General features: G+C 70.6%; 92 protein-coding genes, 2 tRNA genes, 1 other RNA gene and 4 pseudogenes. 51 read left to right on the forward strand and 48 right to left on the reverse strand.

The window, feature by feature from the left end:
* Positions 1 to 138: 138 nt before the first annotated feature.
* Complete coding sequence (locus AB0J90_RS08765) at positions 139 to 1377, reverse strand: DNA sulfur modification protein DndB (RefSeq protein ID WP_363593701.1); 1239 nt, start codon at positions 1375 to 1377, stop codon at positions 139 to 141.
* Positions 1378 to 1529: 152 nt separating this feature from the next.
* On the opposite strand from AB0J90_RS08765, the pseudogene AB0J90_RS08770 reads away from it, so the two are divergent.
* Positions 1530 to 2096 (forward strand): annotated as a pseudogene (locus AB0J90_RS08770) (NUDIX hydrolase); the annotation flags it as partial.
* 35 nt (positions 2097 to 2131) lie between these two features.
* Here the strand turns inward: AB0J90_RS08770 and AB0J90_RS08775 are convergent.
* The 5 genes from AB0J90_RS08775 to AB0J90_RS08795 form a co-directional block, all read right to left on the reverse strand.
* Positions 2132 to 2668, reverse strand: coding sequence for a hypothetical protein (locus AB0J90_RS08775; protein ID WP_363593703.1), 537 nt, complete (start codon positions 2666 to 2668; stop codon positions 2132 to 2134).
* An 87-nt stretch (positions 2669 to 2755) separates the two neighbouring features.
* On the reverse strand, positions 2756 to 3535 hold the full coding sequence (locus AB0J90_RS08780; RefSeq protein ID WP_363593705.1) for a hypothetical protein: 780 nt from the start codon (positions 3533 to 3535) through the stop codon (positions 2756 to 2758).
* Positions 3536 to 3602: 67 nt separating this feature from the next.
* Positions 3603 to 4343: a methyltransferase domain-containing protein gene (locus tag AB0J90_RS08785; protein WP_363593707.1), complete on the reverse strand. Its 741-nt coding sequence runs from the start codon at positions 4341 to 4343 to the stop codon at positions 3603 to 3605.
* Positions 4344 to 4422: 79 nt separating this feature from the next.
* A complete protein-coding gene (locus AB0J90_RS08790; RefSeq protein ID WP_363593709.1) occupies positions 4423 to 5391 on the reverse strand; it encodes an alpha/beta hydrolase in 969 nt (322 codons plus the stop codon).
* 53 nt (positions 5392 to 5444) lie between these two features.
* A complete protein-coding gene (locus AB0J90_RS08795; protein WP_363593711.1) occupies positions 5445 to 5750 on the reverse strand; it encodes an antibiotic biosynthesis monooxygenase in 306 nt (101 codons plus the stop codon).
* Between the two features lie 156 nt (positions 5751 to 5906).
* Between AB0J90_RS08795 and AB0J90_RS08800 the strand changes: the two genes are divergently transcribed.
* Complete coding sequence (locus AB0J90_RS08800) at positions 5907 to 6815, forward strand: AraC family transcriptional regulator (RefSeq protein ID WP_363593713.1); 909 nt, start codon at positions 5907 to 5909, stop codon at positions 6813 to 6815.
* A gap of 74 nt (positions 6816 to 6889) precedes the next feature.
* Here the strand turns inward: AB0J90_RS08800 and AB0J90_RS08805 are convergent, their stop codons facing one another.
* Together AB0J90_RS08805 and AB0J90_RS08810 are read right to left on the reverse strand one after the other, a co-directional pair.
* The gene (locus AB0J90_RS08805; RefSeq protein WP_363593715.1) at positions 6890 to 7339 is read right to left on the reverse strand and encodes a hypothetical protein; all 450 of its coding nucleotides are present in this window, start codon (positions 7337 to 7339) and stop codon (positions 6890 to 6892) included.
* Positions 7340 to 7558: 219 nt separating this feature from the next.
* A tRNA-Ser gene (locus AB0J90_RS08810) sits at positions 7559 to 7646 on the reverse strand.
* A gap of 83 nt (positions 7647 to 7729) precedes the next feature.
* Between AB0J90_RS08810 and ffs the strand changes: the two genes are divergently transcribed.
* From ffs to AB0J90_RS08865, 11 genes are all read left to right on the forward strand, one after another.
* Positions 7730 to 7819, forward strand: an RNA gene (gene ffs, locus AB0J90_RS08815) — signal recognition particle sRNA small type.
* A 185-nt stretch (positions 7820 to 8004) separates the two neighbouring features.
* Positions 8005 to 10635: a DNA polymerase III subunit gamma and tau gene (locus AB0J90_RS08820; RefSeq protein ID WP_363593717.1), complete on the forward strand. Its 2631-nt coding sequence runs from the start codon at positions 8005 to 8007 to the stop codon at positions 10633 to 10635.
* A 150-nt stretch (positions 10636 to 10785) separates the two neighbouring features.
* A complete protein-coding gene (locus AB0J90_RS08825; protein ID WP_363593719.1) occupies positions 10786 to 11187 on the forward strand; it encodes a DUF2752 domain-containing protein in 402 nt (133 codons plus the stop codon).
* Positions 11188 to 11218: 31 nt separating this feature from the next.
* A complete protein-coding gene (locus AB0J90_RS08830; protein WP_363593721.1) occupies positions 11219 to 11614 on the forward strand; it encodes an RDD family protein in 396 nt (131 codons plus the stop codon).
* A gap of 115 nt (positions 11615 to 11729) precedes the next feature.
* On the forward strand, positions 11730 to 12038 hold the full coding sequence (locus tag AB0J90_RS08835; RefSeq protein WP_326563075.1) for a YbaB/EbfC family nucleoid-associated protein: 309 nt from the start codon (positions 11730 to 11732) through the stop codon (positions 12036 to 12038).
* Positions 12039 to 12048: 10 nt separating this feature from the next.
* Positions 12049 to 12642, forward strand: a complete 594-nt coding sequence (gene recR / locus AB0J90_RS08840) for a recombination mediator RecR (RefSeq protein WP_326561656.1) — start codon at positions 12049 to 12051, stop codon at positions 12640 to 12642.
* Between the two features lie 413 nt (positions 12643 to 13055).
* Positions 13056 to 14735, forward strand: a complete 1680-nt coding sequence (locus AB0J90_RS08845) for an ABC transporter substrate-binding protein (RefSeq protein WP_363593723.1) — start codon at positions 13056 to 13058, stop codon at positions 14733 to 14735.
* Positions 14736 to 14830: 95 nt separating this feature from the next.
* On the forward strand, positions 14831 to 15838 hold the full coding sequence (locus AB0J90_RS08850) for an ABC transporter permease (RefSeq protein ID WP_363593725.1): 1008 nt from the start codon (positions 14831 to 14833) through the stop codon (positions 15836 to 15838).
* 133 nt (positions 15839 to 15971) lie between these two features.
* The gene (locus AB0J90_RS08855) at positions 15972 to 16928 is read left to right on the forward strand and encodes an ABC transporter permease (RefSeq protein ID WP_363594339.1); all 957 of its coding nucleotides are present in this window, start codon (positions 15972 to 15974) and stop codon (positions 16926 to 16928) included.
* Between the two features lie 67 nt (positions 16929 to 16995).
* Positions 16996 to 17979, forward strand: a complete 984-nt coding sequence (locus AB0J90_RS08860; protein ID WP_363593727.1) for an ABC transporter ATP-binding protein — start codon at positions 16996 to 16998, stop codon at positions 17977 to 17979.
* Complete coding sequence (locus AB0J90_RS08865; RefSeq protein WP_363593729.1) at positions 17976 to 19109, forward strand: ABC transporter ATP-binding protein; 1134 nt, start codon at positions 17976 to 17978, stop codon at positions 19107 to 19109. The genes AB0J90_RS08860 and AB0J90_RS08865 overlap by 4 nt, the downstream gene beginning before the upstream one ends.
* A gap of 68 nt (positions 19110 to 19177) precedes the next feature.
* Here the strand turns inward: AB0J90_RS08865 and AB0J90_RS08870 are convergent, their stop codons facing one another.
* Positions 19178 to 19840: an HNH endonuclease family protein gene (locus AB0J90_RS08870; protein WP_363593731.1), complete on the reverse strand. Its 663-nt coding sequence runs from the start codon at positions 19838 to 19840 to the stop codon at positions 19178 to 19180.
* A gap of 100 nt (positions 19841 to 19940) precedes the next feature.
* Between AB0J90_RS08870 and AB0J90_RS08875 the strand changes: the two genes are divergently transcribed.
* Positions 19941 to 21434: an MFS transporter gene (locus tag AB0J90_RS08875; protein ID WP_363594341.1), complete on the forward strand. Its 1494-nt coding sequence runs from the start codon at positions 19941 to 19943 to the stop codon at positions 21432 to 21434.
* 67 nt (positions 21435 to 21501) lie between these two features.
* On the opposite strand, the gene leuA is transcribed toward AB0J90_RS08875, so the two are convergent.
* From leuA to AB0J90_RS08890, 3 genes are all read right to left on the reverse strand, one after another.
* Complete coding sequence (leuA, locus tag AB0J90_RS08880) at positions 21502 to 23250, reverse strand: 2-isopropylmalate synthase (protein ID WP_363593733.1); 1749 nt, start codon at positions 23248 to 23250, stop codon at positions 21502 to 21504.
* Between the two features lie 325 nt (positions 23251 to 23575).
* On the reverse strand, positions 23576 to 24121 hold the full coding sequence (locus AB0J90_RS08885) for a nitroreductase family protein (protein ID WP_363593735.1): 546 nt from the start codon (positions 24119 to 24121) through the stop codon (positions 23576 to 23578).
* Positions 24122 to 24206: 85 nt separating this feature from the next.
* The gene (locus AB0J90_RS08890) at positions 24207 to 25109 is read right to left on the reverse strand and encodes a hypothetical protein (RefSeq protein WP_363593737.1); all 903 of its coding nucleotides are present in this window, start codon (positions 25107 to 25109) and stop codon (positions 24207 to 24209) included.
* Positions 25110 to 25422: 313 nt separating this feature from the next.
* Between AB0J90_RS08890 and AB0J90_RS08895 the strand changes: the two genes are divergently transcribed.
* Positions 25423 to 26688: an aspartate kinase gene (locus AB0J90_RS08895; protein WP_329106171.1), complete on the forward strand. Its 1266-nt coding sequence runs from the start codon at positions 25423 to 25425 to the stop codon at positions 26686 to 26688.
* Positions 26689 to 26694: 6 nt separating this feature from the next.
* Entirely contained in the window at positions 26695 to 27762 is a 1068-nt protein-coding gene (locus AB0J90_RS08900; RefSeq protein WP_363593739.1) for an aspartate-semialdehyde dehydrogenase, read from the forward strand.
* 172 nt (positions 27763 to 27934) lie between these two features.
* Here AB0J90_RS08900 and AB0J90_RS08905 read toward each other — a convergent pair whose 3' ends face one another.
* From AB0J90_RS08905 to AB0J90_RS08915, 3 genes are all read right to left on the reverse strand, one after another.
* Positions 27935 to 29347, reverse strand: coding sequence for a sensor domain-containing diguanylate cyclase (locus AB0J90_RS08905; RefSeq protein ID WP_363593742.1), 1413 nt, complete (start codon positions 29345 to 29347; stop codon positions 27935 to 27937).
* Positions 29348 to 29714: 367 nt separating this feature from the next.
* Positions 29715 to 29788: transfer RNA gene (locus AB0J90_RS08910), tRNA-Pro, on the reverse strand.
* 95 nt (positions 29789 to 29883) lie between these two features.
* Complete coding sequence (locus tag AB0J90_RS08915; RefSeq protein WP_363593744.1) at positions 29884 to 30777, reverse strand: metallophosphoesterase; 894 nt, start codon at positions 30775 to 30777, stop codon at positions 29884 to 29886.
* A 25-nt stretch (positions 30778 to 30802) separates the two neighbouring features.
* Between AB0J90_RS08915 and AB0J90_RS08920 the strand changes: the two genes are divergently transcribed.
* A complete protein-coding gene (locus AB0J90_RS08920) occupies positions 30803 to 31258 on the forward strand; it encodes a GatB/YqeY domain-containing protein (RefSeq protein WP_363593746.1) in 456 nt (151 codons plus the stop codon).
* Between the two features lie 146 nt (positions 31259 to 31404).
* Here AB0J90_RS08920 and AB0J90_RS08925 read toward each other — a convergent pair whose 3' ends face one another.
* On the reverse strand, positions 31405 to 33837 hold the full coding sequence (locus AB0J90_RS08925) for a transglycosylase domain-containing protein (protein WP_363594343.1): 2433 nt from the start codon (positions 33835 to 33837) through the stop codon (positions 31405 to 31407).
* A gap of 409 nt (positions 33838 to 34246) precedes the next feature.
* Here AB0J90_RS08925 and AB0J90_RS08930 point away from each other — a divergent pair, with 409 nt between their 5' ends.
* Complete coding sequence (locus tag AB0J90_RS08930) at positions 34247 to 34543, forward strand: WhiB family transcriptional regulator (RefSeq protein ID WP_326561641.1); 297 nt, start codon at positions 34247 to 34249, stop codon at positions 34541 to 34543.
* Here the strand turns inward: AB0J90_RS08930 and AB0J90_RS08935 are convergent.
* The 3 genes from AB0J90_RS08935 to AB0J90_RS08945 are packed head-to-tail and all read right to left on the reverse strand — an operon-like array spanning position 34530 to position 37268.
* Entirely contained in the window at positions 34530 to 35681 is a 1152-nt protein-coding gene (locus AB0J90_RS08935) for an ArsA-related P-loop ATPase (protein ID WP_363594345.1), read from the reverse strand. The genes AB0J90_RS08930 and AB0J90_RS08935 overlap by 14 nt on opposite strands.
* A gap of 54 nt (positions 35682 to 35735) precedes the next feature.
* A complete protein-coding gene (locus tag AB0J90_RS08940) occupies positions 35736 to 36710 on the reverse strand; it encodes an ArsA-related P-loop ATPase (protein WP_363593748.1) in 975 nt (324 codons plus the stop codon).
* Positions 36711 to 36749: 39 nt separating this feature from the next.
* On the reverse strand, positions 36750 to 37268 hold the full coding sequence (locus AB0J90_RS08945) for a hypothetical protein (RefSeq protein ID WP_363593750.1): 519 nt from the start codon (positions 37266 to 37268) through the stop codon (positions 36750 to 36752).
* Positions 37269 to 38654: 1386 nt separating this feature from the next.
* On the opposite strand from AB0J90_RS08945, the gene AB0J90_RS08950 reads away from it, so the two are divergent.
* From AB0J90_RS08950 to AB0J90_RS08975, 6 genes and pseudogenes are all read left to right on the forward strand, one after another.
* Entirely contained in the window at positions 38655 to 38810 is a 156-nt protein-coding gene (locus tag AB0J90_RS08950; protein WP_326561638.1) for a hypothetical protein, read from the forward strand.
* Positions 38807 to 39268, forward strand: a complete 462-nt coding sequence (locus tag AB0J90_RS08955) for a RidA family protein (RefSeq protein WP_363593752.1) — start codon at positions 38807 to 38809, stop codon at positions 39266 to 39268. Before AB0J90_RS08950 ends, AB0J90_RS08955 begins: the two co-directional genes overlap by 4 nt.
* 211 nt (positions 39269 to 39479) lie before the next feature.
* Entirely contained in the window at positions 39480 to 40379 is a 900-nt protein-coding gene (locus AB0J90_RS08960; protein WP_363593754.1) for an MBL fold metallo-hydrolase, read from the forward strand.
* Positions 40376 to 44071 (forward strand): annotated as a pseudogene (locus AB0J90_RS08965) (adenylate/guanylate cyclase domain-containing protein); the annotation flags it as partial. The gene AB0J90_RS08960 and the pseudogene AB0J90_RS08965, both read left to right, overlap by 4 nt.
* A 322-nt stretch (positions 44072 to 44393) precedes the next feature.
* Complete coding sequence (locus AB0J90_RS08970) at positions 44394 to 44861, forward strand: hypothetical protein (protein WP_363593756.1); 468 nt, start codon at positions 44394 to 44396, stop codon at positions 44859 to 44861.
* 70 nt (positions 44862 to 44931) lie between these two features.
* Positions 44932 to 46698, forward strand: coding sequence for a protein kinase (locus AB0J90_RS08975; RefSeq protein WP_363594347.1), 1767 nt, complete (start codon positions 44932 to 44934; stop codon positions 46696 to 46698).
* Between the two features lie 34 nt (positions 46699 to 46732).
* Here the strand turns inward: AB0J90_RS08975 and AB0J90_RS08980 are convergent, their stop codons facing one another.
* From AB0J90_RS08980 to AB0J90_RS08990, 3 genes are all read right to left on the reverse strand, one after another.
* Positions 46733 to 47674 (reverse strand): LysR family transcriptional regulator, encoded by a 942-nt coding sequence (locus tag AB0J90_RS08980; RefSeq protein ID WP_363593758.1) that lies wholly within the window; start codon positions 47672 to 47674, stop codon positions 46733 to 46735.
* A gap of 125 nt (positions 47675 to 47799) precedes the next feature.
* On the reverse strand, positions 47800 to 48333 hold the full coding sequence (locus AB0J90_RS08985) for a cysteine dioxygenase family protein (RefSeq protein ID WP_363593760.1): 534 nt from the start codon (positions 48331 to 48333) through the stop codon (positions 47800 to 47802).
* A 149-nt stretch (positions 48334 to 48482) separates the two neighbouring features.
* Positions 48483 to 49412: a LysR family transcriptional regulator gene (locus AB0J90_RS08990; protein ID WP_363593762.1), complete on the reverse strand. Its 930-nt coding sequence runs from the start codon at positions 49410 to 49412 to the stop codon at positions 48483 to 48485.
* Between the two features lie 97 nt (positions 49413 to 49509).
* Here AB0J90_RS08990 and AB0J90_RS08995 point away from each other — a divergent pair, with 97 nt between their 5' ends.
* From AB0J90_RS08995 to AB0J90_RS09015, 5 genes are all read left to right on the forward strand, one after another.
* Positions 49510 to 50553: a putative sulfate exporter family transporter gene (locus AB0J90_RS08995; RefSeq protein ID WP_363593764.1), complete on the forward strand. Its 1044-nt coding sequence runs from the start codon at positions 49510 to 49512 to the stop codon at positions 50551 to 50553.
* A 245-nt stretch (positions 50554 to 50798) separates the two neighbouring features.
* Positions 50799 to 52325, forward strand: a complete 1527-nt coding sequence (locus AB0J90_RS09000; protein ID WP_363593766.1) for an RICIN domain-containing protein — start codon at positions 50799 to 50801, stop codon at positions 52323 to 52325.
* 248 nt (positions 52326 to 52573) lie between these two features.
* Positions 52574 to 54037, forward strand: coding sequence for a hypothetical protein (locus AB0J90_RS09005; RefSeq protein ID WP_363593768.1), 1464 nt, complete (start codon positions 52574 to 52576; stop codon positions 54035 to 54037).
* A gap of 143 nt (positions 54038 to 54180) precedes the next feature.
* Positions 54181 to 55017 carry a GNAT family N-acetyltransferase gene (locus tag AB0J90_RS09010; RefSeq protein WP_363593770.1) on the forward strand — a complete coding sequence of 279 codons (837 nt, stop codon included), beginning with the start codon at positions 54181 to 54183 and terminating at the stop codon, positions 55015 to 55017.
* 32 nt (positions 55018 to 55049) lie between these two features.
* A complete protein-coding gene (locus tag AB0J90_RS09015; RefSeq protein WP_363593772.1) occupies positions 55050 to 55886 on the forward strand; it encodes a GNAT family N-acetyltransferase in 837 nt (278 codons plus the stop codon).
* 8 nt (positions 55887 to 55894) lie between these two features.
* Here AB0J90_RS09015 and AB0J90_RS09020 read toward each other — a convergent pair whose 3' ends face one another.
* The 3 genes from AB0J90_RS09020 to AB0J90_RS09030 are packed head-to-tail and all read right to left on the reverse strand — an operon-like array spanning position 55895 to position 58490.
* Positions 55895 to 57850, reverse strand: coding sequence for a hypothetical protein (locus AB0J90_RS09020; RefSeq protein ID WP_363593774.1), 1956 nt, complete (start codon positions 57848 to 57850; stop codon positions 55895 to 55897).
* On the reverse strand, positions 57847 to 58110 hold the full coding sequence (locus AB0J90_RS09025) for a hypothetical protein (protein WP_363593776.1): 264 nt from the start codon (positions 58108 to 58110) through the stop codon (positions 57847 to 57849). The genes AB0J90_RS09020 and AB0J90_RS09025 overlap by 4 nt, the downstream gene beginning before the upstream one ends.
* Positions 58107 to 58490, reverse strand: coding sequence for a DivIVA domain-containing protein (locus AB0J90_RS09030; RefSeq protein WP_363593778.1), 384 nt, complete (start codon positions 58488 to 58490; stop codon positions 58107 to 58109). Before AB0J90_RS09030 ends, AB0J90_RS09025 begins: the two co-directional genes overlap by 4 nt.
* A gap of 380 nt (positions 58491 to 58870) precedes the next feature.
* Here AB0J90_RS09030 and AB0J90_RS09035 point away from each other — a divergent pair, with 380 nt between their 5' ends.
* Both AB0J90_RS09035 and AB0J90_RS09040 read left to right on the forward strand, forming a co-directional pair.
* Complete coding sequence (locus AB0J90_RS09035) at positions 58871 to 59098, forward strand: winged helix-turn-helix domain-containing protein (RefSeq protein WP_363593780.1); 228 nt, start codon at positions 58871 to 58873, stop codon at positions 59096 to 59098.
* Positions 59099 to 59157: 59 nt separating this feature from the next.
* Positions 59158 to 59382 carry a winged helix-turn-helix domain-containing protein gene (locus AB0J90_RS09040; RefSeq protein ID WP_363593782.1) on the forward strand — a complete coding sequence of 75 codons (225 nt, stop codon included), beginning with the start codon at positions 59158 to 59160 and terminating at the stop codon, positions 59380 to 59382.
* Positions 59383 to 61347: 1965 nt separating this feature from the next.
* Here the strand turns inward: AB0J90_RS09040 and AB0J90_RS09045 are convergent.
* Positions 61348 to 62175 carry a TIGR04255 family protein gene (locus AB0J90_RS09045; RefSeq protein ID WP_363593784.1) on the reverse strand — a complete coding sequence of 276 codons (828 nt, stop codon included), beginning with the start codon at positions 62173 to 62175 and terminating at the stop codon, positions 61348 to 61350.
* Positions 62176 to 62708: 533 nt separating this feature from the next.
* Between AB0J90_RS09045 and AB0J90_RS09050 the strand changes: the two genes are divergently transcribed.
* Both AB0J90_RS09050 and AB0J90_RS09055 read left to right on the forward strand, forming a co-directional pair.
* A complete protein-coding gene (locus AB0J90_RS09050; RefSeq protein WP_363593786.1) occupies positions 62709 to 65237 on the forward strand; it encodes an alkaline phosphatase D family protein in 2529 nt (842 codons plus the stop codon).
* A gap of 361 nt (positions 65238 to 65598) precedes the next feature.
* Complete coding sequence (locus AB0J90_RS09055) at positions 65599 to 65727, forward strand: hypothetical protein (RefSeq protein WP_363593788.1); 129 nt, start codon at positions 65599 to 65601, stop codon at positions 65725 to 65727.
* 69 nt (positions 65728 to 65796) lie between these two features.
* On the opposite strand, the gene AB0J90_RS09060 is transcribed toward AB0J90_RS09055, so the two are convergent.
* From AB0J90_RS09060 to AB0J90_RS09095, 8 genes are all read right to left on the reverse strand, one after another.
* Positions 65797 to 66960 carry an acyl-CoA dehydrogenase gene (locus tag AB0J90_RS09060; protein WP_363593790.1) on the reverse strand — a complete coding sequence of 388 codons (1164 nt, stop codon included), beginning with the start codon at positions 66958 to 66960 and terminating at the stop codon, positions 65797 to 65799.
* Positions 66961 to 66977: 17 nt separating this feature from the next.
* Positions 66978 to 69014: a biotin carboxylase N-terminal domain-containing protein gene (locus AB0J90_RS09065; RefSeq protein WP_363593792.1), complete on the reverse strand. Its 2037-nt coding sequence runs from the start codon at positions 69012 to 69014 to the stop codon at positions 66978 to 66980.
* 10 nt (positions 69015 to 69024) lie between these two features.
* Positions 69025 to 70644, reverse strand: coding sequence for a carboxyl transferase domain-containing protein (locus tag AB0J90_RS09070; protein ID WP_363593794.1), 1620 nt, complete (start codon positions 70642 to 70644; stop codon positions 69025 to 69027).
* A 135-nt stretch (positions 70645 to 70779) separates the two neighbouring features.
* Positions 70780 to 72510, reverse strand: coding sequence for an acyclic terpene utilization AtuA family protein (locus AB0J90_RS09075; protein ID WP_363593796.1), 1731 nt, complete (start codon positions 72508 to 72510; stop codon positions 70780 to 70782).
* Entirely contained in the window at positions 72507 to 73379 is an 873-nt protein-coding gene (locus AB0J90_RS09080; protein WP_363593798.1) for a TIGR03084 family metal-binding protein, read from the reverse strand. The genes AB0J90_RS09075 and AB0J90_RS09080 overlap by 4 nt, the downstream gene beginning before the upstream one ends.
* Before the next feature lie 29 nt (positions 73380 to 73408).
* Positions 73409 to 74020: a TetR/AcrR family transcriptional regulator gene (locus AB0J90_RS09085; protein WP_363593800.1), complete on the reverse strand. Its 612-nt coding sequence runs from the start codon at positions 74018 to 74020 to the stop codon at positions 73409 to 73411.
* Positions 74021 to 74206: 186 nt separating this feature from the next.
* Positions 74207 to 74956 carry a metallophosphoesterase family protein gene (locus AB0J90_RS09090; protein ID WP_363593802.1) on the reverse strand — a complete coding sequence of 250 codons (750 nt, stop codon included), beginning with the start codon at positions 74954 to 74956 and terminating at the stop codon, positions 74207 to 74209.
* 134 nt (positions 74957 to 75090) lie between these two features.
* The gene (locus AB0J90_RS09095) at positions 75091 to 75768 is read right to left on the reverse strand and encodes a Crp/Fnr family transcriptional regulator (RefSeq protein WP_121158004.1); all 678 of its coding nucleotides are present in this window, start codon (positions 75766 to 75768) and stop codon (positions 75091 to 75093) included.
* Positions 75769 to 76095: 327 nt separating this feature from the next.
* On the opposite strand from AB0J90_RS09095, the gene AB0J90_RS09100 reads away from it, so the two are divergent.
* The 5 genes from AB0J90_RS09100 to AB0J90_RS09120 all read left to right on the forward strand — a co-directional run bounded on the left by AB0J90_RS09100 (position 76096) and on the right by AB0J90_RS09120 (position 80695).
* The gene (locus AB0J90_RS09100) at positions 76096 to 77292 is read left to right on the forward strand and encodes a CapA family protein (protein ID WP_363593804.1); all 1197 of its coding nucleotides are present in this window, start codon (positions 76096 to 76098) and stop codon (positions 77290 to 77292) included.
* Between the two features lie 48 nt (positions 77293 to 77340).
* Positions 77341 to 78129: an endonuclease III gene (gene nth, locus AB0J90_RS09105; RefSeq protein WP_363593806.1), complete on the forward strand. Its 789-nt coding sequence runs from the start codon at positions 77341 to 77343 to the stop codon at positions 78127 to 78129.
* On the forward strand, positions 78126 to 78728 hold the full coding sequence (locus AB0J90_RS09110) for a TlpA disulfide reductase family protein (RefSeq protein ID WP_363593808.1): 603 nt from the start codon (positions 78126 to 78128) through the stop codon (positions 78726 to 78728). The genes nth and AB0J90_RS09110 overlap by 4 nt, the downstream gene beginning before the upstream one ends.
* Positions 78725 to 79444 (forward strand): CoA pyrophosphatase, encoded by a 720-nt coding sequence (locus AB0J90_RS09115; protein WP_363593810.1) that lies wholly within the window; start codon positions 78725 to 78727, stop codon positions 79442 to 79444. Before AB0J90_RS09110 ends, AB0J90_RS09115 begins: the two co-directional genes overlap by 4 nt.
* Positions 79445 to 79516: 72 nt before the next feature.
* Positions 79517 to 80695 carry a MarP family serine protease gene (locus AB0J90_RS09120; protein WP_363593812.1) on the forward strand — a complete coding sequence of 393 codons (1179 nt, stop codon included), beginning with the start codon at positions 79517 to 79519 and terminating at the stop codon, positions 80693 to 80695.
* Positions 80696 to 80790: 95 nt separating this feature from the next.
* Here the strand turns inward: AB0J90_RS09120 and AB0J90_RS09125 are convergent, their stop codons facing one another.
* The 3 genes and pseudogenes from AB0J90_RS09125 to eccCa form a co-directional block, all read right to left on the reverse strand.
* Entirely contained in the window at positions 80791 to 81330 is a 540-nt protein-coding gene (locus AB0J90_RS09125; RefSeq protein WP_363593814.1) for a GNAT family N-acetyltransferase, read from the reverse strand.
* 183 nt (positions 81331 to 81513) lie between these two features.
* Positions 81514 to 82722 (reverse strand): annotated as a pseudogene (gene mycP, locus AB0J90_RS09130) (type VII secretion-associated serine protease mycosin); the annotation flags it as partial.
* Between the two features lie 152 nt (positions 82723 to 82874).
* Positions 82875 to 86885 carry a type VII secretion protein EccCa gene (gene eccCa / locus AB0J90_RS09135; RefSeq protein ID WP_363593816.1) on the reverse strand — a complete coding sequence of 1337 codons (4011 nt, stop codon included), beginning with the start codon at positions 86883 to 86885 and terminating at the stop codon, positions 82875 to 82877.
* Between the two features lie 125 nt (positions 86886 to 87010).
* Between eccCa and eccD the strand changes: the two genes are divergently transcribed.
* Positions 87011 to 88438 carry a type VII secretion integral membrane protein EccD gene (eccD, locus tag AB0J90_RS09140; protein WP_363593818.1) on the forward strand — a complete coding sequence of 476 codons (1428 nt, stop codon included), beginning with the start codon at positions 87011 to 87013 and terminating at the stop codon, positions 88436 to 88438.
* A 56-nt stretch (positions 88439 to 88494) separates the two neighbouring features.
* Here the strand turns inward: eccD and AB0J90_RS09145 are convergent, their stop codons facing one another.
* Positions 88495 to 89004: an inorganic diphosphatase gene (locus AB0J90_RS09145; RefSeq protein ID WP_326561590.1), complete on the reverse strand. Its 510-nt coding sequence runs from the start codon at positions 89002 to 89004 to the stop codon at positions 88495 to 88497.
* A gap of 605 nt (positions 89005 to 89609) precedes the next feature.
* Here AB0J90_RS09145 and dacB point away from each other — a divergent pair.
* From dacB to AB0J90_RS09165, 4 genes are all read left to right on the forward strand, one after another.
* Positions 89610 to 91202 carry a D-alanyl-D-alanine carboxypeptidase/D-alanyl-D-alanine-endopeptidase gene (dacB, locus tag AB0J90_RS09150; protein WP_363594349.1) on the forward strand — a complete coding sequence of 531 codons (1593 nt, stop codon included), beginning with the start codon at positions 89610 to 89612 and terminating at the stop codon, positions 91200 to 91202.
* Between the two features lie 92 nt (positions 91203 to 91294).
* Positions 91295 to 92365: a zinc-dependent metalloprotease gene (locus tag AB0J90_RS09155; RefSeq protein ID WP_363593820.1), complete on the forward strand. Its 1071-nt coding sequence runs from the start codon at positions 91295 to 91297 to the stop codon at positions 92363 to 92365.
* A gap of 9 nt (positions 92366 to 92374) precedes the next feature.
* On the forward strand, positions 92375 to 93367 hold the full coding sequence (gene tilS / locus AB0J90_RS09160; protein WP_363593822.1) for a tRNA lysidine(34) synthetase TilS: 993 nt from the start codon (positions 92375 to 92377) through the stop codon (positions 93365 to 93367).
* Positions 93368 to 93376: 9 nt separating this feature from the next.
* Positions 93377 to 95029 carry a gamma-glutamyltransferase family protein gene (locus tag AB0J90_RS09165; RefSeq protein ID WP_363593824.1) on the forward strand — a complete coding sequence of 551 codons (1653 nt, stop codon included), beginning with the start codon at positions 93377 to 93379 and terminating at the stop codon, positions 95027 to 95029.
* A gap of 21 nt (positions 95030 to 95050) precedes the next feature.
* Here the strand turns inward: AB0J90_RS09165 and AB0J90_RS09170 are convergent, their stop codons facing one another.
* Entirely contained in the window at positions 95051 to 96004 is a 954-nt protein-coding gene (locus AB0J90_RS09170; RefSeq protein ID WP_363593826.1) for a helix-turn-helix domain-containing protein, read from the reverse strand.
* A 151-nt stretch (positions 96005 to 96155) separates the two neighbouring features.
* Between AB0J90_RS09170 and AB0J90_RS09175 the strand changes: the two genes are divergently transcribed.
* The 4 genes from AB0J90_RS09175 to folE all read left to right on the forward strand — a co-directional run bounded on the left by AB0J90_RS09175 (position 96156) and on the right by folE (position 100185).
* On the forward strand, positions 96156 to 96299 hold the full coding sequence (locus AB0J90_RS09175; RefSeq protein ID WP_363593828.1) for a hypothetical protein: 144 nt from the start codon (positions 96156 to 96158) through the stop codon (positions 96297 to 96299).
* Positions 96300 to 96397: 98 nt separating this feature from the next.
* Positions 96398 to 96976 carry a hypoxanthine phosphoribosyltransferase gene (gene hpt / locus AB0J90_RS09180; protein ID WP_363593830.1) on the forward strand — a complete coding sequence of 193 codons (579 nt, stop codon included), beginning with the start codon at positions 96398 to 96400 and terminating at the stop codon, positions 96974 to 96976.
* Positions 96977 to 97462: 486 nt separating this feature from the next.
* Positions 97463 to 99487: an ATP-dependent zinc metalloprotease FtsH gene (ftsH, locus tag AB0J90_RS09185; RefSeq protein ID WP_363593832.1), complete on the forward strand. Its 2025-nt coding sequence runs from the start codon at positions 97463 to 97465 to the stop codon at positions 99485 to 99487.
* A gap of 29 nt (positions 99488 to 99516) precedes the next feature.
* Entirely contained in the window at positions 99517 to 100185 is a 669-nt protein-coding gene (gene folE, locus AB0J90_RS09190; RefSeq protein WP_363594351.1) for a GTP cyclohydrolase I FolE, read from the forward strand.
* Positions 100186 to 100325: 140 nt separating this feature from the next.
* On the opposite strand, the pseudogene AB0J90_RS09195 reads toward folE, so the two are convergent.
* Positions 100326 to 100643: pseudogene (locus tag AB0J90_RS09195) on the reverse strand (hypothetical protein); the annotation flags it as partial.
* Positions 100640 to 103411 carry an FtsK/SpoIIIE domain-containing protein gene (locus AB0J90_RS09200; RefSeq protein ID WP_363593835.1) on the reverse strand — a complete coding sequence of 924 codons (2772 nt, stop codon included), beginning with the start codon at positions 103409 to 103411 and terminating at the stop codon, positions 100640 to 100642. The pseudogene AB0J90_RS09195 and the gene AB0J90_RS09200, both read right to left, overlap by 4 nt.
* Before the next feature lie 218 nt (positions 103412 to 103629).
* On the opposite strand from AB0J90_RS09200, the gene AB0J90_RS09205 reads away from it, so the two are divergent.
* Positions 103630 to 104196 (forward strand): hypothetical protein, encoded by a 567-nt coding sequence (locus AB0J90_RS09205; protein WP_363593837.1) that lies wholly within the window; start codon positions 103630 to 103632, stop codon positions 104194 to 104196.
* 15 nt (positions 104197 to 104211) lie between these two features.
* On the opposite strand, the gene AB0J90_RS09210 is transcribed toward AB0J90_RS09205, so the two are convergent.
* The 7 genes from AB0J90_RS09210 to AB0J90_RS09240 all read right to left on the reverse strand — a co-directional run bounded on the left by AB0J90_RS09210 (position 104212) and on the right by AB0J90_RS09240 (position 113000).
* Positions 104212 to 104829 (reverse strand): hypothetical protein, encoded by a 618-nt coding sequence (locus tag AB0J90_RS09210; RefSeq protein WP_363593839.1) that lies wholly within the window; start codon positions 104827 to 104829, stop codon positions 104212 to 104214.
* A 37-nt stretch (positions 104830 to 104866) separates the two neighbouring features.
* Positions 104867 to 106030, reverse strand: coding sequence for a peptidoglycan DD-metalloendopeptidase family protein (locus AB0J90_RS09215; RefSeq protein WP_363593841.1), 1164 nt, complete (start codon positions 106028 to 106030; stop codon positions 104867 to 104869).
* Positions 106031 to 106049: 19 nt separating this feature from the next.
* On the reverse strand, positions 106050 to 106598 hold the full coding sequence (locus AB0J90_RS09220; RefSeq protein WP_363593843.1) for a hypothetical protein: 549 nt from the start codon (positions 106596 to 106598) through the stop codon (positions 106050 to 106052).
* A gap of 3 nt (positions 106599 to 106601) precedes the next feature.
* Complete coding sequence (locus tag AB0J90_RS09225) at positions 106602 to 108566, reverse strand: MFS transporter (protein WP_363593845.1); 1965 nt, start codon at positions 108564 to 108566, stop codon at positions 106602 to 106604.
* Between the two features lies 1 nt (position 108567).
* Positions 108568 to 112179 carry an ATP-binding protein gene (locus AB0J90_RS09230; RefSeq protein ID WP_363594354.1) on the reverse strand — a complete coding sequence of 1204 codons (3612 nt, stop codon included), beginning with the start codon at positions 112177 to 112179 and terminating at the stop codon, positions 108568 to 108570.
* Positions 112180 to 112306: 127 nt separating this feature from the next.
* On the reverse strand, positions 112307 to 112669 hold the full coding sequence (locus AB0J90_RS09235; RefSeq protein ID WP_121158026.1) for a hypothetical protein: 363 nt from the start codon (positions 112667 to 112669) through the stop codon (positions 112307 to 112309).
* A gap of 16 nt (positions 112670 to 112685) precedes the next feature.
* Positions 112686 to 113000 (reverse strand): hypothetical protein, encoded by a 315-nt coding sequence (locus AB0J90_RS09240; protein WP_363593847.1) that lies wholly within the window; start codon positions 112998 to 113000, stop codon positions 112686 to 112688.
* Positions 113001 to 113469: 469 nt separating this feature from the next.
* Here AB0J90_RS09240 and folP point away from each other — a divergent pair, with 469 nt between their 5' ends.
* The 3 genes from folP to folK are packed head-to-tail and all read left to right on the forward strand — an operon-like array spanning position 113470 to position 115198.
* On the forward strand, positions 113470 to 114309 hold the full coding sequence (gene folP / locus AB0J90_RS09245; protein ID WP_363594356.1) for a dihydropteroate synthase: 840 nt from the start codon (positions 113470 to 113472) through the stop codon (positions 114307 to 114309).
* Positions 114309 to 114674, forward strand: a complete 366-nt coding sequence (gene folB / locus AB0J90_RS09250; RefSeq protein ID WP_363593849.1) for a dihydroneopterin aldolase — start codon at positions 114309 to 114311, stop codon at positions 114672 to 114674. Before folP ends, folB begins: the two co-directional genes overlap by 1 nt.
* Positions 114671 to 115198, forward strand: a complete 528-nt coding sequence (gene folK / locus AB0J90_RS09255) for a 2-amino-4-hydroxy-6-hydroxymethyldihydropteridine diphosphokinase (protein WP_363593851.1) — start codon at positions 114671 to 114673, stop codon at positions 115196 to 115198. The genes folB and folK overlap by 4 nt, the downstream gene beginning before the upstream one ends.
* Positions 115199 to 115343: the final 145 nt, after the last annotated feature.

The raw sequence follows: 115343 nt of genomic DNA on the forward strand, positions 1-115343 counted from the left end.
CCCGATACGACAAACTCGCCGTCCGCTACCAGGCCGTCCTGACCATCACCGCCATCGGCGAGTGGCTCCGACCGGACTTATAAAACGCGCCCTAGTGGCGCCTTGGCAGCCAAGGCGCCACCGACGATACTGCCTCGATCAGAGGCCGGTGGGGGGATTCTTGTACCAGCCGGCAACAACGTCGACCAGGTGCTGCAGGTTCTGAGTCCGCATGACCGGCGCCGACGCGTTGATCTCGAAGTCCGCGCTGGCCTGGGTCGTTCGCCAGATGCTGGCGCTGGTGACCGGTGCGTTCATGTGCGGGTTGAGCCGCCGGAAGAACTCCGTGATCTCCTCGTCATCGAGATCCATCTCCTGAGTGAAGACGTGGTAGGTGCCAGCCAGTACACGCAGGGTTCCGACCGATCCGAGCAGGGACTGCTGTCGAAGCTGAAGCGGAGCCAGCTTCCCATCCGCGACCGCGGCGAGATCGGTGAACGCTTCGGTGATGCATTCCAGGAACTTGTGGACTGCCTCGGTGACGGCCGCATCGTCGAGTTCGGTCTCGCGCTTCTTGCCGATCCGTCCGGCGACGCCAACGGCGACTGCGCGGGTGAGGTCAGCAACGTGCTTGGCACCCATGAGGTTCGGGTTCTTCGTCGTCATCCGGTCTTGCTCTAGGTCGACACGGCCCTTCATGAGGGCGTGGTCCATGACGCGGTCGAGCGTGCGGTTCGCGATCTTGGAGCCGTCGAATCGGGACCGCAAGGCACTGGAAATGCCCTTGGCGTTGTCGGCGACGTCGACGAACATCTGCCTGCTGCGGATATTGTCAGGTTCGAGGTAGATGTCCAGGCCGACGTACTCGCTATCCATGCGCTGGAGGCGCTGCAGCAGGTCGTCGCGCTGCTGCCGCAACTGGCTCAGGCGGTCTTCGGAGCGGGCGCGCTCGATGTCCTTGTTGATTTTATTGATTTGCTCCGTCAGGGTCTTGATCTCGATGTCGACGCCGAGGATCCGGTGCTGACCGTCGATCGTGCTCAAGGGGGACAGCGCACCGACCGACCAGGGAATCTCCAGATAACCCAGTCGCCCCTCGGGGGCTCCCTCGATCCCGTCAAACTTGCAGCCGCCGTTGTCGCGTGCCAACAGCGCGGGGGCTACCCAGTCGATCTTCCTGTGTAGGTAGTCGCCGAAGTCCTTTGCGTGGCGCCGATCAACCTTTCGGTTGTCTGGATCGGGCTCTTCCGGGTTGGGGACAGGCAGGATGACGCTCAGGTCCGCGAGCGGTACGCGGAGGCTGTAGACGGTTCGTCCACCCTGCGTCGATCGCATGGCGAGGTAGGTGCTGGATCGCTTGACCCCGCTCAGGCGGGTGGGGTCGATCGAGATGGTCACGGGGCTCCTCGGGCACAAGACTTTGACTAGGACAAGAAGGTCCTTGTTGTCGCCGTTAAGAAATTAATCGATGGAATACGCGGTAGTCAACACGATCTAAACGCTGACACGGAGGCCTCCGCCCACCCGTGTCGCTCCTCAATGGAGGCGGGGTGCATGACTGGCCGACTGCTCGGCGCTGTACCCGGTGGACGGTTCATGGCGAGCGGGTCGTGGACGACACCCGGCGGGCGCGGCTGAGTATCGCCGAGGCGGAGTTGCCGGACGGGGTGCGGTTCGAGCAGTACCTGATCCGTGCGCCACGTGCTGCCATGGTCGCCGTACTCGATGAACAGGACCGGCTGCTGCTGATGCGCCGGCACAGGTTCGTCTTCGACCGGTGGGTGTGGGAACTGCCGGGCGGTTACCTCGATGACGGGGAAGATCCAGCGGACTGTGCCGTACGTGAGGTCGAGGAGGAAACCGGCTGGCGGCCGAAGTCCGTCGAGCCGTTGCTGTCCTTCCAACCGTGGGTAGGGACCGCCGACGCAGAGAACCTGCTGTTTCTTGCCCGGCAGGCCGACCACACCGGTACGCCTGTGGACGTGAACGAGGCGGAGCGGGTTGATTGGATCCCGCTCGACAGGTCACGCGAGCTGATCGCCAGGGGCGAGATTGCTGGTGCGGGCACGGTCATCGCCGTACTCGAACTGATCGCACGTCAGGCGCGAGGCGACCTGTGGCCGGGTCACGACGTACGGCCAGCGCAAACGCCTCAGCAGGTGCCGAAGCCCTCGTCGAAGAGTTTCTGGGCGTAGTTGGCGTACCCTGCGACGGTTTTGCGTACGATCCGGCCGTCGTGCAGGAACAGGAAGGCGCGGTCGCCCTGTCGGGCGAGCAGCCCGTCGAACCGGTACGTCCCCTGTGGAGCGGTCAGCGCGGTGGCTGCCGGGTACCGGGCGTGCACGGTGTTGAGCGAGGTGCCGACGGTCACGCCCTCCGGGGTGCGCATCGGCGGGCTCACCCACATCAGCACCAGCCGGTCGTGGTCGAAGACGGGTCCGACCGTGTCGAGGCCGTTGATCTGTCCGGCGCAGTCGGCGGCTTCAGGTTCGGCTTCCAGTACGCCCCGGGCGGTCAGCTCCCCTTCGGTGTCGCCGAACTCGATGTTGCGTACCCCGGACAGGTGGACCACGTCCGGCCCGAATGTCCCCACGGCCGGCTCGTCGGGCATGGTCGGGGCGCTGCCGCTCGCGGACGCGATGAGCGTCGCCAGCAGGAAGCCGATCAGTACCGTTTTGCGGGCTTTCATATATCCCCTCCGGGAGCACAACGGAGCGGACGGCAGAAGGTTGCTGCCTCTATCCACATCCTGTGGATAGAACATGTGTACGACGGATTAGGTTACGCCCCAGTGCTGGTCCTGTTGGACTGTCGTCACGCCGGTCCGTACTGCCCGTGCGATGTCGTTGACGGAGCGTACGTACCCGACCGCCGATCCGGGCTGCGGTGACATGCTGCCGTGCGCGACCTGGTCCCGCAGCCGTCCCAGGCTCGTGATCGCCTGGTACGTCACCGGCGAGATCACCCCGTGGTCCAGCAGCTTCTGGGCCAGCGCCGCACCCTGGCGCCGTACGGCCGCACCGGCCCGGTCCACGAACTCGCCGGTCCGTACGTCGTCCAGCGCCCCGGACATCGCGTCCTCCAGCGCGGACCAGGCGGCGTCCACGGCGTACGCCGGGTTCTGCTCGGCCCGCAGCGCGATGTCCCGGAAGCCGCGGTCGAGCTGTCCGGGCGACCCGGCCGCGGACCCGTTACTGGTCGGGCGGCGCCGTCCCGGTGTGCCGGGCCTGGGCGGGCCGGCGATCGGCGAACCGGTCGGTTCGGGTAGCGCCTCCGGCAGCGGATCGACGCTCGGCCACGGGTTGACCGCACCCGGCCGACCGTCCGGTCGGGCGCCGACCCGGGCCTCTGTCGAGCGGGCGGCCTCGGCCGCCACCGCCTCGCCGACCTGGCGGTCAGCTTCGCCGAACTCGGCGCCGAAGCTGCCGGCGGAAACCGACCGTAGCTGGCTCACCCTGGCTCGCAGTGGCCGGCGGAAGATCACGAGTACGACCACCACCGCTGTCGGCCAGGCCAGGTGTCCGGTCATCTCCGCGACGAAACTCTGCCAACCCACCGGCCGGATTCTTCCGTGACCCACCCGATCCGTCGATAGCTGTCGCCTGTTCCTACAACCCGGCTTCTTACAACTCGGCGACGAGCAGTCGGTAGCCGGCGTCGTACTCCGGCAGGTCCAGCAGGTCGGCGTGGCGCTCGTGCCACCGTCGCGAGGTCAGGTCGGCGGCGAGCCGTTCCAGGCCGGGTCGGATCGTCTCCTCACCGGTCTGCGCCAGCATCGACATGCCGGCCCGTACGGCAGGATCGAGGTACGCCTCCGGCCGACGCCAGTACGCCGCCCCGAACCCGTCGACACAGTCGTGCGGTACGGGCACCACCTCCACCCGGGCGTCGCCGAGCAGTGCGGCGAGCCGGTCCACCGGCACCGCCCGGGTGTCGTCGAACTCCGCCGCCTCGGGCAGATACTCGCTGAGCAGCCAGAACTCGCGCGTCACCTCCTGATCCCAGGTCAGGATGACGATCCGGCGCCGGGCGATCCGCCGCAGTTCGGCGATCCCGGCTTCGAGGTCGGTCCAGTGGTGCACGGTGAGCAGCGCCATCACCGCGTCGGCGGCGTTGTCCTCGATCGGGATGTTCTCGGCGAACGCCTGCAACACCGGGGCGGCGCCGACCGGCCGCTGCTCGATCATCACCGCGCTGGGTTCGATCGCGAGCACGGTCTGCGGTGGCTCGTACGACCCGGCACCGGCACCGACGTTGACAACCGTACGGGCGTCGCCGAGGGCAGCGGTGATCTGGGCCGCCACCCTCGGATCCGGTCGTCTGGTGGTGTTGTACGTCGTACCGATGCTGTCGTAGATGGCCATGTCGCGCAGTCTGCTCCGCGCCCTGCCGGTCACAATCCGCAGCCCGCACTGACTACAAGGTGGGACCGGGGTACCGGGCCTAGGCGTCGGAGGTCGGGCTCAGGACCCGGGTGAGCCAGTCGGTGCGGGTACGGCGAGCCGCTGCCGATACGGGCACCTGCGGGTAGAGGGCGTCGAAGCCGTGGAAGCCGCCTGCCCAGATGTGCAGTTCCGCCTGACCACCGGCCGCCCAGATCCGGGTGGCGTAGTCGACGTCCTCGTCACGGAAGACCTCGGCCGTGCCGGCGTCGATGTAGGTGGTCGGCAGTCCCGAGAGGTCCTCGGCCAGGGCGGGGGAGACATAGGCGGGCACGTCCTCGTCGGCCAGGTCGCCGAGGACCGCGCGCCAGCCGTACTCGTTCATCTCACGGGTCCAGACGCCGGGCTTGGCCTCGTACTGCCGGCTTGAGGTGGTGTCGTTGCGGTGGTCGAGCATGGGGTAGATCAGCATCTGGGCGGCGATCGCCGGGTTGGCGCGGTCGCGAGCCATCAGGGTGACTCCGGCGGCTAGTCCACCCCCGGCGCTGGTGCCCGCGACGACGATGCGAGCGGGGTCGATGCCCAGTTCGTCGGCGTGCTCGGCGACCCAGAGCAGGCCCGCGTAGCAGTCGTCGACCAGGGTCGTGCCGGTGACGTCCGGTGCCAGCCGGTAGTCGACGGAAACCACGACGGCACCGAGCTGGTCGAGCCATTCCAGCGGGATGTCGATCTGCGAGAAGCGGTCACCCATGATCATTCCGCCGCCGTGGACCCAGTAGACGCAGGGTGCGGCCGTGGGGCGGTCGGTTCCGGACGGGCTGAAGATCGACAGGGGGATCTGCGCGCCGTCCGAACCGGGGATGGTGATCTCGCGGTGGGTGGCCGCCCGGCCGTCGAGCAGGGTGTCGACCGGCGTCGGCGGGAACTGGCGGAGCTGCGTCAACAGTTCGGGGCTGAGTGGGGGCATGGGCTGCATCTCGGCGAGCAGGGCGCGCAACTCAGGGTCGAAGTCGGGGCGTACGAGGGTCATGGCCTGGTCCTTTGGGGGGTGTCGGATGTTGCAGGGGAGAAGTTGCCGGGAGCTCAGAAGGCGGCCTTGCCGCCGACCGGGACCTCGTCGGAGTACCGGGACTCGCCGTCGAGCAGCGGCTGGAGCTTCGCGACCAGTTCCTTCGCCTGGTCGGTCGCGAAGAACCGGCTGTGCGCCTCCTGGCTGGTCCAGCCCTCCGTCACCGAGACGATGTCGGGGTTGCTGGCCGAGCGGCTGATAAGGAAGACGACGCAGTCCTCGTTCGGCAGCGACGGTGCGTTGAGCAGGAACTCGACCAGTTCGTCACCCTTGCCGGGCTGGGCGGTCATGGTGGCGTGGAAACCGTGGTTGACGCTCATGGGGGTTGTCCCTCCAAGTCGTGGAGCCGTTGTGCTCCGGTGATGTCGACCCACCAATCAAATCAGCGCCACCAGGAGAAACGTTAGAGCGATGCTCTCGATCTCTTGCCTAATCCTACTGTTGCAGAGAGGATCGGTTAATGCTTCAATCGGTTCATGGACCATCTCGACGAGCTGCGTGACCTGCTGGCCCGCCACGCCCGCCCCGACATGAGCACCGCCATCGAGGGCGTGCTCATCTCGAAGGTCGAGCGGCCGTACCCGCCGTCGCCGGCCATGTCCGGCTCGGTGATGGCGCTCATCGCGCAGGGCGCCAAGCGGATCGGGCTGGGCGACCGCGTGTACGAGTACCGCGCCGGGCAGTACCTCGTTGCCTCGGTCGACCTGCCGATCACCGGCCACTTCACCGAGGCCACCCCCGAGCAGCCGGCAATCGGCCTCGGTCTGACCCTGCACTCGGCAACCATCGCCGAACTGCTGCTCCAGGCGGCCCCCGGAGACCTCCCGCCCGCCGGCAGTGGCGCGCCGTCCGGCATGGCCGTCAGCGACGCACCTGACGAGCTGCTCGACGCGGCGATCCGGCTGGTACGCCTGCTCGACCAGCCACGCGACATCGCGGTGCTCGCACCGATGATCAAACGGGAGATCCTCTGGCGGCTCATCGCCGGGGAACAGGGCGCCGCCGTACGTCAGCTCGGTCTCGCCGACAGCAGTCTCACCCACGTCGCCCGTGCGGTCCGGTGGATCCGCGAGCACTACGCGCAGGCTTTCCGGGTGGAGGACGTGGCGCAGCGCTCCGGGATGAGCGTCTCCGCCTTCTACCGCAACTTCCAGGCGGTCACCGCGATGAGCCCGATCCAGTTCCAGAAACAGATCCGGCTACAGGAGGCCCGATTGCTGCTAGCAAGCCACCCCAACGACGTCTCCGGTGTCGGCCTCCGGGTCGGCTACGACAGCCTGTCGCAGTTCAGCCGCGAATACCGCCGCCAGTTCGGCGCTCCTCCCAGCCAGGACGCCGTACGCCTGCGCGGCCTGACGCCCAGCACCGCACCAGCCCTGGTGTGACACCCACACGACGACGCGAGGGCCGGCCCGTGCGGGGCCGACCCTCGCGTTCTGCTTCACCCATACGGGCACGGTCAGCCGTCGATGCTGGGCCACTCCAAGCTCGAGCAACTCGACTGGATCAGGTTGTCCTGCCCGTCGACCAGGCAGATCTTGAGCCCGATGACCTCGTTCGCCGCGACGTTGTTCGGGAAGATCGAGTACGGGTCGTAGATCAACTGGCTGTTCGCGCCGCCACCGTTGTACTTCGTGCCGAGGTACTTCCCGTGCAGCCATGCCCAGACCTGTACGCCGTGACCGTCCGCCCGGAGGTCGCGGATCACGAGGTAGTCGTCGTTGTTGCCGCCGCCGGGCGCACCGGGGCCGTAGTCGACGAAGTCGACCGCGCCGCCGAGCCGGGAGTCGCCGGTGTAGACCGTGTAGTCGTCGTTGCCCGCGGCAGCCGCCGGGCCCGTGCTGGCCAGGATCGCGGTCGCTACCGCCGCCAGCGGCAGCAGCACCCGCATCGCAAGGTTTCGTCGCATGTCCGTTGCACTCCTCTGCTTCGCCTGCTCCGGCCCCTCGGTCGGTGCCGATTGCCTAGAGCCTGGCGGTGCCGGCTTGCCGAGACCTTGGACGGAATCTTGAATCGCATGGTCGACGCATTCTCGATCTTCATCGATCTTCAGGTGAGCCGAGGAGGCCCCGGAACGACATCGGACCGGTCCCTGAGGGGCCGGTCCGGTCGTTCTGCCTGGTGGTGCTGGCGGAGGATACGAGATTCGAACTCGTGAGGGTGTAAACCCAACACGCTTTCCAAGCGTGCGCCCTAGGCCTCTAGGCGAATCCTCCGCCGGACAGAGTACAGGTTCCGGCGGAATCTCCCACCCGGCACCTCCCCGGAAGATCGACGCCCGGTCGGGTAGAGTCAGCGGTACCCCCCGTGTGGCGTCACCCTGTGAACCTCCCCAGGGCCGGAAGGCAGCAAGGATAAGCGGGCTCTGGCGGGTGCACGGGGGGCCTTTGCGTCCTGGTGCCGGTTTCCGGCCCACCCAGCGTGTCCACGACCGCACCGCCCGAGTCGCCAGCGGGCCCCTGGTCAGCGCCCCGGAGCGCCAACAATCGCCCAACCTGTCCGTCGAGGGCGGGGCGAGGTGGCCGTACGGGGCGGCGCAGCGGAGAATGGCTCGGTCGAGAGGAGGCGGGACGAGTGGCACTCGCGCTCTACCGCAAGTACCGGCCGCGCACCTTCGCCGAGGTGATCGGGCAGGAACACGTCACCGAGCCGCTGTCGCAGGCACTGCGTACGGGCCGGCTGAACCACGCGTACCTCTTCTCCGGGCCACGTGGCTGCGGCAAGACCTCCAGCGCCCGGATCCTGGCCCGCTCGCTCAACTGCGAGCAGGGGCCGACTCCGGAGCCCTGTGGCGTCTGTGACTCGTGCCGGTCGCTGGCCGGGGACGGTGCCGGATCGCTCGACGTGATCGAGATCGACGCGGCCAGCCACGGTGGTGTCGACGACGCGCGTGACCTGCGGGAGCGGGCCTTCTTCGCGCCGGCCAACAGCCGATTCAAGATCTACGTCATCGACGAGGCGCACATGGTCTCGTCGGCCGGCTTCAACGCCCTGCTCAAGCTGGTCGAGGAGCCCCCGGAGTTCGTCAAGTTCATCTTCGCGACCACCGAGCCGGAGAAGGTCCTCGGCACGATCAAGTCGCGTACGCACCACTATCCGTTCCGGCTGATCCCGCCGGGTGTGCTGCGGCCGTACCTGGAGCAGTTGACCGAGGCCGAGGGCGTCAAGGTCGAGCCGGCGGTGTTCCCGCTGGTGGTCCGCGCCGGTGGCGGCAGCGCCCGGGACTCGCTCTCCGTACTGGACCAGCTCATCGCCGGTGCCGGTCCGGAGGGGGTCAGTTACGCCCGCGCGGTCGCCCTGCTCGGGGTCACCGACGCCGCGTTGATCGACGAGATGTGCGACGCGCTGGCCGCCGGTGACGGCGCCGCCGCGTACGGGACCGTCGACCGGGTGGCCGAGGCGGGGCACGACCCTCGCCGCTTCGCCACCGACCTGCTGGAACGGCTCCGTGATCTGATCGTCCTGCAACAGGTGCCGGACGCGGCGGCGAAGGGCCTGATAGACGGCCCGTCCGACCAGATCGAGCGGATGACCGCGCAGGCGCAGAAGCTCGGCCCGGCGACCCTGTCCCGGTGCGCCGACATCGTGCACAACGGCCTGGTCGAGATGCGTGGCACCACCGCACCCCGGCTGCTGCTGGAGCTGGTCTGCGCCCGGATGCTGCTACCCGGTGCCGACGATTCCACCGGCGGGCTGTTACAGCGGTTGGAGCGGATGGAACGTCGGCTGACGCACGTCGGTGATCTCGGTCCGTCGGCCGCCGCCGGTTCCGCACCGGTCACCGATCCCGCTCCGGTACGACCGGCGCCTGCCGTACCGTCCACGCCGGTTGCCGCGCCAGCGGGCCGGGCACCGGAATCCGCCCCGTCCGAGCCGGCCTCGTCGGCGTACGGCTCGGCCGGCTCGTCCGAGCCCGCTTCGGCGTCGGCCCGGCGGGCGGTGCAGCCCTCGGCGGTGATGCCCGATCCGGCCACCCCCGACCCGGTGGCTCCCGGCTCGGCCGCCCCCGGTGTGCTGGACGCCGCAGCCGTCCGCCGGCAGTGGGGCGACGTCGTCGGCATGATCAACCGCACCCACAAGCGCATCGCCGCCCTGGTACGCGACGCGGTGGTCCGGGACCTCGACGGCAACACCCTGGTCCTGACGGTCAAGTCGCCGGTGCTCGCCCAGATGCTGGTCAGCAACGTCGAGGTGGTCACCGAGGCGATCTACCAGGAGTTCGGGGAACGCTGGCAGATCCGGTGCGAGGTGGCTGGTGACCACCGCTCGGCGGGCGCCTCCGCCGGCCCGCGCCCCGCTCCGGCGGCTCCAACCGCTCCAACGGCTTCGACGGCTCTAACCGCTTCGACCACTCCAACGGCTCCAACCGCTTCGACCACTCCAACGGCTCCAACCGCTTCGACCACTCCAGCGGCTCCGGTGCGGGACACCGCGCCCCGTGACGTACCGGTCCGGGAGGCAGCGCCCCGAGAGGTGGCGGCGGGGCCTCGGGGCTCGGCGGCGGGGGGTGCCCCGGTGGCTCGGGAGACGGCACCCACTGATTCGCCCCCGTGGGACACGACAACCGGCACCGCCGCTGGCAGCACACCCGGCAGGGAGAGCGCGCCGGCCGGGCGTACCGGTGGTGGGTCGGGGCGGGCGGTCACCGCTGCTCCGGTGAACGGCGCGGGTGACACCGACTGGCCCGAGGCCGCACGCCCGGGCGGGGCGGCGGCCGTACCGGCGCCCGCCTCCGGTGGGAGCGACTGGCCGGAGCCGGCCCGTCCCGGTGGAGCCAACCCGGTGGCGGCTCCTCCGACCGGAGGTCGGCCGGATTCCGTACCGGTGGCTCGGGTGGACAGCGCACCGGCGGCCCCGCCGGCTTCGACGAACGGTTCCGTACCCGGTGCTCCGGTCGGGAACGCGCAGCCGAGCGCCGGTCTCGCGGCCGCGCGCGCGGCGGCGGCCGGTCGTGGTCCCAAGCCCCAGGCGGCCGTGCGTACGGCGGACCGGGACTGGGCCGGCGATCCGCCCTACGACCCGGACTACGACGGACCGGCCCGTGCGGCCGGTGGTGGTTACGAGGGTTTCGATCCGGGTGACGAGCCGCTCGACGAGGTGGTGGACGAGCGGACCGCGCGGCAGACCAGTGAGCAGCAGGCGATGGAGTTGCTGCGCCAACAGCTCGGTGCCGAACGGATCGGCGACATTGACAACACGAAGTAGCCACGGTCCGAAATCGGTCGTTCGGTTGCTGGGGAACGCGACCACGGTGAATGCGCCGACTGTCCACTCAAGACTGGCTGAATATGGGTCAGCGGAGCGGGTGCGGATCTCTTAAGATCAGCCGCCCCCTCTCTCGAATGGTCAGGAACAGTGCGGCGAGAACTCTCGGTGCCGGAGCGACTCGGCCTTTTCGGCCTCTCGGTAGCCCCGGTGGCGGCGGTCTGGCCGTGGTTGACCGACAGTACCGGGTTGGGTACGCCGTGTCCGCTGCGCTGGCTGACCGGAGTGCCCTGTCCCGGTTGCGGTCTCACCACGGCCGCGGTCGCACTGGTTCACGGCGACGTCGGCGGCGCGTTCCGAGCTAATCCGGTGATCTTCGGCCTCGCCGCACTGGCGGTGGCCGTGGGTCCGGTGCTCGGGCTCCGGGCGGTCGGTGTGCTTTCCGCACCGGTTGCCTGGTCGGCTCGGGCCCGCCGTCGGATGGGTCGGGGGGTGGTCCTGCTCGCCCTGGCGAGTTGGGTTTTCCAATTGATTCGGCTCGGCGTCGGCTGAGCAACCCCCCTTTCTTAAGGAGCACCCCTTGATGTTCGCCAACTGGGGCATGCGCGTCGGCGCATACCTCATCGACGCCCTGGTCACGGCGCCGTTCTACGTGATCGCCGGCGTCCTCACCGGAGACGACGGGACCCCCGGCCCGATCTCCTTCGTGTTCTACCTGCTCGGGCTCGCGGTGCACGTTTACAACCGCTGGATTCAGGCGGGCAAGACCGGTCGGAGCTGGGGCAAGCAGGCGCTCGGAATCTCGCTGGTCGCCGAGGCCACCGGGCAGCCGATCGGCGCCGGCAAGGCATTCCTGCGCGATCTCGCGCACATTGTCGACGGCATCATCTGCTACATCGGCTACCTCTTCCCGATCTGGGACGCGAAGCGGCAGACCCTCGCCGACAAGATCATGAGCACCGTGGTCGTGAAGGGCTGAAACACCCGGCCGGTCGCGGGCGGGTCCAACCGCCCGCGACCGGCCGCACTAGGCTGGGCACGACCGCTATTTGCTCGACCGAGGAGTCGCCGTGCGTCCGGGTGGACAGCCCAATATGCAGCAGATGTTGAAGCAGGCGCAGAAGATGCAGCAGCAGCTCGCGGTGGCGCAGGCGGAGCTGGCCGAGGCGGAGCTGACCGGCACTGCCGGCGGCGGCCTGGTCACCGTCACGATCACCGGCGCCGGCGAGATCACCGCCATCAAGATCGACCCGAAGGCGGTCGACCCGGAGGACGTCGAGACGCTCGAGGACCTGGTGCTGGCGGCCGTACACAACGCCAGCGAGGCGGTCCGGAAGCTGACCGAGGAGAAGATGGGCCCGGTCACCGGCGGCATGGGCGGCCTCGGCCTGCCCGGTTTCTGAGTCCCCCCAGATGTACGAGGGTGCGATCCAGGATCTGATCGACGAGTTGGGGCGGCTGCCGGGCGTGGGCCCGAAGAGCGCTCAGCGGATCGCGTTCCACGTGCTGTCGGCCGACCCGGCCGACGTCACCCGGTTGGCCACCGCCCTGCGGAAGGTCAAGGAGCTGGTGCGCTTCTGCACGAGCTGCTTCAACGTGGCGGAGTCCGAACAGTGCCGGATCTGCCGCGACCCGCGACGCGGTGCCGAGGTGCTCTGCGTGGTCGAGGAGCCCAAGGACGTGGTGGCGATCGAGCGGACCGGTGAGTTCCGGGGCCGCTACCACGTGCTCGGCGGGGCGATCAATCCGTTGGAGGGGATCGGCCCGGACAACCTGCGGATCCGCGAGCTGATGGCCCGCCTCGCCGACGGTGAGACGAAGGAACTGATCCTGGCGACCGATCCGAACACCGAGGGCGAGGCCACCGCCACCTACCTGGCCCTGCTGGTCAAGCCGATGGGCATCTCGGTGACCCGGCTGGCCAGTGGCCTCCCGGTCGGTGGCGACCTGGAGTACGCCGACGAGATCACCCTGGGCCGCGCCTTCGCCGGCCGCCGTACGGTCTGACAAGTCCCCGCGGAGCCCGCGGACCCGACAGCCCGCCGACCGGCCGACTTTGCTCGCCGGTCGGCGGTCTCGTATCGGCCGGGCCGTCCGTTCCGGGCGGGGTACGCGGGGCCGAGTGCCGCCGTCGTGACACCCCGCCCGCAGTGTGCGCTGACCGCGCGCTCAGCCCCGATCCCGCCCCGTGGCCGGGTTCCGGCCCGGTTCCGCCGGTCACCTGCGAACGTCCGGTCTGGCCGATGATGTGACAGGGGCGGTTGAAGTGTGCTGTCTGCCGTTATAGATCCTCTTCTAGGTGTCGGCTTGGTAGAGATTCCAAAGCAGGCGTTCCGTTCGAGGTCCCAGGGCCATTAGCCTGCCGCACACGGACCGTGCCAAAACCCCGGCGTTGGTCATGCGCATGACAGAGGTGAGAGATGCAGGCGAGAGGGCTCAGGTCGGCGATCGCCGTCGCGGCCGTTGCCGTGATGGCCGCCGGCGCGGCGGGATGTGCGGCAAGTGACCGGGAAGAGGGCGGAGAGGGAACCGCATCGGGCGGTACCTTCATCTTCGCCGGTGCCGGTGACCCCAAGAACTTCGACCCGATCTTCAACGATGACGGTGAGTCGTTCCGGCCGGTCCGCCAGATGTTCGAGACGCTGGTGACCCACAAGCCGGGCACCGCCGACGTGGTCGGTGGCCTGGCCGAGAGCTGGGAGCACGACGCGTCCGGCAAGGTCTGGACGTTCAAGCTGCGCAAGAACGTCAAGTTCCACGACGGCACCGCCTTCAACGCTGCCGCGGTCTGCTACAACTTCGACCGCTGGTACAACATGAAGGGCGCCGCGGCCCAGAGCCAGATGCTCTACTACCAGGACGTCTTCGGTGGTTTCGCGACCAACGAGGCGGAGACGGCCGGTAAGTCGATCTACGACAAGTGCGAGGCCAAGGACGAGGGCACCGCGGTCGTCTCGCTGAACACGTACAAGGGGGCCTTCCCCGGCGCGTTCGCGCTCACCTCGCTCTCCATCGCCAGCCCGGAGGCGTTGAAGAAGTACGACGCCGACAAGGTGACGCAGAGCGGTGACTCGTTCGAGTACAGCGCCTTCGCCAACACCAACCCGGTCGGCACCGGCCCGTTCACCTTCGGCGGCTGGGACAAGGCGAAGAACGAGATCACCCTGAACCGCTACGCGGACTACTGGGGCGACAAGGCCAAGGTCGACAAGGTGATCATCAAGGTCATCAAGGACGAGACCACCCGTAAGCAGGAGCTGCGCGCGGGCACCGTCCAGGGCATCGACTTCCCGGCGCCGGCCGACCGTAAGGCGCTGGAGACCGAGGGCTTCCAGGTTCTCAACCGCCCGGCCTTCAACATCCTCTACCTGGGCATCAACCAGAAGAACAACCCGAAGCTCGCGGACCTGCGGGTGCGTCAGGCGCTCGCCTACGCGCTCAACCGTGAGCAACTGGTCCAGACCAAGGCGCCGGGTGGCTCCAGTGTGGCCAGCCAGTTCCTGCCGGACACCGTGCTCGGTTACGCGCCGGACGCCCAGAAGTACGAGTTCAACCCGGACAAGGCCAAGCAGCTCCTCAAGGATGCTGGCGCCGAGGGCATGACGCTCAACTTCTACTACCCGCCGGACGTCTCCCGGCCGTACATGCCGAACCCGCAGGAGATCTTCACCGTTCTCGCCAACGACCTCCAGGCCGTCGGCATCAAGGTCAACGGTGTGCCTCGCCCGTGGAACGGTGGCTTCAAGGACGACGTGCAGCAGTTCGGCAAGCACGACCTGCACATCCTCGGTTGGACCGGCGACTACAACGACCCGGGCAACTTCGTCGGTACGTTCTTCGGGCGGGCCAAGCCGGAGTTCGGTGACGAGAAGATGACCGACATGTTCGCCGCCATCACCGCCGCCGACGCGACCGTCGACGAGGCCGGCAAGAAGGCCGCCTGGGAGCAGGTCAACCGGGACATCGCCAGCAAGTGGCTGCCGGCCATCCCGGTCTGGCACGCGCCGCCGGCGATCGTCGTCACCAAGGACGTCAAGGGTCTGGTTGCCAGCCCGCTGACGGCCGAGGAGTTCAACACGGTGACTGTTTCGGCCAGCTGACCCAGCGGTCACCCCGCGTACAGCTGCGGCCCGGGCCGGGCGAATCGTCTGGCCCGGGCCGCTCCTGCGGGTATCGAGAACATGGTGTGTGAGAGATGTTGCGAGTCATAGTTCGCCGCCTGCTACAGCTGGTGGTGACCCTGATCGCGCTGACCGCGCTGATCTTCATCTGGCTCCGGAACCTGCCCGGTGGCCCTGTCGACGCACTGCTCGGCGAGCGGGCCACCCCCGAGCGGCGGGAACTCCTGACCAAGGCGCTCGGTTACGACCAGCCGATCCTGGTCCAGTACGGCAAGTTCATGCAGCGGATGCTCACCGGCGACTTCGGCAACTCGATCCGCACCGGCGACTCCGTCGTCGAGGTGCTCGGGCGGTCCTTTCCGGCAACGGTCGAGCTGGCCCTCGCCGCGATGATCATCGCGGTCGGGCTCGGCATCCCGCTCGGTTACCTGGCGGCCCGGCACCGCGGCCGGACCCTGGACAACCTGACCGTCGGCGGGACGCTGCTCGGCATCTCGATTCCGATCTTCTTCCTGGGTTACCTGCTCAAGGACGTCTTCACCCAGAACATCCACTGGTTCCCGCCCTCGGGGCGGATCAGCACCGGACTGGACAACACCAACGTCACCGGCTTCTTCGTACTCGACGGGTTGCTCACCCGGGAGTTCGACGCCAGCGCCGACGCGCTCTGGCACCTGATCCTGCCGGCGGTCACCCTGGCCACCATCCCGCTGGCGGTGATCGTACGGATCACCCGGGCCAGCGTGCTGGACGTGCTGAACGAGGACTTCATCCGTACCGCCGAGGCCAAGGGGTTGCGGCACCGGACCATCCGGGGTCGGCACGTGCTGCGCAACGCCCTGCTGCCGGTGGTCACCACGATCGGTCTGCAAACCGGCGCGCTGCTGGCCGGTGCCGTACTGACCGAAAAGGTCTACAACTGGGGCGGCCTCGGTACGTTGATCACCGACTCGATCACCGGCAGTCGGGACTATCCGGTGTTACAGGCGCTGATCCTGGTCGCCGCCCTGGTCTTCATCGTGGTCAACCTCCTGGTCGACCTCTCCTACGCGGTCATCGACCCCAGGGTGCGTGTGCGATGAGCGAGCGCAGCGAGCGAATGATCGGGCACAGCGTTACAGCTCATGGCGTCGGTGAGCGAAGCGAGGCGGCGGCATGAGCGAGCAAGGCGGGAACGTGAGCGAACCGAACACGCAGGACACCGGCACCAGCGGCATGAGCGGACGCGGGGTCACCGCGCTCGCAGAGCGGAAAAAGGCCCGGCTGGACGAGTTGGCGCGAGCGAGCGCCGAACCCGGCGGCGTGAGCATGTTCCGCGACATCGTACGGCGGCTGTCCCGCAACCCGGTCGCGGTGACCGGTGCGGTGATCGTCGGCCTCTTCGTGCTGGTGGCGATCTTCGCCCCGCTGATCGCCCCGCACGATCCGAACCAGCGCTTCGACCAACTGCTCGACGGGCTGACCGCCGACACGATCCCGGGATCCCAGGACGGCTTCGTACTGGGCTCGGACCCGCTGGGCCGCGACTTCGCCTCCCGGCTCGTCTACGGCGCCCGGCAGACGCTCCTGGTCGGTGTGCTGGCCACCCTGATCGGGCTCGCCTTCGGTGTGGTGATCGGCGCGATCGCGGGTGCCTTCGGCGGCTGGGTCGACGTCGTCCTGATGCGCCTGACCGACGTCATGCTGGCCCTGCCCGGTCTGCTGCTGGCGATCACCCTGGTCGCCCTGGCCAGCCGGTCCAGCCAGTGGACGGTGATCTTCGCGGTCTCGATCGTCAGCGTGCCGATCTTCGCCCGGCTGCTCCGCGGTGCGATGCTCGCCCAACGGGAGAGCGACCACGTGCTCGCCGCCCGCGCGCTCGGCGTGAAGGAACGCGCGATCGTGCTGCGGCACATGCTGCCGAACTCGCTGACCCCGGTCATCGCCCAGGCCACGCTCACCTTCGCGGTCGCGATCCTGGAAGCCGCCGCGCTGTCGTTCCTCGGCCTCGGCGACCCGGACATCAACCGGGCCGAGTGGGGACTGATGCTCGGCGTCGACGGCCAGCGCTACTTCGAGATCCGCCCGGAACTGGCCTACTTCCCCGCACTAGCGATCATCATCGTCGCGCTCGGCTTCACCCTGCTCGGTGAGGCGATGCGCGAGGCGATCGACCCGAAGAACCGGCGGTGACCGGGATGCACACGTACGCACACCCGGTCGGTTCGCCCGGGCACCACGGGCAAGAGGGGGAACCGGCATGAGCCTGCTCGACGTACGGGATCTGGGCGTGGTCTTCAACCGCCGGGGTGAACGACCGTTCACCGCGGTGGACAAGGTCAGCTTCTCGGTGGAGCCGGGGCAGACCGTCGGCCTGGTCGGTGAGTCCGGCTGCGGCAAGAGCGTGACCAGCCTGGCGATCATGGGGCTGCTGCCCAAGCGCGGCAACACGGTCAGCGGTGAGGTGCTGTTCGAGGGCACCGACCTGCTCAAGCTGCGCGCCAACGACATGCGGGACCGGCGCGGCCGGGAGATCGGCATGATCTTCCAGGACCCGCTCTCCTCACTGAACCCGGTGCTGCCGATCGGTCTGCAGGTCGCCGAGGTGCTGGAACGGCACCAGGGTCGGGACCGCAAGCAGGCGCTGCGCGAGGCACGCGACCTGCTGGACTCGGTCGGCATCCCCGACCCGGACCGGCGGCTGAGCGAGTACCCGCACCAGATCTCCGGTGGCATGCGCCAGCGGGCCCTGATCGCCATCGCGCTCGCCTGCAAGCCGCGGCTGCTGATCGCCGACGAGCCCACCACGGCGCTCGACGTGACCATCCAGGCGCAGATCCTGACCCTGCTCAAGGAACTGGTCGACTCCTCCGGCACCGCCCTGATCATGATCACGCACGACCTCGGGGTGGTCGCCGGGCTCTGCGACACCGTCAACGTCCTGTACGGCGGCAAGATCGTGGAGACCGCCGCACGGCACGAATTGTTCGCCCGCCCGCGGCACCCGTACACCCATGGGTTGCTCAGCTCGGTGCCGCGCCTGGACTCGCTGCGCGGCGAGCGACTGCACGCGATCCGGGGCTCGGTCTCGGACAACATCCCGTGGACGGAGGGGTGCGCGTTCGCACCGCGCTGCGACCGGGTGGTGGACTCCTGCCTCGACGGCGCCCCGGCCCTGGAGCCGACCGCGGTCGGTGGCCGGCTGCGCTGTAACAACCCGGTTCTGGAGGAGGTGGCGGCATGACCGAGTCCATCGCGGAGGCGCCGCAGGCGCAGGAGTCGAAGACGCAGGCGCCGCTGATCGAGCTGCGCGACCTGAAGGTGCACTTCCCGATCAAGAGCGGGCTGCTGGTCGACCGGACCGTGGGCTACGTCTACGCGGTCGACGGCGTGTCCCTGTCGATCCAGGCAGGTGAGACGTACGGCCTGGTCGGTGAGTCCGGCTGCGGCAAGTCGACGCTCGGCCGGGGCCTGCTGCGGCTGGTCGAGCCGACCGACGGGGAGATCATCTTCGACGGCACCGACGTACGCGCGCTCAAGGGCGAGGCGATGCGCCGGGCCCGCCGGCGGATGCAGATGATCTTCCAGGACCCGCTGTCCAGTCTCGACCCGCGTCAGTCGGTGCAGTCACTGCTGGTGGAAGGGCTCAAGGCACACGGGCTGGCCGGCGACAAGGCGGACACCCTGCGCCGGCTACGGGAAACCCTGGACGCGGTCGGCCTGCCGGCCTCGGCGCTGCGCAAGTACCCGCACGAGTTCTCCGGCGGTCAGCGCCAGCGGATCGGCATCGCCCGCGCGTTGGTGCTCGGGCCGGACCTGATCGTCGCCGACGAGCCGGTCTCCGCGCTCGACGTGTCCATCCAGGCCCAGGTGATCAACCTGCTGGAGGACCTGCAGGCCGAGCGGGGACTGACGTACCTGATCATCGCGCACGACCTGGCGGTAGTCCGGCACATCGCCGACACGGTGGGCGTGATGTACCTCGGCGGACTGGTGGAGGAGGCGTCCAGCGACGACCTCTACCGGGAGCCGATGCACCCGTACACCAAGGCGTTGATGTCCGCGGTGCCGGTGCCGGACCCGGTGGTCGAGGACCGCCGCGAGCGGATCCTGCTCGCCGGTGACCTGCCCTCGCCGACCAATCCGCCGTCCGGGTGCCGGTTCCACACCCGCTGCCCGTGGGCGCAACCGACCCGCTGCCGCGACGAGCGGCCGGCGCTGCGGGAGACGTCGACCGGGCACCGGGTGGCCTGCCACTTCGCCGAGGACATCGCGGCCGGCCGGATCGGGATGCACGACGTCGAGCCGGAGCTGATCCGGCCGACCGACCTGGCCACCCCCGGCGAGACCGGGGACCTGATCCCCACCGTCTAGGTCCCCCAGCGTCGACAAGGGCCCCTTCTGCCACCGGAAACGGTGGGAAGGGGCCCTTGCGCGCGGGTTCAGCAGGTGCCGAGCATGTCGGTGAGCGTGCTCTTCTCGGCAGCGGTGACCGTCAGTTTCCAGTGGTGCTTCACCGCGATCCAGCTCTCGGCGTACGTGCACCAGTAGTCGCGGTTCGGCGGCTGCCACTCCTCCGGGCCCTGGTCGCCCTTGCCGCGGTTGCTGCCCGCCGACACGGCGAGCAGTTGCGGTCGGGTGAGGTCGTTGGCGAAGTCGCCGCGTTCGGCGTCGCTCCACTCGTCCGCCCCGGATCGCCAGGCGTTCGCCAGCGGGACCATGTGGTCGATGTCGACGTCCGCCGGGTCGGTCAGCGTCTTCTTGTCGTAGACGCTCGTCCAGCGTCCGCCGACCACGTTGCAGCCGGCGAGTTTGATGTCCTCACCGTCGCGTTGCAGCACGGTGTCGCGGACGTCGCAGTTCTTGCCCGCGTCCCGCCAGTGCGGAAAGTGTTCGCGGGTGTAGCCCTTCATCGAGCTGGCCTGGGCCACCGTCAACTGGCCGAGCTGGGCGGTTGCGCCGTCCACCCCGGCCGGGCCGCTCGGGTCGGCCCCGGGCGTGGACTGTGCGGTGGGTGCGCAGCCGGCGCCGCCGAGCACGAGCGCCGCGGCGAGCGCGGCCGTGATGACCCGTCGGGCTGTTGATCTGGTACGCGAATACGACACCAGCCAAGCTTGCGGGCTGATCCGGATATCCGCACAGTATCCACCGGAGGTTTCGGCGTTTCGTAACATTCGCCGTATCACGCAAGGCATGTTGGACATCGTGGCCCCACCGTCGACGCCGATCCGGCTCGCCAGCCCCGCCGGCCGGGGACTGCTGTTCGCCGCGGTCCTCGCCTCCGGCATGGTGTTCCTCGACGGCACCGTGGTCAACGTGGCGCTGCCCCACCTGGGCCGCTCCCTGGACGCCGGCGTCTCCGGTCTGCAATGGACCGTGGACGGTTACCTGCTGACCCTGGCCGCGTTCGTCCTGCTCGGCGGCGCGCTCGGCGACCGGTACGGCCGCCGCCGCATCTTCCTGCTCGGCGTGATCTGCTTCACCGCCGCCTCGGTCCTCTCCGGCATCGCGCAGAACATCGAGTGGCTCATCGCCGCCCGGTTCCTGCAGGGCGCCGGCGGTGCGTTGCTGACCCCGGGCTCGCTCGCCCTGATCCAGGCCAGCTACCACCCGGACGACCGGGGCCGGGCGATCGGCGCCTGGTCCGGCTTCTCCGGGGTGTCGACCGCTATCGGACCACTGCTCGGCGGCTGGCTCATCGACGCCCTCTCCTGGCGCTGGATCTTCCTGATCAACGTCCCGCTCGCGGTGGTCGTGGTGTTCGCCGCCCTGCGCTGGGCGCCGGAGAGCCGGGCCACCGGCTCGGCCAACCAGGCGGCGGCCGGCACCGGAGGGGCGGTGATCGGTGCCGCCGGCAGCGCCGCACCGCGTTTCGACATCACCGGTGCCCTGCTCGGCGCGCTCGGGCTGGCCGGGATCACCTTCGCCCTGATCGAGGCCGCCCAGCGCGGCAGCGGCGGCGCCTCGGTGCTGGTCGCCGTCGGCGCGGCGGTCGGCGTGCTCTCGGCGGTGGGATTCGTACTGCTCGAACGGCGCAAGGGCAACGCTGCGATGCTGCCACCGGCGCTGTTCCGCCGTCGTCTCTTCTCCGTGCTGAACATCTACACCGTGGTCGTGTACGCCAGCCTCGGCGGCTTCAGCTTCTTCTTCTCCGTGCAGCTGCAGAACGTGGCCGGGTACTCGGCGCTGAAGACCGGGCTGGCGAACCTGCCGCTGACCGCGCTGCTGCTGATCGGCTCACCCCGGGCCGGTGCGCTGGTGGCCAGGATCGGGCCCCGGCTGCCGCTGACGGTCGGGCCGCTGATCGCCGCCGGGGGCGTACTGCTGCTGCGCGGGATCGGACCGCACGCGTCCTTCTGGGCCGACGTGGTGCCGGGGGTTTTCCTCTTCGGGCTCGGGCTCACGTTTGTCGTCGCCCCGCTGACCACCTCGGTGCTGGCCGCGGTCGACGACCGGTTCGCCGGGGTGGCGAGCGGTTTCAACAACGCCGCCTCGCGGGTCGGGAGCGTGCTGGCGGTGGCGGCGCTGCCGCTGCTGGTCGGCCTCTCCGGAGCCGCCTACCGGATGCCCGCCGAGCTGTCGAACGCGTTCCGGGCGGCGATGCTCTGGTGCGCCGGGCTGCTGGTCGTCGGCGCGGTGCTGGCCGCGGTGCTCATCCACCGGCCGAAGACCGGTCAGGACTCCCCGAACTCCGACTGACCCGCCGCGAGGGCGGGCCGACCGGCCACGCGCCGGTCGGCCCACTTGCTCGCCGTACGACTACGGCTCAGCCGTGTACGCGGTTGACCGCACTGGTCAGGGCGGTGATCGACGCGGTGACGATGTTCGCGTCGAGCCCCACACCCCAGACCGTACGACCGTCGACCTCCGCCTCCACGTACGCCGCCGCCTGGGCGTCGCCACCGGAGGAGAGGGCGTGCTCGTGGTAGTCCAGCACCCGGACCCGGATGCCGAGGCTCTGCAGCGCGTTGACGTACGCGTCGATCGGGCCGTTGCCGACCGCGGACAGCGACCGGTGCTCGTCGCCGAACCGGACGTCCGCCTCGACCTCGACCTTTCCGTCCACCGTGCCGGTGCGGTACGACACCAGCGACAGCGCCGGGTCGGGCTGGTGGTCGACCAGGTAGTGGTTGGCGAAGATCTCCCACATCCGGCCCGGCTCGACCTCGCCGCCCGCGTGGTCGGTGACCTGCTGCACCACGCCGGAGAACTCGATCTGGAGCCGGCGCGGCAGGTCCAGGTTGTGCTCCGCCTTCATGATGTACGCGACGCCGCCCTTGCCGGACTGCGAGTTGACCCGGATGACCGCCTCGTAGGTGCGACCCAGGTCCTTCGGGTCGATCGGCAGGTACGGCACCCCCCAGGTGTACTCGTCGATCGGCACCCCGGCCGCCCGCGCGTCCGCCGCGAGCGCGTCCAGACCCTTCTTGATCGCGTCCTGGTGCGAGCCGGAGAAGGCGGTGTAGACCAGGTCACCCGCGTACGGGTGCCGCTCGTGCACGGGCAGCTGGTTGCAGTACTCGACCGCCCGCTTGATCTCGTCGATCGAGGAGAAGTCGATCTGCGGGTCGATGCCCTGGGAGAACAGGTTCAGGCCCAGCGTGATCAGGTCGACGTTGCCGGTGCGTTCGCCGTTGCCGAACAGGCAGCCCTCGATCCGGTCCGCGCCGGCCAGCAGGCCCAGCTCGGCGGCGGCGACACCGGTGCCCCGGTCGTTGTGCGGGTGCAGGGAGAGGATGACGCTGTCCCGCCGGGGCAGGTGCCGGTCCATCCACTCGATCGAGTCGGCGTAGACGTTCGGCGTGGCCATCTCGACCGTGGCCGGCAGGTTGATGATCAGCGGCCGGTCCGGCGTCGGGTCGACGACCTCGATCACCGCGGCGCAGACCTCCAGCGCGTAGTCGAGTTCGGTGCCGGTGTACGACTCCGGCGAGTACTCGTAGAAGATCTCGGTGTCCGGGGTGTGGATCTCGGCGTACTTCTGGCAGAGCCGGGCGCCCTGGGTGGCGATGTCGGTGATCCCGGCCCGGTCCAGCCCGAACACGACCCGCCGTTGCAGTGTCGAGGTCGAGTTGTAGAAGTGCACGATCGCCCGCTTGGCGCCGCGCAGCGACTCGAAGGTCCGCTCGATCAGGTGTTCCCGGCACTGGGTCAGCACCTGGATGGTCACGTCGTCGGGGATCAGGTCCTGCTCGATGAGCTGCCGTACGAAGTCGAAGTCGGTCTGGCTGGCCGACGGGAAGCCGACCTCGATCTCCTTGTAGCCCATCTGCACCAGGAGCTGGAACATCCGCCGCTTGCGCTCGGGTGACATCGGGTCGATCAGCGCCTGGTTGCCGTCGCGCAGGTCGACCGCACACCACCGGGGTGCGACCTCGACCTGTCGGGTCGGCCACTGCCGGTCGGGCAGGTCGACGGCGAACTGCTGCTGGTACGGCTGGTAACGCTGGTACGGCATCCGGCTCGGGCGCTGCCGGGCGATCGGATCAGTGTCGGTGTCGGCTGGGTTGGGCATGGTCGAAGACTCCCGTGGTCATGCGGCGTCAGGCGTCGTGGGACGGACGTTGAAGGCGCTGCTCGCGCCGGAAAGAACGAGGTGTCGGGCGGGAACCGGCTGGTCGACGATGGTCAACCGGCGGGGTTGGACGGCGCGCGTCAACTCCGCGACGAGGTGCCGGCCAGATGGGCCTCGTCGCGGCAGCGAAGAAGGAGCGCCTGCCACATGACATCGGTCACCCTACGTGAGCATTTCCGGTTCGGGAAGTTCGGTCCGGAGTCTGGGATGCGAATCGCACTCCCGCAGGTCCCGGCTCCGGGCTGGCAGCGTTTGGTCGGCCGGGTCAGCCGAGCAGGAGTTCGGCCAGCGGGCGGCGCTGGCGCAGCCCGGTCTCCCAGCGGCGCAGGTCGTCCGGGAGTGCCAGCGGGTCACCGAGCCGGCCCACCGCCACCACCACGTGTGGCCGTACGCCGACCGGTAGGTCCAGATCGATCCGGAGCCCGGCCAGGTCGATGCCGGAGAGTTGGTGGGCGTACAGGTGCAGGGCGGTCGCCTGGATGGTGAGGTGTGCCACCGCCTGACCCAGGTCGTACGCGGCCTGGGTGGGTGGGCAGCCGGCCGGGATGGTCGCGGTGTGCGCGCCGAGCAGCAGCAGCGACGCGTTCCCGACCCAGCGCTGGTTGGCCGGGCCGACATTGGTGAAGATCCGCTTGTACGTCTCGTCGTCGCGCTGGCCGACGATGAACCGCCACGGCTGGCTGTTGCCCGCGGACGGGGCCCAGCGGGCCGCTTCGAGCAGCGACAGCACGTCGGTGTCGGTGACCGTGGCTTCGGGGTCGAAGGCGTGCGGACTCCACCTGGCCGCGAGCAACGGGGATAGCTCCACCATGCGCCCGAGTGTGCCGTATCGCACCATCTGTGCGACCGCCGGGGTCACCTCTTGTGTTCGACTGCACCCGGTACGTGAACGGAGATCATCTGCTCGGCGTGATGTCGGGCGTCGGCGACGCGCTCGGGGTGGGCGGCGCAGCCGTACGCAGGGCCGGGCCGGGCACCACCGGACCGGGCAGGGTGACCGTCGGTGGTGCCGCGGTCGGGTTGCCGGTCAGCAGCAGGGTGCCGAACGACACCTTCGCCGCGGTGAGCGTGCCGTCGGTGTCGAAGCAGTAGATGCCGATGTCCAGGGGAGCGCTGAGCGAGGCCGCGGTGGAGTCGACCGAGAAGCACGCGCCCCGCGAGTTCGGCAGCGCCCTGGTGGTCGAAACCGCCAACGACGCCTGCCGGTCGATCAGCACCCGGCGCCAGTCGGTGAACACGTGCTGCACCCGCGGGTCGATGTTCGCGGGCAGCGCCTTGCCGGGTGCGGCGACCTTCACACAGGTGGGCGGATCCGGGCGTCGCGCCGACGTCAGCGCGCACTGGAAGACCCCGTCGCGGGTCTGCGCGATCGCGACGTCGACGGAGCCGCCGAGTGCCCCACCCGGGATGTCGACCCGCCAGGTGCCGTCGTTGGCGCTGGTCAGGGCAACCGTCCGGTTCGGTTGCCCGGACCGGGACAGGGTGTAGAACGCGCTCAGGTGCCGGTCCTCGGCCGCCGCCGCCAGTCCGGCGAGCTGCGCCCGCGCGTCGGTCACCCCGGCCGGCGCGGACGCCGACCCGCCGGGGGTGGCCGAACCGTCGACGGCCGGCGGCTCCACCGGCGGTACGTCACCGCCCCCGCACCCGCCGAGCAACAGCACCGCCCCGGCCAGCAGTACGCAGACGACCAGCCGGGAACCGCTGACGAACCCGGGACCGGTGGCCGGTGCCGACGGGTCGGGCCGGTCGGGCTGGGTGGCGACCGGGTCGGTGTCGGGAAGGGTGGCTTCCGAACGCATCGTGCCATTGTCGGGGGTGTTCGGGCGTACTGATCAGTCAGTCGGGTGAGCGGTGTTCGGCGTGTCGCGGGCGTCACCGCGACCGGGCTGCCGCGCGGCGGACGGTGGGCCGGATGGTGGGATCGTGGCTGCCCCAGGTACAGGCAGGGCCGGTACCCTGAGGGTCGTTCATACGGCGCCGCCGGTTAGTGGCCGGCGGCGTCGGCACGCTCCGGGTTGAATGGAGCAGGCTGCCCACGACCGGTGCGAAACCGGCCGGTCGGCAGCGTGGTGGCCGGCGCAGCGAGCCGGCCGTGGGAAGGAGCAGACCGTCGTGGCACTGGTCGTGCAGAAGTACGGCGGATCCTCCGTCGGCGACGCCGAACGGATCAAGCGGGTGGCCGAGCGGATCGTCGCCGCTCGTAAGGCCGGAGATGACGTCGTCGTGGTGGTTTCCGCGATGGGGGACACTACCGACGAACTGCTCGACCTGGCGCACCAGGTCAGCCCGCTGCCGCCCGGCCGCGAGCTGGACATGCTGCTCACCGCGGGCGAGCGGATCTCGATGGCGTTGCTCGCGATGGCGATCCACAACCTGGGCTACGAGGCGCGCTCGTACACCGGCTCGCAGGCCGGCGTGCTGACCACCTCGGTGCACGGCAAGGCCCGGATCATCGACGTGACGCCCGGCCGGTTGCAGGGCGCGCTCAACGAGGGCGCGGTCGCGATCGTCGCCGGCTTCCAGGGCGTGTCCCAGGACACCAAGGACATCACCACGCTGGGCCGGGGCGGCTCGGACACCACCGCGGTGGCGCTGGCCGCCGCGCTCAACGCGGACGTCTGCGAGATCTACACCGACGTGGACGGCATCTTCACCGCCGACCCGCGGATCGTCCCGAACGCACGTCACATCAAGCAGATCACGTACGAAGAGATGCTGGAGTTGGCCGCCTGCGGCGCGAAGGTGCTGCACTTGCGCAGCGTCGAGTACGCGCGCCGGGCTCAGCTGCCGATCCATGTCCGCTCGTCATACTCGACCAACACCGGCACGATGGTCACCGGATCGATGGAGGAACCTGCCGTGGAGCAAGCACTGATCACCGGGGTTGCCCACGACCGGAGCGAGGCGAAGATCACGGTTGTCGGCGTACCGGACGAGCCCGGTGCGGCGGCCCGGATCTTCGAGACGGTGGCCAGTGCCGAGATCAACCTCGACATGATCGTGCAGAACGTCTCCACCGAGGGAACCGGCCGCACCGACATCTCGTTCACCCTGCCGAAGACCGACGGCCCCACGGCGATGGCCGCGCTCAGCAAGATCCAGGAGCCGGTCAAGTTCAAGGGGCTGCTCTACGACGACCACGTCGGTAAGGTGTCGCTGATCGGTGCCGGCATGCGCTCCCACCCGGGCGTCGCGGCCAGCTTCTTCGCCGCCCTGGGCGAGGCTGGAGTGAACATCGAGATGATTTCCACCTCGGAGATCCGGGTCTCGGTGGTGTGTCGGGACACCGATCTCGACGCCGCGGTCCGCGCTGTGCACGACGCGTTCGACCTCGGTGGCACAGAGGAAGCCGTCGTGTACGCCGGAACCGGGAGGTAACTCCTCATGGGCCAGCTGCCCACCCTTGCGATCGTCGGGGCGACCGGTGCCGTCGGCACCGTGATGTGCGATCTGCTCTCGTCCCGGAAGAACGTGTGGGGGGAGATCCGGCTGATCGCGTCCGCGCGGTCGGTCGGGCAGCAGCGGCTCTGCCGGGGTGAGCAGTTGACCGTACGGGCGCTGACCCCGGAGGCGTTCGACGGCGTCGACGTCGCGATGTTCGACGTACCGGACGAGGTCGCCGCCGAGTGGGCACCGATCGCGGTGTCCCGCGGCGCGGTCACCGTCGACAACTCCGGGGCCTTCCGGATGGACCGGGACGTCCCGCTGGTGGTGCCGGAGATCAACCCGGAACAGGTACGCAACCGGCCCAGGGGCATCATCGCCAACGCCAACTGCACCACCCTCGGCATGATCGTCGCGATCGCGCCCCTGCACCGCGAGTACGGCCTGCGGGAGCTGGTGCTGGCGTCGTACCAGGCGGTCTCCGGTGCCGGTCAGGCCGGCGTCGACACCCTGCACGACCAGCTCACGAAGATCGCCGGTGACCGGGGGCTCGGCTCCCGGTCCGGCAACGTACGGCAGGCGGTCGGTGACGAGCTCGGCCCGTTCCCCGCCCCGCTGGCGCTCAACGTGGTCCCGTGGGCCGGTTCACTCGCCGACGGCGGTTGGTCGTCCGAGGAACTCAAGATGCGCAACGAGTCCCGCAAGATCCTCGGCCTGCCCGATCTGAAGGTCTCCGCGACCTGCGTACGCGTCCCGGTGGTGACCGGGCACTCGGTGGCCGTACACGCGGTTTTCGGGTCCGAGGTGGACGCTGAGGGCGCGCGCGAGGCACTGCGCAACGCACCCGGCGTGATCCTGGTCGACGATCCCGAACGGGGCGAGTTCCCGATGCCGATCGACGCCGTCGGCACCGACCCGTCCTGGGTCGGACGGATCCGCCGCTCGATGGACGACCCACGCGCGCTCGACCTCTTCATCACCGGCGACAACCTGCGCAAGGGCGCCGCCCTCAACACCGCCCAGATCGCCGAACTCCTAGCCGCCGAATACACCTCCAACACCCGCTGACGCCTCCACCCCACCCCCCGCGCGCCGCTGCGCGCCGCGCTGTCCCCTCTTCTAGAGAAAGAGTGGCTATTTCCGCGCGGATAACCCCTTTTTCTCTACAAGAGGGCCCGGACGAGGCGCAGGGGCGGGGCAGGGAGGGGTGGGGCGGGGAGGGGAGGTCAGGGGGTGGGAGTTAGGCGGCGGCTAGGCGGATGCCGTCGCGGCCGTCGCGTTTGACGTCGTAGAGGGCGGCGTCGGCGCGGCGCAGGGTCAGTTCGGGTGACTCGGCGTCGTGTTGCAGGGCCACGCCGACGCTGATCGTGCGGCCGATCCGGCGGGCCGCGGCGACCAGGCGCTCGGCGATTCCGGCCGCCTCCTCGGGGCGCCCGACCTCGATCACCGCGATGAACTCGTCACCACCGACCCGGTACAGCTCGTCGCCCTGACGCAATGCCAGTTCCAGCGCGCGGGCCAGCTCCACCAGGACCTGGTCGCCCGCCTGGTGCCCGTACGTGTCGTTGATGATTTTGAAGTCGTCCACGTCGATGGCGAGCAGTGCGGTGCGCCCGGGAGTGGTTTCGGTGATCCGCTCGCCGAACGAACCGTAGTGGCGCAGCCCGGTCAACGGGTCGGAGCCGGCCCGCTCGCGCAGCCCGGCCAGGCTCCGCAGCCGGTCCAGGCAGGTCCAGGCCTGCGCGGCGAGCAGCTCCAGCAGGTTCACCGTGGTCGGATCCGGTCGCCGCACCCGCTCGTCGGCGACCAGCAGCAGGCCGCCGGTGTCGGCCGGACCCAGCGGTACGGCGATCAGCGTGCCGACCCCGTCCGGCAGCGGCAGGTCGTACTCGTCGTCGGCGACCGTCGCCTCGGCCTGGGCCAGCGTGTACGTGGAACCGCAGCCGTGCACCCGTGCCATCAGTCGGTCCAGCGCGGCGTAGTGCTCGGTCGCCGCGAGGCTGGTGCGGATCCGGCACTCGGGCTCGGCGGGGTCGCCGCTGCGCGGGTCGGGCGCCACCAGTCGCAGGCCGGTGGGTCGGGCCAGCACCAGGATCGCCGAACTGAGCCCGGACACGTCCCGGGCAGCGTCGATCGCGGCGGCGACCAGGTCCTGTTCGTCGGAGGCGGCGGTCAGCGCGGTGGCGTGCCGGAGCAGCTTCTCGTCCCGGCTCTCCGCCGGTGGGCCGCCGAGCGCGGTGATCCGGGCGCCGAGATGGACTCCGACCTGCTCGGCGGTCGCCTGCCAGGCGGGCAGATCGACTTTTTCGGTCCACTCCAATGCCAGTACGCCCACCGGCGTGCCGCCCGGTTCGAGGATCGGTACGCAGGTCTGGGCGATCACCCCGGCGCGCAGCGGCGGTTCGTCCGGCTCAAGGTGGGCTTCGTCCCCGAACGTCGCGTCCTGTCCGGTGGTGAGGACCTGTCCGGAGGTGAAGACCCTGCCGGCGATGCCGGTGTGCACCGGGACGGTGGCGAAGATCTGCCAGGAGCCGGTGGCGGCGACCCGGCGGAGCCGGTCGTGCAACGGCAGCAGCACGGAGACCTGCGCCGGCGCGTACCGCCCGAGGACGGTGACGGTGAGCTGGCAGGCCTCCAGGGCGGTCGACGCCATGGGTAAGCGGGCCGTCAGGGCGGAGATGACTCGGTCGGGTTCCGGGGGCACCTTTGTCGATCCAGGAGGGGCTGGGCAGGGGTGACCGCCCGGCGGCAGACCGGGCGGCGTACGACCAAGATTACCCACGGGTCCGGAACCGCTGCCCTAAGTCGATCATCATAGGTGCCTGGGAACACGGCTTTGAGCAGCGCTCATCACCTTCGGTATCCGGTGCGGCCACCACCCGTGTGGTGCCTCTCACAGCATGATCACGGTGGTCGGGTGACGAATCCGGCCGGATCTTCGTTTCGGGTGCGAGGAATGGTCACTCGGACCCGACAGCAGAAGGGGCCACTCCCAATCCTGGGAATGGCCCCTCAACTCGTCGGGGTGGCCGGATTCGAACCGACGACCTCTTCGTCCCGAACGAAGCGCGCTACCAAGCTGCGCTACACCCCGAGCTGCCGACAAATAGTAGCCCACGCGCCCCGGTGGTCAAATTCGGTATCCCGGCGGTGCGCCGACCTGGACCGCTGCTGGCCCAGGTCGGCAGGTCAGCGCGGAATCAGGGTCAGCAGCGACGCCTCGGGCCGGCAGGCGAAGCGGATCGGGGCGGTCGGATGGGTGCCGACCCCGGCCGAGACGTGCAGCCAGGAATCCGAGCCGGGCCACCGGTGCAGGCCCTTGGCCATCGACAGTGGCAGGTCGCAGTTGGTGGTCAGCGCGCCGTAGAACGGCACGCAGACCTGGCCGCCGTGGGTGTGCCCGGCGAGCAGCAGTTGGAAGCCGTCGGCGGCCATCTCGTCCAGCAACGGCGGCTCGGGCGAGTGGGTCAGCCCGATGGTGAGGTCGGCCTGTCCGGACGCCGGCCCGGACACGGAGGCGTAGTCGTCCCGCTCGACGTGCGGGTCGTCCACCCCCACCAGTTCGACCGTACGGCCGCCGGCCTTGATGGTCGTACGGGCGTTGTTCAGGTCGGCCCAGCCGGCTCCGACCAGCACCTCCCGCAGATCCTCGGTCGGCAGGTCGACGCCCTGGACGTAGTCCCGCTCCGGCAGCACGTAGCTCAGCGGGTTCTTCCAGACCGGGCCCTTGTAGTCGTTGGAGCCGAACACGAACGCCCCCGGTACGTCCAGCAGCGGCTGCAGCGCCCGCAGCACCCCCGGTACGCCCTCGGGGTGGGCCAGGTTGTCGCCGGTCACCACCACCAGGTCCGGGTCGGTGGCGGCGAGCGAGGCGACCCAGCGCTGCTTGCGTCGCTGGTCCGGGGTCATGTGCAGGTCGGAGAGGTGCAGGATGCGCAGCGGTTCCGCGTCGGTGGCGAGCACCGGCACGTCGAACCGGCGGAGGGTGAACAGGTTGCGCTCGACGAGGGAGGCGTACGCGAGGGTGGCCGCTCCGGCCGCCACGGTGCCGGCTGCCAGTCGGAATACGGTGCGCTTCTGCATGGCGACCAGGGTAGTTTGACGAGTCATGAGCACGCTGAAGGACCTCCTCACCGCTGACATGCGTACCGCCCTCAAGGCGCGGGACGAGCTGACCACGTCAACCCTGCGGATGGCACTCGCCGCGATCGGGAACGCCGAGGTTGCCGGCAAGGCCAAGCGGGAGCTTTCCGACGACGAGGTGCTGTCGGTGCTGACCAAGGAGGCGAAGAAGCGGCGTGAGGCGGCGACCGCGTTCGCCGATGCCGGGCGTGTCGAGCAGGCGGAGAAGGAGCGGGCCGAGGGCGAGGTGCTGGACCGCTACCTGCCCAAGCAGCTCAGCGACGAGGAGTTGGCCGAGTTGGTCCGTGGCGCGCTCGCCGTCGGCGGCTTCGAGGGCAAGGCCCAGTTGGGCCCGGCGATGAAGGCGAGCCAGGCCGCGGTGGCTGGCCGGGCCGAGGGCGGCAGGGTCGCAGCGGAGGTACGCCGCCAGCTCGGCTCCTGAGCGGTCCTACGGCCCCTGAACGGGGTTGCGTTGCACGGCTGGACCGATCGACGCACGGCTGGACCGATCGACAACGGACGGCGTACGGATCGACGATGGGCGGGCACCCGAGGTGCCCGCCCATCACTGTCTGCCGTACCCGATCGTCACTCGCCCGGGGGTCGACCCAGGTTGGGGCCGTCCGGGCCGGTACCGGGGCGGCTGGGGCCGTTTCCGCCCGGCGTGGGGCCGCCGCCCTTGCCGTTGCTGACCTGGATGACCACGACGCCACCCTTGGTGGTGCGGCCGTCCGGGTTGGTGCCGGCGGCGGTGCCCGCCGGGCACTTCGAGTTGGTCTGCGACCGGGCCACCTCGACCTCGAAGCCGGCGCCCTTGATCCTGGACTTCGCCGACTCGATCGACTGGCACTCGACGTTCGGGATCGAACGCTGGTCACCCTGGACGAGCTTGCCGCTCGGCGGGGTGAACTGGACGCTGGGCTTGCCCTTCATCGCGTCCCGCAGCGTCTCGTACACCGCCGGGTTGACCTTGTCGTGGTCCATCTTCTCGGTCGTCTCGGGCCAGTCCGGGTCCGCCAGGATGCCGGCCACGGAGAGCTGCTTGGTCATGACGACCAGGCTGGCGGTCCGGTCCGAGTCGGTGGTGCCGCTCTTGCCGGCGACCGGCTTGCCGACGATGCCACGTACGGCGGCGGCGGTCCGGCCCTTGCACTGGCTGGTCGAGGAGTTGTCACCGACCGGGCACCGGGCGGCGTCGACGGCCGCGCGGGCGACCTCGGGCTTGAACCGCTGCTCGCATCGGGGGTTCGCGATGTCGAGCGTCTTGCCGCTCAGGTCGCGGATCTCCTGCACCGGGATCGGCTCGCAGTACTTGCCGTCCGCGGCGAGGGTGGCGTACGAGTTGGCCAGGTCCAGCGGCGTGGTCGCGGAGACACCGAGGGTGAACGAACCCCAGTTGTCCCCGCCGCCCTCGGCGGTGGCGTAGGTGGCCTCCTTGCTCGCCCGGAAGTTGATGCCGAGCCGCTTGGCCGCGTTGATCGTGTTGAGGGCGCCGGCCTGTTCCTCGAGCGGGACGAAGTACGTGTTCACCGACGAGCCGAAAGCGCTCCACATGTTGTGCGGGCCGGCCATGCTCTTGGTGGCGTTGCGCGGGCAATACTTGCTGGTGCCCCTGCATGCCGCCGGGCTGTTGAACTCCACCGGGTACTTGGAGACGTACTCCTCCGGGGCGTTGATCGTGTGCGCCAGCGGCAGGCCCTTCTCCAGCGCCGCCACCATCGTGAACATCTTGAACGTCGACCCGGCCTGGTAGCCGGTGATGTCGCCACCGCCGGTGAGCAGCGGGTTGGTGGTGTTGGGGTAGGTGCCCCGGGCGCCCTTGCGGGCCTTCGGGTTGGTGGAGGCACCGTTCGCCGGCTTGTCCGGGTCGTCGAGCTTGTAGTTCCGGTTGACCGCGAGGGCGCGTACCCGACCGGTGCCCGGCTCGATGCCGGCCACCATCAACGCTTCCTTCTTGCCGGTCGCGAGATGCTTCTCGACCGCCTTCTTCGCCGAATCCTGTGCCGGGATGTCGAGCGTGGTGACGATGCTGTAGCCGCCGGACTTCAGCCGCCGCTCCCGGTCGTACGTGGTCGCGCCGAAGGTCTCCTGGTCCATCCACCAGCGGTAGAAGAAGTCGCAGAAGAAGCCCCAGTGGTTCTTGCTGGTGGCCACGCAGCCGTTCGGCGCGCGCTTGCCGGTGATGGTCAGCTTGACCGCCTTGGCGGTGTCGGCCTCCTGCCGGGTGATCGCGCCGATGTCGAACATGTTCTCGATGACGTAGTTGCGCCGCTCCACCGCCTGCGGGTAACCGCTGGTGGTGGCCGGGTTGTACTCGGAGGGGGCCTTGACCAGGCCGGCGAGCATCGCCGCCTCGTCGATCGTCAGGTCCTTCGGGTGCTTGTTGAAGTAGACCTGGCTGGCCGCGAAGATGCCGTACGCACCGTTGCCGAAGGGCGCGATGTTCAGGTAGCGCTCCAGGATCTCCTCTTTGGAGAGCTCGCTGTCGATCTGGAGGGCGTAGCGCATCTCGCGCAGCTTGCGCGCGGTGGTGTCCTCAGTGGCCGCCACCACGTCCTGCGGGTGCGTCGCGGAGTACGCGATCGCCTGCCGGACGTACTGCATGGTGAGGGTGGAGGCACCCTGGGTGGTCTGGTTGGCGCTGTTGTTGGCGACGAAGGCTCGTGCGATGCCCCTCATGTCAACGCCGTTGTGCTCGTAGAAGTCGTGGTCCTCGGCCGCGATGATGGCCTTCTGCATCATCGGGGAGATGTCCTTGAGCGGAATGTCCCGCCGGTTCTCGTCGTACATGGTGGCGAGCACCGTCTTGCCGTCCGACGCGTACAGGTAGCTGATCTGTGGCGCCATCTTGACCGTCAGCTCGGTCGGTAGCTTGTCGAAGGTCTCGGCGCCGGCCTTGGCGGCCAGGCCGGACATCGCCACCGCGGGGAAGGCGGCCGCGGCGACCACCACCCCGGCCAGCAGGCCACAGATCAGTAGCGATGCGCCGTTGGCAAAGACATTGTGGTCGCGTTTCCGCATCCGGGTCACCTCGTCAGGGTACGTGAGTCAGCATCGAGGTCGCGCTCCGCGTACTTTCCCCATTTCCTGCGGGCGCTGGTCTCGTTGTGCTAAACGCACGGACCCAGGCATGCGGTTGCGGGCACCGTGCTGCCGAGTCTCCTCCATCCGACGGATCTCCGCAGCGTTTTCGTACATCGCAGCCGGGTAGACAGCACAGACGACCGGGCAAGAAGCCCGGAGTGTCCGGATTAATGAATTTGGCCGACAACGTTGCGTAATCAGTCGACTACAGAGCATGATGGTCCGGCGAGGGAAATCGCACGTCGTCCGTGCCGCCTGGGGGCAGGCGCGACGGATGGCCGGGGGGTTAGTGGCCGGCTGATCGGCACGAGTCGGTAGCGGGAAAAGCAAGGGGGGACGTGAACAGATGGGCATGATCACAGACTGGCCCACTTTGGCGGCGTGTCAGAACGGTGACCCTGACGCGCTGTTCGTACAGGGCGCCGAACAGAACGTGGCGAAGCGGATCTGCCGAAGTTGTCCGGTGCGCTACGAGTGCCTGGCCGACGCGCTCGACAACCGTATCGAGTTCGGCGTCTGGGGCGGCATGACCGAGCGGGAACGGCGGGCGCTGTTGCGCCGGCACCCGCAGGTGGCCAGCTGGCGCAAGATGTTCGAGGCTGCGCTGAAGAACAAGGACAAGTCTCTGGTCACGACCGGCTGATCGCGGCGCCAATCGTTCGCAGCCCGTCGACGTCATGAACGTCGGCGGGCTGCGCCGTGACCGCCACCGTCGGCACCTGCGGGTACGCCTCGGTGAACGCCGACGCCACCCGCCGCTCCCGGGCCGCCTGCTGGGCCAGGGCGGCGTGCGCCCGCAACGTCTCCACCGTGGTCTCGTGACCACCCAACTCGGCCAACCGATCCGCGGCCGCCATGCTCTCCGCCGCCGTCGGTTCGTCCACCGCCGTGCGGTGCACCCGGTTCATCACCAGCCCGGCCAGCGGCATCCGCTCCTCGCCGAGCCGCCCGGCGAAATAGGCCGCCTCCCGTACGGCATCCGGCTCCGGCGCCGCGACCAGCAGGAACGCCGTCTCCCTGGCCTGCAGGATCCGGTACGTCTGCTCCGCCCGCTGCCGGAAGCCGCCGAACATCGAGTCCAGCGCCGCGACGAAGCCGGACAGGTCAGTGAGCAACTGGGCGCCGAGCACCTTCTGTACCGCCCGCGAGAACATCCCGAACGACGCCGTGACCAGGCTGAACATGCTTCGTCCGCCGGATCGGGCCGGGGCCAGCAACAGGCGCAGCATCCGCCCGTCGAGGAAACGGGACAGCCGGGCCGGTGCGTCCAGGAAGTCCAGCGCCGACCGCGACGGCGGGGTGTCGACCACGATCAGGTCCCACTCGCCCCGGGCGTGCAACTGACCCAGCTTCTCCATCGCCATGTACTCCTGCGTACCGGCGAAGGTCGAACTCATCGCCTGGTAGAACGGGTTGGCGAAGATCTCCGCGGCCTTCGCGGGGTCGCTGTGCGCGAGCACCACGTCGTCGAAGGTCCGCTTCATGTCCAGCATCATGGCGTGCAACTCGCCGCCGCTGGCCTCCACGTCGATGCCCTTGACCTGCCGGGGCGTGTTGTCCAGCTCGGTCAGGCCGAGCGACTGGGCCAGCCGGCGGGCCGGGTCGATGGTGAGCACGACCGTACGCCGTCCGTGTACCTCGGCCGCACGCAGCGCGAGCGCCGCCGCGGTGGTCGTCTTTCCCACCCCGCCCGAGCCACAGCAAACCACGATCCGTACGCCGGAATCGGCGAGGATCTGGTCGACGTCCAGCTGCGGCGCTGGTTGATCGGAAGGCACGATCCGAGCGTATCGGGATTGACCCGCCCACTGCCCAGGGCAGCGCTCAGGTGTGAGTCAATCGGCGCTGGCCAAGACCATTGCGAGCCGGTCGAGAGCCGTTCGGTCCACCCCATCCGGCAACAGGGGTAACTCGACCAACGGCAGCCCCAGCTCGACCAGGTCCGACCGGAGCGACTCCTCCAACTCCCGCCGGGTGAGCTGGTCGCGGGCCTCGGTGTGCAGGCCGGCGACGGTGGCCCGGTCGGCGGGCAGCCCGGCCGCGGCGAGCCCCCGGCGCAGCTCCGCCTGACTGACCTTGGCCGCCAGCAGCGCCGGCCGGGTGCTGTTGACGATCACCTTGCCGACCGGGATGCGCAGCTTGGTCAGCTCGCCGATCGCGTCGATCGTCTCCTGGACCGGCATCTCCTCCAGCAGCGTGACCACGTGCACGGAGGTGATGGGTGAGCGCAACAGGGCAGCCACACCCTCGCTCTGCGTCTTGATCGGGCCGACCTTGGCCAGCCGGGCAGCCTCTGCGGTGACGTTGAGGAAACGACCGATCCGGCCGGTGGGCGGCGCGTCCAGCACCACGGAGTCGTACACCCGGCGCTTGTCCGTGGTCCGGGTGGTCGCCTCCTTGACCTTGCCGGTGAGCAGCACGTCTCGCAGGCCGGGGGCGATGGTGGTGGCGAAGTCGATCGCGCCGAGCTTGCGCAGCGCACGGCCGGCGGCGCCGAGCTTGTAGAACATGTCGAGGTATTCGAGCAGCGCCTCTTCGGGATCCACGGCGAGCGCGCGTACCTCGCCGCCGCCGGGAAGCTCGGCTATCCGCCGCTCCTCGTACGGCAGCGGCCCGGTCCCGAAGAGCTGGCCGATGCCCTGCCGGCCCTCGACCTCGACCAGCAGGGTGCGTCGCCCCTCGGCGGCGAGCGCGAGGGCCAGGGCGGCGGCGACGCTGGTCTTCCCGGTGCCACCCTTGCCGGTTACCACATGCAGACGGGACGGCCAGCCCTTACCGGGCTGACCGACCGACCCCTCACCTGCTCGCACGTATACGAGCGTAACCAGCCGTAGTGGCTACGCCACGAGCTAGCCCACCTCGCAGACCCGCCAACCGGTTTTCTGTATCACCGTGAACTTGAGCTGCTGCTCCGCGGTCTTCTCGTCACCGGTCGTCATGGTGAGCTGCACCGAGACAATTGCCCGCTCACCGGCCTGCTCGTCAACTTTCGGCGGGTTCCACTTGAACCGGGGCGTCTTGTACGTCTGTGAGAGTTTTTTCACCTCGTCGACCTTGTCCGCGACGGCTGCCTTGTCGTTCGCCTGTGCGCAGACCAACGCGGCGGCCTTGTCCGCGTCCTTGTCGGTGTAGACCGCCTTCAGGAAGCTGTCCACCGCCGTGGCCGGGTTGGGCGCGCCCTGGCCGGTTTCCGCGTTGCGCAGCACCAGGAACGCCGCGAGTCCGCCGCCACCGCAGAGCACCACCGCCACCGCCAGCACGATCGAGGCGATCAGCAGGCCACGCCTTTTCTTCGGCGGCTGTGGCGGCAGCGGGTAGCCCGGCGGCAGCGGATAGCCCGGCTGGCCGAACTCCGCTGCCCCCGGCATCGGCTGCCCCGGGTACGGCTGCCCCGGCACGGGCTGGCCCGGGTACGGGGTCCCGGAGACGGGCTGTCCCGGATACGGCGTCCCCGACACGGGCTGTCCCGACCAGGGCTGGCCGGGGATCGGCAAGGCCTGCCCCGGGATCGGCTGGGTCGGCGGGGCCTGGCCTGGGATCGGTTGGGTCGGTGGCACCTGGCCCGGGATCGGCTGGGTCGGCGGAGCGTGGCCTGGGATCGGTTGGGTCGGTGGCACCTGGCCCGGGATCGGCTGGGTCGGCGGGGCCTGGTCGGCGTCCGGTGGTACCGGCGGCGGCGTGAGGGCGGGCGTTGGTACGGCCGCGGTTGCCTGCTCCCCGGGGGTGGCGGGAGTGCCGGGCTGGGGAGGGGCCCACTCGGACGGCGTCGCCACCTGTTCCGTCTTCGGCGTCGCGATCTGTTCGGTCGCCGGCTGTGCCGCGGTCGCCGGCTGTGCCGCGGTCGCCGGCTGTGCCGCGGTCGCCGGCTGTGCCGCGGTCGCCGGCTGTGCCGCGGTCTCCTGTGAAGCTGCGGTCTCCTGCGAAGCTGCCGTCGGTCGCGCCTGGGCTGGCGACGCCGTAGCCGGTTCCGACTTCGCGGGCGGTGCACCGGCCGGCTCCGACTCTGCTGACGGTGCTGCCTGCTCTGCTGACGGTGCTGCCTGCGACGGTGCTGCCTGCGACGGTGCTGCCTGCTCGGCGGTCTGTGGTGGCGGGGGCGGTGTCTGGTCCGTTGCGGGGGCGTCCGGGGTGGTGTCCGGCTCGACCGCCGGTGTCGGCGTGCCGTCGGCCGACGCGGGTCCGGGATCCGGGGACACCGGTGTCGGCCGCGTGGCCTCGTCGTCGTGGGGCGGCTGACCACCCTGCGGTTCGGCGCCGCCGTTGGGCGGTTGAGTCATCGTCTCCCCCGTAGGGCCTCGGTACGTCGGTCCCACGACAGCCCTACCGCTCACCGGCAGGGCCGCCCAGAGCTGGCGCAGTGATCAGGCTTGGCGAGAGAGCATACGTGCCCGCCCGCGGCTGAGGGTAGCCGTCGTGCACCAGCCGTCAGCTCCCGGCTACTGCGACGTGCGACCGACGTGCGACCGATGTGCGGCCGACGTGCGAGCAACCGCGACCGCCACATGGGAGCAACGGCCACGGCCACATCTGAGGACCGACAACGGCCACGTCTGAGGACCGGCCACGGCCATAGGTGAGGACCGGATACGACTCCGTGCATGGATACCTCCGTCCGGCGTTGCCCCGGCCGCCCGGTGTCAGTTGCACCCTTCGGGGGTGGCGGCACCGGGAGGGGCCGGACGCTGCCCGTAGGCTGTCCGGCACATCCGTACGCCGTCCGGCGAAGCAGCCAAGAACGAGGGAGCCAGCCAGCGATGCAGAAGTGGGAGTACGCCACGGTGCCGCTGCTCACGCACGCGACCAAGCAGATTCTCGACAACTGGGGCGAGGACGGCTGGGAGCTGGTGGGCGTGGTGCCGGGCCCGAATCCGGAGCAGCTCGTCGCGTACCTCAAGCGGCCGAAGTCGTGAGCAACGGACCACACGCCAAGCTCGCCGAGCTGGGGCTGAGCCTGCCCGACGTGGTGCAGCCACTCGGGTCGTACGTCCCGGCGGTGCAGTCGGGCCACCACGTCTACGTCTCCGGGCAGCTCCCGGTCGTGGACGGAAAGCTGCTCGCCACCGGCAAGGTCGGTAACGGGGTCTCCGCCGAGCAGGCGAAGGACCTCGCGGAGCGGTGTGCGATCAACGCGCTGGCGGCCGTCGACTCGCTGGTCGGACTGGAGAACGTCGTCAAGATCGTCAAGGTGACCGGGTTTGTCGCCTCGGCGGAGGGCTTCACCGGCCAGCCTGGCGTACTCAACGGGGCCTCGGACCTGTTCGGTGCCGTCTTCGGCGAGGCCGGCCGCCACGTACGCAGCGCCGTCGGCGTAGCCGAACTCCCCCTCGACTCCCCCGTCGAGGTCGAGGTCATCGTCGAGGTCGCCTGACCCCACCCCACCCCACCCCCCTCCCTCCCACCCACCCCCCACCCGGGCGATCTTGCAATTTGGGTGCCAGGAAATGTTCCCGATGCCCGGGTACGTCCACCGCCACAACTGCAAGATCGCGCGGGTGGGGGGTGGGGAGGGAGGGGAGGGAGGGAGGGGGTGGAGGAAAGGCGACACGGGGGCGACATCGCTGGGTCGTACCATTCCTGCCATGACTGGCCACGTGATCGCGCCGGCTGCGGCGCTCGCCGACCAGCTGCCGAGCTGGGTGACGCTGGTGCGGGCACCGAACCCGGGTCCGATGACCCTCGACGGCACCAACACCTGGTTCCTGCGTGCGGCCGCCCAGCGAGTCGGGGTGGTGATCGACCCGGGACCGCTGGACGAGGGACACCTCGCCGCGATCGCCGCACAGGGGCCGATCGGCCTCATCCTGATCACCCACGGGCATCCCGACCACGTCGAGGGCGCGCGCCGGCTCTCTGACCTGCTCGGCGGCGTCCGCGTACTCGCGGCGGACCCGGCGCACTGCGTCGGCACCGACCCGCTCGTGGCGACCGAGAGCTTCGACGCGTACGGGCTGGAGTTCGCCGCACTGGACACCCCGGGACATACCGCCGATTCGATCTGTTACCTGGTCGAACCATCCAACCTGGTCGAAACGGAACCACCGGCGGCGGTGTTCACCGGGGACACCATCCTCGGCCGGGGCACCACCGTGGTCGCCCATCCCGACGGGAACCTCGGGCAGTACCTCGACAGCCTGGAGCTGCTCACCGCGTACGACGGATTGCCGGCCCTGCCCGGACACGGCCCGGCGCTCGCCGACTGCGCCGTGGCGGCCCGGTTCTACCTCGCCCACCGGCGGGCCCGGCTGGACCAGGTACGGCAGGCGGTGGCCGCCGGTGCGATCACCGCGCCCGAGGTCGTCGCCAGCGTGTACGCCGACGTCGACCGGTCGCTCTGGTGGGCCGCCGAATGGTCGGTCCGCGCTCAACTCGACTATCTGGCCCGAGAGAACGGCCCCGTCGACCAGCTCGCCCGAGAAAACGGCGCCGATCCCGAAATTCGGGAATCTGCGCCGGGGGCCGGTGGGTTGGACCTCCCGTGACCTGCCCGGTGTGTGGAACCGTCGCCGTGCCCGGCGCGCGGTTCTGCCACAACTGTGGCGCCGCGCTGCCGGCTGCCGCGACCCTGCCGGCGGCCGAACGCCGGGTGGTTACCGTCCTCTTCGGCGACCTGTCCGATTTCACCTCCTGGTCGGAGGACCTCGACCCCGAGCGGGTCGGAGCCGTCACCGACCGGGTGCTGGCCTCCCTGGCCGGCGCGGTCAAGACCTTCGGCGGTCACGTCGACAAGCTCACCGGTGACGGCATCATGGCCGTCTTCGGCGCCCCGGTCGCCCACGAGGACGACGCCGAACGGGCGGTACGCGCGGCGCTGTCCATGCAGCGGGCCGTCCGCCGGGTGCTCGACGACGAACGCGGCGGAGGTGCCCCGCTCGGCCTGCGGGTCGGGCTCAACACCGGCGACGTGGTCGCCGGCATCCAGGCCGCCATCGAGTACACCGTCATCGGCGACACCGTGAACACCGCCGCCCGGCTGGCCGACGCCGCCGCGATCGGCGCCGTCTACGCCGGTGCCAGCACCGCCGCGGTCACCCGGCACGTCTCCTCCTGGCGGCAGCTGCGCCCGCTGCGGCTCAAGGGCAAGCGCCAGCCGGTCGAGGCGTACGAACTGCTCGGTCTGCTGGACGCGCCCGGCACCCGCTCCGGGCTCGGCGACGAGGCGCCCTTCGTCGGCCGGGAAACCGAGATCGGACGGGTCGCCGGCCGGCTCGCCGAGGTGATCGACCGGGGCGAGTCGCGGGTGCTGCTGATGACGGCCGAGGCCGGGGTCGGCAAGTCCCGCTTCGCGGCCGAGGTCGAGCGGCTGGCCGCCGGCTACGACGTCGGCGCCGGGCGGTTCGCCGCCCACACCGGCGCCCGGGTGCTTTCCGTACGCTGTGCCGCCTTCGGCGAACGTCGCCGGCTGGCGCCGCTGGCCGACCTCGTACGCGCGGCCGTCGGCCTGCCCAGCGGGGGAACACCCGCGCTCACCCGTCCGGTGGTCGAGGAGCGGCTGCGTCGGCTCGGCCAGCGACTGGCCCGGTTCCGTCCCGACCAGCCACCGATCCCCTCCGACCTGCTGCTCGCCCTGCTCGGTTACGGCGACCTGACGCCGGCTGCCGGCGTACCGGTCGGTGCCGCCGAGTGGGCGCCGAGCGGGCCGGTCCCGGACGCGGGTGCCGTGCCGGCCGCGGTTTCCGACCTGCTCAGCGCGCTCGCCGCCGAGACGCCGATGGTGGTCATCGTCGACGACCTGCACGACGCCACCCCGGAGACGATCGACGCCCTCGGCCAGACCCTGTCCCGGCTCACCGGACCGGTGCTGGCGCTGCTGCTCGGCCGCCCCGAACTCGTCCGTACGGCCGGAGCCCTGACCGGGGTCGCCGACGCCGAGGTCAACGCGCTGCCACCGCTGCGCGGCGCCGACGCGGCCCGGCTGCTCACCACCTACCTCGGCGGCGGCCGACTGCCGCAGGCCGACACCGACCGGCTGCTCGCCACCGCCCAGGGCAACCCGTTCTACCTCGCCGAACTCGTCACCCTGCTGATCGAACGCGGCGCCCTGGTCGAGGTCGGCGAGCGGGAACAGGCGATCGAGGCGAACCAACCGGGCGGCGGCTCCGGAATCACCTGGCGGCTCGTGCCGGGCTCGCTCGGCAGCCGGTTGCTCTCCCGCGACCTGGCCGCGGTGCTCGCCGCCCGGATCGACGCACTGCCCGCCGACGCCCGCTCGGTGCTGCGCGACGCCGCCGTCATCGGCGACACCGTGCCGGCCGGTGCGCTCGAGGCACTGCGCGAGCGGCGGGCCGGACGCGACGGCGGTCCCGCCTCCGTCGACACCGGCGAACTGGACCGGGCCGTCGAGGGGCTGCTGCAACGCCGGATGCTGCATCGCACCCGCGACGGCTACACCTTCGCCACCCCGCTGATGCGCGAGGCCGCGTACGCCGGGATCGGCAAGGCCGACCTCGCCGAACGGCACGCCGCGTTGGCCCGCTGGGCCGCACCGAGCGAACTGCCCCGACCGGCGGACGGGCTGCTGCGTACGGCCGACGGGCTCGGACCGGACGACGGTGCGATCACCGTCGACGGTGCGCTCGGCGTGGTCCGGGACCGGTCCGGGCTGCCGGACGAACTCCGGGACGCGTTCGTCGCCGAGCACGTCGAACGGGCCGTGGCGCTCGCCGACGCCGTCGGTCTGCGCACCGACTCGGTGGCCCGTACGGTTGCCCCGCTGGGCGTGAGCGCGCTGAACCGGTCCGCCCGCAAGGCGATCGCCGCCGGGGAACCGTCCCTCGCGGTCGAGTACGCCGAACGCGCCGCCGCGCTCGCCGGTGACGACATGCCCGGCTCCGACCAGTTGGTGCACGCCCGCGCCCTGTTGCAGATCGGGCGGCCCGCCGACGCGCTCACCTTCGCGGAGAAGATCGGCGCCAACGCGGCCGACGACCCGATCCGGCGAGCCGGTGCGCTGCTCATCGCCGGGCAGGCGTACCAGGCCATCGGTGACCACCGGCGGGCGGTCGACACCTGGCAGGACGCGTTGCAGGTGGCGACCGCCGCCGACCTGCCGGCACCCCGGGCGTCGGCGATGCGCCGGCTCGGCATGAGCGACTTCTTCAACGGCCGGTTGAGCCAGGCGAGCAGCCGGTTCGCCGGGGCGTACCAGGTCAACCTCGCCGCCGACGACCGGCGCGGGCAGGCCTGGTCGTTGCAGAACCTGGCCTGGGTGACCACCACCCGGGGCGACTTCGCCGGCACCGATGCGGTGCTCGGCCGCGCGGCCCGACTCTTCGCCGAAACCCATGATCCGGTGGGCCAGGCCTGGTTGCGCGGCACCACCGCGTTCGCCCGGTTGCTCGCCGGCCGGCTCGCGGAGGCCCGTCGGCTGGCTCGGGTCTTCCTGCCGTTCGGTGAGCGGGTCGGCGAGGCGTGGGCGGTCGGCACGCTGCGCGCGGTGGAGGCGTTCGCCGCCGCCGAGCTGGGTGAGCTGACCGAGTCCGACCGGGCGGCCCGTCGGGCGTACCGGGACTTCGCCGCCGTCTCCGACGACTGGGGCCGGGGCTTCGCCCTGGTCGTACGCGGTGTGGTGGCGCGTGGGCTCGGCGAGCCGGAGCACGCGGCGGACCTGCTCACCGACGCCCTGTCGTACGGCGATCGGACCGCGCATCCGTTGCTGACCGGGTTGGCCGGCACGTTGCGCGGTTTCGTGGCGCTGGAGCGCGGTGACGTGGAGACGGCCGAGCGGGACGCGCGGGCGGTGCTGGCGGCGGTCGAGCCGCACAACGCGTTGGCGCCGGTGCAGGTCGGTCCCCGGGTGCTACTGGCCACGGCCCGGTTGACCGCGGGTGATCCGAGCACCGCCGTGGGGCTGCTGGCCCCGCTGGCGACCAGTGCGAGCACCCCGTCGCTGCTTTTCTCCCGCCAGCAGACCCTGGCCCGGTACGCCTCGGCGCTGCTCGCCGAGGGTCAGCCGGTGCAGGCGCTGGACTGGGCGCGTCGGGCGGTGGCGGCACCGGCCGAGGACGTACGCAGTGTGGTGCTGGCCCGCCGTACGTTGGCCGAGACGCTGGCCGCGATGGGCGAGTACGCCGAGGCGGGGGTGGCCGCCGCGGAGGCGGTGCGGTTGGCGTACTCGACGCAGCAGACGAGCGAGCGGGCCGGGGTGGACGCGCTCTGCGCCGAACTGGCTGCGCACCTGCCCGCCCCGAGGGCCGACGGGACTTCGGGCGGCGGCACCCTGTCGGATTCGGCCGCGGTGGCGCGTGCCGCCGGTCTGGGTGACGCCGCCGGTCTGGCAGCCGGCACGGCGGGTCTCACCGACTCCGCCGGTCTGGCGCGTGCTGCCGGTTTGGCCGACTCTGCCGGTCTGGCCGAGTCCGGGTCGGCCGCACAGCCGCTAGCGTAGATCTTCCACGGTCCACACCGGACGTCCGCGGCACAGCTCCGCGCGTCCGGCTGTCGGGTCGGGTGCGCGGGTCGGGCCGTCTGCGTACGCCGGGTGTCTGGAGGAACGGATGAAGCTGCCGCGTTCGGCTGCGGGCTGGACGATCGCCGTCTTCGGCGTACTCGCCCTGGTGCTGGGGTTGGTCGGGCTGATCCGGCCGGAGGCGCTGCTGCGTCTGCTGGGCTTCGAGGTGATCGACGCGGCCGACCGGGCGAGTGGTGACTACACCCGTACGTACATCGCTGCGTCGTCCATGGCGGCGGTGAACATGGGGGTCTACTACCTGGTCGCGGTGCACACTGAATGGCGAGCGTTCTTCCGTTTCACGGTGTTTTTCCGGTTGGTCACGTTCAGCGTCTTCACCATCCTGGTGCTGACCGACTCCGCGCCCGGAAAGTTCTTCGGCGTGGCCGCCTGGGAAGGGCTGGGTGCGGTGGCCACGGGGGTCGGCCTCTGGATTGATTCGCGGCGGTCGAGTGTGCCTCTGACCTCCCCGGCGACCGGTGTTGTCCGGTCGTCGACCGATGCGGGCCGCTGACGCGTCCGCCCTCTTCGGTATTTTCGTTACCGTGACCAACACCCCGCCAGGCGCGCTACCGAAACCAGTGGTGCCCGGTCTGACGGATTTGCACGTGTTTGCCCGGGGTGGATACGCCACCGTCTACCGCGCCACGCAGGGATCGGTCGGGCGCGAGGTCGCCGTCAAGGTCGAGAACCGCACCCTCGGTAGCGAACGCGACCAGCGCCGGTTCCTCCGCGAGGCCCGCGCCGCCGGGCGGATGTCCTCGCACCCGCACGTCGTCGACCTCTTCGACGCCGGGGTCACCGCCGACCAGCACCCGTATCTGATCATGGAACTCTGCGACGGCTCGTACGCCGAACGGATGCGTACCTCGCCGCTCGGCGCCGCCGAGGCCCGCGACCTCGGGGTGAAGATCGCCGACGCGCTGGCCCACTCGCACGCGATGGGTGTGCTGCACCGCGACGTGAAGCCGGCCAACATCCTGCACTCGCACTTCAACCCGGCGGTGCTCGCCGACTTCGGGCTGGCCGTACTGGCCGAGGTCCGGGACTCGTCGGTCACCCTGGAGGTGCTCACCCCGGCGTACGCGCCGCCGGAGATGTTCCGGCACAGCCCGCCCTCCCCGGCGGTCGACGTCTACGCGCTCTCGGCCACCCTCTACGCGGTCATGCACGGCAAGCCGCCGCGCTGGCGGGCCGACCGCAACCCGAGCCTGATCACGCTGATGGAACTGTTCAGCGAACCCATCCCCGACCTGCCCGGCATCCCGCCCGAGCTGGTCGAGGTGCTCCGCTTCGGCATGGCCAACGATCCGCAGGCCCGGCCGTCCGCCGAACAGTTCCGGGACCTGCTCGCCGCGCTGCCGCTCGGCCCGATCGCGCCGATCTCCGGCGCACCGGTCTCCGGCATCCCGACCTCCGGTGCGCCGATCTCCGGTTCCCCGTACCCCTCGTCCCCGTTCCCGGCGTCCCCGACCACCGGCACCCCGGCCCCGCGCCCGCCCGACACCGGCTCACCGGTCTCCGGCCCGCCCAGCTACGGTCCACCGACCTCCGGCCCGCCCGGCTTCGGGTCACCCGCATCCGGGTCGCCCGCGTTCGGCAGCGGTTTCACCGGCCCGACCGCACCGCACCCGCACGACAGCGGCGGCGTCACGATCCCGGGCGCCCGTACCCCGGCCGGCTCCGGTCAGCGCGGCCATCCCGACGGCCCACCCGCGCCGCGTCCGCCGTCCGCCGCCCGCTACGACGACGACCACCCGACCGTACGGACCAACCCGCGCCGCCGCCGGCTGCGCTGGTTCTTCGGCGGGTTCGGCGTACTCGCGCTGATGGTCGCCGCCGCCACCGGATCCTGGTACGTGGCCCGCTCCGACCCGCCGATGTCGGCGAGCAGCGATGTCCGTACGACCGACCCGCCCGCGCCACCGACCGGGTCCACGGCCAACCTGCCGGCTGGTGGGGCGCTGCCCGGTTGCGGGGCCCCGCTGCCCGGCGGCGGTCGCTGCACCGACGAACTGGAGTGCTTCGGCCCGATGCGGATCGACGGCACCGAGGCCTCCGCCACCCCGGTTGCCTGCGGCGGCCGGCACACCTGGGAGGCGTACGCGGTGGGTGACCTGCCGGCCGAGGTCGACGCCGCGGACCACCAGGCGATCTGGCGCGACTCGACCGTGCAGAAGATCTGCAACGCCAACACCTTCCGGCTCGCCACCCAGTTGGGCAGCACCGGAGGTTGGCAGCTCCAGGTGCTGCCACCGAACGGCGCCGAACTCGCCCCCGGCGAGCGTACGTTTCGCTGCCTCGCCGGCAAGGGCACCAACAGCCTCACCGGTCCCACCCTCGGCCGCTGAGCGGGCTGGTCCCGCCCCTACCCGAGCGCTTGGGTCAGGGGGCGGTCGCGAAGGCGGTGGGGCCGATCGAGTTGGCGGCGGAACGCAGCGACTCCAGCATCGCGGTGATGGCGCTCGTTCTTGCCAGGTCGGGCCAGGTGTAGGCCGAAACCGTACGCCGCAGCACCGGTTCGACCCGTACCGCCACGACGTCGGGGTGCTGGAGGAAGGCGAGCACGAGGCTCGGCAGCAGGGCGACGCCGAGTCCCGCCGCGACCAGGCCCTGCAACGCCAGGTTGTCGTCGGTGGCGCAGGCGATGCTGGGTATGAAGCCGCTGCCGGCGCAGGCGTCGACGAAGCTGCTCCGGCACCGGGGACACCCGGCGATCCAGGTCTCCTCGGCCAGGTCGGAGAGCTGCACGGACCGCCGCTCGGCGAGCCGGTGCCCGCTCGGCACCAGCAGCACCAGCGAGTCGACCAGCAGGGGCACCTCCAGCATGCCGGCCTCGGCCGGACCGGTTTCCGCCGGACGTGCCAGGTCGGACTCGTACGTGAAGGCGACCACCACGTCACACTCGGCCCGCCGGAGCACCTGGTACGACTCGGGTGGCTCGGCCTCCAGCAGCTCCAGCCGTACCTGCGGGTGGCGTTCCTTGAGCGCGGCGGCGGCGTACGGCACCAGGGTCGCGTTGGCGCTGGGGAAGGCGCAGACCCGTACGGTGCCGGTTTCGAGGGTGGCGACCGCCCTGACCTGCTGCTGGGCGACGGCCATGTTGTCCAGGATCTCGACGGCATGCCGGGCCAGCGTGGTGCCCGCCTCGGTCAGCCGCAGCGTACGTCCGACCCGGGCGAACAGCGGCCCGCCGACGGTACGTTCCAGCGCCTTGATCTGCTGGCTCACCGCGGGTTGGGTGCAGTGCATGGCGCGGGCGGCGGCGGAGAACGAGCCGCTCTCCACCACCTGGCGGAACATCACAAGCTGGCGCAGGTCGATCACGGCGGAAGCATAACCACTGCTTATCGACCTCCCCGCTGGTCCGATCACGGGCTGTGACGACCCCGACGCCCGCACCGGCCGAAACGGGACACCCGGCCCGGTTCAGGAACGGCCGGACGGGACGGCTAACCGACCAGGACCGGAAGGTGGTAGCGGCGGCGGATGCTGCTGCCGACGCGGGAGATGTCCGCACCGTAGATGTGGATCGAGACGGCGGTGGCGGTGCCGGCGTTGCGTACCTCGTGGATGTCTCCGGGCGGGGCGATGCCGCAGACGCTGCCGGTCGGGTTCTCCGTCACCTCCGCGCGGGACAGGAACACATTCCCCTCACGCTCGGTGACCTCGTAGCGGACCTCGGACTCGACCCCGTCGACCACGCCGACCACGCACCAACAGAGGTGGTCGTGGATCGGGGTGACCTGCCCGGGGCGCCAGACGAGGGCGACGACGGAGAAGAGGCCGTCCGGCTCGACGTGCAGTACGTGCTGCACGTAGCCGTCCGGGTCGCCGGCCAACTGCTCCGGGGTGAGGATGTCCCGGCTCGGCAGGTGAGCCTGCAGGGCGGCGCTGACCAGGGCGGCGGTCTCCTCTGGTGGACAGACCCGGCTGGCGGCGACCCGTACGCTGTCGACCAGCTTGCTGAGCTGCTCCGCTGACATCTTCGGCCCCCTTCCGGCCCGAGTTGCGATGACTCGGACGCCCAAGGGTCAGTGTGCGGACCGGGCGGTCTGCGTACCAATCGCGATTTCTTGGCCGGGTCAAAGCCTGGCTTATGGGTCGGGCCGACAGCCGGTCGGGCCCGGCCGGTTCAGTCGGCGCGACGATGCTCGGGCGGGGGCGTCCGCGCGGCCCGGTCGATCGCCTGGAGCAGCGCCGTGGCCGAGCCGGTGAGTCGCCGTCCGCGCGGCCAGACCGCGCGCAGCGTACGGGCCAGCCGCAGGTCCCGTACCGGCACCTCGACCAGCAGTTTCGCGGACAGTTCCATCTCCACCGCGTTCCGGCTGAGCACCGCCGGGGCGGTGCCGGCCATGGCGGCGCCCTTGACCGCGGCGTTGGAACCGAGGGCCAACTCGGGCGGGAGCGGGTGAAGGTCGGCCAGCGCCAGTTCCAGGGTTTCCCGGGTGCCGGAACCGACCTCGCGGACCACCAACCGGGTCCCGGCCAGCTCGGCCGGCTCCAGCGGCCGGCGGCGTCGCGCCCACGGATGCCCCGGCGCCACCACCACGATGAGCTGGTCGTGCCCGACGATCAGGCTGTCCAGCCCCTCCGGCACCGTCGGTCCCTCCACGAAACCGACGTCGATGCCCTCGTCGGCGAGGACCAACCGGGCCACCTCGGTCGAGTTGATCACCGTCAGCCCGACCCGGATGTCGGGGTACGTCAACCGCAGGTGGTGCAGCCACCGGGGCAGCAGCGCCTCGGCAACCGTCATGCTCGCCGCCACCCGCAGCTGGGCGGCCCGCGCCTCCCGCAGCGCGACGAGGCTGTGCTGGAACTCGTCCGCCGCACCGAGCAGCCGTACGGCCCAGCCGACCACCACCCTGCCGTCGTCGGTGAGCGGTGATCCCCGGTGGGTGCGCAGCAGCAGCGGCACCCCGGCCCAACGTTCCAGGGCGGCGAGCCGCTTGGTCGCCGACGGCTGGGCGATGCCGGCCGCCCGCGCCGCCTGGCCGATGCTGCCGAGTTCGGCGACGTCGACCAGGAGCCGCAGCGTTTCGAGATCCGGAAGACCACTCATAGCCCCAGGCTATGACGTCGATCGTGATCGAGGACTACTGCCGACGGAGCTGTCCGCGCAGGCTGGGCCGGTGGGACCGGTATCGGGGGGTGACAGGGTGGCGGTAGCGGAACGGGTACGAGTCAGCGGGCAGGCACCAGCCCCGACCCCGCCCGTACCGACCGCCACCCTGCCCGGTCTCGCCCTCGCCGCCGCCGTCGCGTCGATCGGGTACGGCGTGAACCAACTCGCCACCCCGGTCAGCCCGATGATCGTGGCGATCCTGCTCGGCGTACTCGTACGCAGCCTCGGCGGCTACCGGGAGTGGATGCGCCCCGGACTGACCTTCGCCGCCAAGGGGCTCCTCCGGGCGGGAATCGTCCTGCTCGGCCTGCAACTCGTCGCCTCCGACATCGTCGACCTCGGCTTCGGCCCGATCGGCGTGGTGGTGGTCAGCGTCGCGGCGGCCTGGCTCACCACCAGGTGGGTCGGACGCCGACTCGGCCTGCGCCCCGCCACGTCGCTGCTGGTCGCCACCGGTGTGTCGATCTGCGGTGCGTCCGCGGTGCTCGGCATGAACGAGGTCGCCGACGGCGAGGAGGAGGACGTGGTCACCGCGATCGGCGTTGTCACCGTCCTGGGCACGCTCTGCATGCTGCTCATTCCCGCCCTCGGCCTGCTGTTCGGCCTGGACCACACGATGATCGGCCTCTGGGCCGGTGCCAGCATCCACGAGGTCGGCCAGGTCGTCGCGGTCGGCGGTGCGATCGGTGCCGCCGCGCTCGCCACCGCGGTCGTGGTGAAGCTCTGCCGCGTCGTACTGCTCGCCCCGCTGGTGGCGCTGGTCGCGATCGGTCGTCGTACCGCGACGCCGACGGCCGAGGGGCACCGCTCCGGGCCACCCGTGCTGCCCTGGTTCGTGGTCGGCTTCCTGGCGGCGATGGCGCTGCGTTCCACCGGCCTGCTGCCGCACCAGGTGGTCTCCTCGGTGTCGACGGCCGCCGGTCTGCTGCTGGCCGCGGCGATGTTCGCCGTCGGCACCTCGGTCGACCTGCGTACGGTCACCCGCAGCAGTGGACGGGCCCTGGCGACGGGAGCGGTCGGCACGGTCATGCTGGCGGCCACGTCGCTCGGCGGGCTGCTGGTCGTCGGCACCCCCTGACGCTTCTTCGCCAAGGAGAACGCGTCGCCGGCTCCGTTTCGCTAACCATCCCCCGCACGTACGCGGAATCGTTTGTCCACCGATGGCGGCGCACTATTCCACGGCCGACCCGCCGGCAGCCACCCCTGATCACACCATTGCGCGATCGAGCAATGCCTTTGACCGACTCGGCTAGCCACAATGGAGCGGCGACCCTAACCTGTGCGGAGGCAAACGGCCGGCAGGTACGGGGAAAAGAGGCGGTTATGCGGGGGATCGACAGTCGGGAGGTGAACCCGGCGAGCGACGTGATGCGGGCTCCGGATCCGTACGGCGCCACCTCTCCGGGTGAGTTCGTCGCCGCCATGCGGGCGTTGAAGGAGTGGTCGGGCCTGACCTACCGGCAGCTCCAGCGCCGGGCGGCGGCCGTCGACGAACTGCTCCCGCACAGCACGGTCGCCGCCGCACTCAGCCGCAACACGTTGCCGCGCGAGGAACTGGTGACCGGTTTCGTCCGCGCCTGCGGCCAGGACGAGGCGACCGCCGCCGGCTGGCTCACCGTACGCAAGCGGATCGCCGCCGGCTTGGCGGCGCCGGCCGCCGACGAGCTGACATCGGACCCGGGTACGGATGAACCGCCGCCCCGCACCGCCGTGGCCGAGCCCGTGGAGGCTGCGGCCGTACCGGTTGAGGTTGGGCCTGTGGCCGTACCGGTGGAGGTCGTGCGGGCTGTGGCCGTACCGGTGGAAGAGCCGGCGGCGGACGACGTGCCGTCACCGGGGGAGGCGGTGCAGGACGTCGCCCCGCCGGACGAGCCGGTGCGGGAACGGGCCGAGGTCGAACCAGCCGTGCCGTCCTTCGCCACGGGAGCGTTGGCCTCGACGGTCGCGCGGCGGAAGAAGGACGAGTGGGTCGGCACGCACCGCTACGACCCCGCGGTGGAGGTGCCGCGCCCGGCCGGGCTGCGCTGGCTGGTGCCGCCGATCATGTACCGGACGGGTTGGGCGACCCGTGTCCTCTCCGCCGGACTCGTGGTCGTCCTCGTGTTCGTCGCCGCGGCGGTGACGGTACGGATCATCCGCGAGGTACGCGGCGACGACCCCGGAGCGAGCCCGTCGACCCTGGCCGAGGCACCCGAGGAGAACGGGCCCGCCGAGACCGGTGACGCCCTCGACGACGGCGCCGGAACCGTCACGCCCCCGGCCCCGACCACCGGAGGCACGCCGACTCCGGCCCCGGGTGGCGTACCGGCCCAGCCGCCGGCCAAACCGCCCGCCCCGAAGCCCACCACCCCGAAACCCGCCACCGCCACTGGTGCCGCTGCCAACGGCAACGCCGGTACGTTTGCTGGCGTCTACCGGATCCGCCCGGCGCACACCGGACTCTGCGTCGGCGAGGGGCCCGAGCTGTACAAGTCGTCCGGGCGGACCGTGCTCGGGCAGCAGAACTGCGGATCGGCGGGACCGCCGACGATTCTCGAACAGGTCAGCGGAAGCGTCTACCGGATCAAACTCGACCACCCGACCCACGGCACCGGCTGCGCCACAGTGGACGAAGGAGCGGCCGGGGACGGCCTGCTGCTCGCCGGGGCCAACTGCGGCGCGAGCCGCAAGGACCAGCAGTTCACCCTGGAACCGGTCAGCACCCCGGCGGCCGGTCACCGGATACGTGCCGTGGCCGGCAGCAGTTACTGCATCGGGGTTTACAAAGGCAGCGGCGACGTGGGCGTGCAACTGATCCAGACCCGCTGCGATGGCGGTAAACACCAGGTTTTTGTCATCGAAGCGCGGTGAAACTGCCGGCGGTGCCAACGGTCCAGCCGGCCGGCGTCGGCCGATCGGTCCTTTACAGCGGTGACCCGGCAGGGTGAACTGTTGCGTGGCATCGAAGCCGCTCCCTGACCGTACGAACGGCAGTCGAGCGGGACCATCACGGGGGTGAGGTAATCGTGTCGACGCACGATAGTGGTGCGCCCGAGAAAGGTGACGCCCTGCCGGGGCCACCGGAGGCGACAGCGTCCGCGGCGACGTTCGTCAGGGCTATGCGCGCGTTACGACAATGGTCGGGTTTCACGTACCGGCAGTTGCAGGGCCGGGCCCAGGCAGCCGGAGACGTGCTGCCGCACAGCACCCTCGCTGCGGTGCTCGGCCGGGGAACCCTGCCCCGAGAGGAACTGCTGCGCGCGTTCCTACGCGCCTGCGGCGGCTCCGAGTCGGCGGTCGAGCAGTGGGTGGCGATCCGCAAGTCCATCGCCGCCCGAACCGAACAACCCGAGGCCGGGCAACCCGAGGCCGAGCGGGCGGAGTCTTTGCCGGCGGCAGATCCTCCCGTTCTTGCGGTGGGGCTTTCCTCGGTGGCGGAACTGGCGACCGTGGTCGCGGAGGAGTCCCCTGCCGGCGCCGGACCCCCGCCGGTCGCGCCATTGGCGGACAGCAAACCCGTGCCATCGGCGGACAGCAAACCCGTGCCATCGGCAGATGGTGAACCCGTGGCGGAGTTGCGGGCGGGTGTGTCCGTGGAGGTGCCGAAGGACGAGCGGGCGGCCGAGGAGCCAGCAGAACCGGCAGCAGAACAGGCAGCAGAACAGGCGGCCGACGAGTCGGCGGGGGACAAGCTGGGCGAGGTCGGGGACGGGTGGCCGACAACGCAGCCCGCGCAGCGGCCGTTGGCAGCCGCGACCGCTCTCCAGGAGCGTTACCGCTGGACGGGCGTACATCGGCGGGATCCGGCGGTGGACGTGCCGAGGCCGGCGGGACTGCGCTGGCTGATTCCGCCGATCATGTACCGGACCGGCTGGGCGTCGCGGGTGCTTTCCGGGGCGTTGGTGCTGATCCTCCTGCTGATCGGTGTCGGTGGGGTGCTGCGGTACCTGCGTCCCGGACCCGACGACGGCCACCAGCCCGGCATCGAGGACCCGTACGCCTTGGACGAGGCGCCCGGGGAGGAGGAGGGCGTCGACGTACCGGTGCAGGACGGCACGCCGGATCCCGCCCCGAACGCACCCGCGCCGACCGTCACGCCGACCCCGGTCACGGCCACCTCCACCCGCCCCCCGGTCAGCCCGACCGCGGTACGGCGTACGACAGCTCGGCCGGGAACCACCGCGCCGACGACCCCGGCCGGGGGAAACGAGCCGGTGGGAGCGCCGGCACCGCAACCCAAGCCGAAACCGGCGGCCACGCCGTACCTGACCGCTTCGGTGAGCACCGTGTGCCGGGGCGGTGGGAGCTGGGCTTTCTCCATCTCGGGGTCGCTGCACAACGCGTCGGTCGGGTACGACCCGCACGGGGGCGTCGACCACCAGAACGGCACCATCTACGGCTACCCGATCAGCGGCGACGGCTCGACCAGCTTCTCCGGGACCGTACCGAAGTCCTTCGGTCCCGACCACGAGCTGACGTCGGCTACGGCGGGTTGGGAGTTGGAGGTGTGGGTCAACGGCGACATGATCACCGGCACCCGAATCTCGACGTCCGGTTCGGTGAGCCGCCCCTCGGGCTGCTGACCCGACGTGACTGAACTGCCCGTTTGTCCCGCGATCCAGGTCACAATCGACCGCCGCGGCTACCCGCAACCGGGACCGGCCGGTTGAATTGCGGCGTCTCCGCGAAAGCCTCGCGAATCCGCGAATATTCATTGGGATGCCCCGTGCCGTCAGAGAACCTGACCAGGACCACCGAGTTCATCACCGCCGAGCTGAACTTCCAGTACGTCGAGATCATGTCCGAGCGCGGCCGAGCCGAACTCGGTCTGACTGGCGCCCGGATCGGCGGCGGTGCCGCGCTGGCGATGCGGAACGACCCCACCGGCGGTGGCTGGAACAAGACGATCGGCCTCGGTTTCACCGAACCGGTCACCGAGAAGCTGATCGGCGAGGTTGTCGACTTCCACCGGGAGCACGGCAGCCCGTCGGCGCAGATCCAACTCGCCCCGGAGGTCCTGCCGGCGGACTGGGACGACATCTGCGCCGCGTACGGGCTGACCGCGGGTGACGCCACGGTGAAGCTCGTCGGCGACGTGGACGACTTCAAGCCCGGCCACACCGACCTGCGGGTGGGCCGGGTCGGGGTGGAGGACGCCGAGGAGTGGGCGAGCATGCTCGAAGAGGTCTTCGGCCTGCCCGAGCAGTTCAACTCGTCGCTGGTCGCCGCCGTCGGACGCCCGGACATGCTCACGTTCGCGGCCTGGGACGGGGACACGATGGTGGCCGGTGCCGGCCTCTTCCTGTTCGGCGAGTTCGCCTCGCTGCACAATGGGGCGACCCGGGAAAGTCACCGCAACCGTGGCGCACAGTCGGCTCTGCTGACGGCCAGGGCGCAGGCCGCCGCTGAATCGGGTGTCCGTTGGCTGTTCAGCGACACCGGTAAGCCGGCCGAGGGCGAGTCGAACCCGTCGCTGAACAACATGATCCGCTCGGGGCTCACCCCGATGTACGACAACCAGAGCTGGATCTGGCGCCCGGAAGGCAACACCACCGCAGGCTGACCGTACGACGACCGACGTTCACGGGGGACTGGATGCCAGCACCGGAACTGATCGCCCTCGCGGAACTCACCGAGGCCGAATTCGGGTACGAGCTGGGAAGCAGTGCCCCGGAGTCCGTACGGTCGGCTCTCGGGACCACCGTGGACCGGATCGGCGGCGGTGTGGTGCTCGCGATGAGCAACGACCCGACCGGGGGCTTCTGGGACAAGTCGGCCGCGTTCGGTGTCACCGAACCGGTCACCGACGAGTTGATCGGCCGGGTCGTCGAATTCCACCGCCAGCACGGCAGCCCCAGGACAGAGATCACCATCGCCCCGGACTTCCTGCCCCCGGACTGGGAGAGCATCTGCTCGGCGTACGGCCTCACCCCCGGTGACCGTCAGGTGAAGCTCGCCTGCGCCGTCGACGACTTCAAGCCGGCCACGTCGGACCTGCGCGTCGGCCCGGTCCTGCCGGCGCACGTGGACGACTGGACCAGGCTGGTCGGTACCGTGCTCCGGTCGACTGACCCGTACATGCTCCAAATGCTCGCCGCGTTCGTCGCGAACCCCCGGGTCCGTGCGTTCGCCGCGTGGGACGGGAACGAGCTGGTCGCCGTCGCCACCCTCTTCGTGTACGGCGAATGCGCCTCGTTCAACATGGGCATCACCAAGCCGACCCACCGCAATCGTGGTGCCCAGTCGGCTCTGGTGACCGCCCGAGCGTTGGCTGCCGCCGAAGCCGGCTGCCGTTGGCTCACCGCCGTCACCGCCAAACCGACGGCGGACGCGCCCGTCACCTCCTACAACAACCTGGTCCGCTCGGGCTTCGCCCCGATCTACGAGCGCCAGGGCCAGGTCTGGCAACGCGAACCCAGCAGCGCTGACTGACCGGCCTCTCAGGTGCCGCCGCCGTCGGGTATCCGCAGGTGGACGTGACACCCGTTGGGTGTGAGGAGCGCGGCGACCGGTTGCCCGGGGTGGCGACGACCGAGCTGGCGAACGTTCTCCTCCGGGTCGTCGTCGGTTCCGGTCGACAGCGCCGGGGACTGCGGCACCGGGATCGCCCGGCGTGGGTCGGTGGGCACGGCCGCACAGATCGACATTCCGAGGTACGCCCGACAGGTGGCAACCGCCGATTCCAGGCTCGGGTGAAACGGGCGCTGGGGTGTGAAGTGCGGAACCTGATCGGGCCCGAGCACGTCGACCTGCCACGCTTCGGCGTACTCGCGCAGTGAGGTGTCGGGCTGGGGCTGGTCGAACTCGACGGTGACCGCCAGGGCGAGGTGCAGCCCGTGGACCAGCCGGATCAGCTCGGCCAGCGGGGGCGAGGCTGGGAGGCTGGTGCGTACGAGCAGGCGGGCGGCGGGGCGGCCGGCGGTGAGCGTGGCGACGTGTCGGGTGAGCGCGTCATCGTCGGGGTGGTGCAGCGGGATGAGCCCGTCCCGGCTGCCCGGATCGACGGGGGCACGGGTGTCCAGCTCGGTCAGGTGCTCCGGTCGTACGCCGAGGATGTTGGCCCAGTGCGCGAGCCGGTAGTGGCTGGGGAGCGCGACTACCGGCGTGCCGTCGGGTTGCAGGGCGACCGGCGGCGCGGGCACCCGCCGCTCGGCGTCGGCAAGCCAGTTGAGGTGCAGGACCTGGTTGTCGAGGTCGGTGATCGTGACGACCGCGCCGAGGTAGATGCGGCGGCTGCCCCGGCAGGTGCGGCAGCTCGCTAGCGGTGACTGCGAGCCGGTGCAGTTGGGGCAGTCGAGGCTCGGGACCGCCGGCCCCTGCCAGCTCGGATCCGGCGGCTCGCAGACACGCTCGGCCCGCGTCTGACTGCGGCGCACGATCTGGCCGGTGTCCGAGGCGGTGTACGTCTCCCAACTCCCGGCCTGCCGCAGCCCGGTGTGCCACCAGCGGCCGTCCCGCCAGATCGCCTGCGCACCGAGCAGCGGCTTGTCCGTGCGAACGTCGGCACAGCCGGCGCGAATCCGTTGTTCGAGCCGGTCCACATCCAGGTCGAGGGCGGTGGGCGGCCGCGGTGGACCGTTCGGTACCACCAGGTAGGCCGGCGCGGTCAGGGCACGTTCGTGCAGCCCGTGCAGGGCGTCGGTGACGGCGGTCGAATCGAGGGCGGCGGTCAGGCTGTCGTACCGACGATGCTGCTCGGCGGGTACGGGCGCTGCCGGGGTGTCGTACCGGATCGCCCAGGTCAGCTCGCCTGACGATTGGCGGCGGGCCTCGATGACCAGGTCCAGGCAGAGCTGACCGGCGAGCATGGCCAGGTGCGCCAGTCGTTCCTGGACGGTGGGCGGTGGCGGGGCCGGGGTGCTGCGGCCGACGTGGACGAGCCACGGGTCCCCGGAGCGGCGGGCCAGGCCGGTGGCTTCGAGGCTGCGTCGTTGCTCGGTTGGCAGGTCCGGTCGCCACGCGTTCGGGAGCAGGACGGTCAGCTCCTCGAACGGCCGGTCAGGGGTGGTCAGTTCGTGGACGGAGGCGACGCCGACCTGGGTGGCGAGGTCCAGGACGAGCGGGGCCAGGTCGAGGGCGGGATGACCGTCGCGGTCGAAGCCCGGCTCGACGCTGCCGGGCACCACGCTCGCGGAGGCGACCGCCCCGGTGTCGAGGTTGACGACGGTCAGCACAAGCTGGGGGCGGCGGGTGCCGAGTTGCCGGCAGTCGTGGCAGGGGACCGCGACCGTACCGATGCCGTGGCAGAGCAGGCAGTCGACGTACGCCTCATGGGTTGTGGGGTTGGTGGTGTCGACCAGGAGACGGTTGCCGCCTCGGGTGCACCGGCAGTTGACCAGGAGAAACGTGGTGCCGGCGCAGTCCGGGCACTCGACCGGGGCTGGTGGTCCGGTCATCGGGCGACCCGGGGGTTGCAGTCGCCGGAGTGGTCGGTCCGCAGCACGCAACGCCGCCCGGTGGTCAAGGCCCGACCGCAGAACACCCGGTGTACGACCTCAGGTTCGTCCGGCGAGGTGAGCGTGATGTCCCGGGTGTCGAGCGCGCGGAACGCCGCCGCGATCGTGTGCCCGATCGTGCGGGCGATGACGGCCGCGGTCTGCGGGTTCGCGGCCCGGATCGGCAGGTGGACGGTGAACTGCCGGCGGTTGCCGTTCACCGGTGCCTCGCCAGGTCACGGGGACGCGGCGCCTGCGTCGACTGCCACTGCCGCAGAGCGGTCTTGATGCGTACGTTCTCGTCCCGGCTCGCGGCCAGCTCGGCGTAGACCCGTTGCAGGTCATCGGCCACCCGGTTGAGGAAGACGTTCACCTCGGCGGGGTCGAGTCCACGGCGGCCGAGGCGGGTGGGGTGGAAGCGCTGGTTGCGTACGTGCCACGGGCGGAGGGGGAGCTGGGCGGTGCTTCGGTAGGTGGAGGCGCGGGAGTTCCGGTGGAACGGGTCGGTGTCGGGGCGGGGTGTGGGTGGGGTGCTGGTGGTGGGGGTCGGGGTCGGTGGGCGCGAGCGGGACGCGAAGAGGCGACGGAGGAACGTACGCACGGGCAGACCTGCCTTTCGGGTACGAGGTGACCGGGGATGGCCTGCCCGCGTGCTGAGCACGGACAGACCATCCCCGCCTCTGCCGCCGTACGCCCTTCGGGTCGCCGTACGCCGACAAAGTCGCTGGTAGAGAGGTGTTCTCTGCGTGAGTCGTGGTGAGGGCGGCTGACGCGGCTGTTGTATGTGCTGGTCAGCCGCGTCAGCCCTTGTGGACGCCGAAACCGGGGCCGGTTGCCTACCAGGCGCTCCGCTGCCGAGGTCCGTCCAAAAGCTACAATGCTTACCATGCAAAGTGCAAGCCTCTGCATGGTAAGCAGGCGAAGTCTTGCCGCGAACCGGTCGAAGTGGGAGGATCTTGGTGCCTACCAGGAGCCGCCCGTATGCCCCGTATCTCTGACCGTCAACGCATCGCCCAGGACATCCGCGACCGGATCGCCTCCGGTGAGTACGCACCTGGCGCCAAGCTGCCGCCGCTCCGCGAACTGATCGTGCACTACGGCGTGTCCGCCGAGCCCGTCCGCTCCGCGCTTCTGATCCTGCAGGCCGAGGGCCTCATCGAGGGTCATCAGGGCAAGGGCACGTACGTGACCGGCGGTACGCGAGGCTGACTGGCAGCCCAGGGGCCCTGAGTCTAGGGCAGTGATCTCAGGTTGATGCAGACCGAGGAGTGCTCGTGCCTGCAACGAAGTGGGAAAAGCTCGCTGATCACATCCGCGAGCAGATTAGGTCTGGAGCCCTGAAGCCTGGCGACCAGTTGCCGTCGACCGCCCAGCTCAAGGCCGAGCACAACGTCGGGGACGGCGTGATCCGGTACGCGATGCACGCGCTGCGTACCGAGGGTCTGGTCGAGAGCACCCACGGCGTAGGCGTGTTTGTCGCGGAGCAGAAGTAGCGGAGTTGTTAGCCGCACCAGCGATGCAAGACTGCAGCTGACTGAGGCTGCAGTGCCGGAATCAGTTCAAGTTCCTCTTGTCAGGGGCATCTGGGGATGCTCTAGCGTCAATTGCTCACCAACGATTTGGGGGCGAGCGTCGATTAACGCGACTGCAAGCGAAGGCGGAAGTACAGCACCAAATCGCTACACGCTTTCGTCATGGTGATAAGTGCATGAGATATGGCTGCGCGTGACGTACGCGCCATGGTCCTCAAATCGACTGTCTGCGTGTACCTACTTTCTGGTTAGGATCCTCGAGCTTAGGTGGGACGGCCCGTTCCTGGCTGGATTAGTTCACCGTAGGCTGCCGCTGCTCGGTGTTAAGCAAAGGGGTGGAAGGAGACAGGTGGCTTAGGTCAAGCGCTTCACTGTGGAGATATTGGTGCATGGAGAATTCGTGCTCGGTGGTTACATCGGAAGCGACCTCTCCACCGAGGACTGCCGCCATAACTGCCTCGCGCTCATGGTCCTTCAACCTCTTAAGATCTTTATCCCTTGGCTTGCACCTTCCTGCCCAGGACTCACCTAGGGCCTGCCAGAGCCAGTATTTCGTTACGGCATCTCTGGCCTCATCAAGCCTCGTTGCTAACTGGTCTGTGGGGCGGAGGTTGCCGTTCGGGCGCATCCAATCGCCCAAGGTCGGAGGCAGATCGGGTAGGTCTTGGCCGTAGGGCTGTAATGTGTCTGCACGTAAGATCGTTATTAGGGTAATTCCACAGGGAACCTGCTCCCAAGGAGTAGTGACTTCGACTCTGAACTCTGACACCTTCTTGAATAAGCGACCCTCGGCGGTATTCGGCTTCGAATACTTTGATCCAACTACCTCTTGCAAGGGTCGTAGCCAGTAAACGATTTTATCGGGGAATGCGAAGCGTGAGAACTTTCGGCCTACTAGCTTGCTAAAATGGCTAGCGTTCGCCTCCCCTGTAAATCCGCGGGTAGGACCTCGGTTGGCGAGCAAATCCTTCTTCACTGATGCGGTATACCGAAGGTCGGCAAACCAGTTGTCCCCGCGTGCTGACACGTGAACCAAGTTCGGCTGTTTGCCTTCCCGTGCAGGGCTCGCTTTATCGTCGGGCAGCCAGACCAAAGGGGCAACTGTAGCGAAAGGAGGATCCAATCTAACTAGGTCGCATGTTTGAGACAGGACAACCACCCCGTGTGGCGTAGGTACCCACTCGCATCGGTCCAATTCCGACAGCACGGGGATTGATGAGAGTTCTACGATGTCGCCCTGCCGCAGAACATCAAGTCGCGACGTCGCGCCGCCAACGTTTATTTGAGAGGTGGAGGGGTGATTCACGGGAGTTTGTCAATCATCCTCGTCAGAAACTCCGAGTAGCTGATCAGGGGTGAGTGGCGAACGATTGATTGAGGTGCGCCCTTCGTTCGCATGTGAATGAAACTGGTCGTATAGACTGTGGCCGTTTGAATTGGGAGCGAGCAAAAGGTCTCGTCGTTCTGTGGGCGTTGTAGCCGGAAGTTCTGCTACTGCGCGCGTTAATTGTGAAAGGATATCTATGTGCCGAACCGTCATTTTGCCACCGTTCGCCCAGTTATGGACAGCTCGTCTGCTAACGCCAAACAATCTTGCCAGCTGTTCCCAGGTGAGACCGGCCTCACTGTACAACTCACGAACGGCTTGACTGACGGAGCGCTGATCGGGAGTTTCTTCGCGAACGGGAGCTTCTGATACCAAAAAGACAGCTCCGTTGGCGGACGGGTCCGAGTAACCGCGGACCTCCGCAAAGATCGGCCTTCCCGTGCTCGCGGTTGCGCCTGCGCTAGTGGCTAGAGCAAGGGCAACCGCAAAGTTTGTCCACCTGGTTGATGTCCCCGTGATCGTGCTTGACGAGGTTCCTGTGCTCCTTGCGGAGGTGAAGGCTGTAATTGGTTCCGACGTCAAGGGTGAAACTATTGTCATTACGCCTCCTTGAACGCGCGAAGAAACTCCTCGGTTACAGCCCACCGGAAGTGTGTATAGGCACGGGTAGCTAATTCCTGGACTAGGTGACTGAGGGAAGTTGCGTCGAATGGCCCCTTTTTGCCGTTGAAGATATCTATATCCAGAATCCAGGAAGTATCTTTGCTTGGTTTCAAGGTCGGATCGAAGATGCCGTTAGGTGGAAGCAAGCCCCAGTTTAGGGTCGATCCTCCCAAATCGGTTACGTACTGCGCCTGCCCGAAGGACTGAGCGAGCCTGGCTGTGTTCGGCGTCTGGGTGCCGGCCAGACCTAGTAGCTCGGGCCTGACTAGCTGAGCTAGCTTCCCTATGTGTTCAGCTTTGCTCACTCTGTTTGTGTAGCGAACACCTACCCGGGAATATGACGGCGGCTCAATTTCTTCTGCATACGTGGTCAGGACCTGTGTTAGTCGTGCGAGAAAGTCGGTTCGGCCCTGATATTGGCTTGTTTCGAGGGCGATAAAACTACGCGTAAAGCTAACCTGCCATAGTTCGTCGGGGCTACGGAGGTGCCAGATCCACGAGGACTCGGATTTCGCTTCCTTTACGCCTTCTGGCGTTACGAGGATCGCGGATTCCTGTCCGGCTTCGAAAATGGGATAATGCTTGGCCAAGCGAGCGGCTACCTTTAATGCAGCCTCGTTGCCCTCTTCTCCGTTGGCGAGGACACGAAGGGCGGGGTGTCGCACCTGGGCTAGCGCGCGAATCAACGGTGCTGTACCGAGATGAACCTCTTCGAGTGGTTCGTCATCATATGGGCTGGTAGGTCGCCAGGTCAGAGGGGCCATGCTTCACATCGTACTTCACATGGTTGCCGTCTCCTATCACCTTTCGGTCATATCAGCAAGGTCGTGCCTGGATCTTAAGTCAGTAGTTGCAATCCGGTCTGATGTGAAGATTCCTCCTAGCTCCCGCAAAGATCTTGCTTCCGCAAGCCCGCCTAGATGTTGCTGTGCAGCCGCACCTTGGGTTGGACGCCCGTGCTGCTGTGGTGCCTAGAACACGAACAACAGTCCGGTTCGACGGTTCCTACCTTCACCGACCGACGTCGCAATACTGACAAGCAAATTCGGCTACGTACAGTGGAGTGCCTGCGGCTCACGGTCAGGACACCAACTCTGCCGGCAGAATCCGGCCGGTCAGATCGCGCAGCCGCACGGCTGCGGACGCCAACCTGCCGACGTATTCCCCGGCTCATGCGCGTACGGCGATCTTGACTCCTGGCGTACGGCCGGGCTTCATGTTGGCTTCAGATGGTGGGCAGGCGGGGTGAACAGGGTGTCTGGCACAACTTTGTGCCTACCCGAAGCAGGTGTGCCCCGTGTCGGACGCTTCCCCGATCAGCCGTCGACATTTCCTGACCCTGGCCGGAGGGACCGCGGGTGCGGTCGCCGTCAGCCAACTGATCGCGCAACTTCCCCCGGCGTACGCGGACGAGCTGGACCCGGCGCCGTTCACCCTCGGGGTTGCCTCGGGTGAGCCCGACGACCACAGTGTGGTGCTCTGGACGAGGCTGGTGGCGGACCCGCTCAACACCGTGGACGGTGGGATGCCGGCGGCGCCGGTCGCGGTGAACTTCGAGGTCGCGACCGATCCGGAGTTCCGGCGGGTGGTGCAGTCGGGTCGGCGGATGACTGACCCGGCGTCGGCGCACTCCGTACACATTCTGGTTTCTGACCTGGCGCCCGACCGGTGGTACTGGTACCGGTTCAAGGCCAACGGGGTCTACAGCCGCACCGGTCGTACCAGGACGTTCCCTCAGCCTGGCGCGAACGTCGAACACATGCGGTTTGCCTTCGCGTCCTGCCAGTCGTGGGTGGGTGGCCCCTACCCGGCCTACCGCGACATGGCCGCCCAGGAGCTGGATTTTGTCGTGCACCTCGGCGACTACATCTACGAGACCACCAACGGCAGTTTGACCGAGTTCCGGCGGCTGCATGCGCTCTACAAGACCTCGCCCGACCTGCGGGCCGCGCACGCCCGGTTCCCGTTCATCATGACGTGGGACGACCACGAGGTGCAGAACAACTACGCCGGGGACATTCCGCCGAACGCCGGTGACGGGCGGCCGTTCCTGGAGCGGCGGGCCAACGGCTACCAGGCGTACTACGAGCATCTGCCGCTGCGGCCCATGCACAAGCCGGACGGTGCCGACATGCTGATGTACTGGCGGTTCGATTTTGGCAAGCTGGCCCAGTTCAGTGTGCTCGACACCCGGCAGTACCGATCGGACCAGGCGCTCGGTGACGGGCGTAAGGAACCGACCGGTGAGGTCTTCGACCCGGCGCGGACGATGACCGGACCCGACCAGGAACGTTGGCTGCTCACCGGGCTGCGCGCGTCGACTGCCCAGTGGAACGTCATCGCCCAGCAGACCATCATGGCGCAGTTCGACTACGATCTTGGCCCGACGAAGATCGTCAACCTGGACCAGTGGGACGGTTACCCGCTGGCCCGGAACCGGATCCTGAACCACATCGTGAAGCACCAGATCGGCAACCCGATCGTGCTCGGCGGTGACTGGCACACCCACTGGGTCAACGACCTGAAAACCGATTTTGACGACCCGCGCGCCATGGTCGTCGCCAGCGAGTTCGTCGGCACCTCGATCTCGTCGGGCGCGAGCTGGGACCCGGACGTACGGGCGGGTCTGGCGGCGAACCCGCACGTCAAGTTCTACAACGGAAGTTACCGGGGCTACGTCATCTGCGACGTCAATCAGAAGCGTTGGCGGTCTGACCTGCGGATCGTGCTCGACGCGCGGGACGCTGCCTCTCCGGCGTACACGATCGCCGCCTTCGCGGTCCGTGACGGCAAGCCGGGCGCGCAGCGGGTCGACGCCGGGGACGGGATCGTCGGGCAGGTCACCGACGCGGCGACCGGGAAGGCCCTGCCGAACGTCGAGGTGATCGTGACCCGTCAGGACGGGAGCCGCCTGGTGGCGAGCACCACCGACCCGTCGGGCGAGGTGCTGGCCTTCGCGCCGCCCGGGAACTACACCGTCGCGGTCAACGGGGTCGGCTACGAGCCGGCGAGTCGCCCGGTCACGGTCGTCGAGGGTACGCCGGCCAAGCTCGACCTGCGGCTCGACCGGGCGGCCACCCGGGCGGGAACGGGGCGTACGGTGCCCGGCCCGCAGGCGTCCGCCACCACCACCGACATCGTGCTCAGCAACGACCTGGTGGCGTTGGCCGTCTCCGCCGGCACGGACGACTCGCAGCTCACCCCGGTTGCCGTCGGCAAGCCACTCGACATGGCGATGGTCGGCCGGCTGGACCAGCTCGACTGGATCAACCTGCCGTACGCCTCACCTGCGCAGCCGCGCGGCGGCAACGCCTGGCAGCAGCGGACCGTACGGACCGACTCGATCGAGGTGCTGTCGGCGAGCGGCCCGGCCGCGACCGTACGGGCGACCGGGGCGAGCACCACCGTGGCGAACCTTGCGGTGGTCACGACGTACACGATCCGGCCGAACGAGCCGTGGGTGGCGGCCGAGAGCGCCTTCACCAACCGTGGCACCGCACCGAGCACCTTTTGGGTCGGTGACGCGCTCGACCACGATGGTGCCGGTCAGCGCAGTGGCATCGCGGGGCACGGGACCATCGAGGCCAGCGACCCGGCCGACTACCCGCCGACGGCACCCTGGATCGGCATGACCGGCACCGACCGTCAGACGTACGGACTGCTCTACGACGAGGGTGGGTTCGGCGCGTATGCCGCGTACAACTGGGTGATGAGCCAGCGTCAGGTGATGCTCGCACCGGGTGAGACGTACACCCTGCGTCGGCGGATCGCGGCCGTCGACAGCGGCACGGACTCCGACCCGTTCGCGGTGCTCGGCCGGCTCTGAGTTCTGTTCGCGCGGGCGGTCGGGCAAACCGGCCGCCCGCGCGACGAGCCGGAGTGTGCTGTCCGCCGGCCGGTTTCCGGTCGCGAAACCATCGAGTCATGAGCCCGCCGCAGCGGGCGTGAACCTTTTTCCCACGGTCCACGGATAACAGGGTGATGATCCCCGGGTCGTGGAAGGCTCTGCATGAATCGATCGGAACACGTCGAGGCAGCCGACATCAGCCCAGCAGAGGACGACGCAACCATCATCGAGCGGTCGGGCGGCGCTGTACGAAGCCGCGGCACAGGAGCCTGGTCTGCGTGCGGTCGAAAACCTCCAGGACGGCGCGGGGCGGCCGGGCGTCGGGGTCGCCTGGCCGTCGATGACGAGCGTCGGACCGAGTGAACTCGTCCTCGTCTTCCACGCCGAGACCTACGCCTACCTCGGCATGGGGACGACAACAGCCGTACTGAACCAAGCCATCGTCAATCAGGTCGGCCAGACCGGCTGAGGTGCGTAGGTTAGTGGGCGGGTCGCAGTAGTGCGGCCCGCCCATGCGGCTGCGCCTCGCCGGCTTCGCTCAGTACGACTTCTCCTGCCCCAGTACGTGTTGCGCGACGAAGTTGAGGATCATCTCGCGGCTGACCGGGGCGATCCGGGTCGCGCGTACGGTTCCGAGCAGTGTGGCTACGCCGTACTCGGTGGTCATGCCGTTGCCGCCGTGGATCTGGATGGCGGTGTCGACGGCGAGTGCGGCGGCCTCGGCCGAGGCGTACTTGGCCATGTTCGCGGCGACTCCGGCGTCCAGGTCCCGGCCGGCGTCGTAGAGGGCAGCCGCCTTCGCGATCATCAGTCGGGCCAGTTCGACCTGTACGGCCGCGTGCGCGAGCGGGTGCGAAAGCCCCTGGTGCGAGCCGATGCTCCGGCCGCCCCAGACCTTCCGGTTCGCCGCGTACGACGAGGCGCGCTCGATCGCGTAGCGGCCGGAGCCGGCGGCCAGGGCGGCGACCAGGATGCGTTCGGGGTTCAGCCCGGCGAAGAGTGCCTGTAGGCCGACGTCGACCCCGCCACCGACCAGCGCGTCCGCGGGCAGCCGGACGTCGTCGAGGTAGAGCATCCACTGGCTCTCCGGCGACAGGATCTCCATGTCGAGCTTCGACTTGGTGAAGCCGGGGGCGTCGGTCGGCACCACGAACAGCGCCGGCTTGAGCTTGCCGGTGGTGGCGTCCTCGGTACGCCCGACGACCAGCACGTACGCGGCGTCGTCCACCCCGGAGATGAAGCACTTGCGCCCGGACAGCAGCCAGTCGTCGCCGTCGCGGCGGGCGATCGTGCCGAGCTTGTGGGAGTTGGATCCGGCCTCCGGCTCGGTGATCGCGAACGCGATCTTGAGGGTGCCGTCGGCCATCCCGGGCAGGAAGCGTTTGCGCTGCTCCTCGGTGCCGTGGCGGGTGATGACCGTGGCCACGATCGCGGGCGACACCACGATCATCAGCAGTGGGGAGCCGGTCGCGGCCAGTTCCTCGCAGACGATCGCCAGTTCGGTGATGCCGCCGCCACCGCCGCCGTACTCCTCGGGGATGTTGACGCCGAGGTAGCCGAGCCGGCCGGCTTCCTGCCACAGCTCGGTGGTGTGCTCGCCGGCCTTCGCCTTCCTGACGTAATACTCGTGCCCGTAGCGGCGGCCCAGCGCGCGTACCGCGTCGCGGAGCTGTTCCTGTTCCGAGGTGAGATCGAAGTCCATGAGGGGTGGCCTTCCTTTTACGCGGCGGTGAGCACCGCGAGCACAGCACCGGTTTCGACCTGGCTGCCGGCGGTGACCGGCAACTCGGCGACGATCCCGGCGGCGGGGGCGTGCACGGGGTGTTCGAGTTTCATCGCTTCGAGGGTGAGCAGGAGTTCACCGGCGGCGACCCGCTGGCCGGGCACGACCAGGACCCGGCTGACGGCACCGGGCAGGGGTGCGACCAGGGAACCTTCGGCCAGGTCGGCTGCCGGCTCAGGGAAACGGGGAAGTTCCGACAGCGTCACCGAACCGTCCGGGCCGTCCACGAAGGACTCCGAACCGACCCGGTGTACGGCAAAAGCCGTCCGCACCCCGGCGACGTCGAGCACCACCCGGTCCGGGGCGGCCGACAGGATCGTCACCGCGGGCGGCTCCTCGGCCGGGGCGGGAGCGGACGGGTACAGACCGGCCAGGTCGAGTTCGTCCGGGTCGACGGGGCGGACCCACCAGGTGGCGAGCGCGCCGGTCCGGTCCAGCCGGTAGCCGACCTCGACCGGGCCGGACGGTCCGTCGTACACGCTGGTCTGGGCACCGGCGGGGACGTTACGCCAACCGGAGGGGAGGCCGGCGAGGACCGGGGCGGTGCGTCGGCGTTCGGCGGCACCGGCGAGCGCCGCGGCGAGGCAGGAGATCCGGACCGCATCGACCGAGGAGAGCAGCGGGGCGAAGAGTTCCGGGTGCCGGTCCAGGAACCCGGTGTCGATCGCGCCGGTACGGAACTCCGGGTGCCGCAGTACGCGTACCAGCAGGTCACGGTTGGTGCGTACGCCGTGCAGCTCGGCCCGGGACAGGGCGCTGGCGAGCAGTCGGGCGGCCTCGGAGCGGGTCGGTGCCCAGGCGACGAGCTTGGCCAGCATCGAGTCGTAGTGCACCCCGACCACTGACCCGTCCCGTACGCCGGAGTCGAGGCGCAGCCCTGCTCGGCCGGCGCCACCGGTCGGTACCGGCTCGAACTCGGTCACCACCTCCGGCACCGAGAACCGGTGCAGGGTGCCGGTCGCCGGCAACCAAACGTTGGCCGGGTCCTCGGCGCAGAGTCGTACTTCGATCGAGTGACCGGTCGGCTCGCCCGGCACCGGCAGCACCCCGCCCTCGGCGACCAGGAGTTGCCAGCGGACCAGGTCCAGGCCGGTGACGGCCTCGGTGACCGGGTGTTCGACCTGGAGCCGGGTGTTCATCTCCAGGAAGAAGAACTCGCCGGTCGGCGCGAGCAGGAATTCGACCGTGCCGGCGCCGAGGTAACCGACCGCGCGGGCCGCCGCCGTCGCCGCGTCGAAGAGCGCCGCCCGCAGTTGCGGGCCGACCGCGGTCGACGGTGTCTCCTCGATGATTTTCTGGTGCCGGCGCTGGATCGAGCACTCCCGCTCACCGAGCGGCAGCACGGTGCCGTGGCTGTCGGCGAAGATCTGCACCTCGACGTGCCGGGCCTGTTCCACGTACCGCTCGATGAAAACGGTTCCGTCGCCGAACGCGCTGGCCGCCTCCCGGCGGGCCGAGGCGATCGCCTCGGTCAGCGTCGCCGCGTCGCGGACCACCCGCATGCCGCGCCCGCCGCCGCCGGCTGATGCCTTGACCAGCACCGGGAAGTCCGTCACCCGGTCGGGTTCGGTTTCGGTGGGCAGCATCGGCACCCCGGCGTCGACCAGCAACGCCTTCGCCTCGATCTTCGAACCCATCACCGCTATCGCCTTTGCCGGCGGGCCGACCCAGGTCAGGCCGGCGTCGGTGACGGCGGTGGCGAAGTTGGCGTTCTCGGCGAGGAAGCCGTAACCGGGGTGGATCGCGTCCGCGCCCGACCGGCGGGCGGCCGCGACCAGCAGGTCCGCGCGCAGGTAGGTGTCCGCCGGGGCATGGCCGGGCAGGCGTACGGCGAAGTCCGCCTCGTCCACGTACGGTGCGTCGGCATCGGCGTCGGAGTAGACCGCGACCGTTTCGACGCCGACCGACCGGCAGGTGGCGAAGATCCGGCGGGCGATCTCGCCCCGGTTCGCGACCAGCAGCCTGCGAATCATGGGGATTCCCTCACATCCGGAAGACGCCGAAGCCGGCGCTTCGTGCACTGTGGAGCGACGAGGCGACCGGGCCGCTGTGGATCGCGGAAAGGCAGAGACCGAGCACCGTACGGGTGTCGCGGGGGTCGATCACCCCGTCGTCGAGCAGCCGCCCGGACAGGAACAGCGCGGCGGACTCCGACTCGACCTGCCCCTCGACCATTGTGCGCATGACCCGGTCCCGGTCCTCGTCGTACGGCTGGCCCTTCGCCTCCGCCGCCTGCCTCGCCACGATCGACAGCACCCCGGCGAGCTGGGTCGGCCCCATCACCGCCGACTTCGCGTTCGGCCAGGTGAACAGGAACCTCGGGTCGTACGCCCGGCCGCACATGCCGTAGTTGCCGGCCCCGTACGACGCGCCGAGGTTCACCGTCAGGTGCGGCACGGTCGAGTTCGACACCGCGTTGATCATCAAAGCACCGTGTTTGATGATGCCGCCCTGCTCGTACTCGGCGCCGACCATGTAACCGGTCGTGTTCTGCAGGAAGAGCAGCGGGGTGTCGGCGTTGTTGGCGAGCTGGATGAACTGCGTCGCCTTCTGCGCCTCCTCGGAGAAGAGCACACCCCGGGCGTTGGCCAGCACCCCGACGGGGTAGCCGTGCAGTTCGCCCCAACCGGTCACCAGGGCGCTGCCGTAACCGGGCTTGAACTCGTCGAACTCGGAACCGTCGAGGATCCGGCCCAGCACCTCGCGCGGGTCGAACGGCGTACGGGGATCGGCGCTCGCGATGGCGAGCAGGTCTTCCGCGTCGTACTTCGGTGGGGGTGCGACGGCCGTACGGGGAGCCGGGCCCTGCTTGCGCCAGTTGAAGCGGCGTACGCACTGCCGGGCCAGCCGCAGCCCGTCGCGCTCGTCCTCGGCGAGCCAGTCGGCCAGACCGGAGGTGGAGGCGTGCATCGCCGCGCCGCCCAGCGACTCGTCGTCGGTCACCTCACCGGTGGCCATCTTCACCAGGGGAGGGCCGGCGAGGAACACCTTCGCCCGTCCCCGCACCATGATCGTGTAGTCGGACATGCCCGGGACGTACGCCCCGCCCGCGGTCGCGTTGCCGAACACCACCGACACGGTCGGGATACCGGCAGCCGACAGCCGGGTCAGATCGCGGAACACCTGCCCACCGGGGATGAAGATCTCCGCCTGGCTGGGCAGGTCCGCCCCGCCCGACTCGACCAGGTTCACCAGCGGCAACCGGTTCGCCAGTGCGATCTCCCCGGCCCGTACGGTCTTGCGCAGCGTGTATGGGTTCACCGCGCCGCCGCGTACGGTCGGGTCGTTGGCGACGATCACACACTCGACACCCTCGACCACACCGATCGCGGTCACCACGCTCGCCCCGACCGGATAGTCGGTGCCCCACGCCGCCACCGGGGACAGCTCCAGCACCGGCGAGTCCCGGTCGACCAGCAGCTCGATCCGCTCCCTCGGCAGGAGCTTGCCGCGCGCATGGTGGCGGGTCACGTACTTCTCGCCCCCGCCGGCACGCGCGGTGGCCACGGCGGCGTCCAGTTCGGCGAGACGCTCCAGCATCGCCGCCCTGTTCCCCTGGTACGCCGGCTGCCGCGGCTGCACCGCGGTCTCCAGAACGGCCACGTCAGCTTCCCATGCCCTTCGCGATGACGAAGGCGATGGACTGGGCCATCGCCACCTCCGTAACGAGCAGCTCACCGATGGCGATACGGATCGACATCGGCCGAACGTGTGTGCGAGACGGACACGCCGACGGGGTCATGGCGTAGCCACCGTGGAGTGGCTGATCAGGGCCGGACGATTGGCGGCGGCGGCCGTCGGCAGGTCGACGATCCGGGCCCGGAGCAGCTCGCCGAGCGCCTTCGCCTGCGGGTCGAACCGGGTCGACGCGGCCACCCCGGCACCGAGCAGGCCTCGGATGACGAAGTTGACCGCGGCCAGGTTCGGCAGCTCGTACCGCTCGACGTCGAGGTCCGCCGTCTCCGGCAGCAGTTCACGCAGGCGTTCCACGGTCAGCCAGTCACGTAACCAGCCGTAGCCGTCGACCGCCCGCACCCACACCCCGAGGTTGGCGTCGCCACCCTTGTCGCCCGAGCGGGCTCCCACGACCGTCCCCAGTGGAGCACGGTGGGACGGTCCTGGCTGCGCGGGCATCCGGGTCGGTGAGGGTGCATGGGTGGGCGGGGTGGCGGTGAGGGGCGGGGGCGGGACGGGGACCTGTTCGCCGGAGGGGAGGACGGCCAGGTGGGTGACGGCGTCCTGGGGGAGGTCGGTGGCGGTGAAGACGCCGTACGGGCTGGCGTCGCCGGGCACCCCGGTCAGCGTGCAACCGGGGTACGAGGCTAGGGCCAGTTCCACCGCGGCGGCCGAGAACAACCGCCCGGCCCGCTTGGCGTCACCGTCACGCAGGTGTACGTGCAGCAGCGCGCTCGCCGACTCGGTGTCGACCGCGTCCGGATGGTCCGTACGGGCGAGGACGAACTCCAGCCCGGTCGCGCCGACCGCCTCGGTGAGCTGGGCCTGGACCAGTTTCGCCTTCGCCTCGACGTCGAGTCCACAGAGGACGAACGTGGCGGTGTTGCGGAACCCGCCGAGCGAGTTGGCGCCCACCTTGAGCGTCGGTGGCGGCGGCAGCCCCCGCACCCCGGAGACCCGTACGCGGTCCGGGCCGTCGTCGGTGAGCGTCACCGTGTCGAGGCGGGTCACCACGTCCGGGCCGAGGTAGTCCGGGGCGCCGATCTCGTAGAGCAGTTGCGCGGTAACGGTTTCGCGGGTCACACCGCCGCCGGTGCCGGGGTGCTTGGTGACGACCGAGGAGCCGTCGTGGTGCACCTCGGCGACCGGGAAACCGGGTCGGCGCCCGCCGTCGGGCAGTTCGGTGAAGAAGCTGAAGTTGCCCCCGGTGACCTGGGTGCCGCATTCGAGCAGGTGCCCGGCGACGGTCGCCCCGGCGAGCTGGTCGAGATCCGCGTACGTCCAGCCGAACCGGGCGATCGCCGGTCCGACGACCAGGGACGCGTCGGTGACCCGACCGGTCACCACGATGTTCGCGCCCCCCGCCAGGCAGCGCGCGATCCCGAACGCGCCCAGGTAGGCATTGGCGGTCAACGCGTCCGGCCGGTCGACCGCGTCACCGGTGACGTGGCCGACGCTGACCGGGATGCCGAGGTGGGTACCGAGCGCGCGGATCGCATCTGCCAGCCCGGCCGGGTTCAGCCCACCGGCGTTGGTGACGATGGTGACGCCGCGCTCCACCGCCGTGCCGAGGCAGGATTCGAGCTGGCGCAGGAACGTCCTGGCGTAACCGAGACCGGGGTCCTTGAGCCGGTCCCGGCCGAGGATCAGCATGGTCAACTCGGCCAGGTAGTCGCCGGTGAGCACGTCGAGTTCCCCACCGTCGAGCATCTCCCGCCAGGCGCTGAACCGGTCACCGTAGAAACCGGACGCGTTGCCGATCCGCAGCACGGGCGGGGTGGTGTGCGTACTCATGAATGGGTTCCGGTGCTGGTGCGGCGAGCAGCCCGGTCGCGGCCGGCGCGCGGTTCCCGGCCCGCGCCCGGCGGCCCGGCGAACGCCTGGGCCAGGTCCAGCCACTCGTCGGCGACCTGGCCGGTCGTCACCAGGGACAGGTCGGTCCGGTGTCGACGCTGGGTGACCAGCAGGCAGAAGTCCAGTGCCGGCCCGGCGACCCGGTCCGCGGCATCGACCGGCCCGAAGGTCCACTCGTCGCCGTCGGGGGCGCGGAGTTCGACCCGGACCGGCACGTCGGGCGTGGCCCGGCCGTGGGTGGCGAAGCTGTGCCCGAGGGTACGGACGCCCAGGTGCGCCACGTGCCGCAGCCGCCCGCTCGGGGTACGCGCGACACCGAGCGTGTCCGCCACGTCCTGCCCGTGCGCCCAGGTTTCCATCAGCCGGGCGGTGGCCATCGAGGCGGGCGACATCCGGGTGCCGTACCAGGGAAGTTTGGTCCCGGCGGGGGCGGCGGCGAGCGCGTCGACGAGCGCCGACCGGCCGGTACGCCAGCGGTCGAGCAGGGCCGTCGGAGCGGTGTGCGGGTCGGCCGAGCAGTCGGGTGCACCGGCCATCACCTGGTCGAGGAACTCGTTCGCGCCCCGGTCGACAAAACCGCCCGGGTCCGTCGCCGCGTGTTCGAGCCAGGCGTAGAACGCCGGTACGTCGGTGGCGGCCAGCAGAGCCAGGTGGTCGGTCCAGGCCAGGTGGGCGATCTGGTGGGCGATGGTCCAGCCGGGTGCGGGTGTCGGCTCGGCCCAGTCGACCGCCGGCCGCTCGGCGACCAGCGCGTCCAGCTCGCTCGATTCGTCGGTCAGGTCGGTCAGCAGTTGACTCAGGTCGACCACGGTGCCTCCGATGATTCGCTCGGGGTGCCTCAGGTGCACGGCGGGTTGACGATGGCGGCGAGCTGGCGTTTCCAGAGGGCCAGCAGCGGGGCGCGGCGGGCCGAGTCGTCGGAGAGCAGGTTCGCCACCCCGAGCCCGCGCAAGAGGTCCAGGGTGGCCTGCACCGCTTCCCGTACGCCGGGGTTGCGTTCGTCGGCGCCGAGCAGTTCGACGGTGAGTCGGTGCATCTCCCGCCCGACCCGCGCCTCCAGCGGCACCAGCGCGTCCCGCAGCTCCGGGTCCGTACGCGCGGCCAGCCAGAGTTCGAGTCCGGCGACGAAGAGCGGCCCGGTGAACGAGGTGGCGAGCATGTCGATCACCCGGTCGAGCCGGTCCGGCCCGGACGGCAGCACGACGGCCTCGGCCCGAATCTCCTCCGCCCGGCGTTCGGCCAGGTGCTCGACCGCGGCCATCACCAGGGCGGCTTTGGTGGGGTAGTGGTGTAGCTGGGCGCCCCGGGACACGCCGGCCCGGTTCGCGACGACGGTGGTGGTGGTGCCGGACCAGCCGTGTTCGACCAGGCACTCCACGGTGGCTTCGAGCAACCGGGCCTGGGTCGCGCGGCTGCGCTCCTGCTGCGGCACGCGGGTGACGGCGGACACCCACCCAGCCTCCCGCCGGCAAAACAAACAGTCAAGCCTGACTTTTTCGCCGTCCCGTACCTCCAGGCCGTCGATCTTGCACTTGTGGCGGTGGACAAACTGGACTACTCACGTGATTCAGGCGCCACAACTGCAAGATCGACCGAGGGGTGGGGTGGGGTGGGGGGGTGGGGAGGGGGGGTGGGGTTAGCGGCGGTCGCGGGGGGCGAAGGTGGTTAGGGCTTCGGTGTCGCTGGCGCGGGAGTGGAGGTAGTAGTCGGTCCAGGTGGGGGTGTCGGGGTAGGTCGACTCGGCGGCGATGCGGGTGCGGGCTGCCTCGATGTCGTAAGGGGTGCGGCGTAGCTGGACGCCTGGGCCGAGTAGGGCCCAGTGGGCACCGGCGCGGCCGTACGGCATGCCGACGCTGCCGGGGTTGACCACCAGGCGACGGTGGGCGAGCCGGACGTACGGCATGTGGGTGTGGCCGCAGACGATCGTGTCGACCTCGTCCGGCAGCCCGTCGAAGACCTCTGTCCACCGGTCGAGGCGGGAGTCGACCAGCACGACCTCCTCGTCGTCGCGCGGGGTCGCGTGACAGAAGATCACCGTGCCGAGTCCGTCGACCGGGAGCGTGACCGTCCCGGGAAGCGAGGTGAGCAGGTCGAGCTGGTCGTCGCGGAGCTGCGCGGCGGCCCACGGGGCGATCGGGTCCGGGATCGAGGGCTCCTTGCCGGCGCGCAGCTCGACCAGCTCGCGGTCGGCGTTGCCGCGTACCCAGATCACCCGGTCGCCGAGCGCGGTCAGGCGGTCCAGGGTCTCGACTGGTTGCGGGCCGGCGGCGATGTCACCGGTCAGCACGATCCGGTCGGCCGCGCGGACGTCCGGCTCGGCCAGCACCGCGTCCAGCGCTGGCAGTACACCGTGGATGTCGGAGAGTACGGCGATGGTCTGCGGCATGCCGTCCAGCCTCGCGTGTGCGTACCGCCCGGGTCGAGGCCCTTAGCGCAGGGCAGAACGTGGGCCCGCCTCAGCCGGCGGACAGCAGAAAGCGGGGACCGCCGGTCGGCGACCCCCGCTTCGGTGCCTGTTGCTCAGACGCGAGCGCGTCGGGCGAGACGCTCCGGGTCGAGGATGATGATGCTCTTGCCGTCGAGCCGTAGCCAGCCACGCGAGGCGAAGTCGGCCAGGGCCTTGTTCACCGTCTCCCGGGAGGCGCCGACGAGCTGGGCGATCTCCTCCTGGGTCAGGTCGTGGGTGACCCGCAGGACGCCGCCGTCACGGGTGCCGAAGCGGCCCGCCATCTGCAGCAGGTTCTTCGCCACCCGGCCCGGCACGTCCGTGAAGATCAGATCGGCCAGCGAGTCGTTCGTCCGGCGCAGCCTGCGGGCGAGCACCCGCAGCAACTGCTCGGCGATCTCCGGGCGGTTGTTGAGCCACGGCCGCAACGCCTGCTTGCGCAGCCGGACCAACTTGGTGTCGGTGACCGCGGTAGCGGTGGCCGTACGCGGACCCGGGTCGAAGAGCGACAGCTCCCCGACCATGTCCGACGGACCCATCACGGCAATCAGATTCTGTCGACCGTCGGCGGCGCGTCGACCAACCTTGATCTTGCCGGTGAGTAGGATATAGAGGCTGTCACCGGGTTCGCCCTCGTTAAAGACGATTTCGCCCTTACGGACGTCGATCGTCTCCATCTCCTTGGCGAGCGCCTCGGCCGCTTCCGGGTCTACGCCCTGGAAGATCCCGCTGCGGGCCAGTACCTCGTCCATCGCGCACCTCCGACTGCGCGCACCTCCGTCGGCCGGGTCCGCCGGCCGATGATCCGTCGCGCGCCGCCAAGTCTAAGCGCACGTCAACGGGATCCGGGGGTGCACCCCTGGAAACTTGATCCGGCACGGTAACCCGTCCGACCATGACAGCGGCTATCATCCGCGCGCCAGGCGGTCGCGTCCACCCGACCCCTCAGACCACCCCCGATCGAGCAGTTCAGCGGCCTCACATCGGGCATCTTCCGGCCCGTCTGGGCGCGATGACCGGTTTTCCCGAGCCGAACGGCCGACATCGCCAGGTGAACGGGTTATGTAGCGTCGCGTGCGATGTACGAGAGCAGCCAACCCCCGCCCCGCCCGGATCGCCGACGTCGCGGTCCCGGTCGACTAGTCCTCGTGATCGGGGCGGTCGTGGCCCTCCTGCTGGGCGTGGGTCTGGCCGGGGTGGCCGCCACCCGCCTGCTCGGCGACGACCCGGCCGAGTCCCAGTGGCAGGCCGAGCCGAGCGGTGGCGGCGGCGTACCCGGCTCGGAGTCACCGAGCGCCGGTCCGACGGCGGCACAGGTCATCTCGCTCTCGGCCACCGGCGACATCGTGATGGGCAACGCCCCGGCGCGGCTGCCCGCCAACGGCGGCAAGGGCTTCTTCGACTCGGTCAAGCCGGCACTCGCCGCCGACCTGGTGATGGGGAACCTGGAAGAGCCGATAACGGACGACACCGGCACCTCCAAGTGCGGCGCCGGATCCACCCAGTGTCACCAGTTCCGGGTTCCGCCGTCGTACGCGGGGCACCTCAAGGAAGCCGGATTCGGGCTGCTGAACCAGGCCAACAACCACGGCTACGACTACGGCGCCGCCGGTTACCGCAACACCCAGAAGCACCTGGAGGAGCAGGGACTGGCGAACACCGGGGCGCCCGACCAGATCACCGTCGTCGACGTGAAGGGGGTCAAGGTCGCGGTCGTCGGGTTCTCCTCGTACCCGTGGAACAACAGCCTGGTCGACATCCCCGCCGCCGCAGAGGTGATCAAGAAGGCGGCCACCCAGGCGGACCTGGTCGTGGTGCAGGTGCACATGGGTGGGGAGGGCACCGACAAGATCCACGTGAAGCCGGGCACCGAGATGTTCCTCGGCGAGAACCGGGGCGACCCGGTCAAGTTCTCCCACGCCATGATCGACGCCGGGGCCGACCTGATCGTCGGGCACGGGCCGCACGTGCTGCGCGGGATGGAGTTCTACCAGGGCCGACTGATCGCGTACAGCCTGGGCAACTTCGCCGGTGGCGCCGGGGCGCTGAACAACAGCGGCCGGCTGGGCTGGGGCGGGGTGCTGAAGGTGTCCCTCGCCGCCGACGGCGGTTGGTCCGGCGGCGAGTTCGTCTCGACGTACATGAACAGCGCGGGCAAGCCGACACTCGATACGCAGAAGCGCGGACTCAAGGCGGTCCAGGAGCTGTCCACCGCCGACTTCGACAACTCCGCCGCGACACTCGACACGGCCGGGAAGATCAGCCCGCCGGTCTGAGCGGCAGGACCGGTCGGGAGGTCGGTGGGCCGACGTAGGCTGACCGACGTGAGCCGTACCCCTGCCCCCGCCGCCGAGACCGACCTCGGCCGCAAGCGAAGGGCTCGCCGGATCGGCCGGGTGCTGACCGAGACGCACCCGGACGCCCACTGCGAGCTGGACCACGACGGCCCGCTGCAACTCGCCGTGGCCACCATCCTCTCCGCCCAGTGCACCGACAAGAAGGTCAACGAGGTCACGCCCAAGCTCTTCGCCCGCTACCACGACGCCGCCGACTTCGCTGGCGCGGACCGGGCCGAGATGGAGGAGCTGATCCGGCCGACCGGCTTCTTCCGGAACAAGACCACCTCGTTGATCAACCTGGGTCGGACCCTGGTCGAGCAGTACGACGGCCGGGTGCCCGGCAAGCTCGCCGACCTGGTGAAGCTGCCCGGAATCGGGCGCAAGACGGCGAACGTCATCCTCGGCAACGCCTTCGACGTACCGGGCATCACCGTGGACACCCACTTCCAGCGGCTCATGCACCGGTGGAAGCTGACCACCGAAACCGACCCGGTCAAGATCGAACACGCGGTCGGCGCGCTCTACGAGAAGCGCGACTGGACCATGCTCTCGCACCGGGTGATCTTCCACGGCCGGCGGGTCTGCCACGCCCGTACGCCCGCCTGCGGCGCCTGCACGCTCGCCCCGCTCTGCCCCTCGTACGGCCTCGGCCCGACCACCCCCGAAGCCGCCGCCAAACTGCTCAAGGGACCACGGGCCCGCGAACTCGCGGTCGCGGCCGGGATCGACCCGGTGCTGGTGCCGGCCACGGCGGTGGCCGCGGAGGCACCGTGAAGCGTCCGCTCGCCGGGCTGCTCCTGCCCCTGCTGCTGCTCACGGTCGCGGCATGCGGCCGCTCCGATCCGGCACCCGAACCCGAGCCGCCGGCACCCTTCGCCGACTGCGCCGCACTGACCACCGCCCCGAGCGCCGGCCCGGCCGACAGCGGCGGCAAACCGGACGGGTCCACCAGGCCGCTACCGGACGTCGGGCTGCCCTGCTTCACCGGCGGCGCCGAGGTGTCGCTGGCCGCCGTACGCGGACCCGCCGTGGTCAACCTCTGGGCCGCCTGGTGCCAGCCCTGCCGCAAGGAATTGCCGGCCTTCCAGCGGCTCGCCGAACGGGCCGGTGGGCAACTGCACGTCATCGGGGTGGACACCCGCGACGACCGGGACGACGCCCGCGACCTGGCCGGCGAACTCGGCCTCACCTTCCCCACCCTGTTCGACCCCGGTGAGAAGCTGCGTGCCGGGGTCGCCGCCCCCGGCCTGCCGGCCACCGTTTTCGTCGACGCCCAGGGGCGGGTCCGGCACCTGGACGTGACCGGCGCACTCGACGACGACAAGCTCGCCGCCCTGGTCGAGCAGCACCTCGGGGTGGTGGTGCCGGCATGAGCAGCCAACTTCCCCCGTGGTGCGAGCCGCTGGTCAGCCGGGTACGCACCGCACGTACCGAGGACTTCACCCGACTCCGTACGCCCACCAGCGGCGGTCGGCCCAGCGCCGTGCTGGTGCTGCTCGGCGAGGACCCGGCGTACGGGCCAGACGTGCTCGTGCTCCAGCGGGCCGCGACCATGCGTACCCACGCCGGTCAGGCGGCCTTCCCCGGGGGCGCCGCCGACCCCGGCGACGCCGACGCGGCGGCGACCGCCCTGCGCGAGGCGGAGGAGGAGGTCGGCCTCGACCCGGCGAGCGTCACCGTGCTGGCGCAACTCCCGCCGCTCTGGATCCCGGTGAGCGACTTCGTGGTCACCCCGATCCTCGGCTGGTGGCACGAGCCGCACCCGGTGCACGCGCGGGAGCCGGAGGAGGTCGCGCACGTGGCCCGGCTGCCGATCGCCGAACTGGTCGACCCGGCCAACCGGGTACGGGTCCGCCACCCGAGCGGCTGGGTCGGTCCCGCGTTCCAGGTCCGCGGCATGCTCGTCTGGGGCTTTACCGCCGGAGTGCTCGACGCCCTGCTCGGCATGGGCGGCTGGAACCGTCCGTGGCCGCAGGACCGGGTGGTGGAACTTCCGCCCGTACGCACCACCCCGGCGCCGTACGCGGGCAACGACGGGGAACTGGCCGAGCCCGGTTCGGGGAGCGGGAAGGTCACCCCCGGGCGCTGATTCAGGGCGCTTATTCCGATTCTGTGTGAGCGGCCTGTCATCTCGGGAGCCCCGCCCCCGTACGCTGGGGTCGTGTCGGTGGTGGATGTGGTGCTGATCCTGCTCATGCTGGTGTTCGCCATCACCGGCTACCGGCAGGGTTTTGTCATCGGTGCGCTCTCCTTCACCGGGTTCTTCGTCGGTGCGCTGATCGGGCTGCAACTCGGTCCGCTGCTCGCGGAGCAGTTCTCCGGCGAGGCGATGCGGGTCCTGGTCGCGCTGATCGCGATCTTCGGGCTGGCGGTGCTCGGCCAGACGCTCTCCGGCTGGGTCGGCTCGCACCTGCGGCACGCGATCAACAGTCCGGTGGGCCGCAAGGCCGACGACATCGGTGGTGCCTTCATCTCGCTGTTCGCGGTGCTGCTGGTCGCCTGGCTGGTGGCGGTTCCGCTCGGTTCGTCCTCACTGCCCGGACTGGCCAGCGCCGTACGCAACAGTGCGCTGATCAACGTGGTCGACCGGGTCCTGCCGGCCCAGGCCCAGGCGCTGTCGAACCAGTTGCGGGACACCGTCGACACCAACGGCTTCCCGGACGTGTTCGGCGGCCTGGCGCCGACCCGCGCCCGGGACGTCTCCCCGCCCGATCCGGCGCTGGCCGGGTCGCAGGTGGTGGTGAACGGGAAGCGGTCGGTGGTGAAGGTGCTCGGCTCCGCGCCGGCCTGCTCCCGCCGGATCGAGGGCTCCGGTTTCGTGTACGCCGAGGACCGGGTGATGACCAACGCGCACGTGGTCGCCGGTACCCGGTCGGTCTCGGTCGAACTGGACGGCGACCGGCACAACGGTCGGGTGGTCGTCTACGACCCGCAACGGGACCTGGCGGTGATCTACGTACCGGGGCTGTCGGCGCCGGTGATGCCGTTCGCCCCCCGGCAGGCGGAGCCGGAGGCGGACGCGATCGTGCTCGGCTTCCCGCTGGACGGTCCGTACAACGCGCAGTCGGCGCGGGTTCGGGATGTCACCAAGATCACCGGACCGAACATCTACGACTCCGGGGACGTGACCCGCGAGATCTACACGATCCGGGCGCTGGTCCGCAGCGGCAACTCCGGCGGCCCGCTGGTGGCGCCGAACGGGCAGGTGCTCGGCGTGATCTTCGCGGCGGCGGCGGACGACCCGAACACCGGCTTCGCGGTCACCGCGAACGAGGCCAGGTCGACGGCGACCGCCGGCACCGAGCGCACCCGATCGACCGACACCGGCGCCTGCACCTGACCCGCCGACTACCCGGCCGCGCTCACTCGCGTAAGCCGGGCCGTGCTCAGTTGGGCAAGCCGTTGCCGTGCTCGGACGTGTGAGCCGGGGCGCGCTCAGGCGTCGGAGCCGCGCAATTTTCGGTAGAGGACCTGGTGGCGCAGCGGGCCTGGTTCGGCATCCGGGTCGTCGAAGTCCTCCGCCGGGTCGGTGGTCATGCCGAGCCGGCGCATCACCGCCTGGGAGCGCAGGTTCGTCTTGGTGGTGATGGCCAGGATCTCCGGTAGGCCGACCGTGTTGAAGCCGTACGCCAGGGCGGCGCGGGCCGCCTCGGTGGCGTATCCGTGGCCCCATGCCGTACGGGCCAGCCGCCAGCCGGCCTCGACCCCGGTGAACGGCATGTTCTCGTCCACCGGATCCAGGCCGGTGAACCCGATGAACTCCCCGGTCGCCCGGACCTGCACCGCCCAGAAACCGAAGCCGTTGCGGTCCAGGTCGTGCTGGAAGCTCTCGATCGAGGCAGCGGCCTCGTGGGGGTTGAGCACCGGCCCGAGATGTTCCCGGACCTCGGGGTCGGCGTTCATCGCCGCCCAAGGCGCCAGGTCGGACTTCCGCCAGTCGCGCAGGACCAGCCGCTCAGTGTCGATCTCCACCACGAGGCGAACAGTAGTCCCCGTACGGGCGGAGCGGTGTCAGGATTGTCCTGACGGTTGGTCGTCGGTCTGCGTGCCAGCAGGTGGTGATGGTGGTGGCGCGGCCACCCGATCCCACGGGCGGCGCACCCGCCACGACCGGTTCCGTACGGCGTGCGCGAACTGGGCCCGGTTCACCAACAGCACACTGCCGGTGAGTACGACCAGCAGGACCACCGTGCCGGTCCAGACGCCCCGCTGACCCGCGGAGCCCTCCAGGCCACCGGCCGGGCGGGCCGACCAGCGCATCCGGTCACCCGGCGGGCCGACCTTGAGTTGATCGGTCTGCTGGCTGCCGGAGCCGCTCGCCGCGCTCACACCCGGAGCCGGACCGAAGCCGGCCTCACCGGGTGACGGGTTGTTGTCGAGCGGGTTGCCGGCCACCGGACCGACCGGGTTCGACAGGGCGGCGAGCGGGTTGACCAGACCGAAACCGTACCGGTCGTCGCGCCCGGCGGGGCCGAGGTCGCGGGCGGTCATCATCAGCCGGTTCACCACGTTGGCGGCGGACATCTGCGGCCACTTCGACCGGACCAGCGCCGCAGTGGCGGTCACCAGCGGGGCCGCGAAGCTGGTGCCCTGCACCCGCCAGTAGCCGCCGTCACGACCGGCGCCGAGCAGTCCCGTGGCCGGTGCGGTCAGTACGGTCTGCGGGCCGCTGATCGACCCGGACCAGAGCCCGTCGGTGTCGCGCTCCATGCCGGCCACGGCCACCACCCCCGGCTCCCGGGCCGGGTACCAGACCTCGGTCGACGGCGAGACACCCCGGTTGCCGGTGCAGGCGACGACGACCACATCCCGGACGAACGCGTAGTCGAGCGCGGCGGCCAGCGCCGGACTGTTCCCGGCACCGCCGAGCGACAGGTTGACCACGCGAGCGCCGTTGTCCACCGCCCAGCGCAGACCCTTCGCCACGATCATCGCGTCGTCGTAGCGGTTCTGCGCGTCGAGCACCCGTACCGGAAGGATCCTGGCCTGCGGGGCGAGCCCGGCGACGCCGCGACTGTCGTCGTTGCGCCCGGCGATCAGCGCGGCCACCGTCGTGCCGTGGCCGACCGGGTCGGTGTGCCCGTCGCCGCCCGGCTGCACCAGGTCGAGCCCGGGCAGCACCTGGCCGACGAGATCCGGGTGGGTGCCGTCCACACCAGAGTCGATCACCGCGACGGTGACGTCCTTGCCGGTGGACACCTTCCACAGGGACTTGGCGTCGAACTCGTCAAGCTGCCACTGCTCGTCCCGGATCGAGTCGGCCCGGATCGGCAGCGCCGCCGGCTGGGCGCGCAGCATAGTCAGCGGATCCTGCGGCGCGGCCGTGGCCACCGCCGGCCCGGCGAGCGTCACCCCGATCCCGAGCATGGCGAGCAGCGCCGCCACGGCAGCCCGTGGCCCGGCCCGATGGTCTCGGTACACCAGCCCTGTCACAGCTTGGCCATTTCACCCCGGTGGACACGTGATGCACGGAGGTTACCCCTTTTCACTGTGGTGGCGGGGCGTTCGCGACGAATCGATCAGACCGGAGGCAGATGGGCGAGTTGGATCAGGCGTGTTCCCTCCTTGCGGGTCACCAGCCGACCCCGTCCCGGTGGCATCGGTGCCGGGCGTACCGCACCGACCAACGCGCCCTCGTCCTTGTCGCCGGACATCACCAGGCCGGGTGAGGAAAGCTCACGCAACCGCTGGATGATCGGCTCGTACAGCGACCGGGAGGCGCCGCCGGAGCGGCGGGTCAGCACCAGGTGCAGGCCGATGTCCCGGGCCTGCGGCAGGAACTCCTCCAGCGGACGCAGCGGGTTCGCCGGGCCGGTGGCGACCAGGTCGTAGTCGTCGACCAGGACGAACAGCTCCGGTCCGGTCCACCACGACCGGTCCTTGAGCTGCTGCGGGGTGACGTCCGGGCCGGGCAGTCGACGAGACATGTAACCCGCCGCCGACTCGATCAGCTCGACCGTGGCGGCGGCCGCGGTGCCGTACCCGATCAGGTGTTCGGTCTGGATCGTGCCGAGCAGGCTGCGCCGGTAGTCGACCAGGATCACCCGGGCCTGCTCCGGGCTGAACCGGCCGGTAATCGAGGTGGCCAGCGCCCGCAGGAACGACGACTTGCCGCACTCGGCGTCGCCGAAGAGCAGGAAGTGCGGCTCGCTCGCGAAATCGATCGAGACCGGCCGCAGGTCCGCCTCGGAGATGCCGATCGGCAGCCGCAGGCCGGACGTCCCGGCCAGGTCCAACTCGCCGTACGGCAACACCGGTGGCAACAGCCGTACGCGGGGAGCCGGTGCACCGGTCCACGAACTCGCGACCGCCTTCACCAGTGACGGTGTGTCGCCACCGAGGCTGGACAGCCCCGGCAACGCGGTCAGGAAGTGCAGGCTCTCGGCGGTGATCCCGCGCCCCGGCGTCTTCTCCGGCACGTTCGCCGCCGTACGCCGGGACACGATCGAGTCGGTCGGGTCACCGAGGCGCAGTTCGAGGCGGGACCCGAACAGGTCCCGGATCGCCGGCCGGAAGTCCATCCAGCGTGGCGCCGCACCGACCACGTGTACGCCGTACGACAGGCCACGGGTGGCCAGGTCGGTGATCATCGGCTCCAGGTCGTCGTACTCGCCGCGCAGCGTCGGCCAGCCGTCGACGACCAGGAACACGTCACCGAACGGATCGGTGCCCGGCCCGACGCCACCGGCCGCCCGACGCTTGCGGTACGCCACCATCGAGTCCACCCCGAGGTCGGCGAAGCGCCGCTCCCGCTCGGCGAGCAGGGTGGAGATCTCGCCGATGGTGCGCCGTACGGCGGCGGTGTCGAGCCGGCCCGCGACCCCACCGACGTGCGGCAGGTCACGCAGCGCGGCGAGCGCACCACCACCGAAGTCGAGGCAGTAGATCTGCACCTCGGCCGGGGTGTGGGTGAGCGCCAGCCCGCAGATCAGCGTCCGCAGCAGCGTCGACTTGCCGCTCTGCGGCCCACCGACCACGGCGACGTGCCCGGCGGCCGAGTCCAGCGCCAGCCAGAGCAGGTCACGGCGCTGCTCGAACGGCTTGTCGATCAGCGCCACCGGCACCTGGAGGCCACCGTGCAGTTCCGGGTTGCCGAAGGTCAGCCCGCGCACCGGGTCGGTGACCACCGGGCCGAGCAGCTCGTCGAGCGCCGGTGCCTGCGCCAGCGGCGGCAGCCACACCTGGTGGGCCGGCGGGCCCTGGCCGACCAGTCGGGACACCATCACGTCGAGCAGGCTCTGCCCGGCCGGCACCTCCTGCGGCACCGGCTCGGCGGTGGTCACCGGGTCCGGCACCGGCACGAAGTGGGTCGAGTAGTTCAGCAGGCGCGGCGCACCGGACTGGCCGCCGCCGGCACCGCCGAGCCCGGCCCGGCGGAAGGAGCCGGAGACGTACGCGGCCTTGAACCGGACCAGGGGCTCGGTGCCGAACTTGAGGTAACCGTGCCCCGGTGAGCGCGGCAGCTCGTACGCGTCCGGCACACCGAGCACCGCCCGCGACTCCAGCGCGGAGAACGTACGCAACCCGATCCGGTACGACAGGTGCGTGTCCAGCCCGCGCAGCCGCCCCTCCTCCAGCCGCTGCGACGCCAGCAGCAGGTGTACGCCGAGCGACCGGCCCAGCCGACCGATCTGGACGAAGAGGTCGATGAAGTCGGGCTTGGCGGAGAGCAGCTCGGAGAACTCGTCACAGATGATCAGCAGCGACGGCAGCGGGGCGAGCGCCGCACCACCGCCGCGGGCCTTCTCGTAGTCGCGGAGGCTGGCGAAGTTGCCGGCCCGGCGGAGCAGTTCCTGCCTACGGATCAGCTCGCCGTTGATCGCGTCCACCATCCGGTCGACCAGCGGCAGCTCGTCGGCCAGGTTGGTGATCACCGCGGCGGTGTGCGGCAACCGGTCCAGGGAGGAGAAGGTCGCGCCACCCTTGAAGTCGACCAGCACGAAGTTCAGCGCCTCGGACGAGTGCGTGGCGGCCAACCCGAGCACGAGCGTACGCAGCAGCTCCGACTTGCCCGAGCCGGTCGCGCCGATCAGCAGCCCGTGCGGGCCCATGCCGTCCTGCGCCGACTCCTTCAGGTCCAGCTCGATCGCGCCGCCGTCGCCGGCCACCCCGATCGGCACCCGCAGCCGGTCCCGTCCGGGTCGCGGCGCCCAGCCCTGCACGGTGGTGAAGTTGTCCGGGTCACCGATGCCGAGCAGTTCGGCGAGGCCCATCTCGGCGTTCAGCGGGGTGTCGGCGCCGCCCTTGCCGGCCGCCGCCAGCCGCAGCGGGGCGAGTCGCCGGGCGACCGCCTCGGCCTCGACCACGGTCAGCCGGTCGGCGGTGCCAACCTCGGCCTGCCCGTCCATCGTGTACGTGTTCAGCCGGCCGCCGCGTACCTCCAGCACCAGCATCGAGCGGTCCAGCAGCCGGGGCGGCGGGCTGTCCAGGTCGATGATGGTCACCGCGTCGATGCCACCGTCGCTGATCAACGCGGCGGCACCGGTCAGGTCACCCCCGTCGAGGACCACCACCACGTGCGGCCCGTCGGTCGCCGGACCCGCCGGGCTGAACCGGGACCGGTTGCCGAGCACGTCCTCCAGCAGTGCTTCGAGTTCGGTGGCGGAGCTGGCGACCAGGCGTACCGGGCCGAGGGCGTCGGAGCGGTCCGGGTGCTGGGCGTGCGGCAGCCACTTCAGCCACTCCCACAGCGGCCGGCGTTCCGGCCCGGCGCAGACCGCTATCAGCAGCTCGTCCGGGGCGTGGAAGACGGCGAGCTGGGTCAGCATCGCCCGGGCCAGGGCCTGCGGTCCTTCCGCGCCGGTGCCGGGGTCGGTCCGGCCGGTGTCGGTCCAGCCCAGTTCGGGGCGGCCGAGTTCGGTCCGGGTCGCCTCGCCGCGTACGAAGACCCGGGCGAAGGCGCGCAGGGAGAGCGCGACCGGCAGGTCCGGCACCACCGCGTACGCGTCCAGGAACCGGCGCAGCGCACCGGCGGTCATCGGCTCCAGGTCCTCCAGCGGCCGGGTGACCGGCGGGATCAGCGGGGTCGCCAGCGTCTGCGGGCCGACCGCGACCCGGACCACGCCGAAGTCCGGATCACCGGGCCGGCGCTCCCAGACCCGGTGACTGCCCACCGTGGACCAGAGCCGGGCCGGGTCGGGGTGCCGGTAGAACAGCCCGGCGCGCTGCTTGCCGGCGGTCTCCCGGACCCGGCGGCGCAGGGTCGCCAGGTGCCGCAGGTACTCCCGGCGGGCGGCCATCATCTCGGCCTTCTTCGGGCTGCCGGACGCACTGCCCCACGAGGAGGCGAGCATGGCCAGCGACGACACACCGAACATCGCACCGACCACGTAGGAGTACGCGCCACCGCCGCGACCGAACATCATCGCCATCGCGACCGAGCCGCCGAGCATCGGCAGCACCATCATGAGCTGCTGCATCCGGCCACCGGCGGCGGCCGGGATCTCCGGTGGAGGGTCGACCGGCAACTCGCCCGTGGGGATGTCCGGTGCCGGCCGTCGGGGCGGCCGTTTGATGACGATCGTGCTCATGCCCCCGCCTCGCCGAGTCCGCTCATCCGATCTCCCCCTGACGCTCGGTCGACCAAGCCCGGCCCATGGTAGGTAAAGTGCGGTCGTCCGCGCAGCCGTGGCCGGCCGGTGATGGAGGAAAGTCGATGAGTAGCGGGCTCGCCCGGGTCACCATCAGCGCGCCCCAACGCCGGGTGGACGTCGCCCTGCCCGAACACCTTCCGCTCGCCGAGTTGCTGCCCGAGGTGTTGCGACACGCCGGTGACGGGCTCGCCGACGACGGCGAACGCCACGGCGGTTGGGTGCTGCGGCGTACCGACGGCGCCGCGCTGCTCGCCGGCCAGGCCCTGCTACCCCAGGGCGTACGCGACGGCGACGTCCTGCATCTCGTACCCGCCCGGGCGCAGTGGCCCGAGTTGGAGTACGACGACGTGGTCGAGGCGATCGCCGACGGGGCGAGGCGTCGGGGTGCCGCCTGGTCCGGTGCGGCCACCAGGGCGGCGAGCCTCGCCGGGGCGGGTGCCCTGCTCACCGTCGGGCTGTTCGCCGTACTTGCCGGTGGGCCGGGGGCACGGGGTGCCTCGGTCGCCGCGCTCGGCATCGCCGTGCTGCTGGCGCTCGCCGGGGTGGTGGCCTCCCGCGCGTACGGGGACGCGCCGGCCGGTGCCGCGCTGGGCGGCTACGCCCTGCCGTACGCGTTCCTCGGCGGCGCCATGCTGATCGCCTCCGGGGACCCGGCCGGCGTGCTGGGCCCGGTGCGTTGGCTCGGTGCGCCGGAGGCGTTGGCCGGGTCGGTGGCGGTGCTGCTGGTCGCCGTACTCGGGGCGGTCGGGGTGGCCGCGGGCCTGCGGGTCTTCGCGGCCGGTGCCACGGTCGGCCTGCTCGGTGCGTTGACCGCGCTGGGCGGGTTCGTGCTCAGCGCCGGTGGCGCCGCCGCGGTCCTGCTCTCGGTGCTGGTCTGCGGGATCGGGGTGCTGCCGCTGCTGGCGATCCGGTTCGGCAAGCTGCCGATGCCGCCGATCACCCTGCCGGCCGGCACCGACGGCAGCGAGGGCTTCACCGCGGCCGGTGGTTCGCTCGAAGGGGCCCGCGAGCGGCCGGAACGCAACCGGGTCTTCGCCGCGGTGGCCCGTACGGAGGAACTGCTCACCGGCATGTTGATCGGTCATGCGGTGCTCGCCACGGTGGCGTCCGGGCTGCTGGTGGTGGCCGGTGGTTTCGCCGGCCGGCTACTGGTCGCGGTCGCCGCGGCGGCCCTGCTGCTGCGCTCCCGGCTGTTCGTCACGTTCCGTCAGCGGTTGCCGATGGTGGTCGCCGGCATCCTCGGCTTCGTGGTGCTCGGGTTGGCGCTGGTCACCCGCTCCGGCGCGAACGGCCTGCTGTTGCTGACCGGGGCGGGGCTGGTACTCGCTCTGGTGACCGTGGGTGCGGGTGCGACGTACGCGAACCGCGCCCCGTCGCCGTACCTCGGTCGGGCGGCCGACCTGGTCGACACCCTGATGGTGGTTTCGGTGGTGCCGGTGGCCTGCGCGGTCCTCGGCCTCTACGCCCAGGTACGCGGCCTGCTCGGCTGAAACCCGCCGGCCTGCTCCCCGCCGGCCGGGCTCCGGCCGGCGGGTTCAGTACGTGATCAGTGCGGCAGGCCCTCGCCGCGTTCCACGGCCTCCTGCTGGCGCCGGTACGACGCCCGGATCTCCGCCTCGGCCTCGGTACGGCCGACCCAGGTCGCGCCCTCCACCGACTTGCCCGGCTCCAGGTCCTTGTAGACCTCGAAGAAGTGCTGGATCTCCAGCCGGTCGAACTCGCCGAGGTGGTGGATGTCGCGCAGGTGCTCCTGGCGCGGGTCCTCGTAGGGCACGCAGAGGACCTTGTCGTCGCCGCCCTTCTCGTCCGTCATCCGGAACATGCCGATGGTCCGGCAGCGGATCAGGCAACCCGGGAAGGTCGGCTCGGGTACCAGCACCAATGCGTCGAGCGGGTCGCCATCCTCACCGAGGGTGCCCTCGATGAAGCCGTAGTCCGCCGGGTACTGGGTCGAGGTGAAGAGGGTACGGTCCAGCCGGATCCGGCCGGTCGCGTGGTCGACCTCGTATTTGTTGCGGTGACCCTTCGGGATCTCAACCGTGACGTCGAAATCCATCTTCCACGCTCCCTCGTTCGCCGACGCTGGCTAACGGAATCTAGGCGGCGTGTACCGGGAGGAGTGTTGTCCCACTCGCTCGATCCGGGCGCCGCTTAGTGTTCGGACGGAAGTAGTGTCACCTAGAGCCATTTACCGATTGGGAGGAGGGGCCGGTGGAGAGTGAAGATTCACACTCGGGGTGGGTGAACGAGCCACCACCGGCCGGGCCCTCCTGGCCCGAGCAGCCATTACCCCATCACCCGCAAGCCGCCCAGGTGCCACCGGGTGGCCGGTCGGCACCGGGCCGGGCGAGTGTTCCGCCGCCCGCGCCGAACCAGAGCGGCCCGGCGGATGCGTACCTCTCCGGTCCGGCAGCGGCCTCCGGGGCGGCGCGGCCGGTCCAGCCCGCCTCGCAGGGCCGGGCGGTCGTGCCACCCGCCGGAGTCTCCGGCACCACCTACCCGTCGGCCCAGTACCCGACCGTGACGCCGCCCAACACCGGCGCCGGTCGGGCGACCGTCCAGCCCGCGCCGCCCTCGACCAACAGCGGCGCCGGTCGGGCGACCGTGCCGCCCGCGCCACCTTCGGCGAACGGTGGTTCCGGACGGGCGAGCGTACCGGCGATGCGGTCCCCGGAAGACGGTGCTTCCGGTCGGGCCGGGATCCCGCCGACACCGCCGGCACCCCCGGCGGCCGGTCCGCCGGATCCGGTCACGCCGCCACCGGCCCGTCCGGCGCGGCGGCGGACCGGGCTGCTGGTCGGGCTCACCGCCGTCGTCGCGCTGGCGCTTGCCGGCGCAGGGGTGGTGGTGGTCAAGCCCGGGCCGGTGGCCGGCTGGATGGGCCAGACCGAACCCGCGCCGACCATCGCCGCCGACCCGCCGGAGCCGCCGCCCGGCGCGGTGCTCGCCGCCGCCGGGACCAGCGCCCCCGTCCCCACCCCGGACGGCCTGCGTACGGTGCTCGACCCGCTGGTCGGCGCCGACGTGCTGGGCCCCTCGGTGCACGTGGCCGTGGTCGACGTGGCCTCCCGTGAACTGCTCTACGGCCAGGGTCCGCAGACCCTGACCGTGCCCGCCTCCACCACCAAGCTGATCACCGCGGCGACCGTGCTGTCGGCCCGTGGCCCGGCGTACCGGATCGCGACCCGGGCGGTGGCCGGGGCGGCACCGGGCGAGGTGGTCCTGGTCGGCGGCGGTGACCCGACGCTCGCGATCAACGCCACCGGCATCTACCCCGGCGCCGGTCGGCTCGACCAGCTCGCGGCCCAGGTGAAACAGGCACTGGGCGGGGTCGCGCCGACCAAGGTCACCGTCGACTCGTCGCTGTTCCCGAAGCCGGTCTACGGGCCGGGCTGGGACGCCGACATCCCGACCGGTGGTTTCGCCGGGCCGATCACCGCGCTGATGACCGACGGCGGCCGGGTCGACCCCAAGGACAACGTCAAGGGCGCCGAACGGTACGCCAACCCCGACATCGCCGCCGGCCGCGCCCTCGCCCGGGCACTCGGACTGCCGACAGCCGCGGTGAACGCGGTGGCCCGTGGCAGTGCACCGCCGGACGCGGCCGCCCCGCCCGCCGGTTCCGAAGCCAGCCCCGGCACCGACCAGGCCAGCCCCGCTACGGGACAGGCCACCCCCGGCACCGAACTGGGCCGGGTCGAGTCGCCGCCGATGGGCCGGCTGGTCGAGTTCATGCTGGCGGACAGCGACAACGTGGTTGCCGAGGCGCTGGCCCGGCAGGTGGCGTTGGCCCGCAACCAGCCGGCCTCGTTCGACGGTGCCGCCGCCGCGATGGACGCGGTGGTGGGCGAGCTGAAGCTCCCCGCCGACCAGAGCACCCTCAGCGACGGCAGCGGCCTGTCCCGGAACAACCGGATCAGTCCCGAACTGCTCACCGACGTACTGGCGTTGGCGGCCGACGGGAGCCGCCCCGAGTTGGCCGGCATCTTCGCCGGACTGCCGGTGGCCGGCTGGTCCGGCACGCTCACCGAACGGTTCGGCGGCCAGGCCGCGAGCGCCGCGATCGGAGTGGTACGGGCGAAGACCGGCACCCTGACCGGGGTGCACGCGATCGCCGGGGTGGTGACCACGGCACAGGGCCGGCTGCTCGCGTTCTCCGTACTCGCGGACCAGGTGCCGGTCGACAGCGAACAGGCGCAGCCGCCGCTGGACCGGATCGCCGCCGCCCTCGCCTCCTGCGGCTGCGGTAGCTGACCGGAGACGGCACCGGCCCATCCGCGTACGACAATCCGCCCATCCGCGTACGACAAGGGTGAGGTTGTGCGGGCGCGGGTACGGTGGGTGCCATGGCGCAGTTCGTGGACTGGGATCTGGCCGCCGCCACCGCGGGCGCGCTGGGAAAGTCGGGACCGAAGGTCTCGTACGACGAAGCCACCGAGGTCGTGGGCGACCTGCGGCAGCTGACCGACGAGGCGGCGGGTCACGTGGTCGCGTACACCGGGCTGCGGTCCCAGGTGGCGCACCCGCCGGTACGGGTGGTCGACCGCCGGGACTGGGCCGCGACCAACATCGCCGGCCTGCGTGAGGTGATCACCCCGCTGGTCACCCGGCTCTCCGGTGACAAGCAGCCCGGCGTGATCAGCGACGCGATCGGCTCCCGCCTCACCGGCGTGCAGGCCGGTACGGTGCTCGCCTACCTCTCCGGGCGGGTCCTCGGCCAGTACGAGGTCTTCTCCGCCGATCCGGGACAGCTTCTCCTGGTCGCGCCGAACATCGTCGAGGTGGAACGGAAGCTGGAGGCGGAACCCCGCGACTTCCGGCTCTGGGTCTGCCTGCACGAGGTCACCCACCGCACCCAGTTCACCGCCGTCCCGTGGATGCGCGGGCACTTCCTCGGCGAGGTCCAGGCCTTCGTCGACGCCTCGCAGGCCGGCGGTGAGCACTTCGCCGACCGGTTGCGCCGGGGGGTGGCGACGCTGGCCGACTCGGTGCGCAACCCGGACAGCCGGGCGAGCGTGCTGGACATCGTGCAGACGCCCGGCCAGCGTGCCGTGCTGGACCGGCTGACTGCGCTGATGACGCTGCTGGAAGGGCACGCGGAGTTCGTGATGGACGGGGTCGGCCCGGAGGTGATCCCGAGCGTCGAGCGGATCCGGTCCAAGTTCAACCGTCGCCGCGAGTCGGGCAACCCGCTGGAGAAGACGATCCGCAAACTGCTCGGTGTGGACGTGAAGATGCGGCAGTACGCCGAGGGACGCAAGTTCGTCCACGGTGTGGTGGACCGGGTAGGGATGGACGGCTTCAACCGGGTCTTCAGCTCGCCGCTGACCCTGCCCCGGCTGGAGGAGTTGGCCGACCCGGACGCCTGGGTGGCCCGGGTGCACGGCTCGGTCGGCCGCTCGTCGGCCGCCGGCTGACCCAGCCCGATGGCCGCGCTCGCCCCGCCGGTCGCGGCCGTCCGGGCCGCGGTCCGTAAGGCTCTGACCGGGGTACGCCCACCCGGTCCGATCCTGGTCGCCTGCTCGGGGGGAGCCGACTCACTCGCCCTCGCCGCCGCCACCGCCTTCGTCGCACCCCGGCTGGGGCTAACCGCCGGGCTGGTCACGGTCGACCACGGTCTCCAGCCGGGTTCGGCGGAACGCGCCCTGGAGGTGGTCAGGTGGGCGACCGGGCAGGGGCTCGATCCGGTCGAGGTCGCCACGGTGGTGGTCGCCGGCCGTCCGGGTGGGCCGGAGGCTGCTGCCCGGCAGGCCCGCTACCAGGCGTTGGTGGAGGTCGCCCGGCGGCACGGCGCGGCGGCGGTGCTGCTCGGGCACACCCGGGACGACCAGGCCGAAACGGTGCTGCTCGCGCTCGCCCGTGGCGCCGGCCCGCACGGCCTGTCCGGGATGCCGGTACGGCGGGATCTCGACGGCGTGCCGCTGCTCCGGCCGCTGCTCGACGTCGACCGGGACCAGACCCGCAAGGCGTGCGCCGCGCTCGGGCTGAGCCCGTGGGAGGACCCGCACAACACCGACCCCGGTTACGCCCGTGCCCGCGTACGGGCGGACCTGATGCCGGCCCTGGTCGCCACCCTCGGTACGGGTGTGGTGGCGAACCTCGCCCGGACCGCGCGGCTGATCGCCGAGGACACCGCCGTACTGGACGGGTTGGCCGCCGAAGCCCTGGATTCGGCGCGTACGGATCCTGAGAACCCGGCACGGTTGGCGGTGCCGGAGCTGGTCGGACTACCGGGCGCGGTGCGTACGCGGGTGCTGCACCGGTGGGCGCTGGAGCTGGGCGTACCGGCGGCGGCGCTGTCCGCCCGGCACGTGGCCGCCCTCGACGCGCTGCTCACCGACTGGCACGGGCAGGGGCCGGTACACCTGCCCGGGGCAATAACGGTGGCCCGACGCGGTGACGCTCTGAGCAGGGGGTAGACAGGGGGCATGGCACATCCCCGTCAACCTCTCTTCGCGCCGCACGGTGCGGTAGCCACCAGCCAGCCCCTTGCCGCCGCGGCCGGGCTGGCCGTACTCCGCAAGGGCGGCACCGCGGTCGACGCCGCGCTGGCGACCGCGATCGCCCTGACCGTGGTCCAACCCGGTTCCAACGACATCGGCGGTGACCTGTTCGCCATCGTCTGGGACGGTGAGCGGCTGCACGGCCTGAACGCCTCCGGGCGTTCACCGTCCGCCCTGACCCTCGACGCGGTGCTGGCCGCGACCGGTGGCCGGGGAGCGGAACCGGTGGACGCGCTCGGCGGGGCCCAGGGCTCCGGCCCGGGGATGCCGGCCCGGGGTTGGTTGCCGGTCACGGTGCCGGGTGCCCCGGCGGGCTGGCGGGACCTGCACGACCGGTTCGGGGTGCTGCCCTTCGCCGACCTGTTCGCCGACGCGATCGGGTACGCCGAGAACGGCTATCCGGTCTCGCCGAACGTGGCCGCCGGCTGGGCCCGGTCGGTCGAGGTGCAGGCCGGTCTGACCGGCCCGGAGTTCGAGGAGTGGTCGCGGGTCTTCACCGTCGACGGCGGGCGGGCGCCCCGGCCGGGCGAGCGGTGGCGCAACCCGGACGCGGCGCGGACCCTGCGCCGGATCGCCGCCACCAACGCGGACGCGTTCTACCGGGGGGAGATCGCCCAGGCTCTGGCCGAGTACGCGGCCCGGACCGGTGGCCTGCTCACCGCCGACGACCTGGCCGGGCACTCGTCGAGCTGGGTCCAGCCGATCCGGGCCGACTACCGGGGGCACGAGGTCTGGGAGTTGCCGCCGAACGGGCAGGGGGTGGCGGCGCTGCTGGCGCTGAACATCCTCGACGGGGTGGACCTGGCCGGCATGTCGCTGGCGGACCGGTTGCACTGGCAGATCGAGGCGATGAAGCTCGGCTTCGCCGACGCGCACGCGTACGTGGCCGACCCGGAGAAGGTGTCCGTACCGATCGAGCAACTGCTCAGCCCCGAGTACGCGGCCAGCCGCCGGGCGCTGGTCGGCGACCGCGCCGGTACGCCGGAGCCGGGCACCCCGGGGCGGGGCGGCACGGTCTACCTCTGCACCGCCGACTCGGGCGGGATGATGGTGAGCCTGATCCAGTCCAACTACCTGGCCTTCGGCTCGCACGTGGTGCTGCCCGGCTTCGGCTTCGGGCTGCAGAACCGGGGCACCGGCTTCAGCCTCGACCCGGCGCATCCGAACGTGGTGGCGCCGAACAAGCGCCCGTACCACACGATCATCCCGGGTTTCCTGACCCGCGGCGGCGCACCGGTCGGCCCGTTCGGGGTGATGGGTGGGCACATGCAGCCGCAGGGGCACCTGCAACTGGTGTCGCACACGGTGGACGACGGGCTGGATCCGCAGGCGGCGCTGAACGCGCCCCGCTGGTACTGGCACAGCGACCGCTCGGTGCTGGTCGAGCCGGACCTGCTCACCCTGCGGTCCGGGCCGATGGCGATCGGGGAGCTGCGTCAGCGGGGTCACGCGCTGGCGGTGGCGGACGACGACGACTCCCCGCCGTTCGGCTACGGCCAGGCGATCTGGCGGCTGCCGGAGGGCGGCTACGTCGCCGGTTCCGATCCCCGCGCCGACGGCTGCGCGGTCGTCTACTGACCGGGCTGTAACTGTCGCCGGTCAGACCCGTTCGCGGAACAGGGTGCGGTAGGCGTGCGGGGTGGTGCCGACCCGGCGGGTGAAGTGGTGGCGCAGGGTGGCCGCGTCACCGAACCCGGCCCGGGTCGCCACCGCCTCGACGCCGAGTTCGGTCTCCTCCAGCAGCCGCCGGGCGAGCAGGATCCGCTGGTTGGTGAGCCAGTCGTGCGGGGTGGTGCCGGTTTCGGCCCGGAACCGGCGGGCGAACGTACGCGGTGCCATGTGCGACCGGGCGGCCAACTCGTCGACGGTCAGGTTCTGGTCGAGGTGGCTGACCAGCCAGCCGAGCACCGGCTCGAGGGTGGGTGCGTCCGGCGTACGCGGGATCGGGGCCTCGATGTACTGGGACTGGCCGCCGTCGCGGTGCGGGGGTACGACCATCCGTCGGGCGAGTTTGGTGGCGATGGCGGAGCCGTGCTCCTGGCGTACCAGGTGTAGGCAGGCGTCGATGCCGGCGGCGGTGCCGGCACCGGTGAGCAGGTTGCCGTCCTGGACGTAGAGCTCGTCGCACCGGACCCGGGCCAGCGGGTGGCGTGCGGCGAGCTGGTCGGCGTACTTCCAGTGGGTGGTGCACTCGCGCCCGTCGAGCAGCCCGGCCGCGCCGAGCACGAAGGCACCGGAGCAGACGCTGAGCACGTACGCCCCGCGCTGGTGTGCCCGGCGCAGCGCCTCCAGCACGGGCTCCGGGAAGCCCCCGCTGTCCCCGTACGCCGGGACGGCGACCAGGTCGGCGTCCTCGGTCGGGGTGAGGTCTGCGTGGGGGACCACGTCGAACCCGGAGCGGCTGCGTACCGGTTTGCCGTCGACGGAACAGACGTCGAAGCGGTAGGTGGGGAAGCCGTCGGCGCTCCGGTCGGTGCCGAACACCTCACAGAGCACGCCCAGTTCGAACGCGGCCACCGGGTCGAGGGCGATCACCGCGACTTTGCTCAGCATGTGGCGAGGGTAACCCGATAGTGGCAGGAAATCGAGGATGTCTGTCATTTCTGCCACTGTCCGACTGTTCGCGGCCGGCGGAAACTGAATAGGACGTCCGGTGCGCACCGGCGGCAGACCAACCGAGACTCTCCGAAAGGTCCACGCCGCCATGGAAATCTTCATCATGCTGTTCCTGCTGGCCATCGCCCTCGCGTCGGTGTTCGGGCTGACCGCCGACACCCACGAGTCCCGCGAGTGGGGTCCGAGGGAGCCGGCGAGCGCCGGCCACGGTCGCCGTTCCCGCACCTACTGACCGGTCTGTCCGATGCTCGGCGACTCCGCCGGGGTGGTCACGTCACGAACTGGCCGCCCCGGCGACAGGCCGTTACCGGCGTACGGCAGGCTAGGTGCATGGCTGATGGCTCCTCCTGGTACGACGCCGACATCGACCACGTGATCATCACCGAGGAGCAGATCCGCGAGAAGACCGAGGAACTGGCCAAGCAGGTTGCGGCCGACTACGCCTCGGTGACCGACGGGCTGCTGCTGGTGTGCGTGTTGAAGGGCGCGGTCATGTTCATGGCCGACTTCGCGCGGGCGCTGGGCCGGCACGGCCCCCCGGCCGAGTTGGAGTTCATGGCCGTCTCCTCGTACGGCCAGGGCACTACCTCCTCGGGCGTGGTGCGCATCCTGAAGGACCTGGACCGGGACATCGCCGGCCGGCACGTCATGGTGGTCGAGGACATCGTCGACTCCGGGCTGACCCTCTCCTGGCTGCTGCGCTACCTCGAATCCCGCTCGGCGGCGAGCGTCGAGGTGGTCGCCCTGTTCCGCAAGCCGGACGCGATCAAGGTCACCGTCCCGGTCAAGTACGTCGGTTTCGACATCCCGAGCGAGTTCGTCGTCGGGTACGGCCTCGACTTCGGCGAGCGTTACCGGGAACTCCCCTTCGTCGGGGTGCTCAAGCCCGAGGTCTACGCCCGCGCCTGATCCGGGCGGCCCACCGGCCCGATCGAGACCGGTTTGCCCCGCTGTCGGGCGGCCCTGGGGACCGATCCTGCGCATTGGCGTAAGGAAATATCGAGCGGACGTACAGCGCGCTCTCAGCAACACCGGCTACGGTATGCGTGGTGGCGCGGATGTATTTCCGCGCCGGGTCTTTCCGCCCTGTTTGACCGGACAGGTCGGGAACCGGGCGCGAATCCGCCGTCACGCTGGCACGACGGGCGAGCCGCGGGCGTCCCCGGAGGGTTTCCTCCAGCGCTCACGGAGCGGCACCGGTTCGCGACTGCGGGGCTCGCAAGCTCACTCCTCGCGGTCACGGTGTACCGTCGAATCACCCCGGCGAGATATTCGCGTCGAGGTCGAGGCCGGCCCGCAAGGCGGCCCCGGCCGCCGCTACCGCGGCGACAAGCCAAGCCAGACGGTCAGGACGTCGATCAGGAGGGTCCGGGCGCCGCGGCGCTCGACAACAGTATGGAACGTACGCGTTTCTTCCGCCGCCCGGTGGTCTGGATCATCCTGGTGATCATCGGTGCGATCGCGCTCAGCTCGTTCTTCACCGGCGGCCCGAGCTACCACAAGGTCGACACGTCAGTCGCCCTTGATCAGCTCCACACGGCCAGTATCAAGAAGGCGGTGTTCCAGGACAAGGAGCAGACGCTCCAGCTCGACCTGGCCAACAAGGCCAAGTTCGGCGACACCGAAACCGACCGCATCCAGGCCCAGTTCCCGGCCGAGGTCGGCGACGAGGTGTGGAACGACGTGCTCGCGGCCAAGGCGGCGAACCGGATCACCGGTCCGGCCGACGTCAAGGTTTCCAGCGACAACGTCTTCCTCACGCTGCTGGTCAACCTGCTCCCCATTGCCGTACTGGTCATCCTGCTGCTGCTGTTCATGTCGCAGATGCAGGGCGGCGGTTCCCGGGTGCTCAACTTCGGCAAGTCCAAGGCGAAGGTGATCACCAAGGACACGCCGAAGACCACCTTCGCCGATGTCGCCGGCTCCGAAGAAGCTGTCGAGGAACTGCACGAGATCAAGGATTTCCTGCAGAACCCGGCGAAATACCAGGCGCTCGGCGCCAAGATCCCCAAGGGCGTACTCCTCTTCGGCCCGCCCGGTACCGGTAAGACGCTGCTCGCCCGGGCGGTTGCCGGTGAGGCGGGAGTGCCGTTCTACTCGATCTCCGGTTCCGACTTCGTCGAGATGTTCGTCGGCGTCGGCGCGAGCCGCGTGCGTGACCTGTTCGAACAGGCCAAGTCGAACGCACCGGCGATCGTCTTCGTGGACGAGATCGACGCCGTCGGCCGGCACCGGGGCGCGGGCATGGGTGGTGGCCACGACGAACGTGAGCAGACCCTCAACCAGCTCCTGGTCGAGATGGACGGCTTCGACACCAAGGGCGGCGTGATCCTGATCGCCGCGACCAACCGGCCGGACATCCTCGACCCGGCGCTGCTGCGGCCGGGCCGGTTCGACCGGCAGATCGCGGTGGACACCCCGGACATGGAGGGCCGCAAGGCCATCCTGCGGGTGCACGCCAAGGGCAAGCCGTTCTCGCCCGACGTCGACCTCGACGCGGTCGCCCGGCGTACCCCCGGCTTCACCGGTGCCGACCTGGCCAACGTCATCAACGAGTCGGCGCTGCTGACCGCCCGTGGCAACCTGCGCGCGATCACCAACGACCAGCTCGAAGAGTCGATCGACCGGGTCATCGCCGGACCGCAGCGGCGTACCCGGGTGATGAGCGACCAGGAGAAGAAGATCACCGCGTACCACGAGGGTGGGCACGCGCTGGTCGCCTGGGCGCTGCCGCACTCGGCGCCGGTGCACAAGGTGACGATCCTGTCCCGGGGACGCTCGCTCGGCCACACCCTGGTGCTGCCGACCGAGGACAAGTACACCCAGACCCGGGCCGAGATGGTCGACACGCTGGCGTACGCGCTGGGCGGTCGGGCGGCCGAGGAACTGGTGTTCCACGAGCCGACCACGGGTGCCGGCAACGACATCGAGAAGGCCACCGCACTGGCCCGCGCGATGATCACGCAGTACGGCATGAGTTCCAAGCTCGGTGCGATCAAGTACGGCACCACCGGTGATGAACCGTTCCTCGGCCGCAACATGGGCCACGAGCGGGACTACTCCGACTCGGTCGCCGCGGAGATCGACGGCGAGATGCGGGCCCTGGTCGAGCTGGCGCACGACGAGGCCTGGGAGATCCTGGTCGAGTACCGGGACGTCCTGGACAACCTCGTGCTCGAGCTGATGGAGAAGGAAACCCTCTCCACCGCCGACATGGCCCGGATCTGCGCCCGGGTGGTCAAGCGCCCGCCGCTGGCCCCGTACAACGGGTTCGGCAAGCGGCAGCCGTCCACCGAGCCGCCGGTGCTGACCCCGGCCGAGAAGGACAAGCTCAAGGCGCAGGCCGAGGCTGACGGCGCCGAGGCGACCGTGGGTGGCGGTGGCACGACGCCCCCGCCGAACTCGGACGGCCCGCACTGAGCAGTGACATCGCCGGCCCGGTGGACGAGGTGCAGGATGCCTCGTCCACCGAGCCCGATGGCGACGACACCCTCGATTACCTCGCCGCCCGGCTGGTCGACGGCAAGCTGACCGGAACACCGGTGGAGCAGGCGGTCGACCTGGCCCGGATCGAGAAGGCCGTACGCGAGATCCTGATCGCCGTCGGCGAGGATCCCGACCGGGACGGGCTGGTGAAGACCCCCGCCCGGGTCGCGCGGGCGTACGCCGAACTCTTCGCCGGGCTGCGGGTCGACCCGGCCCAGGTGCTCCGTACCACCTTCGAGGCCAACCACAGCGAACTCGTGCTGGTCCGCGACATCGACGTGATGAGCCTCTGCGAACACCACCTGCTGCCGTTCCGAGGGCTGGCCCACATCGGCTACATCCCCGGCGCGAGCGGCCGGATCACCGGGCTGTCCAAGCTCGCCCGGCTGGTCGAGGTCTACGCCCGGCGCCCGCAGGTGCAGGAACGGTTGACGACCCAGATCGCCGACCTGCTCACCGACAAGCTGCAACCGCGCGGTGTGGTCGTGGTGCTCGAGTGCGAACACATGTGCATGGCGATGCGGGGCATCCAGAAGGCCGGCGCGAAGACCATCACCTCGGCCGTACGGGGCTCGCTCCAGCGGGACTCGAAGTCGCGCGCCGAGGCGATGGCCCTGATCATGCACTCCTAGCCGGAGCCGAACAGGGCGTACGCCCCCACTCCCAGGCAGCTCAGCAGGACCACCACCGCCAGCGCGAACGGCCCGTACACCACCAGCCCGTGCACCCAGGTCCGGCGGCGGTGACTCCGGCCGCCCGTCGACGGCGGTAGCCGGGTCGCGGTGACCATCACGTCGGCGACGTCCGCCGTACCCCGGGCCTGGCGCAGGCCGGCCAGCACCGCGGCCGGGCCGGCCGCCATCGCCTGGCCGGCCGCGGCCACCTCGGCCGCCGCCGGCACCAGTTCGGGTTCGGGTACGCCCATCGCCCGCAACCGGGCCTGCTGCGGCACCAGCCGGGCCCGTATCGCCGTCAACTCCTCGCGGGCGTCCTGTACCGCCTCAGCCTGCTCGCCGGCCGCGGTCGCCGCACCCCGGCGGACCGCGTCGAGCCGCTGGGCGGCGGACAGGTACTCCTCCCAGGCGTTCACCGGACCACCTCCGGGCGGACGAACGGCACGATGACCGAGGTCCGGCCGGCGAGCCGGTCGTGCCACAGCGCCCGACCGGGTCGGGGTGGGCGGACGGGCTGACCGGTCAACGCGGCGACCTCCGCCGCAGGCAGGTCCAGCAGGACCAGATCGCTGACCGTGGCGGTGACGGCCGACTCGACACCGGGTGCGTCGGCGGCACCGGGTGCGTCGGCGATACCGGGTGCGTCGGCGGCACCGGGTGCGGCAGCGGTCACGCCGGCCGTAGGGGTGGCAGCGGTCGCGTCGGCGGCGGGTGGCGCGGCGCCGAGCAGCGCGGTGAGGCGGCCGGGCCGCTGGGCCCAGGCCAGCAGGTGTACGCCCCGAGCCGGTGCGGAATCCAGCAGCTCGGTGAGCCGATCGGTGGGCAGGACCTCCGGGTCGAGCCCGTCCAGGCCGAAGACCACCAGGTAGCCGGGCTCCTCCCGCTCGAACGCGTGCGCCAGGCCGGCGGCGTCGACCGTCATCACCTCGTGCCGTTCGGCCAGGTGGGCGGCGAGCCGGTCGGCCGGTGCGGTTCCCGCCGGCACCAGCGACGTGATCACGAACCGCGCGGTACCCGACGGGTGGTGCGCGGCCAGACTGCGCGCCGCCGCGTCGAGCACGTCGGCGCCGACCGGGTCCGGTCCGAGGATCACCAGGTTCCGGCCGGGCGCCTTGTCGAACGGGATCGTGGCGGTGTCGAGCGCCGGGCCGACCACCCGCCCGACCAGTGCCGCCGGATGGTCCCCCAGACCCTCGTACGCGGCTCGGTAGGCCGGATCGTCGTCCAGGTACTGCTCGGCGTAACCAGCGAAGACCGTCGGCGGTACGGCGTGATCCGGGCGGGCCTGCCAGAGCCGTTGGCGCAGCGTACCGAGCGCGAGCGGGTCGGCCTGCGGATCGGGGAACTGGACCACCCGCTCGTGGCCACGGGTCGCGCCGCGCGGCCCGCCCAGCCCACCGGCGGTGTTGACCACCGCGCTGCCCATCGGCAGCCCGGCCGCCGCGTCGTTGGTCGGCTCCAGCACCTCGCCGCCACCGGGGAGCGCGATCCGGACCGGGAACTGGCCGTAGACGGAGTCACGCTGGCCGTACCCGGGTTCGGAGACCGCCCGGTTGACCAGGACCAGGTGTACGCCGTACGGGCGGCTGCGCCGGGCCAGTGACGCCAGCAGCCTGGACGCCTCGACGGCGAGCGGATCCGGCTCCCGGACGATGGGCTTGGTGCTGCCGCCGTCGGTGTGCTCGTCGTCGCTGCCGCTGCCGCTGCCGCCGCTGTCGGCGTCGAGCAGGAGGCGGAAGCCGTCCAGCAGGCAGAGGATCCGGGGCATCGGGTGCCGGGCGCGCAGGTCGGCGAAGCGGCTGACTCCGGCCGCCTCGGCCAGCGCCGCCCGCCGGTTCACCTCCGCGTCGAGTTCACCGAGCACGGCCAGCCCGTACGCCCGGTCGGCCTCCATCCCGACGGCGCGGGCGTGCGGTAGCCACGACGGGTCGGAACCGGCCGGCAGGACCTCCCCGAACGACGAGCCGTCGGCGAAGTCGACCAGGTAGAGCGCCAGGTCGTCGGGGGAGTACCGGGCGCACAGTCCGAAGAGCACGTTGACCAGGAACGCCGACTTCCCGGCGCCGGGCCGCCCACTGAGCAGCCAGTGCGGGGTGAGGTCGTTGACCCGTACGGTCACCGGGATCTCGCCGTCGCGGCCGACCGTGGTCACCAAACCGTCGGCGGGGTCGGATTCCCACAGCGCCTCCGCCCCGTCCGGCAGCAGCTCGGCCAACCTGGGGCGCGAGTTCGCGCTGACCTGTGCGGTCAACTCCTGGCAGACCCGCTGGAAGAGCTGGGCCGGCGGGTCCTCGTCGAGGAAGACCGGCGAGTTGAGTCCGGTGGACGGTAGGTGCGGGGCGGGATTGCCGAACGAGGCGCCGGGCGGGTCACCCACCAGGGCGTACGGGTTCCGCAAGGCGATCATCGTGCTGTCCGGCAGGGGCGGTTGGGTGGTCTCCGCGGTCAGCGGTGGCGGGGGCCAGCCGGCGATGATCAGGTGCAGCCCGGCACCGGGACCGTGCTGGGCCAGGGCGCCGATGCGTACCAGGTCGGCTGCCTCGGTCAGCTCGGGCAGCGAGGCGATCACCAGCAGCAGGGTGCGCTCGTGGCGGTGGTACCGGGCGGCGTTCGGGCGGGCCGGGCGTACCCACTGCTCGGCCTCGGCGAGGACGGCGCGCAGGCCGGTCCGGTCGATTGCCGGCGGCGGCATCAGTCCGGCGTCGGCCAGGGGCGCGAACGGGGCGAACACCTGCCCGGCGGTGGCCGCGTCGACCCCGCGTACGAGCAGCGAGCCGGCGGGGGCGGCGGCGAGCAACCGGAGCAGCACCGCGCGGACCAGGCCGGCGACCCGGGGATCGCGGGTGTCGGCGTCGATGGTCAGGTGACCGGTGCCGAGCAGCGGGACCACCGCGGGGAACCGGGCGTCGTCGAGTGGCTGCGCGGTGCCGATCCGGACGAACTCGGGTAGCCGGGGCCCGCCGAGCGGGGTGTCCGCCGCCTGCGCGCCCAGCGGTGCGCCCAGCCAGCCGGGCACCAGGGCGGCTGCGGCGGCCCGCAGCCGCTCGGCGAGCTCGTGCTGTTCGCGCTGGTCGGCGGCGGCCGGTTGGGTGGCGTCCAGCGTCGCGGCGGCGGCCACGGCGGCAGCCGCTGCCTGCCGGTGCAGCGCGGCGGCCTGGCTGGTCCGCGTCTTCAGTTGGGTCACCCCCTCCACCTCTCACTCGTGGCGGGTCACCCGGGGCGGGTACCTCTTCTGGGTGCAGACGTTATCCCAGCCGGAGCCGATCATCGTGGACGCGCAGCGGCGCTCCGATGGGGAGCTTGTCGCATCAACTGCATATCGTCATGTTTTGCTGCCATTGAGTTATCAAGCTGTGCTTCTCGCCCATTGGGTGGAGAGTCGGCAACCGATAGCCTCGGGGTGTGGAGTCAGTGCAACCCCCCGCCGGTTCCCAGGTGTCGCGGGTCCCGGCGCAACGCACCCGGCCGGGTCAGGACGCTCCCGATCCGGTCGCGACTCCACCCGCGCCGAAACGGCGCCGGCTGCGCCTGGTGCTGGCCGTGATCGCCGGTACGCTCGCGGTGCTCGGCGCGGCCGGCATAACCATCGGGTACGTCGTCTACGACCGCTACACCTCACCCGACCAGAGTGCACCGGACATCACGGTCAGCAACTACCTGCAGGCGTACATGGGCGACCGCAACGACGTACGGGCCAAGGAGCTGGCCTGTGACGACACGTCCAAGATGGCCGAACTGGCGGCACTGCGGGCCGACCTGGTCGAGCGTGAGCAGCGGTTCCAGACCACCATCCGGGTGAAGTGGGGCAAGCTGGATGTGACCGAGCAGGGTGACAGCGCCGAGGTCCTGGTCGACCTGGTCATCTCGACCAGGGTCGACAACCTGACCCAGAGCGGCCGGCAGTCCTGGCGGTTCGTCACCGAGCGTGACGACAAGTGGCGGGTGTGCGAGGCGACGCAGGTCAAGTGACCGTCGGGTCGGACGTCACTCGATCCAGAGCAGGTGTACCGGGATCTCCAAAGTGGTAGGCGGCTGACCGCTCCAGGCCCAGCGGTACCAGTCCAACTCCGGCGTGACCCGTACGCAGATGTCGCCCTCGTTGCTGGTGTAGACCTCGGTGACCGCACGGAGGTCCCGCCGCTCGACGGTGTCCACCACGTGCACCACCCGCCGACCGGCAACCGAGTCCGCGTCCACCACCGGCAGCGGCGGCCGATGCGCCGGCCGATCCAGCGACACCAAACGGGAAAGTACGTCCGACGCCGCCATGCGTACGCCGAGATCCGGCGCGGCCGGTTCGCCCAGGGTCTCCACCCAGACCCGGTCGGCCGGCACCAGCGGCGCGAAGACCTCGATCTGCTCGGATTCCGCCCGGTACCACTCCTGCTCGGCGATCACCGGCACGTACGTCCGGCTGCCCTGCACCACCCGCTCGTCGGAGCGCAGGTCGGCACGCCAACCGAGTCCGGGAAGCCCGACCAGGACGCGTCGGCCGCGCAGGTCGAACTGTTCCCCGGAGGGGGTCAGCGCCACCGGTCGGGGCGGGCGGGGCGCCCAGTCCGGCTGGTCGGCGAACGGGTCCGGCAGCGGATCACCGGTCACGGTCGGGTTCCGTACGACGTGCCAACGCGGGCCAGCCTCATCCCTTGCCCTGCAACGACGCACCCCGATCGCGCATGAACGGCACCGGGTTGATGGCGCCCCGGCTGCTCCGGTCCGCCTTCAGGTGCACCTCGAAGTGCAGGTGCGGACCGGACGAGTTGCCGCTCGACCCGACGATCCCGATCACCTGCCCGGCCTCCACCATGTCGTTCACCTGCACCAGGGGCTTCCTGACCATGTGACAGTAACGCGTGATCACCTGGTTGGCGTGCAGGATGTCGACGAACCAGCCACAGCCGCCCTTGCCCGGGTAACCGTCGACGTCACAGCTGTGCACCCCGCGCCGGTCCGGGTCGCACCTGGACACCAGCACCCGACCACTGGCCGCGGCGTGGATCTCGGTGCCCTTCGACGCACCGATGTCCACCCCGTTGTGCGCCGGCCGCTCGGCGGTACGGAAACCGGAGCCGACCGAGCCGGGAATCGGCAATGTCCAGCCGGAGGCGGCGATGTCCGCCCCGGACGCGCACTGCAGGTCGGCGCCGTTCACCGGCAGTCCGCCGCCGGCAGCCTTGGCCCCGCCCTTGGTCAGGGCGTTCACGATCTGGGTCGCGATCGCCTCGTGCTTGGCGTACGCGTCGGGGAAGGCGCTGCGCTGCACCCGCTGGGCGGCGTCGGTCAGCCGCTTCTTCTGCCAGTTGCTGACGCCGACCAGCTTCTCGTAGAACTTGCGCGAGGTGTACTCCGGGTCGAGTAGCTGGGCGGGCGTACCCCAGCCCATGCTGGGCCGCTGCTGGAACAGGCCGATCGAGTCGTGGTCGTTGTTCGAGCCGAGGTGGGGCAGGTTGCTCAGCCGCGACTCCTGCATCGCGGTCGCCACCGCGATCACCCAGCCCCGGGGCGGCACCCGCATCTGCGCCCCGACGTTGATGATGACCGCGGCGTTGCGCATCTGCCCCGCGTCGTACGGCTCGACGATCGGCAGACCGTCCTTGATCTCGATCGGCTTGTCCTGGCCGCAGCCGAGGGTGGTCACCAACTGGTCGTCGGAACTGCCGATGAACTCCGACAGCAGCAGCGCCCCGGTCCCACCGGTGCAGCAGAGCAGGGCCAGTGCGGCGGTCAGCGCGACAGCCAGCGCCGGCAGGCGCCTGCGCCGAGCGGAACCGTCCGAATCCTGGTCACCGTCGTCGACGCTCATCGTCCACCCCGGACCGTGGTCATCCGCGCTCCCAGTCCACCGCGTCCACCAGCCACCGCCCCTGCGGCGCGACCAGTTCGAGGCGGAGCGTGCCGGCGTCGACCGGCACGGTCACCTCGACGAACTCTTCACTGCGTGTGATGACCGCCAGTTCGCCGGTGAGCCGACTGGCCGGTACGCCGGCCGGGTCCACCCCGCTGAGCCGGTCCGCCAACCCGCTCGTCGACAGCGGCCGTAGTGCGTCGTACCACTGCTTGGCCGGCACCCCGTCATGCTTGAGCCAGGCGGTGGCGAACTTGCGGGCGATCTCCTCCGGGGCGGGCGCTCCCGGGCTGGTCCGCGGTGTCGGTGGCGGTTCGGTGGCGAGGATGCCGTCGTTCCCGGTGGTCGGATCGACCGTGGAGATCGGCGCTACCGGTGCGCCGGCCAGCCCGCCGTCGTCGCCGGTCACGCCGGAGACGAGTCGGGCCGCCCCGACCACGCCCAGGATCACCACCGCGAGGGCCAACGCGATCCCGAGCCGGGACCGCAGGATGCCGGTGACCAGGGTTTCAAACGCGCGCCGCACGGCTCACCTCGCCTCGGTTCGAATTCGCGGAGCGGTCGGGGCCGGGGTGGGAGTGGTCTCCGGCCGCTTCGCGGAATCGGGACGGTAGAGCACGTAGGTCGGCTTCTCCGCCGGTACGTCCGGGTCGGTCCACTCGCCCGCCCGGCTGCGCCGGGGACGCGGTGCCGCGGTCGACTGCTTCGACGGCGCGTCCTCGCTCGGCCCGGACCCGCCGGTTTCCTCCCGACCGTCCGGACGCTCGTTGGAGCGGGTGTCCGCCGAGTGGGAGGGGTCTTCCAACCGGGCTTCGGGGCGCAGGTTGGTCTGCTCGGCAACCACCTCCCGGCGTTTGCCGACCGCCCGGTCACCACGCGAGTCGGACTGGTCCGAGCGCGACGACTCACGCAGGTCACGCAGGAACCTGCGGTGCCAGGACTGCTCGGCCTCGACCGTCCGGGTGCTGGTCTTGCCGCCGAGCTGGGTGATCCGGCGGTACGGCCGCAGCAGCAGCCACCCGACCACGCCGGTCAGGAAGACGAGGACAACTTGGAGCCAGCCCGGCAGGGTGGACGTGCTCATCACCAGGTCGACGGCGAAGAGGTAGATGGCCGCGCCGGTGCCGAAGATGGCGATGTTGAACACGGCCGCGACCACCGCGTTGGCGAGGCGACGCAGACCGGCGCTCGCCGGTCGCATCAGCCCGACCGTGCCGAGCACCGGGGCGGCGATCACCGCCCAGCGGAAGATCAGGAAACCGAGCAGTACGAGCAAGGAGGCGGTCAGGTCGAACATGGCGAAGAGCAGGGCGGCGAGGAGGGCGATGAAGGCGGCACCGATCCGCTCCATGTCCCGGGTGCCCTGCAGGTACTCGTACGCCTCGGGGTCCTCGACCTTGATCTGCTGGGCGACCTTGTTCCACTGGTCTTTCTTCGCCTCGAAGATGGCGTCCCGGGTGGTCGGGTTCGCCCGCAACCCCTGGGTCTCCTCCCAGGTGAGCGACTTGGCGTCGTAGAGCGCCTCGCCGTACTTCTTGGCGGTTTCGCTGTCCGCCGAACCGAGCAGGCCGCGCAGCCAGTTCCGGTAGAGCATGGTCTCGGTGGAGATGTCGCTCGCCCGTACGGCGGGCGGGCGGTTGTCGGCGCACCAGGTCGGGTCGGGCAGCACGCACTGATCCGGCGGCACGTCCTTGGTCGACGGGCCGACCGCGCCGTGCACCACGCTCAAAGTGCTGATCAGGGCGTTGTCGGCCACGTTCGCGGACTGCACCGGCCAGGCAGCCAGGGCGGTCACCGCGACCATCACCAGCAGCGCCCAGGCGGCGGTGGTCATCGCGTGGCTCATCTCGGACTGCCGGGACCGCCACAGCAGATAGAGCCCGACGATACAGAGCGTGATGATGCCGAAGACGCTGAAGACCTTCTCGTAAACCGCCTTGGTTGCCTGTTCGACCAGCGGGTTGGCCCAGTCCCACATGGTCCTCGGGTCCCAGGCCCGCTCGCGCAGCGCGTTCGACGCACCGATGATCGAGGTCGCCGCCATCAGTTCGCCGCTGGCCACCTTGGTCAGCGCCAGGCTTGCCGGGTTGACCACACCGGCGGCACAGCCGCCCTCCTGGTCGTAGGTCTCGTAGCTGTAGCCGGCGTAGCCGTAGTCGCTGTAGAGCCCGCGTACGCCGGGGGTGGTCACCGAGTCCGGGCGGGCGGCGAACCAGCCGGCCAGGCCCGAGTCCGGGGTGCCCGGGGTCGGCGGGTCCAGACAGTCCTTGGTCGCGCCGGTGACGTCCTGGAGCTTGTCCACGCAGGTCCGGAAGTCCGCCTGCCACTCCTCGGTGGTGCAGAGGTCGGTGGGCGCACGGGTCGGCAGCCCGGCCGTCGGCGTGACCGAGGCGGCAGCCGTGGCCGCGCCGAACAGGGGCCAGGACACGGTCGCCACCGCGAGTACGGCGAGGGCGAGGAGGAACGCGATGCTGCGTACGCCGGCCCGCGCCATGTCAAGCCTCCAGGTCCGCGAGGGGGATCGGCAGGTTGGCCGGAGTCGAGGCCGCGCTCGCCGGAGTGGTGTCCAGGTGGTCGAGCAGGCCCTCGACGTACGACACGTCGACCCGGATCTTCTGCACCCGCCCGTCGACGTCCCGCATCACGAACTCGCGGAAGCCGAGCCGGGCGGCCGAGGACGTGTCCACGTTGGACAGCGAGGCGAGGGTAGCTTCGTAGCCGTCGTTGACCGGCACCCGGAGCAGGCGCAACGCCTCCGAGGCGATCTCGGTGTCCTCGGCGATCCGACCCACGAAAACCGTCGACACCAGGTTCTGTACGTCCAGCCCCAGGATGTCGCGCGGGTTCTGCGACGCCACCAGCGCGGCGATGTTCCACTTCCGCGAGTCCCGGGCGAGCCGGACGAGGAACGAACGGCCGGAGCGCCAGCCCTCCATGAAGTGGGCCTCGTCCAGCCCGACCATCTTCCGCGAACTCATCGACCCGCCGTAGCAGCGGCGGACCGCGAGCCGGTGCGCGGTGTGCAGCATGGGAAGCGCGAGCGCCTCTTCGGCCGACCAGTACTCGCGCTCGATCTTCAGGTCGGGCAGTCGCAGCCCGGCCATGGTGATCACGGTGAGCGCGGCGTCGGCGCCGAGCAGTCCGGCCGGTGGGCGGCCGAAGAAGAGCAACGCCAGCGGCATCTCCGCGGTGTCGAGCAGGAGGTTCGCCAGCTCCTTGCCCTCGTCGTTGTCGAGCGTGGCCAGGCAGGCGACCACGTCGTCCAGGGTGGAGGTCTCCTCGGCCGGCACCTGGCGTACGGCGTGCCGCAGCAGGGTGGCGGTGGACGCCTCGCGGGCCACCTGCGGCGGCACCAGCATCATGCAGATGTCCTGCACCAGCATCCGGCGCTCGGCACGGGAGTTGGAGATGGCGATCTCGAACTCGCGGTCGCCGGCCGCCCCGGTCGCGAACTCCGACCGCAGCGGGGTCGGGATCAGCGCGTACGGCGCCAGCGTGCCCTGTTCCGACCCGGTCAGGTTCAGCACCCTGGAGTACGGCCGCAGCTCCGGCATCGCGCACAGCCGGGCCAGCGGGCCGGACGGGTCGAGCAGGGTCACCTGGACACCCCGCCGGGCGGCCAGGTAACCGAGGGCACCGAGCAGGGTCGACTTGCCACCACCGGGCTCGGCGACGAACACGCCCAGCCCGGAGCGTTCGCGTACCTCGGTCGGGAAGTGCAGGTCGAGGAAGACCGGCCGGCGGCAGGTTCCGGCCGTACGCCCGATCAGGTCGCCACGGCGGTCGCCGACCGTGGACGCGGCCTGGGGCAGCGCGGCGGCCAGCAGGTTGACCGGCATCCGCCGGATGTAGCCGGTGTTGGCGATCGGCTCGCCCGGGATGAACTCGCGGGCCAGCCAGTCCTGGTTCTTCGGGTGTTGCAGCGAGATACGCAGTTCGCGCGAGTAGAGCTGGATGAGCCGGCGGGCCCGTTCGAGGCATTCCTCGCGGGTGCGTCCGCCGACGGCGATCCGGTGCCAGCCGTGCGCGCGGGCGGAGTCGACCGGCAGACCGGTGGTCATCTCGTCGCCGATGACCAGGGCGCGCTTGGCGAGCCGCTCCAGCTCCGGCGGCGCGTCGATGCCGTGCTCGGCGTAGTCGAGCTGCTGTGACCGGATCATCCGCAGTCGGTGTTCGAGGTTGCGGAACGAGTCACCGGATCCAAGGATGTCGATCCGGGTGGACAGCTCCATCGGCCAGGGCAGCCGTTCGTGGAAGTGCAGCCACGGCTCGTGCCGTTCGGGGATCTCCAGCGGCTCCATCCGGCCGACGGCGAGCACCGCCACGTGCCGTTCCTCGCCGGTCATCCGGTTTACCAGCTTGACCGTGGACCCGTACGGGCTGCGGTAGCGCTCGACCTGTTCGGTCAGGGCCAGCAGGTCGCCGCGTTCCCACTGCCCGTTGGTGACCGGGGAGAGGGTGCCGGGCGGGGCCATGCAGAGTGCCACCGAGCGGTAGAGCAGCCATTCCAGTTCGGTCGCGGTGACCCGCCGGCCGCGCATGCCGAACGCGCCGAGCACCTCGTCGAACTGTTCGACGGTGCGGCCGAGCTTGCGGCGTTCCCCGTCGGCCACCCCGCGTCCGAAGGTACGCAGGACCCGTTCGGTGAGCGAGTTGCCCAGCGAGCGGCGGGCGAAGGTGACCCCGAGGTACGTCTGACCCTCGGCGTGGTTCACCGAGAGCAGGTGCCGTTGGGCGGCGACGAGGTGGTCGGACCAGCTCGCCGCGCCGGGTACGGCGGCCAGCGGGTTCGGGGTGTGCGCGTCGATGGTGCGGGCCCACTCGTCGGCCGGGAACGGGCGGGTGGTCCGGCGCAGGTGCAGCCGGAACCCGGCGAGGCCGGCGTACTGCTCGGAGATGGCGGCGAGCAGCGCTTCCCGTTCGGCGTCGGGGCGGAACGCCCAGCGCACCTCGGGCAGCCAGTACCAGGCGGTCACGGTGTTCGGGGTGAAGGTGAGGTGGCCGGCGATCTCGGTGATGGCGAGTTCGATCGCGGGGTCGCGGTCGGTGAACTTCACCTTGGGTGGACGTACCTGGGTGGGCTTCGGTTCCGATTCGCGGCGGCGGGACCGGCCGGTCCGCTCCTTGCCCTGCCGTGACCCGGTGTCGCCCTGTTGCTGTCGCGGGTCGTCGTCATACGGGTCCCGGTAGCCCTCGCGGGACTCCTGCTCGGCCTGGCGCGGGTCCGGGGCCTGGCGCGGGTCCGGGCGGTCCTGCTGGAAGCCGGTCTCGGTGGAGCGGGGATCCGGCCCGGGGGCGCGGGTGCCGGTGTCCGCGGGGCGGGTTGCGGTCCGCGCCTCGGGGCCCCGTTCGGCGTACGGGTCGCCGGGCGACTGCGGGTACGGCGTTTCGGGCGCCGCCGCCGGGTTGGCCGCCTGCTCGGGGATGCGCCGCCGCGGGGGCGCGCCGGCCGAGGTGGCGGCGCGCTGGGTGGGCGGGGCGGCGGCGATCCGCCGACGGGCGGGGTCGATCGCCGGTACGGCCGGATCCGTCGTACGCGTCCGCGGTGCCGGTTCGGGCAGCTCGTCGGGTTCCCAGGCCGGCAGTTCGGCGGGGTGTGCCGCCCAGCCGGTGTCGGCCACGACGGTGACTTCCGGGATGGTCCGGGGCGGTTCGGGGTGGTCGGGCACGGGCCGGCCGGGTGTTGGCCGGCTGCCCACCGGGCGGGGCGGCGGTCCCTGGTGCGGGGCGAGCGGCGGCTGCGGCGCTCCGGTGTGCGGGGTGGCCGGCGGCTGGGCGGTCGCCGGTGGGTTGACCGGGCGGGGTGGCGGCGGGACCGGCAGCGCGCCGCCGAACAGGTCGAGGAACGGGGAGTCGATGTCGGGTCCGTCGGCCGGCGGTGGGCCGGCGCTGGGCGTGGCCGGTGCGGTCGGCCGTCCCCGTGTCGGCTGGGGTGCCTGGAAGGCCGCCACCCCGCCGTTTCCGGGGGTGGCGACGAGCGCGTCGTTGACGGTTTCGTCCTCGTCAAGATCGGGCTCGGCGTAGCTGATCGGTCGCGTACCGTGACCTCTGGGGCCGGCCGGACCGTCGGCCGGGTGAGCGGAACCCGGCGTGGCGGGGCGGGTCATGCCGTCGCCTCGCCCGACCGGAATCCTGCCGCCACCGACCTCGACCAGTTCTCCACGCGCCGCCTCGATTCGTTCCACACGGCCGCTCCGGCCGCCACCCCGAGCCCTACGCTCGTCCGCTGCCTACTCATGCCAGGTCCTCCCGGATCCGGATCCGGGTCGCGATCAACCGGGGATCGCGCTGCTCCGTGGCCGGCTCGCGGGTACGTCGCCAGTCGGTCAGCGCGGTGCGGATGACCATGCGGGCGGGCCGGTCCGGGTCGACGTGCCGGAAGATGAAGGACGTGGTGACGATCGCGAGTGCGATTTCCCAGGCTGGAAAGAGTTCGACCTTGAGGGTGAACAGCCAGTGGATGAAGATGTACAGCGGCACCAGCAGCAGGAACAGGCCGTACTGGGCGTAGGGCAGGTGCACCGGCAGGGTGTAGCCGGGCGGCCCGAGATAGACCAGACGTGCTCGGTAGATGTCGTCGTCGGTGCGCAGCCGCATCTGGAAGCTCCGCGGTCTACTCGAAGATCAGTTTGATCAGGTAGTCGCCGACGAAGAACAGCGTGGCGGCACCGGCGATGAAGGCCAGGCCAACGATGGCGATGGCCGAGCTGGTCAGTACCTTCGAGATCTCACCGCGGCTGGCCCGACCGATGAAGATCACTCCGAGTACGGCAAGCAGAATGGGCGCGATCTTGCTGGCGAAGAAGCTGACCACGCCGTCGGTGTTGATACCCGGCGTTGGCTCCGGCTCGGCGGCGAGCACGGCAACCGTTTGGAGCGCGTGCGTGGTGCTGGCCCACGCCGTCTCCACCAGCTCCATGGCGATCATCGGAATCCTCCCCGGTGCGGCGACCGGAGTCGCGCACTGCAGTTGTCAAACCCGGCCGAACAAGGGGTCGGCGAAACGGTGCCGGGTTGACCCTCTGTCTCGACCCTCACCGCGAGCGGTGACGGTTTCTGGGCGTTTTGGTCCGCTTCGGCCCATCTCCTCAAGCTTCGACGTCCGGCTGTTGCGCAATTCCAAAGGGTACGGCCCGTGCCTGCTTCGAACAAGCCAAGTGGAGTGTCACCGTTACGGCTCGCTTGTCCGGTCTAGTTGACCAATTACTGCCCAGGTGGAGCGCGGTGCATCGAGGGACGGTAGGTAACGTCTAGCCGTGACTGAGTTGGCTCACGACCCCGCCGGCACCCCCGGATCACCCTCCGGGCCGACCCCGGACGCCCCCGACCGCACCCCGCTCACCGGGGCCGGGCCGGCCGCTCCGGACGACCTGCTGCGTACGGACCGGCCGGTCGTGATGGGGGTTCTCAACGTCACCCCCGACTCGTTCTCCGACGGCGGGCGCTACGCCGACCTCGACGCGGCCGTACGGCACGGGTTGCAGATGTACCGCGACGGTGCCCGGCTGGTCGACGTCGGCGGCGAGTCCACCCGACCCGGCGCCGACCGGGTGGACGCCGAGACCGAGGCGGCACGCGTGCTGCCGGTCATCCGCGAGCTGGCCGCGCACGGCGTACCGATGAGCATCGACACCTACCGGGCCGGCGTGGCGGCGGCCGCGCTCGAAGCGGGCGTGACGGTGGTCAACGACGTCTCGGGCGGCCTGGCCGACCCGGACATGGCCAAGGTCGTCGCCGACGCCGGCTGCCCCTGGGTGCTGATGCACTGGCGCGGGCACGCCAAGCAGATGCGGGACCTGGCCAACTACTCCGACGTGGTGGCCGACGTGAAGGCCGAGCTGGGCCAGCGGATCGACGACGCGCTCGCCGCCGGAGTCGCCGCCGACCGGATCGTGATCGACCCCGGACTCGGCTTCGCCAAGCGCCCGGCCGACAACTGGCAGCTCACCGCCCGGCTCCCCGAGCTGCTCGCGCTCGGCTACCCGGTGCTCTTCGCCGCCAGCCGCAAGTCGTACCTCGGTGCGTTGCTTGCCGGGCCGGACGGCAGCCCGCGCCCGACCGACGAACGCGCGGCGGCGACCATCGCCACCAGCGTGCTCGCGGTGGCCGCAGGCGTCTGGGGCGTACGCGTGCACGACGTACGCGGCACCGCGGACGCGCTCGCCGTCTGGCAGGCGAGCGGTCGGCCACGACTGGTCGGCTCGGTACCCGCGTCGGTCGGATCGGAGCCCGTGTGATGAGCGACCGGATCGAACTCACCGGGCTGCGTGCCCGCGGCCACCACGGCGTCTTCGACTTCGAACGGGCCCAGGGGCAGGACTTCCTCGTCGACGTGGTGCTGGAACTCGACCTCGCCCCGGCGGCCCGTTCGGACGACGTGACCGACACCGTGCACTATGGCGAACTGGCCGAGGCGCTGGTTGCCATCGTCGGCGGCGAACCGGTCAACCTGATCGAGACGCTCGCCGAACGGCTCGCCGCCGCCTGCCTCGCCGACCCCCGGGTCGGCGCGGCCACCGTGACCGTGCACAAGCCACAGGCCCCCATCCCGCACGAGTTCGCGGACGTGGCCGTCACGCTGACCCGGCGGAGGCAGCGGTGACCCAGGTGGTGCTCTCGCTCGGCAGCAACCTCGGCGACCGGCTCGGGCACCTGCGCTCGGCCGTCGCCGCGCTGCAGGACGTACTGCTGGTGGTTTCCGGGGTGTACGAGACGCCGCCGTGGGGCGACGACCCGGACCAGCCCGCGTACCTCAATGCGGTGCTGCTGGCCGCGGACCCGGCGGCGCAACCCCGGGACTGGCTCGACCGGGCCCGTGTGATCGAGGACGCGGCGGGCCGGACCCGCGACCCGGCCCGGCGGTACGGACCCCGCAGCCTGGACGTCGACGTGATCGGGGTGTGGACCGAAGACGGTGAAGCGGTACACAGCGACGATCCTGAACTGACCCTGCCGCACCCCCGCGCGCACCTGCGGGCGTTCGTGCTGCGCCCGTGGATCGACATCCAGCCGTACGGCAAGCTGCCCGGCCACGGCTGGCTGACCGACGTGATGAACACCGAACCGGTCGCGACCGACGTGCTCGGTATGCGCCCCCGGCCGGATCTCCAGTTAGAGTCGATATGACGAGCTGGTGAGTGTGCGGAGCGAGGAGATGGCGTGACCGAGCCGAGCGAGGTCGCCGGTCGACTCAGCCGTGCCAGTCATGATGACGACGAGCGGAGCGAGGAGACATCATGACCGAGCGGGAGTCCCCACCGCGCGGGCCGAC

Source organism: Micromonospora sp. NPDC049523 (genome assembly GCF_040676775.1).
In the GTDB taxonomy this organism is placed as follows: domain Bacteria; phylum Actinomycetota; class Actinomycetes; order Mycobacteriales; family Micromonosporaceae; genus Micromonospora_G.

Coding starts and splice junctions, on each gene's coding strand:
- AB0J90_RS08775 (WP_363593703.1), bottom strand. CDS start 2,668: ATGAAAGCCCGCAAAACGGTACTGATCGGCTTCCTGCTGGCGACGCTC.
- AB0J90_RS08785 (WP_363593707.1), bottom strand. CDS start 4,343: ATGGCCATCTACGACAGCATCGGTACGACGTACAACACCACCAGACGA.
- AB0J90_RS08790 (WP_363593709.1), bottom strand. CDS start 5,391: ATGACCCTCGTACGCCCCGACTTCGACCCTGAGTTGCGCGCCCTGCTC.
- AB0J90_RS08795 (WP_363593711.1), bottom strand. CDS start 5,750: ATGAGCGTCAACCACGGTTTCCACGCCACCATGACCGCCCAGCCCGGC.
- AB0J90_RS08800 (WP_363593713.1), top strand. CDS start 5,907: ATGGACCATCTCGACGAGCTGCGTGACCTGCTGGCCCGCCACGCCCGC.
- AB0J90_RS08805 (WP_363593715.1), bottom strand. CDS start 7,339: ATGCGACGAAACCTTGCGATGCGGGTGCTGCTGCCGCTGGCGGCGGTA.
- AB0J90_RS08830 (WP_363593721.1), top strand. CDS start 11,219: ATGTTCGCCAACTGGGGCATGCGCGTCGGCGCATACCTCATCGACGCC.
- AB0J90_RS08835 (WP_326563075.1), top strand. CDS start 11,730: ATGCAGCAGATGTTGAAGCAGGCGCAGAAGATGCAGCAGCAGCTCGCG.
- recR (WP_326561656.1), top strand. CDS start 12,049: ATGTACGAGGGTGCGATCCAGGATCTGATCGACGAGTTGGGGCGGCTG.
- AB0J90_RS08845 (WP_363593723.1), top strand. CDS start 13,056: ATGCAGGCGAGAGGGCTCAGGTCGGCGATCGCCGTCGCGGCCGTTGCC.
- AB0J90_RS08850 (WP_363593725.1), top strand. CDS start 14,831: ATGTTGCGAGTCATAGTTCGCCGCCTGCTACAGCTGGTGGTGACCCTG.
- AB0J90_RS08855 (WP_363594339.1), top strand. CDS start 15,972: ATGAGCGGACGCGGGGTCACCGCGCTCGCAGAGCGGAAAAAGGCCCGG.
- AB0J90_RS08860 (WP_363593727.1), top strand. CDS start 16,996: ATGAGCCTGCTCGACGTACGGGATCTGGGCGTGGTCTTCAACCGCCGG.
- AB0J90_RS08865 (WP_363593729.1), top strand. CDS start 17,976: ATGACCGAGTCCATCGCGGAGGCGCCGCAGGCGCAGGAGTCGAAGACG.
- leuA (WP_363593733.1), bottom strand. CDS start 23,250: ATGCCCAACCCAGCCGACACCGACACTGATCCGATCGCCCGGCAGCGC.
- AB0J90_RS08885 (WP_363593735.1), bottom strand. CDS start 24,121: ATGGTGGAGCTATCCCCGTTGCTCGCGGCCAGGTGGAGTCCGCACGCC.
- AB0J90_RS08890 (WP_363593737.1), bottom strand. CDS start 25,109: ATGCGTTCGGAAGCCACCCTTCCCGACACCGACCCGGTCGCCACCCAG.
- AB0J90_RS08900 (WP_363593739.1), top strand. CDS start 26,695: ATGGGCCAGCTGCCCACCCTTGCGATCGTCGGGGCGACCGGTGCCGTC.
- AB0J90_RS08905 (WP_363593742.1), bottom strand. CDS start 29,347: ATGGCGTCGACCGCCCTGGAGGCCTGCCAGCTCACCGTCACCGTCCTC.
- AB0J90_RS08915 (WP_363593744.1), bottom strand. CDS start 30,777: ATGCAGAAGCGCACCGTATTCCGACTGGCAGCCGGCACCGTGGCGGCC.
- AB0J90_RS08920 (WP_363593746.1), top strand. CDS start 30,803: ATGAGCACGCTGAAGGACCTCCTCACCGCTGACATGCGTACCGCCCTC.
- AB0J90_RS08925 (WP_363594343.1), bottom strand. CDS start 33,837: ATGCGGAAACGCGACCACAATGTCTTTGCCAACGGCGCATCGCTACTG.
- AB0J90_RS08930 (WP_326561641.1), top strand. CDS start 34,247: ATGGGCATGATCACAGACTGGCCCACTTTGGCGGCGTGTCAGAACGGT.
- AB0J90_RS08945 (WP_363593750.1), bottom strand. CDS start 37,268: ATGCCGGGGGCAGCGGAGTTCGGCCAGCCGGGCTATCCGCTGCCGCCG.
- AB0J90_RS08950 (WP_326561638.1), top strand. CDS start 38,655: ATGCAGAAGTGGGAGTACGCCACGGTGCCGCTGCTCACGCACGCGACC.
- AB0J90_RS08960 (WP_363593754.1), top strand. CDS start 39,480: ATGACTGGCCACGTGATCGCGCCGGCTGCGGCGCTCGCCGACCAGCTG.
- AB0J90_RS08970 (WP_363593756.1), top strand. CDS start 44,394: ATGAAGCTGCCGCGTTCGGCTGCGGGCTGGACGATCGCCGTCTTCGGC.
- AB0J90_RS08985 (WP_363593760.1), bottom strand. CDS start 48,333: ATGTCAGCGGAGCAGCTCAGCAAGCTGGTCGACAGCGTACGGGTCGCC.
- AB0J90_RS08990 (WP_363593762.1), bottom strand. CDS start 49,412: ATGAGTGGTCTTCCGGATCTCGAAACGCTGCGGCTCCTGGTCGACGTC.
- AB0J90_RS09000 (WP_363593766.1), top strand. CDS start 50,799: ATGCGGGGGATCGACAGTCGGGAGGTGAACCCGGCGAGCGACGTGATG.
- AB0J90_RS09005 (WP_363593768.1), top strand. CDS start 52,574: ATGCGCGCGTTACGACAATGGTCGGGTTTCACGTACCGGCAGTTGCAG.
- AB0J90_RS09015 (WP_363593772.1), top strand. CDS start 55,050: ATGCCAGCACCGGAACTGATCGCCCTCGCGGAACTCACCGAGGCCGAA.
- AB0J90_RS09020 (WP_363593774.1), bottom strand. CDS start 57,850: ATGACCGGACCACCAGCCCCGGTCGAGTGCCCGGACTGCGCCGGCACC.
- AB0J90_RS09035 (WP_363593780.1), top strand. CDS start 58,871: ATGCCCCGTATCTCTGACCGTCAACGCATCGCCCAGGACATCCGCGAC.
- AB0J90_RS09045 (WP_363593784.1), bottom strand. CDS start 62,175: ATGGCCCCTCTGACCTGGCGACCTACCAGCCCATATGATGACGAACCA.
- AB0J90_RS09055 (WP_363593788.1), top strand. CDS start 65,599: ATGACGAGCGTCGGACCGAGTGAACTCGTCCTCGTCTTCCACGCCGAG.
- AB0J90_RS09060 (WP_363593790.1), bottom strand. CDS start 66,960: ATGGACTTCGATCTCACCTCGGAACAGGAACAGCTCCGCGACGCGGTA.
- AB0J90_RS09065 (WP_363593792.1), bottom strand. CDS start 69,014: ATGATTCGCAGGCTGCTGGTCGCGAACCGGGGCGAGATCGCCCGCCGG.
- AB0J90_RS09075 (WP_363593796.1), bottom strand. CDS start 72,510: ATGAGTACGCACACCACCCCGCCCGTGCTGCGGATCGGCAACGCGTCC.
- AB0J90_RS09090 (WP_363593802.1), bottom strand. CDS start 74,956: ATGCCGCAGACCATCGCCGTACTCTCCGACATCCACGGTGTACTGCCA.
- AB0J90_RS09095 (WP_121158004.1), bottom strand. CDS start 75,768: ATGGACGAGGTACTGGCCCGCAGCGGGATCTTCCAGGGCGTAGACCCG.
- AB0J90_RS09100 (WP_363593804.1), top strand. CDS start 76,096: ATGTACGAGAGCAGCCAACCCCCGCCCCGCCCGGATCGCCGACGTCGC.
- AB0J90_RS09115 (WP_363593810.1), top strand. CDS start 78,725: ATGAGCAGCCAACTTCCCCCGTGGTGCGAGCCGCTGGTCAGCCGGGTA.
- eccCa (WP_363593816.1), bottom strand. CDS start 86,885: ATGAGCACGATCGTCATCAAACGGCCGCCCCGACGGCCGGCACCGGAC.
- eccD (WP_363593818.1), top strand. CDS start 87,011: ATGAGTAGCGGGCTCGCCCGGGTCACCATCAGCGCGCCCCAACGCCGG.
- AB0J90_RS09145 (WP_326561590.1), bottom strand. CDS start 89,004: ATGGATTTCGACGTCACGGTTGAGATCCCGAAGGGTCACCGCAACAAA.
- dacB (WP_363594349.1), top strand. CDS start 89,610: ATGCGGTCCCCGGAAGACGGTGCTTCCGGTCGGGCCGGGATCCCGCCG.
- AB0J90_RS09155 (WP_363593820.1), top strand. CDS start 91,295: ATGGCGCAGTTCGTGGACTGGGATCTGGCCGCCGCCACCGCGGGCGCG.
- tilS (WP_363593822.1), top strand. CDS start 92,375: ATGGCCGCGCTCGCCCCGCCGGTCGCGGCCGTCCGGGCCGCGGTCCGT.
- AB0J90_RS09165 (WP_363593824.1), top strand. CDS start 93,377: ATGGCACATCCCCGTCAACCTCTCTTCGCGCCGCACGGTGCGGTAGCC.
- AB0J90_RS09170 (WP_363593826.1), bottom strand. CDS start 96,004: ATGCTGAGCAAAGTCGCGGTGATCGCCCTCGACCCGGTGGCCGCGTTC.
- AB0J90_RS09175 (WP_363593828.1), top strand. CDS start 96,156: ATGGAAATCTTCATCATGCTGTTCCTGCTGGCCATCGCCCTCGCGTCG.
- hpt (WP_363593830.1), top strand. CDS start 96,398: ATGGCTGATGGCTCCTCCTGGTACGACGCCGACATCGACCACGTGATC.
- ftsH (WP_363593832.1), top strand. CDS start 97,463: ATGGAACGTACGCGTTTCTTCCGCCGCCCGGTGGTCTGGATCATCCTG.
- AB0J90_RS09215 (WP_363593841.1), bottom strand. CDS start 106,030: ATGAGCGTCGACGACGGTGACCAGGATTCGGACGGTTCCGCTCGGCGC.
- AB0J90_RS09225 (WP_363593845.1), bottom strand. CDS start 108,566: ATGGCGCGGGCCGGCGTACGCAGCATCGCGTTCCTCCTCGCCCTCGCC.
- AB0J90_RS09230 (WP_363594354.1), bottom strand. CDS start 112,179: ATGACCCGCCCCGCCACGCCGGGTTCCGCTCACCCGGCCGACGGTCCG.
- AB0J90_RS09235 (WP_121158026.1), bottom strand. CDS start 112,669: ATGCGGCTGCGCACCGACGACGACATCTACCGAGCACGTCTGGTCTAT.
- AB0J90_RS09240 (WP_363593847.1), bottom strand. CDS start 113,000: ATGATCGCCATGGAGCTGGTGGAGACGGCGTGGGCCAGCACCACGCAC.
- folP (WP_363594356.1), top strand. CDS start 113,470: ATGGGGGTTCTCAACGTCACCCCCGACTCGTTCTCCGACGGCGGGCGC.
- folB (WP_363593849.1), top strand. CDS start 114,309: ATGAGCGACCGGATCGAACTCACCGGGCTGCGTGCCCGCGGCCACCAC.